General features: G+C 62.2%; 94 protein-coding genes (1 of these 94 only partly in view). 62 read left to right on the top strand and 32 right to left on the bottom strand.

Annotated elements, in window-relative coordinates:
* The 7 genes from mnmG to rpmH form a co-directional block, all read right to left on the bottom strand.
* Positions 1-298, bottom strand: the start of a protein-coding gene (gene mnmG, locus ODJ80_RS02225; protein ID WP_263040716.1) for a tRNA uridine-5-carboxymethylaminomethyl(34) synthesis enzyme MnmG. Its footprint begins 1,592 nt before the window's first position; 298 of the gene's 1,890 nt are visible here — the first part of the coding sequence; its start codon is at positions 296-298; the stop codon falls past the left edge of the window.
* Between the two features lie 542 nt (positions 299-840).
* Positions 841-2,208: a tRNA uridine-5-carboxymethylaminomethyl(34) synthesis GTPase MnmE gene (mnmE, locus tag ODJ80_RS02220; protein ID WP_263040715.1), complete on the bottom strand. Its 1,368-nt coding sequence runs from the start codon at positions 2,206-2,208 to the stop codon at positions 841-843.
* 78 nt (positions 2,209-2,286) lie between these two features.
* Positions 2,287-3,126, bottom strand: a complete 840-nt coding sequence (gene jag / locus ODJ80_RS02215; RefSeq protein ID WP_263040714.1) for an RNA-binding cell elongation regulator Jag/EloR — start codon at positions 3,124-3,126, stop codon at positions 2,287-2,289.
* Positions 3,127-3,147: 21 nt separating this feature from the next.
* Complete coding sequence (locus ODJ80_RS02210; RefSeq protein ID WP_263040713.1) at positions 3,148-4,233, bottom strand: YidC/Oxa1 family membrane protein insertase; 1,086 nt, start codon at positions 4,231-4,233, stop codon at positions 3,148-3,150.
* Between the two features lie 8 nt (positions 4,234-4,241).
* Entirely contained in the window at positions 4,242-4,493 is a 252-nt protein-coding gene (gene yidD, locus ODJ80_RS02205; RefSeq protein WP_178864282.1) for a membrane protein insertion efficiency factor YidD, read from the bottom strand.
* Positions 4,490-4,858 (bottom strand): ribonuclease P protein component, encoded by a 369-nt coding sequence (rnpA, locus tag ODJ80_RS02200; protein ID WP_178864281.1) that lies wholly within the window; start codon positions 4,856-4,858, stop codon positions 4,490-4,492. The genes yidD and rnpA overlap by 4 nt, the downstream gene beginning before the upstream one ends.
* A gap of 101 nt (positions 4,859-4,959) precedes the next feature.
* Positions 4,960-5,094: a 50S ribosomal protein L34 gene (rpmH, locus tag ODJ80_RS02195; protein WP_022336127.1), complete on the bottom strand. Its 135-nt coding sequence runs from the start codon at positions 5,092-5,094 to the stop codon at positions 4,960-4,962.
* Positions 5,095-5,474: 380 nt separating this feature from the next.
* Here rpmH and dnaA point away from each other — a divergent pair, with 380 nt between their 5' ends.
* The 8 genes from dnaA to gyrA all read left to right on the top strand — a co-directional run bounded on the left by dnaA (position 5,475) and on the right by gyrA (position 15,905).
* Entirely contained in the window at positions 5,475-6,788 is a 1,314-nt protein-coding gene (gene dnaA / locus ODJ80_RS02190) for a chromosomal replication initiator protein DnaA (protein ID WP_263040712.1), read from the top strand.
* A 344-nt stretch (positions 6,789-7,132) separates the two neighbouring features.
* Positions 7,133-8,236 carry a DNA polymerase III subunit beta gene (dnaN, locus tag ODJ80_RS02185; protein ID WP_178864279.1) on the top strand — a complete coding sequence of 368 codons (1,104 nt, stop codon included), beginning with the start codon at positions 7,133-7,135 and terminating at the stop codon, positions 8,234-8,236.
* A 16-nt stretch (positions 8,237-8,252) separates the two neighbouring features.
* Positions 8,253-8,471 carry an RNA-binding S4 domain-containing protein gene (locus ODJ80_RS02180; RefSeq protein ID WP_178864278.1) on the top strand — a complete coding sequence of 73 codons (219 nt, stop codon included), beginning with the start codon at positions 8,253-8,255 and terminating at the stop codon, positions 8,469-8,471.
* A gap of 28 nt (positions 8,472-8,499) precedes the next feature.
* Positions 8,500-9,630: a DNA replication/repair protein RecF gene (gene recF / locus ODJ80_RS02175; protein ID WP_263040743.1), complete on the top strand. Its 1,131-nt coding sequence runs from the start codon at positions 8,500-8,502 to the stop codon at positions 9,628-9,630.
* Positions 9,631-9,677: 47 nt separating this feature from the next.
* On the top strand, positions 9,678-9,953 hold the full coding sequence (remB, locus tag ODJ80_RS02170) for an extracellular matrix regulator RemB (RefSeq protein ID WP_178864276.1): 276 nt from the start codon (positions 9,678-9,680) through the stop codon (positions 9,951-9,953).
* A gap of 37 nt (positions 9,954-9,990) precedes the next feature.
* Entirely contained in the window at positions 9,991-10,998 is a 1,008-nt protein-coding gene (locus ODJ80_RS02165) for a hypothetical protein (RefSeq protein WP_263040711.1), read from the top strand.
* A 262-nt stretch (positions 10,999-11,260) separates the two neighbouring features.
* Entirely contained in the window at positions 11,261-13,231 is a 1,971-nt protein-coding gene (gyrB, locus tag ODJ80_RS02160; protein ID WP_317619851.1) for a DNA topoisomerase (ATP-hydrolyzing) subunit B, read from the top strand.
* A gap of 106 nt (positions 13,232-13,337) precedes the next feature.
* Positions 13,338-15,905 (top strand): DNA gyrase subunit A, encoded by a 2,568-nt coding sequence (gyrA, locus tag ODJ80_RS02155; protein ID WP_263040710.1) that lies wholly within the window; start codon positions 13,338-13,340, stop codon positions 15,903-15,905.
* A gap of 167 nt (positions 15,906-16,072) precedes the next feature.
* Here the strand turns inward: gyrA and ODJ80_RS02150 are convergent, their stop codons facing one another.
* From ODJ80_RS02150 to ODJ80_RS02140, 3 genes are read right to left on the bottom strand one after another with little or no spacing between them, the layout of a single operon-like run.
* Positions 16,073-16,702, bottom strand: coding sequence for a lysozyme inhibitor LprI family protein (locus tag ODJ80_RS02150; protein ID WP_263040709.1), 630 nt, complete (start codon positions 16,700-16,702; stop codon positions 16,073-16,075).
* 46 nt (positions 16,703-16,748) lie between these two features.
* A complete protein-coding gene (locus ODJ80_RS02145) occupies positions 16,749-17,291 on the bottom strand; it encodes an NUDIX hydrolase (protein ID WP_263040708.1) in 543 nt (180 codons plus the stop codon).
* A 45-nt stretch (positions 17,292-17,336) separates the two neighbouring features.
* Complete coding sequence (locus ODJ80_RS02140) at positions 17,337-18,623, bottom strand: DUF1015 domain-containing protein (protein ID WP_263040707.1); 1,287 nt, start codon at positions 18,621-18,623, stop codon at positions 17,337-17,339.
* A 283-nt stretch (positions 18,624-18,906) separates the two neighbouring features.
* Between ODJ80_RS02140 and ODJ80_RS02135 the strand changes: the two genes are divergently transcribed.
* The 7 genes from ODJ80_RS02135 (at position 18,907) to ODJ80_RS02105 (ending at position 30,734) form a co-directional block, all read left to right on the top strand.
* A complete protein-coding gene (locus ODJ80_RS02135; RefSeq protein ID WP_263040706.1) occupies positions 18,907-19,980 on the top strand; it encodes an ABC transporter ATP-binding protein in 1,074 nt (357 codons plus the stop codon).
* Positions 19,980-20,687 (top strand): ABC transporter permease, encoded by a 708-nt coding sequence (locus tag ODJ80_RS02130; protein WP_263040705.1) that lies wholly within the window; start codon positions 19,980-19,982, stop codon positions 20,685-20,687. The genes ODJ80_RS02135 and ODJ80_RS02130 overlap by 1 nt, the downstream gene beginning before the upstream one ends.
* Before the next feature lie 15 nt (positions 20,688-20,702).
* Positions 20,703-22,262, top strand: coding sequence for a GldG family protein (locus ODJ80_RS02125; RefSeq protein ID WP_263040704.1), 1,560 nt, complete (start codon positions 20,703-20,705; stop codon positions 22,260-22,262).
* A gap of 4 nt (positions 22,263-22,266) precedes the next feature.
* Complete coding sequence (locus ODJ80_RS02120; protein ID WP_263040703.1) at positions 22,267-23,808, top strand: DUF4340 domain-containing protein; 1,542 nt, start codon at positions 22,267-22,269, stop codon at positions 23,806-23,808.
* Positions 23,809-23,968: 160 nt separating this feature from the next.
* A complete protein-coding gene (locus ODJ80_RS02115) occupies positions 23,969-24,994 on the top strand; it encodes an ABC transporter substrate-binding protein (protein ID WP_263040702.1) in 1,026 nt (341 codons plus the stop codon).
* An 851-nt stretch (positions 24,995-25,845) separates the two neighbouring features.
* Positions 25,846-27,297 carry a site-specific integrase gene (locus ODJ80_RS02110; RefSeq protein ID WP_263040701.1) on the top strand — a complete coding sequence of 484 codons (1,452 nt, stop codon included), beginning with the start codon at positions 25,846-25,848 and terminating at the stop codon, positions 27,295-27,297.
* Between the two features lie 155 nt (positions 27,298-27,452).
* Positions 27,453-30,734 (top strand): S-layer homology domain-containing protein, encoded by a 3,282-nt coding sequence (locus ODJ80_RS02105; protein ID WP_263040700.1) that lies wholly within the window; start codon positions 27,453-27,455, stop codon positions 30,732-30,734.
* 392 nt (positions 30,735-31,126) lie between these two features.
* Here ODJ80_RS02105 and ODJ80_RS02100 read toward each other — a convergent pair whose 3' ends face one another.
* Positions 31,127-34,387, bottom strand: coding sequence for an S-layer homology domain-containing protein (locus ODJ80_RS02100; RefSeq protein WP_263040699.1), 3,261 nt, complete (start codon positions 34,385-34,387; stop codon positions 31,127-31,129).
* A gap of 441 nt (positions 34,388-34,828) precedes the next feature.
* Between ODJ80_RS02100 and ODJ80_RS02095 the strand changes: the two genes are divergently transcribed.
* Positions 34,829-35,242: a hypothetical protein gene (locus tag ODJ80_RS02095; RefSeq protein WP_263040698.1), complete on the top strand. Its 414-nt coding sequence runs from the start codon at positions 34,829-34,831 to the stop codon at positions 35,240-35,242.
* Between the two features lie 4 nt (positions 35,243-35,246).
* The gene (locus ODJ80_RS02090; protein WP_263040697.1) at positions 35,247-35,447 is read left to right on the top strand and encodes a helix-turn-helix transcriptional regulator; all 201 of its coding nucleotides are present in this window, start codon (positions 35,247-35,249) and stop codon (positions 35,445-35,447) included.
* A gap of 92 nt (positions 35,448-35,539) precedes the next feature.
* On the opposite strand, the gene xylB is transcribed toward ODJ80_RS02090, so the two are convergent.
* The gene (gene xylB / locus ODJ80_RS02085; protein WP_178862968.1) at positions 35,540-37,069 is read right to left on the bottom strand and encodes a xylulokinase; all 1,530 of its coding nucleotides are present in this window, start codon (positions 37,067-37,069) and stop codon (positions 35,540-35,542) included.
* Between the two features lie 239 nt (positions 37,070-37,308).
* Between xylB and ODJ80_RS02080 the strand changes: the two genes are divergently transcribed.
* The 6 genes from ODJ80_RS02080 to trxB all read left to right on the top strand — a co-directional run bounded on the left by ODJ80_RS02080 (position 37,309) and on the right by trxB (position 42,547).
* Positions 37,309-38,739 (top strand): NAD(P)/FAD-dependent oxidoreductase, encoded by a 1,431-nt coding sequence (locus ODJ80_RS02080; protein WP_263040741.1) that lies wholly within the window; start codon positions 37,309-37,311, stop codon positions 38,737-38,739.
* Positions 38,740-38,742: 3 nt separating this feature from the next.
* Positions 38,743-40,014 carry an NAD(P)/FAD-dependent oxidoreductase gene (locus ODJ80_RS02075; RefSeq protein ID WP_263040696.1) on the top strand — a complete coding sequence of 424 codons (1,272 nt, stop codon included), beginning with the start codon at positions 38,743-38,745 and terminating at the stop codon, positions 40,012-40,014.
* A gap of 1 nt (position 40,015) precedes the next feature.
* Positions 40,016-40,378: a DUF1667 domain-containing protein gene (locus ODJ80_RS02070; RefSeq protein ID WP_178862972.1), complete on the top strand. Its 363-nt coding sequence runs from the start codon at positions 40,016-40,018 to the stop codon at positions 40,376-40,378.
* A gap of 63 nt (positions 40,379-40,441) precedes the next feature.
* Positions 40,442-41,158 (top strand): HAD family hydrolase, encoded by a 717-nt coding sequence (locus ODJ80_RS02065; protein WP_263040695.1) that lies wholly within the window; start codon positions 40,442-40,444, stop codon positions 41,156-41,158.
* A gap of 121 nt (positions 41,159-41,279) precedes the next feature.
* Entirely contained in the window at positions 41,280-41,591 is a 312-nt protein-coding gene (gene trxA / locus ODJ80_RS02060) for a thioredoxin (protein WP_178862976.1), read from the top strand.
* Positions 41,592-41,611: 20 nt separating this feature from the next.
* Positions 41,612-42,547: a thioredoxin-disulfide reductase gene (gene trxB, locus ODJ80_RS02055; protein WP_263040694.1), complete on the top strand. Its 936-nt coding sequence runs from the start codon at positions 41,612-41,614 to the stop codon at positions 42,545-42,547.
* A gap of 48 nt (positions 42,548-42,595) precedes the next feature.
* Here trxB and ODJ80_RS02050 read toward each other — a convergent pair whose 3' ends face one another.
* The 4 genes from ODJ80_RS02050 to ODJ80_RS02035 form a co-directional block, all read right to left on the bottom strand.
* Positions 42,596-43,933 carry an MATE family efflux transporter gene (locus ODJ80_RS02050; RefSeq protein ID WP_263040693.1) on the bottom strand — a complete coding sequence of 446 codons (1,338 nt, stop codon included), beginning with the start codon at positions 43,931-43,933 and terminating at the stop codon, positions 42,596-42,598.
* A 234-nt stretch (positions 43,934-44,167) separates the two neighbouring features.
* A complete protein-coding gene (locus ODJ80_RS02045) occupies positions 44,168-45,028 on the bottom strand; it encodes a DegV family protein (RefSeq protein ID WP_263040692.1) in 861 nt (286 codons plus the stop codon).
* Between the two features lie 88 nt (positions 45,029-45,116).
* Complete coding sequence (locus ODJ80_RS02040; RefSeq protein ID WP_263040691.1) at positions 45,117-46,421, bottom strand: 2-hydroxyacyl-CoA dehydratase; 1,305 nt, start codon at positions 46,419-46,421, stop codon at positions 45,117-45,119.
* Between the two features lie 416 nt (positions 46,422-46,837).
* On the bottom strand, positions 46,838-49,762 hold the full coding sequence (locus tag ODJ80_RS02035) for an acyl-CoA dehydratase activase-related protein (protein WP_263040690.1): 2,925 nt from the start codon (positions 49,760-49,762) through the stop codon (positions 46,838-46,840).
* 364 nt (positions 49,763-50,126) lie between these two features.
* On the opposite strand from ODJ80_RS02035, the gene ODJ80_RS02030 reads away from it, so the two are divergent.
* The 10 genes from ODJ80_RS02030 to ODJ80_RS01985 all read left to right on the top strand — a co-directional run bounded on the left by ODJ80_RS02030 (position 50,127) and on the right by ODJ80_RS01985 (position 61,075).
* Positions 50,127-50,549 (top strand): acyl-CoA thioesterase, encoded by a 423-nt coding sequence (locus tag ODJ80_RS02030; RefSeq protein ID WP_317619848.1) that lies wholly within the window; start codon positions 50,127-50,129, stop codon positions 50,547-50,549.
* Positions 50,550-50,722: 173 nt separating this feature from the next.
* Positions 50,723-51,826: a GntR family transcriptional regulator gene (locus ODJ80_RS02025; protein ID WP_263040689.1), complete on the top strand. Its 1,104-nt coding sequence runs from the start codon at positions 50,723-50,725 to the stop codon at positions 51,824-51,826.
* Positions 51,823-53,127 (top strand): glycoside hydrolase family 27 protein, encoded by a 1,305-nt coding sequence (locus tag ODJ80_RS02020; protein ID WP_263040688.1) that lies wholly within the window; start codon positions 51,823-51,825, stop codon positions 53,125-53,127. Before ODJ80_RS02025 ends, ODJ80_RS02020 begins: the two co-directional genes overlap by 4 nt.
* Complete coding sequence (locus ODJ80_RS02015; RefSeq protein WP_263040687.1) at positions 53,124-53,636, top strand: GNAT family N-acetyltransferase; 513 nt, start codon at positions 53,124-53,126, stop codon at positions 53,634-53,636. The genes ODJ80_RS02020 and ODJ80_RS02015 overlap by 4 nt, the downstream gene beginning before the upstream one ends.
* A gap of 215 nt (positions 53,637-53,851) precedes the next feature.
* Positions 53,852-54,331 carry a MarR family winged helix-turn-helix transcriptional regulator gene (locus tag ODJ80_RS02010; RefSeq protein ID WP_263040686.1) on the top strand — a complete coding sequence of 160 codons (480 nt, stop codon included), beginning with the start codon at positions 53,852-53,854 and terminating at the stop codon, positions 54,329-54,331.
* A 7-nt stretch (positions 54,332-54,338) separates the two neighbouring features.
* On the top strand, positions 54,339-57,062 hold the full coding sequence (locus tag ODJ80_RS02005; RefSeq protein WP_263040685.1) for an ABC transporter transmembrane domain-containing protein: 2,724 nt from the start codon (positions 54,339-54,341) through the stop codon (positions 57,060-57,062).
* Positions 57,059-58,918: an ABC transporter ATP-binding protein gene (locus ODJ80_RS02000; RefSeq protein WP_263040684.1), complete on the top strand. Its 1,860-nt coding sequence runs from the start codon at positions 57,059-57,061 to the stop codon at positions 58,916-58,918. The genes ODJ80_RS02005 and ODJ80_RS02000 overlap by 4 nt, the downstream gene beginning before the upstream one ends.
* A gap of 14 nt (positions 58,919-58,932) precedes the next feature.
* Entirely contained in the window at positions 58,933-59,547 is a 615-nt protein-coding gene (locus tag ODJ80_RS01995) for a cytidylate kinase-like family protein (RefSeq protein ID WP_263040683.1), read from the top strand.
* Between the two features lie 5 nt (positions 59,548-59,552).
* Positions 59,553-60,434: a diacylglycerol/lipid kinase family protein gene (locus ODJ80_RS01990; protein WP_263040682.1), complete on the top strand. Its 882-nt coding sequence runs from the start codon at positions 59,553-59,555 to the stop codon at positions 60,432-60,434.
* A 53-nt stretch (positions 60,435-60,487) separates the two neighbouring features.
* Complete coding sequence (locus tag ODJ80_RS01985) at positions 60,488-61,075, top strand: GNAT family N-acetyltransferase (protein ID WP_263040681.1); 588 nt, start codon at positions 60,488-60,490, stop codon at positions 61,073-61,075.
* A 30-nt stretch (positions 61,076-61,105) separates the two neighbouring features.
* On the opposite strand, the gene ODJ80_RS01980 is transcribed toward ODJ80_RS01985, so the two are convergent.
* Positions 61,106-62,596: a sodium:solute symporter family protein gene (locus ODJ80_RS01980; RefSeq protein WP_442863879.1), complete on the bottom strand. Its 1,491-nt coding sequence runs from the start codon at positions 62,594-62,596 to the stop codon at positions 61,106-61,108.
* 383 nt (positions 62,597-62,979) lie between these two features.
* On the opposite strand from ODJ80_RS01980, the gene ODJ80_RS01975 reads away from it, so the two are divergent.
* The 4 genes from ODJ80_RS01975 to ybaK are packed head-to-tail and all read left to right on the top strand — an operon-like array spanning position 62,980 to position 67,529.
* A complete protein-coding gene (locus ODJ80_RS01975; protein WP_178863583.1) occupies positions 62,980-63,675 on the top strand; it encodes a response regulator transcription factor in 696 nt (231 codons plus the stop codon).
* A complete protein-coding gene (locus ODJ80_RS01970) occupies positions 63,672-65,291 on the top strand; it encodes a HAMP domain-containing sensor histidine kinase (protein WP_263040679.1) in 1,620 nt (539 codons plus the stop codon). The genes ODJ80_RS01975 and ODJ80_RS01970 overlap by 4 nt, the downstream gene beginning before the upstream one ends.
* The gene (locus tag ODJ80_RS01965; RefSeq protein ID WP_263040678.1) at positions 65,269-67,041 is read left to right on the top strand and encodes a S1C family serine protease; all 1,773 of its coding nucleotides are present in this window, start codon (positions 65,269-65,271) and stop codon (positions 67,039-67,041) included. Before ODJ80_RS01970 ends, ODJ80_RS01965 begins: the two co-directional genes overlap by 23 nt.
* Positions 67,041-67,529: a Cys-tRNA(Pro) deacylase gene (gene ybaK / locus ODJ80_RS01960; RefSeq protein ID WP_263040677.1), complete on the top strand. Its 489-nt coding sequence runs from the start codon at positions 67,041-67,043 to the stop codon at positions 67,527-67,529. The genes ODJ80_RS01965 and ybaK overlap by 1 nt, the downstream gene beginning before the upstream one ends.
* Positions 67,530-68,151: 622 nt before the next feature.
* Here the strand turns inward: ybaK and ODJ80_RS01955 are convergent.
* The 3 genes from ODJ80_RS01955 to rlmB form a co-directional block, all read right to left on the bottom strand.
* Positions 68,152-70,221 carry an elongation factor G gene (locus tag ODJ80_RS01955; RefSeq protein WP_263040676.1) on the bottom strand — a complete coding sequence of 690 codons (2,070 nt, stop codon included), beginning with the start codon at positions 70,219-70,221 and terminating at the stop codon, positions 68,152-68,154.
* Positions 70,222-70,517: 296 nt separating this feature from the next.
* A complete protein-coding gene (locus tag ODJ80_RS01950) occupies positions 70,518-73,700 on the bottom strand; it encodes a hypothetical protein (protein ID WP_263040675.1) in 3,183 nt (1,060 codons plus the stop codon).
* 13 nt (positions 73,701-73,713) lie between these two features.
* On the bottom strand, positions 73,714-74,514 hold the full coding sequence (rlmB, locus tag ODJ80_RS01945; protein WP_263040674.1) for a 23S rRNA (guanosine(2251)-2'-O)-methyltransferase RlmB: 801 nt from the start codon (positions 74,512-74,514) through the stop codon (positions 73,714-73,716).
* Between the two features lie 780 nt (positions 74,515-75,294).
* On the opposite strand from rlmB, the gene ODJ80_RS01940 reads away from it, so the two are divergent.
* The 3 genes from ODJ80_RS01940 to hemW are packed head-to-tail and all read left to right on the top strand — an operon-like array spanning position 75,295 to position 78,022.
* Positions 75,295-76,008: a DUF6062 family protein gene (locus tag ODJ80_RS01940; RefSeq protein WP_263040673.1), complete on the top strand. Its 714-nt coding sequence runs from the start codon at positions 75,295-75,297 to the stop codon at positions 76,006-76,008.
* A gap of 15 nt (positions 76,009-76,023) precedes the next feature.
* Positions 76,024-76,908 (top strand): DNA-3-methyladenine glycosylase family protein, encoded by an 885-nt coding sequence (locus ODJ80_RS01935; protein ID WP_263040672.1) that lies wholly within the window; start codon positions 76,024-76,026, stop codon positions 76,906-76,908.
* A 4-nt stretch (positions 76,909-76,912) separates the two neighbouring features.
* Positions 76,913-78,022, top strand: coding sequence for a radical SAM family heme chaperone HemW (gene hemW / locus ODJ80_RS01930; RefSeq protein ID WP_263040671.1), 1,110 nt, complete (start codon positions 76,913-76,915; stop codon positions 78,020-78,022).
* A gap of 500 nt (positions 78,023-78,522) precedes the next feature.
* On the opposite strand, the gene lepA is transcribed toward hemW, so the two are convergent.
* Positions 78,523-80,325 (bottom strand): translation elongation factor 4, encoded by a 1,803-nt coding sequence (lepA, locus tag ODJ80_RS01925; RefSeq protein WP_263040670.1) that lies wholly within the window; start codon positions 80,323-80,325, stop codon positions 78,523-78,525.
* A 712-nt stretch (positions 80,326-81,037) separates the two neighbouring features.
* Here lepA and ODJ80_RS01920 point away from each other — a divergent pair.
* Together ODJ80_RS01920 and ODJ80_RS01915 are read left to right on the top strand one after the other, a co-directional pair.
* Positions 81,038-82,453, top strand: a complete 1,416-nt coding sequence (locus ODJ80_RS01920) for a glycine--tRNA ligase (protein WP_263040669.1) — start codon at positions 81,038-81,040, stop codon at positions 82,451-82,453.
* 144 nt (positions 82,454-82,597) lie between these two features.
* Complete coding sequence (locus ODJ80_RS01915; protein WP_263040668.1) at positions 82,598-83,791, top strand: hypothetical protein; 1,194 nt, start codon at positions 82,598-82,600, stop codon at positions 83,789-83,791.
* 81 nt (positions 83,792-83,872) lie between these two features.
* On the opposite strand, the gene ODJ80_RS01910 is transcribed toward ODJ80_RS01915, so the two are convergent.
* Positions 83,873-85,711, bottom strand: a complete 1,839-nt coding sequence (locus ODJ80_RS01910; protein ID WP_263040667.1) for an ABC transporter ATP-binding protein — start codon at positions 85,709-85,711, stop codon at positions 83,873-83,875.
* 83 nt (positions 85,712-85,794) lie between these two features.
* On the opposite strand from ODJ80_RS01910, the gene ODJ80_RS01905 reads away from it, so the two are divergent.
* Positions 85,795-86,064: a hypothetical protein gene (locus ODJ80_RS01905; protein ID WP_263040666.1), complete on the top strand. Its 270-nt coding sequence runs from the start codon at positions 85,795-85,797 to the stop codon at positions 86,062-86,064.
* A 386-nt stretch (positions 86,065-86,450) separates the two neighbouring features.
* Here the strand turns inward: ODJ80_RS01905 and ODJ80_RS01900 are convergent, their stop codons facing one another.
* Complete coding sequence (locus ODJ80_RS01900; protein WP_263040665.1) at positions 86,451-88,277, bottom strand: ABC transporter ATP-binding protein; 1,827 nt, start codon at positions 88,275-88,277, stop codon at positions 86,451-86,453.
* A 450-nt stretch (positions 88,278-88,727) separates the two neighbouring features.
* Here ODJ80_RS01900 and trhA point away from each other — a divergent pair, with 450 nt between their 5' ends.
* The 14 genes from trhA to ODJ80_RS01830 all read left to right on the top strand — a co-directional run bounded on the left by trhA (position 88,728) and on the right by ODJ80_RS01830 (position 99,990).
* Positions 88,728-89,438 carry a PAQR family membrane homeostasis protein TrhA gene (gene trhA, locus ODJ80_RS01895; RefSeq protein ID WP_263040664.1) on the top strand — a complete coding sequence of 237 codons (711 nt, stop codon included), beginning with the start codon at positions 88,728-88,730 and terminating at the stop codon, positions 89,436-89,438.
* Between the two features lie 160 nt (positions 89,439-89,598).
* Positions 89,599-90,036, top strand: coding sequence for a LytTR family DNA-binding domain-containing protein (locus ODJ80_RS01890; RefSeq protein WP_178864233.1), 438 nt, complete (start codon positions 89,599-89,601; stop codon positions 90,034-90,036).
* A gap of 21 nt (positions 90,037-90,057) precedes the next feature.
* A complete protein-coding gene (locus ODJ80_RS01885) occupies positions 90,058-90,486 on the top strand; it encodes a hypothetical protein (protein ID WP_263040663.1) in 429 nt (142 codons plus the stop codon).
* A gap of 119 nt (positions 90,487-90,605) precedes the next feature.
* Positions 90,606-91,112: a hypothetical protein gene (locus ODJ80_RS01880; RefSeq protein ID WP_263040662.1), complete on the top strand. Its 507-nt coding sequence runs from the start codon at positions 90,606-90,608 to the stop codon at positions 91,110-91,112.
* Positions 91,105-92,433 carry an alanine/glycine:cation symporter family protein gene (locus ODJ80_RS01875; protein WP_263040661.1) on the top strand — a complete coding sequence of 443 codons (1,329 nt, stop codon included), beginning with the start codon at positions 91,105-91,107 and terminating at the stop codon, positions 92,431-92,433. The genes ODJ80_RS01880 and ODJ80_RS01875 overlap by 8 nt, the downstream gene beginning before the upstream one ends.
* Before the next feature lie 154 nt (positions 92,434-92,587).
* Positions 92,588-92,911: a cyclic-di-AMP receptor gene (locus tag ODJ80_RS01870; RefSeq protein WP_178864237.1), complete on the top strand. Its 324-nt coding sequence runs from the start codon at positions 92,588-92,590 to the stop codon at positions 92,909-92,911.
* Complete coding sequence (locus ODJ80_RS01865; RefSeq protein ID WP_263040660.1) at positions 92,911-93,894, top strand: DNA polymerase III subunit; 984 nt, start codon at positions 92,911-92,913, stop codon at positions 93,892-93,894. Before ODJ80_RS01870 ends, ODJ80_RS01865 begins: the two co-directional genes overlap by 1 nt.
* 68 nt (positions 93,895-93,962) lie before the next feature.
* Positions 93,963-94,832: a PSP1 domain-containing protein gene (locus ODJ80_RS01860; RefSeq protein ID WP_263040659.1), complete on the top strand. Its 870-nt coding sequence runs from the start codon at positions 93,963-93,965 to the stop codon at positions 94,830-94,832.
* Between the two features lie 116 nt (positions 94,833-94,948).
* On the top strand, positions 94,949-95,119 hold the full coding sequence (locus ODJ80_RS01855; RefSeq protein ID WP_178864239.1) for a DUF362 domain-containing protein: 171 nt from the start codon (positions 94,949-94,951) through the stop codon (positions 95,117-95,119).
* A 92-nt stretch (positions 95,120-95,211) separates the two neighbouring features.
* Positions 95,212-95,970, top strand: coding sequence for a tRNA1(Val) (adenine(37)-N6)-methyltransferase (locus tag ODJ80_RS01850; protein WP_178864240.1), 759 nt, complete (start codon positions 95,212-95,214; stop codon positions 95,968-95,970).
* 12 nt (positions 95,971-95,982) lie between these two features.
* Positions 95,983-96,837, top strand: coding sequence for a 16S rRNA (cytidine(1402)-2'-O)-methyltransferase (gene rsmI, locus ODJ80_RS01845; RefSeq protein ID WP_263040658.1), 855 nt, complete (start codon positions 95,983-95,985; stop codon positions 96,835-96,837).
* Positions 96,838-96,843: 6 nt separating this feature from the next.
* The gene (locus ODJ80_RS01840) at positions 96,844-97,572 is read left to right on the top strand and encodes an MBL fold metallo-hydrolase (protein ID WP_263040657.1); all 729 of its coding nucleotides are present in this window, start codon (positions 96,844-96,846) and stop codon (positions 97,570-97,572) included.
* A 156-nt stretch (positions 97,573-97,728) separates the two neighbouring features.
* A complete protein-coding gene (gene pyk, locus ODJ80_RS01835; protein ID WP_263040656.1) occupies positions 97,729-99,474 on the top strand; it encodes a pyruvate kinase in 1,746 nt (581 codons plus the stop codon).
* An 81-nt stretch (positions 99,475-99,555) separates the two neighbouring features.
* The gene (locus ODJ80_RS01830; RefSeq protein WP_263040655.1) at positions 99,556-99,990 is read left to right on the top strand and encodes a GNAT family N-acetyltransferase; all 435 of its coding nucleotides are present in this window, start codon (positions 99,556-99,558) and stop codon (positions 99,988-99,990) included.
* 82 nt (positions 99,991-100,072) lie between these two features.
* Here ODJ80_RS01830 and ODJ80_RS01825 read toward each other — a convergent pair whose 3' ends face one another.
* A complete protein-coding gene (locus tag ODJ80_RS01825) occupies positions 100,073-100,237 on the bottom strand; it encodes a hypothetical protein (protein WP_178864242.1) in 165 nt (54 codons plus the stop codon).
* A 231-nt stretch (positions 100,238-100,468) separates the two neighbouring features.
* On the opposite strand from ODJ80_RS01825, the gene ODJ80_RS01820 reads away from it, so the two are divergent.
* Positions 100,469-101,359, top strand: coding sequence for a YitT family protein (locus ODJ80_RS01820; protein WP_178864243.1), 891 nt, complete (start codon positions 100,469-100,471; stop codon positions 101,357-101,359).
* A gap of 78 nt (positions 101,360-101,437) precedes the next feature.
* Here the strand turns inward: ODJ80_RS01820 and ODJ80_RS01815 are convergent, their stop codons facing one another.
* The 6 genes from ODJ80_RS01815 to spoIIP form a co-directional block, all read right to left on the bottom strand.
* The gene (locus ODJ80_RS01815; protein WP_178864244.1) at positions 101,438-102,229 is read right to left on the bottom strand and encodes a ZIP family metal transporter; all 792 of its coding nucleotides are present in this window, start codon (positions 102,227-102,229) and stop codon (positions 101,438-101,440) included.
* Between the two features lie 115 nt (positions 102,230-102,344).
* Complete coding sequence (locus tag ODJ80_RS01810) at positions 102,345-102,965, bottom strand: hypothetical protein (protein WP_263040654.1); 621 nt, start codon at positions 102,963-102,965, stop codon at positions 102,345-102,347.
* 169 nt (positions 102,966-103,134) lie between these two features.
* On the bottom strand, positions 103,135-103,935 hold the full coding sequence (locus ODJ80_RS01805) for a C39 family peptidase (protein ID WP_263040653.1): 801 nt from the start codon (positions 103,933-103,935) through the stop codon (positions 103,135-103,137).
* Between the two features lie 189 nt (positions 103,936-104,124).
* Complete coding sequence (locus ODJ80_RS01800; protein ID WP_263040652.1) at positions 104,125-105,384, bottom strand: murein hydrolase activator EnvC family protein; 1,260 nt, start codon at positions 105,382-105,384, stop codon at positions 104,125-104,127.
* Positions 105,385-105,597: 213 nt separating this feature from the next.
* Complete coding sequence (locus ODJ80_RS01795) at positions 105,598-105,867, bottom strand: hypothetical protein (protein WP_263040651.1); 270 nt, start codon at positions 105,865-105,867, stop codon at positions 105,598-105,600.
* Between the two features lie 63 nt (positions 105,868-105,930).
* Positions 105,931-107,019 (bottom strand): stage II sporulation protein P, encoded by a 1,089-nt coding sequence (gene spoIIP, locus ODJ80_RS01790; protein ID WP_263040650.1) that lies wholly within the window; start codon positions 107,017-107,019, stop codon positions 105,931-105,933.
* A gap of 195 nt (positions 107,020-107,214) precedes the next feature.
* Between spoIIP and ODJ80_RS01785 the strand changes: the two genes are divergently transcribed.
* The gene (locus ODJ80_RS01785; protein WP_263040649.1) at positions 107,215-108,564 is read left to right on the top strand and encodes a citrate/2-methylcitrate synthase; all 1,350 of its coding nucleotides are present in this window, start codon (positions 107,215-107,217) and stop codon (positions 108,562-108,564) included.
* 77 nt (positions 108,565-108,641) lie between these two features.
* Here the strand turns inward: ODJ80_RS01785 and ODJ80_RS01780 are convergent, their stop codons facing one another.
* The gene (locus ODJ80_RS01780) at positions 108,642-110,309 is read right to left on the bottom strand and encodes an alpha-glucosidase (RefSeq protein ID WP_263040648.1); all 1,668 of its coding nucleotides are present in this window, start codon (positions 110,307-110,309) and stop codon (positions 108,642-108,644) included.
* 185 nt (positions 110,310-110,494) lie between these two features.
* Between ODJ80_RS01780 and ODJ80_RS01775 the strand changes: the two genes are divergently transcribed.
* Positions 110,495-111,847: an MATE family efflux transporter gene (locus ODJ80_RS01775; protein WP_263040647.1), complete on the top strand. Its 1,353-nt coding sequence runs from the start codon at positions 110,495-110,497 to the stop codon at positions 111,845-111,847.
* A gap of 324 nt (positions 111,848-112,171) precedes the next feature.
* On the opposite strand, the gene ODJ80_RS01770 is transcribed toward ODJ80_RS01775, so the two are convergent.
* Positions 112,172-112,993 carry a sugar phosphate isomerase/epimerase family protein gene (locus ODJ80_RS01770; protein WP_263040646.1) on the bottom strand — a complete coding sequence of 274 codons (822 nt, stop codon included), beginning with the start codon at positions 112,991-112,993 and terminating at the stop codon, positions 112,172-112,174.
* A gap of 203 nt (positions 112,994-113,196) precedes the next feature.
* Between ODJ80_RS01770 and ODJ80_RS01765 the strand changes: the two genes are divergently transcribed.
* Together ODJ80_RS01765 and ODJ80_RS01760 are read left to right on the top strand one after the other, a co-directional pair.
* Positions 113,197-114,609, top strand: coding sequence for a Mur ligase family protein (locus tag ODJ80_RS01765; RefSeq protein ID WP_263040645.1), 1,413 nt, complete (start codon positions 113,197-113,199; stop codon positions 114,607-114,609).
* Complete coding sequence (locus ODJ80_RS01760; RefSeq protein WP_263040644.1) at positions 114,599-115,297, top strand: hypothetical protein; 699 nt, start codon at positions 114,599-114,601, stop codon at positions 115,295-115,297. The genes ODJ80_RS01765 and ODJ80_RS01760 overlap by 11 nt, the downstream gene beginning before the upstream one ends.
* Positions 115,298-115,343 lie beyond the last annotated feature (46 nt).

The raw sequence follows: 115,343 nt of genomic DNA, 5'->3' as shown, positions 1-115,343 counted from the left end.
TCTGAGCCCGCAGGGAGTGGACCGCCGGCCCCTTTCCCAGGTTGAGCATCCGGCTTTGGATGGTGCAGGCGTCGGCCGTGCGGCCCATCTCCCCGCCCAGGGCGTCAATCTCCCGCACCAGGTGGCCCTTAGCCGTGCCGCCAATGCTGGGGTTGCAGGGGCAGTTGCCCACGGCGTCCAGGTTGATGGTAAAGACCACCGTGGAGCACCCCAGACGGGCGGCAGCCAGGGCGGCTTCAATGCCGGCGTGCCCCGCGCCGATGACGGCTACCTCATAGGAACCAGCGTTGTATGTCATAGGAACCTCCAAAAGGAAAAAAATCAAAGGGAAAGCAAACGTAAAGTTTTCGCTCAAGCCTTTTTCAAAAGGCTTGTGGGGTTTGGGGGCCGCTACGTCCCGGTGGGACGTTGCTCAGCGGCCGACCGAGCCGGCAGGCGAGACCAAACCTCAAGACCTTACAGGGGTGCGGGGGGTCCTGGTGCCCGGTGGGCACCGTTCAGGACCGGTCTACGTTGCCACTTCGGTCGGTGCTGGGCGTCTGCCACTGGCAGACAGCACCCGAGACCCGCAGCCACCGCCTTCCCATACTCCAAAAAAAGGGGGACGAATGTCCCCCTCTTGGGGTGCCACAGAGCCCGCTCTCGGGGCTACCGCCCGTTGGGCGTATGCGCCTCGTTCGCTGCACTCTTCCACCGGCTGCGCCGGTTAAGGCCGTGGAGCGCTGCTCCACACCTCGCAAACTTTTGAAAAAGTTTGATCAAAACTTTTACTCGCCTCCGGCGCTACGTCTCCGCCCTTGCCGCAGGCAGAAAGGCGGCTTGTCCCGCGCGGTCGCGCGCCTATTTGCCCACACAAAATTCCTCAAACACCCGGTCCACGATCTCCTCGCTGACCTGCTCCCCTGTCAGGGCGGAGAGGGCATGGAGGGCGCCCTCCACACAGACGGTGACAGCGTCCAAGGTCAGCCCCAGGGCCAGGGCCTGCTCCCCCTCCCGCAGGCTGTCCAGGGCGGCCTGGGCGTCCCCCCTCTGGCGCTGGGTGAACAGCACCCCTTCCTCTGGGTGAAACTCTTTTGTGTCCAATATTTCGGACAGTGCTTCTTCCAGGTCCTCCAGCCCCTCCCCGCTGGCGGCAGAGAGGGCCACGGTCTTCTCAAAGTGAGAGCGCACCGCCTCCCCGTCGATGGCGGTGGGCAGGTCCGTCTTGTTGATGATGGCGATGGAGGGCACGTTTTGCAGCGCCTCCATCAACTCCCAGTCCTCTTTCTCCAGCGCCTGGGAGGAGTCGAACACTGCCAGCACCAGCTGGGCGGTCTCCAAGCGTTTTTTCGCCGCCTGCACGCCAATGCTCTCCACCGGGTCGTCCGTGTCCCGCAGGCCCGCCGTGTCCGCCAGCCGCAGGGGCACCCCGGCCAGCAGGACCGTTTCCTCTACCACATCCCGGGTGGTGCCCGCGTACTGGGTGACGATGGACCGCTCGCAGCCAGAGAGCAGGTTCATCAGGGTGGACTTCCCCGCGTTGGGACGCCCGGCGATAACGGTCTCCAGTCCCTCCCGGTAAGCCCGGCCCCGCTCGAACCCCGCCAGCAGGGAGGAGAGCTCCTCCTCCCCCCGCCGGATGGCGGCCAGCAGCTCCTGTTCCTCCACCTCGGGCACGTCCTCCTCGGGAAAATCCGCCCAGGCCGCCAGGTGGCTGGCCTGTTCCAGCAGCTCCCTCCTGATGGCGGCAATCCGCCGGGAGAGCACGCCGGTGCTGCCCGCCTCCGCGGCCCTGCGGGCCTGCTCCCCGCTGGCGCCGATGAGCCCCATCACCGCCTCTGCCTGGGCCAGATCCAGCTTGCCATTTACAAAGGCCCGGCGGGTGAACTCCCCCGGCCCGGCAGGGGAGGCCCCGGCATCCAGCACGGCCTGGAGCAGCCGCTTGGTCACATAGAGCCCCCCGTGGCAGGAGAGCTCCACCACGTCCTCCCCGGTGTAGCTTTTCGGTGCCCGGAACACCAGGGCCACCACGTCGTCCAGCCGCTCCCCGGCGGCGTCGAAGGCGGCCCCCAGCTGGGCGGTGTAACCCTTCATCTGGGAGATGGCCTTCCCGCTGACGCCCCGGAACACCTTCTCCCCAATGGAGAACGCCTCCCGTCCGGAGAGGCGCACAATGCCAATCCCCCCCGGCGCCGGGGCGGTGGAGATGGCCGCAATGGTCTTTTCCATGAGAGAGCCTCCCTTTTTCCACAATTTCACAGGAAAATACGCAAAAAAGGGGCCGCCGCAGGGCCGCCCCAAAGCTGCTTATTTCTTTTCAATCCGCCCATAGATGGGGGTGTTGGGGTCATCCGCCTTGGGCCCCTCTGCCCGGGGAGCCGGATTCGGACGGCTCCGGTCACTGCGGGGACGGCGGTTCCGGTCGTTATATCCGCCGCGGCCACCGCGGCCACGGTCATTGCGGCCGCCGCGCCGGTCGTTGCGCCGCTGGGGCCGCTCTCCCCCCTCAGGCCCGATGACCACATGGCGGGCCTGGTCCACGCCCTCGCTCCAGCTCTTGGCGCCGGGCACGGTCTGCACCGCGGTGTGGATAATGCGCCGCTCGTAGGGGTTCATGGGCTCCAAAGAGGAGTTCCGGCCGGTCTTTACCGCCCGGGCCGCCATCTTCTTTCCCAGGGCCTCCAGGGTTTCCTTCCGCTTCTCCCGGTAGTTGCCCACGTCCAGGGTGATGCGGAAATAAGAGCCCTCCACATGGTTGGCCACCAAAGAGGCCAGGTACTGCAAGGCGTCCAGGGTTTCGCCCCGGTGGCCGATAATAAAGCCGATGTCCTCGCCAGAGAGGGTCAGGGCGGCGCCGGCCTCTTCCCGGCGAATCTCAACCCCGGCCTCTGGCAGGCCCATCTCCTTAAGCACGCTCTTCAAGTAACCGGCAGCCTCTTGGGCAGGGTCCCGCTCCTCTACAGGGTCGGGCTCTTCAATATAGGCCCGCACCTTGGCGGGGGCGCCTCCAAACAGGCCAAACGTCTTCTTTTGGGGCATCTCCAAAATCTCAAATTCCGCGTCCGTGGTGTCTACGCCCAGCTCCCGGCAGGCGTTGGCAAACGCAATCTCCACGGTCTCGCCCTTGGCAATGGCTTCTTTGATCATGACGTTTTCCTCCCTTTCGGTTCACTTTTTCGTGCCCATATAGGTACTGGAGTTTCCAGAGCCGCCCGAGCCGCCCTTCTTTTTCTTGGCGCCCTGCTTTTTGCCGCCGCCCTTTTCCTGCTTTGCCTGCTGGGGCGCGGCCGCCAGCCTTTCCGCAATTTCCTTTTGGGCCGCGGCGGGCAGCGGGCGCACATTGGCCTCTGCCAGCTCCAGGGTGACGGCCCGCTGGGCCTCTGCCATGGCAGTCATGTGGTTTACGCTGAAATATTTATTGGTGACAAGGCTTTGAATGAAACTGGTCACCGAGGAGATGATCCAGTACAGGCCCACGGCGCTGGGCATAATGAACGCCCAGTAAACGCTGATAAGGGGGAAGACATACATCATCGCCTTCATACAGCCGGGCTGGGTCTGGCCGGTGGTCTGCTTTTGCGAATGGGACATATAGAACTGGAAGCCAAAGCTCGTCACCAGGGACAGCACCGGGATCACCCACAAGAAGGAGAAAAAGCCCGCGCCCTGGGGCGTTGCCAGCAGGTCCAAACCCAAAAAGTGGAAGCCCTGGGTGAAGGAGTCGATCTTGTCCAGGTCCGACTGGGTGAACATGGTCAAATACTCTTTCAGGGCGTCAAAGTTGCGGATGATATCCATTTCGGCATAAATGCCGCCGGTGGTGGAAGAGGCCACCATGCCCGGAATGCGCCCGATGAAATCCGTGGCCTGGCTGATGCGGTCCGAGGCAATGTGCAGGGTGTTGGAAAGGGGCATGATAACCGAGTAATAGATACCCAGCATAATGGGCAGGGGCAGCAGGGTGGTCAGGCACCCAGAGCTGGGGTTCACGCCCTCCTTCTCATAGAGCTTCATCAGCTCTTCGTTGTACTTCTGCTTGTTGTTTCCATATTTGGCCTGCAGCTCTTTCTGCTTGGCAGAGAGCTTTGTCTGAGAGGCCATGCTCCGCTGGGACTTGATGGAGAAGGGGAACAGCACCAGCTTTACGATAATTGTAAAGAAAATGATGGCCACGCCGTAGTTGTGGAAGATGTTGTAAAGAAACCACAGCAGATAACCCAGGATACTTCCAAAGAAACTGAAAATTTGCACCATGGCGAATGTTACGCTCCTCTTTTGCCGAAATCATTCTTCTTGTCTTTTTTCTCGGGCACCGGGTCGTAACCGCCCCGGCTCCAGGGGTTGCAGCGCAGAATGCGCCACAGGGTCAACAGCCCACCCTTTAGGGCCCCAAACCGCTCGATGGCCTCTAGGCCATATTGAGAGCAGGTGGGGATATACTTGCACATGGCCGGGGTGCGTGGGGAAATGGCGCTGCGGTAAAACCGGATCAGCCACAAAAGCAGGCGCTTCATCTTTCGCGCTCCCCTTCGCCGCCCGCCGCGGGCAAAAGCAGCCCCGCGCCGGAAAGCTGCCGCTCCATGTGGCGGCGCACCTCGGTGCTTTTCACATGGGGGGTTTTCCCCCGGGCCACAAACACCAGGTCCACCCCGGGGCGCACCTGGGGCGCCAGCTGGCGAAAGGCCTCTCGTATCACCCGGCGGGACCGGTTGCGCTGCACCGCGTTGCCAATCTTTTTGCTGGTGGTAATGCCCACCCGCACCAAACCCCGGCGGTTTTTCAGGGAATAGACCACCAGCACCGGGCTGACACTGCTCTTCCCCCGGGTATAAGCCCGCCGGAACTCGTTGTTCCGGCAGAGGGTCTCCCATTGCTCCATACGAAAAAGCCCCTCCCCGCGCATCTCGCGCTCTTTTCCAAACAGGAAAAAAGAGCGCACAACAAAGAAAGGCCACCGCTAAGGTGACCTTTGAAGCGTCATCAGTAGGTCAGACGCGCTCTGCCTTTTGCCCTGCGGCGTGCCAGTACCTTGCGACCGTTCCTGTCAGACATTCTCTTGCGGAACCCGTGCTCCTTCTTCCTGTGGAGCTTCTTAGGCTGATACGTTCTCAGCATTACAAAAACCCTCCTTTCGAGGTTCTTCCCTTGCGAGTCCATATTATACCTTAAATGCGGCACGGCTGTCAACACCATTTTTGCCGGGAGCGGCGCGCCCTTTCGGGATTTTTTTCTTTTTTTTGGAAAATTTTGTCCTAAAACGGGCAATAAATTGATTTTTTAGAGGGTTAAGTGAAGGGGCACCACAAGGTCTTGTGTAAAAAGCCCTCAATTTTACCAGAGGAAAAAGGGAGGAAAAAAATTTGAAAAGCAACGGGGACTATGGTATAATTTCAACTGAGTATCGGCCTTTTCAGGAAGAACCCCATTTTAACTGGGATTGGGAAATACAGCGGGTGAGGCCGCTGAAGTTTACGATGTGTTGGAGGGGAATCGGTTTGGATTCATTCGATCAGGCTTGGGAGCTTATCTGCCAATATTGCAAAACCCATATTTCAGAGGTGGCCTACAACACCTGGCTGGAGCGCCTGAAGCCTGTCTCGCTGGACTTCGAGCGGGGCGTGGCCATTATTGAGGCGCCCAATAAATTCCACATGAGCACGGTGCACTCCTTTTACAGCAAGCTGCTGCAGGACGCTTTCGACAACGTGTTCGGCGGGGGCGTCTCGTTCCAGATCTGCCTGCCCGACGAGGTGCCCCAGCCCGCCCCCCAGCCCGTGCGGGAGGAAGAGGAGGACTACGAGCTGAACTTCGACACCTTCGTGGTGGGACCCTCCAACCGGTTTGCCCACGCGGCCTGCCAGGCGGTGGCGGCCAAGCCGGCGCTGCTGTACAACCCGCTGTTCATCTACGGCAGCTCGGGCCTGGGAAAGACCCACCTGCTCAACGCCGTGGCCAAGGAGTTTCATAAAAACTTCCCGGACCGCACGGTGATCTACGTCAAGAGCGAGGAGTTCACCAACGAGATCATCGCGGCCATTGCCCAGGGCACCACGCCGGCCTTCCGGGAAAAATACCGCAAGGCGGACCTGTTTTTGATGGACGACATCCAGTTTATCGCGGGGAAGAACTCCACCCAGGAGGAATTCTTCCACACCTTCAATACGCTGTACGAGGCAAAAAAGCAGATTGTCCTCACGTCGGACCGTCCCCCCAAGGACATTGCCACCCTGGACGACCGGCTGAAGACCCGCTTTGAGTGGGGCCTGACCGCCGACGTGCAGCCCCCGGATTTTGAGACCCGCATCGCCATCATCTCCCGCAAGGCGGAGAGCATCGGCCTGGACATCCCGGAATCTGTGTGCGAGTACATCGCCAACCGTTTGAAGAGCAACATCCGCCAGCTGGAGGGCGCGGTGAAAAAGCTGCGGGCCTACCACCTGCTGGAGAACAAGCCTGTCAACGTGGCCACCGCCCAGGCGGCCATCAGCGACATCATCAACAACAGCCAGCCCACCCCGGTGACCGTGGACAAGATCATTGAAGAGGTGGCCCGCACCTACGGGGGCATCACCCCAGAGGACATCCGCTCCCAAAAGCGAAACGCCAACATTTCCAAGGCGCGGCAGGTCTCCATGTACATTGTGCGGGAGATCACCCAGATGTCCATGGTGGAAATCGGCCAAACCTTTGGCGGGCGGGACCACTCCACTGTGGTCTACGCGGTGCGCCAGGTGGAGAAGGACCTGAAAAAGGACCCCCACACCAAAGCCATGGTGGACGACATCATCAAAAACATCCGTGACCGGTAAAAACAGGTCACACGGCCTTTCCCGGCCGCGCTATACTATAAAAAGGATAGGGCTGGGAAAGGACTTTTTTACCCTGAAAAGTTTTCCACACTTTCCTTCACATTCCCTCCACAGGAATCCACAGGCTGTGGACAACTTTCAAAGTCCACAGCCCTCTTCACGGAGGTTCCACAGCGGTTTTGGAAAAACTTTTCAGCCTTGGCGCCTAGAAAAATCTGGCGCTCCTCCAATTTTCCACAAATTCACAGCCCCTACTAAGGCTTCTAAATCTAAGATAGAATAAAAGAACAAGAGAAAAAGGCCAGCTTTTCCCCTCAGATCCAGCTGGCCGGAAAGGGGAACCTATGAAATTTACCGTCAATAAAAGCGATATTACCGAAGCTGTCAGCAATATCCAGCGGGCCGTCTCCACAAAAACCTCCATCCCTGCCCTGGAGGGCATTCTCATCGGTGCCAGCGAAGAGGGCCTGGAGCTGTGTGCCTATGACCTGGAGCTGGGCATCACCACCGTGATCCCCGCCTTTGTGGTGGAGCCCGGAAAAGCGGTGCTCAGCGCCAAGCTGTTTTCCGACATTGTCCGGCGTACCCCGGCGGAGACTGTCACCGTCACCGTGGATGAAAAGAACATGGCCACCCTAGAGAGCGGCTACAGCCGGTTCTCCATCATCGGCATCCCCGCGGCGGAGTTCCCCGAGCTGCCAAAGCTGACGGACTCCACCCAGATCTCCCTGCCGGGGAACCTGCTGAAAAGCATGATCCGGCAGACCTTGTTCGCCATTGCGGAGAGCGACGCCAAGCCCATTCACCAGGGCAGCCTGTTCAACATTGAGAAAGGCATGCTGGACGTGGTCAGCGTGGATGGCTACCGGCTGGCTGTGCGCCGGGAGGCCATCGACTTCCCGGAGGACCTGTCCTTTGTGGTGCCCGGCAAGACCTTGGGCGAGCTGTTAAAGCTCATCAAGGACAGCGAGGACCCGGTGGAAATCTCCGCGGGCCGCCGGCACATCCTCTTTAAAATTGACAACTACACCGTGATCTCCAGCCTGCTGGAGGGCGAGTTTCTCAACTATAAGGCGGCCATCCCCCCGGAGAGCCAGACAGAAGTGGTGCTGAAAACCCGGGAGGCCATTGACAGCGTGGAGCGCGTGTCCCTACTGATCACCGACCGGCTGAAGAGCCCCATCCGCTGCCTGTTCGACAACAACGAGGTCAAGCTCAACTGCACCACTTCCATGGGAAGGGCCAGCGACCAGCTGGACGTGGAGATGACCGGCCAAAGCGTAGAGATTGGCTTTAACAACCGCTACCTGCTGGAGGCCTTGCGCAACACCGAGTGCGACGAGGTAAAAGTCCAGCTGGGCGGCCCCCTGAGCCCCATGAAAGTGGTGCCCAAAGAGGGGGACAGCTTCCTGTTCCTGGTGCTGCCCGTGCGCCTGAAGAGCGAGTGACCGGGAGGACCACACCATGGAAACCATTGCAATCCACACAGAAACCATCCGGCTGGACGCCTTTTTAAAACTCACCGGCCTGGTGGACACCGGCGGCCAGGCCAAGCTGCTCATCCAAGAGGGCCGGGTGCTGGTCAACGGGGAGGTCTGCCCCCAGCGGGGGAAGAAGCTGCGCCCCGGCGACACCGTAGCCCTGGGGGAGAGCCGGTTTCAGGTGGCGGCCCAGCAGGGCTGACCTCTGGAAAGGAGCATGCCCCTTGTATGTGACCCGCCTTGGCACCCAAGGCTTTCGGAACTTATGCGACCAGGAGCTTTTCCCCTGCCAGGGCGTAAACGTGATCTACGGCGGAAACGCCCAGGGCAAGACCAACCTGCTGGAGGCATTGTGGCTCTTCACCGGGGGGCACTCCTTCCGGGGGGCCAAGGACGGGGAGCTGCCCCGGCTGGACCCCGCCACCGGGGAGAACGCCCCTGCCGCCGCCCTGGCCCTGGATTTTTTCAGCGAGGGCCGGGACCAAAAGGCCCAGCTGCGCATTGAGAGCGGCCGGCGCGCCTCGGTGATCAACGGGGTAAAGAAAAAGACGGGCTCCGCCCTGGTGGGCAAGGTGTGCGCGGTTATCTTCTCCCCAGAGCACCTGCTGCTGGTGAAGGAGGGGCCCGCCCGCCGCCGGGGGTTTTTAGACGGCGCCCTGTGCCAGATCCGGCCGGGCTATGCCGGAACGCTGCACGTGTACCACCGGGCCCTTTCCCAGCGCAACGCCCTTTTGAAGGACATCGCCCGGTTCCCGGAGCTGCGGGACACCCTGGAGGTGTGGGACGCCCGGCTCATCCAGCTGGGGGCCGCCGTTATGGAGGAGCGCCGCCGGTATGTGGAGAAGATCGCCCCCCGTGCCCAAGAGATTTACCACGGCATTTCCCGGGGAAAGGAAGAGCTCTCCTTGGCGTACGCCCCCTCCCCCCCATTGCCGGAAGGGGCCGCCCCAGCGGAGTGGCAGGCCCTCTTCCGGGAGGAGCTGCGCCGCACAGAGCATTCGGACATCCGCTCTGGCTTTACCAGCGCGGGGCCCCACCGGGACGACCTGGAGATCACTTTGGGTGGGCTTTCCGCCCGGATGTACGGCTCCCAGGGGCAGCAGCGCAGCGCCGTGCTGGCCCTGAAGCTGGCAGAGGCCCAGGCTTTGGCGGAGCTTTCCGGCGAGACGCCCCTGGTGCTTTTGGACGATGTGATGAGTGAACTGGACCAAAGCCGCCAAGACTACCTGTTGAACCACCTTCACGGCCGCCAGGTATTCCTCACCTGCTGCAGCCCAGAGACCGTCCGCCTGCAGGAGACGGGCCTGCGGTTCCGGGTGGAGGCCGGCCAGGTATTCCCCGAACAGGTAGGGGAAGCCTGACCCAACAACGGGCAGCCACCGGCTGCCAAAAGGAGGGGCCGCGCGCCATGTATCTGCATTTGGGGCAGGACACCATTGTGAACCAACGGGACATTGTGGGTGTGTTCGACATGGACAACTCCACCATTTCCCGCCACACCCGTTCGTTTCTCTCCAAAGCCCAAAAGGAGGGCCGGGTGGTAAATGTCTCTATGGAGCTGCCCAAGTCCTTTATCGTCTGTGTCCATAACGGCCGGGAGACCGTCTACATCTCCCAGCTGTCCACGGCCACCCTGCTGCGCCGGGCCTCTGGCAAGCCAGAGGCGGTTTTCAGCGGGCAGTGAGCCCCACCCAACAAACCCAAAGAAAGGCTGGTTTTCTATGCAGTATTTTGGAGTTCCCCGATGCCCCTACTGCAAAAAGCGGGTGAACCTGATCCGCACCTGGTCCTTAAAGCGCCAGGGCGAGTACCGGTGCCCCCGCTGCGGCGGCATCTCCAACATTTTCCTTTCTCCCCTGGTCTATGTGTTCGCCCTGCTGGCCGTGTTCTGCGGCGGCGCGGTGTACTTTTTCCACCGTTTTATCCTGGATGACGTGGATTTGACCACCTGCCTGCAGGTCCTTATCCCCTTTGCGGTCTTTTTCCTGTTGAGCCTTTTCATGGTTTACCTGGCCAAGCCCGTGATTAAAAAGGTGCCCCGGGAGGAAAAAGGCCGGAAAAAGCGCCAGGCTCCCGCCGCCCCGCCGCCGGAGCCCCGGCCCAGCCGTTCCCGCCGCCCCGCCCCCTCGGGAGAGTATGAGAGCCTGCCCCGGGGCCAGCAGGTGGCGGGGCCCCAGCACCAGCCTACCCTTCCCCCCAAGGAGGCTCCCTCGCCCCGGGCAGTGCGGGAGAACGTGCAGCGCACCACTGTGCTGCCCCCCAGCCAGCAGCCGCCCCGCCGCCGGCCGGCCCCTGCCCCCCAAAGCCCCGCGGCCCAGCGCCGCCAGGCCGCCCAGCAGACCGCCCAAGGGGCGGCCCGCCGTTCCGCGCCCCCACAGGGAGAGGCCCCTGTGCGCCAGCGGGTAGCCTCTGCTCCTGAGCAGGAACAGCGGGCCCCGGCCCCCGTGCCGGGAAAGCAGCCCGCGCCCGTTTCCCGGCCTCAGGCCCCCGTACCGGCGGCCCAGCCGCCGCAGCCGGTCCGGCGCCCAGCAGCAGCCGCCCCTGCCCAGGAGGCCCCTGTGCGGGAAGCGCCCCGGCGGGCCCCTGTGCAGGAGCCCCGGAAGGCCTCCCGCGTGGTGGGGGATGTGGAGCTGCCCGTCTCGAACGAGGACTTTTTTGCCAAATATAACGACCCGGCGTACATTGAGCGCCGCTTGAAAGAGCTGCAGGAGCAGCAGGACTCTCAATAAAGGGGAATGCCGCCAGCTTTCCGCCCGGAAGGCCCCAGGGGAACGGGGTTTTCCGGGCGGTTTTTCCCGGCGGGTTTTGCGGGAGTCCATGTTTACAAAAAGGAAAAAATCTGCTATACTAATATAGAGTATTTTCAACGCGTAAGATGCGAAACCGAATTCAGAAAGCCCCATTTCCCGCGGGGGCTGGGTGTTCTGCGCCCTGCCTCGGCGGGAGCCGGCGCGTTCCTTTTAGGAGGGTTCTTGCTTGGATATCAACGAAATGACGGACATGACAAAGGCCGAAAAGGCATATGACGGCGACCAGATCCAAGTCTTGGAGGGCTTGGAGGCGGTGCGCAAGCGGCCCGGCATGTATATCGGCTCCACCGGCCCCCGGGGCCTGCACCACCTGGTGTATGAGATTGTGGACAACGCCATCGACGAGGCCCTGGCGGGCTTCTGCGACAAGATCGACGTGCGCCTGCTGCCGGGGAACGTGGTCTATGTCTCGGACAACGGCCGGGGCATCCCCGTGGGGGTGCAGCACAAGACGGGCCTGCCCGCCGTGACCGTGGTGTTCACCATCCTCCACGCGGGCGGCAAGTTCGGCGGGGGCAGCTACAAGGTTTCGGGCGGCCTGCACGGCGTGGGCGCCTCTGTGGTGAACGCCCTGTCCACCTGGCTGGAGGTGGAGGTGGTCTCTGAGGGCACCCTGTACTTCCAGCGGTTCGAGCGGGGCAAGGCCGTGACAGAGCTGGAAAACCGCGGCCCCGCCCCGGAGGGCCGCACCCGGGGCACCGTGGTGCGCTTCCAGGCGGACCCGGAGATCTTTAAGGAGACCACGGTTTACGAGTATGACGTGCTGCAAAAGCGCCTGCGGGAGCAGGCTTTCCTCAATGCCGGGGTAAACATCCAGCTCACCGACCAGCGCCCCCCGGAGGACCGGCCCGAAAGCGAGCAGGACCGGGAAATCCCCTACGCCAACACCTACTGCTATGAGGGCGGCGTCAGCTCCTTTGTGGAGTACATCAACACCACCAAGTCTGCGGACGTCATCCACCCGGACGTGATCCACTTCGCCGCGGCGGCGGAGGACGGCAACTCCACGGCGGAGATTGCCATGCAGTACACGGACAGTTACCAGGAGCAGATCCTCAGCTTTGCCAACAACATCCACACCACCGACGGCGGCACCCACGAGGACGGCTTTAAGCGCTCCTTAACCCGGGTGATGAACGATTACGCCCGCAAGTACAACATCCTCAAGGAGAACGACAAGAACCTCTCCGGCGAGGACGTGCGGGAGGGCCTGACCTGCATCATCAGCGTGAAGCTGAAGGAGGCCCAGTTCGAGGGCCAGACCAAGGCTAAGCTGGGCAACACGGAGATCAGCTCCCTGGTCAGCTCTCTGGTGTACAAGAATATGATGACCTACCTGGAGGAGAACCCCGCCACCGCCCGCACCATTTTTGACAAGGCGCTGTCCGCCTCCCGCGCGCGGGAAGCCGCCCGGAAAGCCCGGGACCTGGCCCGCCGCAAGAACGCCCTGGAGAGCACCACCCTGCCCGGCAAGCTGGCCGACTGCCAGAGCCGCGACGTGGAGGAGACCGAAATCTACATCGTGGAGGGCGACTCCGCCGGAGGCTCCGCCAAGGGCGGGCGGGACCGGAAGTTCCAGGCCATCCTGCCCCTGTGGGGCAAGATGCTCAACGTGGAGAAGGCACGGCTGGACAAGGTCTACTCCAACGAAAAGCTGATGCCCGTGGTGATGGCCCTGGGCACCGGCATTGGGGAGGACTTTGACCTCTCCAAGCTGCGCTACGGCAAAATCATCATCATGGCCGATGCCGACGTGGACGGCTCCCACATCCGCACCCTGCTTTTAACCTTCTTCTTCCGCTTTATGCGGCCTCTGGTGGAGGAGGGCCATGTGTACCTGGCCCAGCCCCCCCTGTTCCGCATTACCAAGGGCAAGCGCCACTACTACGCCTTCTCTGACCCCCAGCGGGACCAGATTATGGCCGAGCTGGGCAGCGGATATGAGATTCAGCGCTACAAGGGCCTGGGCGAGATGGACAGCGAGCAGCTGTGGGAGACCACCATGAACCCAGAGACCCGCACCATGCGCCGGGTGGAGGTGGAGGACGCCATCGAGGCGGACGAGGTCTTCACCGTGCTGATGGGCGATAAGGTAGAGCCCCGCCGGGACTTCATTATGAAGCGGGCCAAAGAGGCCAATTGGGACGTTTAAGCAAGGCCCCGTTTTTGGGGCGCTTGTTTTCCACATCGTTTAAACCGCTTGTGCAATGTAAGCGATAAAGTTCCAGGCGCGGCCTGGAGAAAGGCAGTAAGTACCCATGGATCAAAATACCCCCCCGATTCAGGAAGAACCTGTGGGAAAGATCATCCCCATCAATCTGACCAAGGAGATGGAGCAGTCCTTTCTGGATTACTCCATGTCCGTCATCGTGCAGCGGGCCCTGCCCGACGTGCGGGACGGCTTAAAGCCGGTGCACCGGCGCATCCTTTACACCATGTATGAGAACACCCTGTGGCCGGAGAAGGCCTACCGCAAGTGCGCCGACACGGTGGGTTCTGTGCTGGGGCGCTACCACCCCCACGGCGACGCTTCTGTTTACGACGCCATGGTGCGCCTGGCCCAGGACTTCTCCATGCGCTATATGCTGGTGGACGGCCACGGCAACTTCGGCTCTATCGACGGCGACCCCCCCGCCGCCTACCGGTACACCGAGGCCCGGATGAACAAGCTCTCTGTGGAGATGCTCAAGGACATCGACAAGGAGACGGTGGATTTTCAGCCGAACTACGATGACCGCCTGAAAGAGCCCACGGTGCTGCCCAGCCACTTCCCCAACATCCTGGTCAACGGCTCCACGGGCATTGCCGTGGGCATGGCCACCAACATCCCGCCCCACAACATGGGAGAGGTCATCGACGGCATGTGCTGCCTCATCGACAACCCAGAGGCCACTCTGGAGGAGCTGATGGAGCACATCAAAGGCCCGGACTTCCCCACCGGGGGCATTGTCATGGGCCGCAGCGGTATCCGGGCCGCCTACGCCACCGGCCGGGGCCGCATCACTGTGCGGGCACGGGCAGAGATCGAGGAGAACGAGCGGACCGGCCGCTCGAAGATCATCGTCACCGAGCTGCCCTACCAGGTGAACAAGGCCCACCTGATCGAGAGCATCGCCGACCTGGTGAAGGACAAGCGCATCGAGGGCATTTCCAACATCGACGACCACTCGGACCGCAACGGTATGCACATCGTCATCGACGTGAAGCGGGACGCCTCCCCCCAGATCGTCTTAAACCACCTGTTCACCTTCACCCAGATGCAGACCACCTTTGGCGTCATCATGCTGGCCATTGTGAACGGGGAGCCCAAGCTTTTAAACCTGCGGCAGATTCTGGAGGAGTACATCAAGTTCCAGATGGAGGTCATCACCCGCCGCACCCAGTTCGACCTGAAAAAGGCCCAGGACCGGGCCCATATCCTGGAGGGCCTGAAAAGGGCCATCGACATTGTGGACGAGATTATCGCCACCATCCGGGCCTGCAAGGGCGGCCGGCCCGAGGCCAAGGCCGCGCTGATGGAGCACTTCGGCTTTGACGACCTGCAGGCCGACGCCATCTGCAAGTTCCAGCTGGGGCAGCTGGCAGGGCTGGAAATTTTGAAGATTGAAAACGAGCTGGCCGAGCTGCACGCCCACATTGCCGACTTCAACGAGATCCTGCAGAGCGAGGGCCGGCGGCTGGCCATCGTCAAGGACGAGGCCCAGGAGATGAAGCGGAAGTTCTCTGACGAGCGCCGCACGGAGATCGCCGCCGTCAGCGGCGAGGTGGACATCGAGGACCTGATCCCCGTGGAGGAGTGCGTCCTCACCATGACCAATTTCGGCTATGTAAAGCGCCAGAAGGCCGACGACTACCACCAGCAGAAGCGGGGCGGCCGGGGCGTAAACGGCATGAACCGCCGGGACGAGGACGTGGCCACCGAGATCTTCGTCACCGGCAGCCACGACTATGTGATGTTCTTCTCCACCCTGGGGCGGGTCTATAAGCTCAAGTGCTATGAAATCCCCGAGGGCTCTCGGAACAGCCGGGGCATGAACATCAAAAACCTGCTGCCCCTGCAGCCCGAGGAGAAGATCAGCTCCATGATCCGGGTGACGGAGTTCGACGAGGACCGCTACCTGGTGATGGTGACGAAAAACGGCGTGATCAAGCGCACCAAGCTCTCCGCCTATAACACGGCCCGGAAGGGCGGCCTTATCGCCATTGACCTGGACGAGGGGGACAGCCTCAGCTGGGTGCGCATCACCAGCGGCAGCGACGACTTGATTGTGGCCACCAAGCGGGGCATGGCCATCCGCTTCCACGAGACGGATATCCGAGAGCTCTCCCGCACCGCCCGGGGCGTCCGGGTGATGAAGCTGGAGGAGGGCGACTGCATTGTGGGCATGTCCATCCTGCGGGAGGGCGGCCTGGTGCTCACCGTGACAGAAACAGGCTTTGGCCGCCTCTCCCCGGCGGAAAACTACCGGGTGCAGAAGCGGGGCGGCAAGGGCCTGCTGAATTACCACACCGAGAAGTTCGGCTTTGTTGCCGCCATCAAGGTGGTGGACATGGACGACGACATCATCCTCATCAGCGAGGACGGGGTCATCATCCGCATTGCCGCAAGCAGCGTGCGGGTGTGCGCCCGTCCCAGCAAGGGCGTGCGGGTGATGAAGGTCCAGGAGGGCAGCCGGGTGGCCACCTTGGCCCGGGTCCCCCACGAGGAGGACGAGGTGGACGACGTGGAGATTGAGGACGACGGCACCGCCGACGAGGGCGAGGACCTGCCCGAAGAGCCCGAGACCTTCTCCCAGGAAGAGGGCGAAGACTCCACAGAAGAGTAAAAGCCTGTGGAAAACGGCAGCAAAAAAGCTCCCCCAGCTGGGGGAGCTTTTTTCATCGGTCCGTGACCGGACGGGACAAGTCGCGAACGCCGCTTTAGGGCGGCGGAGTTTGCGGGAGGCGGCGGACAAGCGGCCCGCGCTTTTCCCGGGGTGGGAAATACAGGGATTTAGCCCTGGGGGCCGCCGTCTGTCTCCGGGAAAGCGGGCAGCTGGCCGGTGGCATCGTAGATGGCCTTGCACAGCTCCTGGCCCCGGGCGCGGTAAAACTCGGCGATGGCCCGGGCGGCCGCCAAGGGGTCATCGCTGTTCTGGGTGCGTAGGGACTGGACGCTGGCCTCCCGGCCCTGCTCCCAGGCCTCCTGCTCCGCCTGCAGGGTGGAGAACCCCTCAGGAGAGAGGTCCTCTTCCGCCTGGGCGTAGGCGGTCTGGATCAGGGTCTCCCAGCGGGCCACCGCGCTGCTGTAGGCCTGCTGGATCAAGACGTTGGAGGAGGCGAAAGAGAGGTCCTCTTCCAGCTGGGCGTCAATGGGGTTGTCCGCAAAGGCGGCTTCAAAGTCCCCCGCGGCCGGGGAGCTCTCCGGCTCTGGCGAAGGCGTGGGCGCCGGGGTGGGTGTGGAAGGTTCCGGAGTGGGAGCTTCTGTGGGCTCCGGCGTAGACGTGGCTTCGTTTTCCACAGAACTTTCGGAAACGGTGGAAGCCTGAGAAGAGCTGGGGGCCTCCTTCCGGGAACAGGCGCTGGCGGCCAGCAGCAGCCCAGCGCACAGGGCCAGGCAGGCAAGGCGGATAAAGGGTTTCATAGGGGTCTCTCCTTTCTGCCACAGGGTTTTCCCGCCGCCGCAGGTGTCACAGAAGGCCCTTGTGCACCAGAGCGGCGGTCTTCAGCACCCCGACCTGGGTTTTGCTGTCGGGGATTTCGTTATTTAACACCATTTCCACGGCTTTGTCAAGGGGCACCCGCAGGGGTTGGAGGAACTCGTCCGGGTCCAGGTCCAGCTGGCCGGTCTCCTGGTCCACCCGGCAGGCCCACAGGCGGATGATCTCCCCGCAGTAGCCGGGGGTGGGGTACAGGTTCCCCAAAAAGACATAGTCCTTGCCGGTGGTGCCGGTTTCCTCCCGCTGTTCCCGCTTCATGGCCTCGAAGGGGTCCTCCCCCTTTTCCAGCTTGCCCGCGGGCAGCTCCATCAGCACCTCCTTGTAGGGGCAGCGGAACTGTTTGACAAACAGCAGCTCGTTTTCCGCCGTCAGCACCGCCACGCTCACCCCGCCGGGGTGGTCCACAATCTCCCGCTTGGCGGTCTGGCCGTTGTCCAGCTCCACGTCGTCCACATGGACCCGGATGAGATGGCCGTCGAATACAGTGGTGTCCTTCAGTGTTTTCTCGTTCATACAGGCAACGACTCCTTTTTTCAGCATTGGCGCGGGCTGGGGGGGTCAGTCCTCCAGGGAGTTGACAACCAGCCCGGTGATGAGCTTGGGGTAAAAATAGGTGGACTTCTGGGGCATCTTCTCCCCGTTTTGGGCCACCTGGCCGATCTCCTCCACCCGGGTGGGGTTCAAAAGGAAGCAGCACTGGCTCTCCCCCTGGTCCACAGAGCGCTGGGCCTCCTCCGCGGAGCGGGTGTAGGTCAGGTTCTTCTGGCTGGCCATGTTCTCCTTGTCAATGCCCAGCAGGCGCTCCAGCACCAGGCTGTGGAGGATGGAAACGTCCAGGGTGCGGTAGGCGGGGCTGGTGCCCGGCAGCAGGGCCTCCATCACCGCCGGGTCCTTCAGGGTGAGCACCGTCCACCCACGGCCGCTGTACAGGGCAAAGGCGTGCTGCCCCTCACGGTAGGCCTCCTCCAGGGCGGCCAGGCTTTCCTGGCGGGTCTTGCAGGGGGCCAGGGAGAAGTCCTCCTGGCAGGCGGAAAGCAGGGCCGCCTCGTCAAAGCCCTCCAGCCCCCGCACCAGCCGGTGGGTGGGGAACACCGTCAGGCCCGGGTCCTCCATGTCCGTCAGGGTCATCAGGATGTACTCGCTGCCGGGCAGGTAAGCCCCCTGCTCCCGCAGGGCGTCCCGGTAGCGCAGGCCGGTCTCATAGCGGTGGTGCCCGTCGGCGATGTACAGCTTGCGCCCGGCAAAGTCCTCCCGCAGGGCCTGGATGGCCACCGGGTCGTTGACCACCCACAGCCGGTGGGTCACCAGGCCGTCGGAGAACTCATACCGGGGCGGGCAGGTGTTTTTCAGGTTTAAGAGGCGCTGGCGGGTGAGGCCCCCCTCGTCGCGGTAGAGGGAGTAGATGGAGCTGAAGTTGCACCGGGTGGCGGAAAGCAGCTGGAACCGGTCCTCTTTGGCCTTGGAGAGGGTCTCCTCGTGGGGGAGCACCACCCCGTTGGCAAAGTCCTCCAGCCGCACCCGGCACACCAGGCCCAGCACGCTGCGGCGGTCCCCCCGGTCCACCTGAGAGAGGAACTCCTCCTCGTAGAGGTACATCCCCTCTTCCAAGTCCAGCTGAAGGACCCCCTCTGAGCGCCAGAGGTTCAGGGTGTGGGCGGCCTCCTGGTAGGGGTTCTTCCCCTCTTGGGGGAGCTCCAGGCGGATGAGGTTGTAGCCGCTGCGGGAGAGCAGCTCCCGGCGCTGGTCCGGGCTGATGATGTCATAGGGCGGGCAGGTGAGGTTTTCAATGGGGCCCGCTTTTTCCAGGTTGTAGCGCAGGGCCCGCAGGGGGCGGATTTCTGCCATAGAGTTCCCTTCCTTTCCAGATCGTTTTCTCTATTTTACGGCATTTGGAATCCCTGCGTCAACCGCGGAACGGAGAAAATGGCCCAGAATGGTCCAAAGCGTCACCCCGGCGTCACGCTGCGTTCACAAAAACGGGCTAAAATTATGAAAAATCACGGCGCCGCGGGGGAAAACTCTTGCAAATCAAGAGATTTTGCGGTACTATGGTAAAGTTAACGGCGTGCCCGCCCTCCCTGCGGGGGAAGGACGTGCCGAAAAGACGGAAACAGGAGGAATCACGGACATGATAGAGGTCAAGAACCTCACCAAGCGCTATGGGCAGAACCTGGCGCTGGATCGCGTGAGCTTTAAGATTGAGGAGGGTACCATCGTAGGGTTCTTAGGGCCCAATGGCGCTGGTAAATCCACCGCAATGAACATCATCACGGGCTACCTCTCCGCCACCTCCGGCGAGGTGACGGTCTCTGGAAAGAACACCCTGGAGGAACCCAACGAGGTCAAGAAGATGATCGGCTACCTGCCGGAGCTGCCGCCCCTGTACATGGATATGACGGTGAAAGAGTACCTGAACTTCATGTATGAGCTGAAGAAAGCCAAGCTCCCCCGGGAGAAGCACCTGAAGGAGATCTGCCAGCTGGTGAAGATCGAAAACGTGTACAACCGGCTCATCGGCAACCTCTCCAAGGGCTATAAGCAGCGCGTGGGCATTGCCCAGGCGCTGATCGGCAACCCCCCGGTGCTCATTCTGGACGAGCCCACCGTGGGCCTGGACCCCAAGCAGATCATCGAGATCCGCACCCTCATCAAAAACCTGGGCCGCAACCACACGGTCATCCTCAGCTCCCACATCCTGCCCGAGGTGCAGGCCGTGTGCGAGCGCATCATTGTCATCAACAACGGCCGTATTGTGGCCGACGGCGCCACTGACACCCTGGCCCACGACCTCTCTCCCGACCACCGGCTGATCCTGCGGGCAGAGGGCCCCGAAAAGGAGATGGTCCACGCCCTGCTGAACGTGCCCGGCGTGGTGGACGCCTACTCTCTGGGCGAAAAGGAGAGCGGCATCTATGAGCTGAGCGTGGAATCCACCCCGGATAAGGACATCCGCCGGGATGTGTTTGCCCTGATGGCCCGTAAGGGCTGGCCCATGCTGGCCCTGCGCAACACCGACCTGACCCTGGAGGACCTGTTCCTGCAGCTGACCAGCACCGACGCCGCCCAGCTCTCTCCGCAGGAGGATGGGGAGCCGGCGGCCCCCCAGCTGGACCCCGACCAGGATCTGGAGCTGGACGGGGACCAGGACCAGGACTTGGCGCCGGAAACGGATGAGGATTCTGAGAAAGGAGGGGAAGCCTGATGAAAGCCATTTTTAAACGGGAGCTGCGCTCTTATTTCAGCTCCCCTGTGGGCTATGTGTTCGTGGCCGTGCTGACGGCCCTGTACGGCTTCTTCTACTATCAAGCCATGTACAGCAGCACCTCCGGGCTTATCCCCGAGGTGTTCGCCTACATGTTCACTTTCAGCATGATGATTATTCCCATCATCACCATGCGCAGCATGACCGACGACCAGAAGAACAAGACCGACCAGGCGCTGCTCACCGCGCCGGTGGGGGTCACCTCCATTGTGCTGGGCAAGTTTTTCGCCTGCTGGTTTGTGTATTTCATCGCCACCACCCTGGGGGGCATTCTGCCGGCCCTGGTGATGGGCACCTTCTCCCAGCCCTCTTGGGGAGAGGTCTTTGGCAATTACCTGGGCGCCCTGCTGTATGGGGCCGCCACCATCGCCATCGGCGTGTTTATCTCCAGCCTGACGGTGAGCCAGATCATTGCCGCCATCGGCACCTTCATTGTCTCGGTATTTTTGATGTACCTGGACATGCTGGCCGCCGCCATCCCCAACGAGATTATCAGCTCCGTAATTACATGGCTTTCCTTTACCAGCCGCTACAATACCTTTACCCAGGGGCTGTTCAGCGTTTCCAGCGTGGTCTTCTTCCTAAGCGTGGCCGCCGTGTTCATCTTTCTCACCGCCCGCAAGGTGGAGAGCCGCCGCTGGAGCTAAAGGAGGGAGAAAACAATGGAAACGAAACAGAATGAGACAAAGCAGGTAGAACAGAAGAAGGGCAAGCCCGCCAAGCGGAAATGGAAGAACCCCTTCATCTCCAACCGGTTTAAGCGGGGCGGCATGTCCACCCTGCTCAGCGTGGTGTTCATCGCCATTGTGGTGGCCGTCAACGTGGGGGTTACCGTCCTGACGGACCGGTTCCCCTCTTTGGATATCGACATGACCGCCCAGGGCCTGAACACCCTTTCCGACCAGGCCATGGAGATTGCGAAAAGCGTGGATAAGGACACCACCATCACCCTGATCGGCACGGAGGAGGGCTATGATTCCAACTCCGTTTACAGCACCTATTCCTCTTACGGCATCGAGTCCAGCCAGGTCTCCAACCTGGCCCGGCGCCTGGCGGAGGCCAACTCCCACATCACCGTGGAGTTTGTGGACCCGGACACCAACCCCCAGTTCATCAGCGACTATGCCGACGACAACCTGACCACCGGCAAGGTGCTGGTGCGCACCGAGGACCGCTACCGGGTGCTCTCCATTTCGGACATGTTCAGCATTGAGCAGGACCAGAGCACCTACGCCACGGCCAGCTACTCCATGGTGGACAGCGCCCTGGCCTCTGCACTGGAGATGGTGAACATGGACGACGTGCCCGTGCTGGCCATTGCCACCGGCCACAACGAGATGCTCTCCAACTCCAACATGGCCAGCTTTGTGGACATGATGGAGAGCCAGAACTTCCAGGTGGTCACCTTCGACATGCTCACCGAGGAGATCCCCGAGGACACCCAGGTGCTGATGATTGCCACCCCCACCACGGACTACTCTGCGGAGGAGATGGACAAGCTGCGCACCTTCCTCAATGACGAAAGCCGGGAAGAGCCGGTTTCCGTGCTGGTTACCTGCTATCCCACCCAGGGGCAGATGCCCAACCTCACCGCCTTTTTGGAGGAGTGGGGCGTCTCTCCCCAGGCCGGCCTGGTGGCCGAGACCGACTCTGGCAACATGGTGGTGTCCGACTCCACCGGCGTGCTGGTAACCCCCACCGACGAGATCTTGGGGGACAACAGCTATGACCGGCTGGTCTCCTATTACAGCGCCCCCCTGGAGGTGCTCTTCGAGGCCAACGCCGACATCTCCACCTATGAGCTGTGGACCACCAGCGACTCTTGCTATGTGATTACAGAGGACACCACCGAAGAGGAGGCCGCCGACCCCGAAACCTCCAGCCATGTGGTGGCCACCCTTTCCAGTAAGCTGGTGGAAGTGAATGATTCCTACGTCAGCCGCAGCGTGATGGTGTTTGGCTCCTCTGTCATCTTTACCGACAGCTTTATGAACACCACTGCCTTCTCCGACGCGGACTATGTGCGCGACCTGCTGCTGTACATCACCGGAACGGACGCCAGCAGCGTGACCACCTCCACCGAGCGGGTGCAGACCAACGTGCTGGATGTGACCGCCAGCCGCGGCACCATCAACACCCTGGGCATTGTGTTCATTGCCGGTATCCCGGTGGTGATCCTGGCGGCGGGGCTTATCATCTTCCTGAAGAGGAGGCACCTGTAAGCCCATGAAGAAGAACCTGCGCATGCTATTGATCATGCTGGCGGTGCTGGTGGTGGTGGTGGGCGGCGCCGCGGCGCTGCTGCTGACCATGCCCGCCCAGGAGGAGGAGACCTCTTCCTCTTCCTCTTCTTCCACCGCCACAGAGACCATTTTGGAAACCGACGCGGAGGAGTTCTCCTCTGTCTCGGTAGAGAACACCGAGGATAGCTTCGTCATTGTCCCCGTGGAAGAGGGGACCACCACTTCCGAAGAGTCTTCCTCTTCGGAGAGCAGCTCTTCCAGCACCACGTTCACGGTGGAGGGCTTGGAGAGCTTTGACATTGCCACCTCTTCCATCACCTCTGGCGTGCAGACCCTGGAGGACCTGCAGGCCACCAAGAACCTGGGTGAACAGGAGAACCTGGAGCAGTTCGGCCTTTCCGGCGAGAGCGCCAGCACCATCACCATCCATTACAAGGACGGCGCCACGCAGGAGATTGTGGTGGGCAACGAGGCCGGCGAGACCACGGGCCGCTATGTGCTGATAGACGGCGTGGTGTACATCTCCTCTTCGGTCTCCAACTACCTGCTGGGCAGCTCCCTGAGCTTTATCAACACCTCTACCCTCTATTCCGTGGCGGACCGCACAGAGGAGACCACCGACAGCGAGGGCTCCAGCTCTACCGCTACCCTGACAGACATCCTGTACAGCGTGGAGCTGGGCGGCACCCACTTGGACGCCCCCATCACCATTGTGTATGACAGCTCGAAAATCAGCAGCTACCTGATCACCTCCCCGGTGTACGCCGAGTCCGGCTCCAACACCTTTACGGAGATGGCCACCGCCCTGAAGACCCTTTCGGCCAACTCTGTGGCGGCGGTGGGCCGCACCCAGGAGGTCTTGGAGGAGTACGGCCTGGCCGAGCCCGAGGCCACCATTGCCTTCAACATGAACGGCGAGGAGCACAGCATGGCGGTCAGCGCCAAGAATGAGGACGGCAACCGCTACCTGATTCTGGATGACATCCAGCTGGTGTATGAAGTCACCGCCGATTCTGTCTCCACCTGGGCGGACTCTGACCTGATGGACATGCGCATGAGCTTTGTCTGGCTGCCCACCATCACCAACGTCAGCCGCCTGACCTTGACGGTGGACGGGGACATGGTGTACGCCTATGACGCCACCCGCACGGTCAACGAGGAGAAGTCCACCGAGGACAACACCTCTTATGACCTGTCCATCCAGAACGCCGCGGGGGAAGAGATCACCTATGAGAACTACCAGAGCTTCTACCAGCAGCTGCTTTCCGTGGCGGTGCTCTCCACCAAGGAGGCCACTTATGACGCGGAAGCCCCGGTGCTGCGGGTGGAGTACCAGTACTTTGACGGCAGCGAACCGGATGTGATTGAGTTCTGCCCCGTGAAGGGCGAGGACGCCCGCTACGCGGCCGTGCTCAACGGCGGCTATAACGGCCTGGTGCGCAAGACAGAGGTGGACGCCCTGATTGAAAAGCTGGCCCCCCTGGACGCCAACGAGGCGCTGGCCGAGGAGCGAGCCCCCTCTTGACAAAGGGCCCCTGGTATGCTTTAATGAGAAAAACAGAAGACGGGAACCGCGCCCCGGCAGCTTAGGCCCGGCGCGGGCGGATATGGTCCCCGCGGCCTCTCCCTGGAAGGGGGCGCGGGGACCTTGTCTTTCCAAAAGCCTTGAAAAGGGGGAAAACGGCATGTTCAGACGAATTGGCAGCGCCCTGCTGTGCCTGGCACTGGCGGCGCTTCCGCTGGCGGGCTGCTCTACCGAGGAGGAGCCCTCTTCCCTGCCCTCCAGCAGCTTGGTGGAAAGCTCTCAGGTGCAGGAGGAAACCTATACCATCGGCCTGGTGCAGTATAATGAGACTGCTGCCTTGGACCGCCTGCGGGAGGCCTTTATGGGCCGCCTGGAGGAGTGGGGCTGCGGCGAGGAAATGGTGAAGATCGACTATCAAAACGCCGGGGGCGAAGCCTCAAAGGCGGTGGAGATCTGCGACGGCTTTGTGGAGGACGGCGTGGACATGCTGGTGGCCATTGCCACCCCGGCGGCCCAGGCGGCCATCTCCGCTGCCGCGGACAGCGATGTGACGGTGGTGTTCGCCGGTGTCAGCGATGTGGAAACCCTGGGCTTGGAGGAGGGCGCCGCTCCCTCTGAGAAAATTACGGGGGCGGTCTCTCCCACACCGGTGGAGAGCCTGATCGACCTGGCCCTCCAGGCCGACCCGGACATGGTCTCCCTGGGCCTGCTGTACGACCCGGCAGAGGCCAATTCCCTGGCGGATGTGGAGCGGGCCAAGGCCTACTGCGCCGAGAAGGGACTGACCGCGGTGGAAGCTGCCGTGGAAGGGGACCAGACCGCGGAAAGCGTGATGGCCTCTCTGGCGGGCAAGGTGGACGCGGTGTTCACCCCGGCGGACAGCACGGTGGCCTCTCAGGCAGAGGCCGTGGCACAGGCCGCTAAAACGGCGGGCTTGCCCTGGTACACCGGGGCCGACACCTTTGTGGAGTCCGGCGCCCTGGCGGCCATGGGATTTACCCAGCAGGAAATGGGCCAAAAGGCCGCCGATATGGCCGTGGAGCTGATTTTGGGCGGGGACATTGCCGATGTGCCGGTGTACACGTTCTCCGGCCCCCAGACCTTTGTGAACCAGACCACCCTCTCCGCCCTGGAAAGCCTCTCCTTCCCGGAAGAGACGCTGCAGGCCGCTTATATCTACCAATAAGCCTCCCTTGCATGGAGGAAGGACCGCCCAGCCGGGCGGTCCTTTTTTGTGCCTGCTGTGTCCCGCCCTCTCCCCTGCCCCGCGGCCTGGCTGCCCCTTTCCTGTTTCCTGTACCCACCTTGGCGGGCCGCAAAAGGGCGGCTCGCCTCGGGTGCTGTCTGGCAGTGGCAGACGCCCAGCACCGACCGAAGTGGCAACGTAGACCGGTCCCGTCCGGCCACGGATTTAAAAAAACGGTTTCCCACCCTGGGAAAAGCGCGGGCCGCTAAATCGGCCGTTTCCGCGAGACTCCGGCGCCTTTAAGCGCCGGTCTCGGCTGCCGCCTCGGTCGGTCCTGAACGGTGCCCACTGGGCACCAGGACCGTGACTCGTCCCGTCCGGCCACGGACTTGAAAAAACCGTTTCCCACCCTGGGAAAAGCGCGGGCCGCTAAATCGGCCGTTTCCGCGAGACTCCGGCGCCCTAAAGCGCCGGTCTCGGCTGCCGCCTCGGGTGCTGTCTGCCAGTGGCAGACGCCCAGCACCGACCGAAGTGGCAACGTAGACCGGTCCTGAACGGTGCCCACTGGGCACCAGGACCGCGGCTTGAGAGCCCAGGCACTGGACCGGCCACGGACCAAAAACCGCCGTTTTCCCACCCAACCCAAGCGCGGGCTTATAATCTAGCATCCTCAACAAGCCCCGCCGCCCTAAAGCGGCGTTCGCGACTTGAGAGCCCAGGCACTGGGCCGGCCACGGACTTGAAAAAAAGTTGAACGGGAAGGGGCGGTTTGACAGGGAAGGCGTTCCCACTCTATCCTAAAGAAAATCTTGTAAAAGCGGCGGGAAAGCAGCCGCGGGAAGGAGTATGGAATGGCGTATTTGCAGGCTCGGAGAAACCAAGAAGGAGCGGTGGTGTCTTACAGCATCCGCGTGTACAAGGGGCGGGACCCCCGCACCGGCAAACAGCTTACCCCCTACACCATGACCTGGCATGTGCCCGAGGGCTGGAGCGAGAAGCGGGCCCGAAAGGAGGCGGAAAAGCAGGCGGCCGTGTTTGAGCGCCAGTGCCGGGAGGGATACCTGACAGACGGAAGGCAGACCTTTGCCCAGTACGCCGAATATGTGATGGAGCTGAAAGAGCGCACGGGCCTGAAACACCTGACACTGGTCCACTACCGGCAGAGCTTGAAGCGGGTGCTGCCCTTTTTGGGGCATTTGCGGCTGGGGGAGATCCGCCCCCAGCACTTGAACTATGTGTACCAGCAGCTCTCCCTGCCGGAGGCCCGGGAGGACAACGAAAAGGCGGCGGCCCGCCCGGCCCTTTGGCAGGTGGTGGAGGCCCGGGGGGAATCGGCCTGCGTGACGGGCAGCGACGGAAAGCGGGTCAGCCTGGAGCGCCTGCGCCAGGGAGAAGCCGTAAAGCCCGCCACTGCCCGGCGCATCGCCCAGGCGCTGGAGCTGCCCTATTCCCTGCTGTTTTCCACCCAGCGGGAGGAGAAATGCCTGAGCAGCCGCACCATTATGAACTGCCACCTGGTCATTTCCATCGTGCTGGGGCAGGCGGAAAAGGAGATGCGCATTCCCTTAAACCCGGCCCACCGGGCCTCTCCCCCCAAGCGGGAGGCCCACGACCCCAACTATTTCCAAATGGAAGAGGTGGGAAAGATCCTGCGGGCTTTGGAGGCCGAGCCCATCAAGTGGAGGGCAGCGGTGCACCTGCTGCTGGTCTCCGGCTGCCGGCGGGGGGAGCTTTTGGGCCTGAAATGGGATCATGTGGACTGGGAAAATGGGCAGATCCACATTGACTGCACCCTGCTTTACGCCGGGGACCGGGGCGTGTATGAGGGCAGCCCCAAGACCCGGGACTCGGTGCGGATGATCAAGCTGCCAGAGGAGACCATGGCCCTTTTGACGGAGTACCGCCAGTGGCAGCAGGCCCTGAAGGAAGAGCTGGGCGAGAGGTGGGAGGAATCGCCCTATGTGTTCCCCGGGGAGCGGGGCGGGCGGATGAATCCCAGCCAGCTGGGGAACTGGCTGGTGCGGTTCCAGAAACGGCACGGCCTGCCCCACTTGAACCCCCATGCCTTCCGCCACACCATGACCAGCATGCTGTTCTTCCATGGGGTGGACAGCGTCAGCATAAGCCACCGGCTGGGCCACAGCAGCGTTTCCACCACCACCAGCATCTACAGCCATGTGATGCAGCAGGCGGAGAGCCGCATCAGCGACTGCATGGCGGACGTGCTGCTCACCACCCGGGAACAGGCCCAGGCCCCCGCCCCGGCGGACGGCGCCTCCCCCAAGAAAAAAGGGGAAAGTTGAACATTTGTTGAAGAGCATCCCCTCTCCCCCACCCGGCCGCGCTTCTGGGGCCGCAGTTTTCCACAGCCCCGCCCCCGAAAGTTGAAGTTTATAGATAACTTCAACTCGCGGGGAAAAAGCCCTGCGAGAATCTAAAATTTAAGAGGGTTGAAATTATGAAGAAAAGCAAGTTTCTGAAGAAATCACTTGCGATGCTTCTGGCTGTCATGCTGGTCGTCGCAATGATTCCGCTCAGCGCTGCGGCTGCTTATGAGCCGGCGTATGATGTTACGCCTGTCTCTCTCAGCGGCGGCGACCTGGAGGGCTCTGCTCCCACTTGGAGCATCGAGTTCCCCTATGACGCTAACGATGCCCTGCCTGAAATGACAGTTCAGCTGGGGAATTCTCAGGATACTGTCACGGTTATTAAAGCCGACGGTTCTGAGACTGCGCTCCCTGCTGCTGGTATCTCTCTGGAGCGTGACAAGGACAACAATCCTGTTCCCTTCCGCTTCTATGTGACCAATGCACAGAACGAGAAGAGCGAGACCTACACTGTGAACTGGACCATGGCTGCTGCTGCCACCTCCGGCACTGCTACCAAGGCCACCTTGGACGGCAAGTACGAGGGCCGCATCTCTGGCAGCGACATCACCTTCACCGTGCCCTTTGGTTACACTGATACCAAGGCTTACACTGTGAAGTTTGAGGGTTGCACTCAGGATGAGATCTCCGGCACCTTTGGCGGTACCGTTGGCACCAACAAGAAGGAAGCTAAGGCCGATGTCATTAAGAACACCACCGAGGATAACAAGACCGACCTGTCCTACAACGTGTATGTTGTGGAAGAGACCGGCCTGGAGTCCATCACCATCGGCGACTACGAGGGCAAGTTCGAAATCGAAGATGAGGAAAACAGTGTTGCCGACAAGGGTTATGAGACTGGCGAGATCACCTTCACCATCCCCGCCGACCTGGAGGCCGATGACAACGATGAGCTGAACCTCATCCCTGTTCTGGAAGTTGGCTCCAACTATTCCGCGGCTACTCTGGACGGCGAGACTCTCGTTTCCGGCAAGGAGTTCAATTTTGTCGACATGTTGGAAGGCACTCCTTCTGATCTGGTTTTGACCAGTACGACCGTAGCCGGAGAGGACGAAGATATCTCCTACACCCGTTACTACAGCCTGCAGTTCGTCCGTGAGGGTTCTGACACCACCATCGACGCTTTCACCGCCAACGGTGAGACCGGTACTGTGAACGGCACCAATCTGACTGCTACCATTTCTAAGAATGATAGTCTGAACGCTGTTGACTTGGCTTTTGAAGGCCCCATCACTTATACTGGCGCTGCTTCCGGCACTCCCTCTATCGAGGTTGTTGGCCAGGATGGCAAGACCGCCACTTTTGACACAGAAGGCAAGAGCACTGTTATCGCAGATGTTAACTGCACCAATCCTGTCCGTCTTCTGGTAAAGGCTGCTGACGGCGAGACACAGGTTTACTACAACCTGACTGTCACCCAGGCTGAGGAAGAGAACAACAATCCTCAGATCACCTCCGCCAAGATGACCATTACCGATGAAAATGGTGAGGAGAAGGAGTACACTGCTTCCATTTCCGGCCTGACCATCACCTTCACTGTGCCCTACTCCACTCTGGATGCGGATGTTAAGGGTGCTGAGTACACTCTGGCTAAGACCGCTCTGACCACTACTAACGAAGACACCGCTAAGGCATCTTTCACTGTGAAGGACGGCGGCAAGATCACTGCCACTTCCACGGATAACGACAACGAGCAGGTTTACACTGTGAAGTTCACCAAGGAAGCTGCCAAGACCGGCAAGGCTATCTCTGACTTCGTCCTGACCGATGCTGAGAACATCAACGAAGTGGGCTACAACAACAATGTGGACTACGATGTGACTGTTTCCGGCTCCGAGCTGAAGGTTTCTGTGCCCCAGGGCACGGATGTGGACGCCCTGTTTGCCAACTTCACCCTGTCCGAGGGCGCCAAGCTGTACAACATCACCAGCGGTGAGCTGGGTGATGAAGTAAAGGCCGACTTCGACAAGAAGACTGGTGACGCCGCTTCTGCGGTTGCTCAGTTTGACAAGGATAAGAAGTATCTCGTTGTTGATGAGACCCTGGCCTATGCCATCGCTACCAGCGACGAGAAGGCCGACAGCTACACCAAGATTAAGAACAATTTTGCTGGCCATTACACTGAGTACACCTTCAAGGTGACGGAGACTGCCAAGAGCGACGCTGCTCGTTTGACCGCTATCTCCGCTGACGACAAGGCCGTCACCGCTACCATCGGCGGGGCTAACGCCAACGAGATCACCCTGACTGTGCCCTATGGCTATGCTACTCGCGGTACTGCGTTCTTCTTTGACTTCACCGTTTCCACGGGTGCCAGCCTGAGTGTTGACGGTACGGACCTGATCAGCGGCGGCGAGCAGAACTGGAACTCCGATAAGGGTCAGCTGGAGGAAGTTGGCAACACGGCTACAAATCCTGTTTTCCATGTTGCCAAGGATACTGATGACAAGTATTATCTGTACGATGCTAGTAACGTGAAAGTCACTACCCTGACTGTCACTGCTCAGAATGGCACTGATACCAAGACTTATACTGTCAAGGACATCAAAACTAAGGACGCCAACACTGGCGCTCTGCTGACCAGCGTGAAGGTGAACAACACCTCCGCCACCATCAATAACACCGCCAAGACCGTTACCGTGAGCCTGCCCTTCGGCACCAACCTGGGCCAGGTCACCCTGGACATCACCGCCTCCACTATGGCAGCTGTGTCCTTCCCCAACTATGATCCCAAGAACCCCGATAAGACCTATGACATCCGCAATGGTCTGAAGATTACTGTCACCTCCGAAAACGGCGCCACCACCAACGTCTACACGCTGACCGCTACCACCGCGGCACAGTTCTCCGATGTGAACTACTATGACAACGTGATGGACGCTGTGGCAGCCGGCATCGTGTCCGGCCGCGGCGACGGCACCTTTGGCCCCAATGACCGGATCACCCGCCGCGACTTCGCCATCATGGTCAGCAAGCTGCTGCTGGACGGCGAGGACGCTCCCGAAGCCACCACCACTCCCTTCTCCGACGTGTCCGCCGATGACTACGCTCTGAACGCCATCGCCTACTGCGCCGAGAACGGCATCATCTCCGGCTTCGACGGCGAGTTCCGTCCTGGCGACAACATCACCCGCCAGGAGGCTGCTTCCGTGATGAAGAACGCCCTGGAGCTGACCGGCACCACCAGCGAACTGTTCGCTGACGACGCCGCCATCGCCACCTGGGCCAAGGCCAATGTGTACGCCTGCAAGGCTGCCGGTGTCTTCAACGGGGATGACAACAACAACTTCAATCCCACTTCTACGCTTACAAGAGCTGAGGCCGCGTCCATTATGGTCAACGCGATGAAATAAGGTTTCAACTCTACTTAATTTTATGATTACCCCATAGGACGAGGGCGCTGCCGGAAGGCGGCGCCCTTGCCCTTTTCCCGGAAGAAGGTTGCACAGAAGGACAAAAGAGAAAGCCAGGCAGAGGGAAGGCCCTTCTGTCTGGCTTTTTTGCGCTGTTCAGCAAAAGATCCGCCTGCAAACGCTTTGGGTTTTCCTTTTCAGTGCCTTGCTGTTCAGGCCGTGCTTTTTTGAAAATAGCGGCCTCTGCCGCTGTCTGCTCACTTCTCCGCCCTCCGCGGGCATAAGGGCAGATTGTCCTGCCCGCTCACAGGCCCCCAGGCAAGACAAAAGGGACAGCTTTCGCTGTCCCTCCTGCCTATGGGGTAATCATAAAATTAAGTAGAGTTGAAACCTCAGTTATCAACCGCGTTGACCATTGCGGACGCGGCTTCAGCTCTTGTAAGCCTGTCAGTGGGGTTGAACTCGTTGTGGTCATCGCCCTTCATCAGGCCAGCGGCCTTGGCGGTGTACACAAAGCTCTTCGCCCAAGAAGCAATCTGCGCGTCATCCGCGTACAGGTCGCTGGAGGTGCCGGTGGCCTCGAAGGCCTTCACCAGCATGATAGCAGCTTCCTGACGGGTGATGTTGGCGTCGGGATTGAAGTTGCCGTTGCTGTCGCCCACGGTGATCTCGTTCTCATACAAGTAAGCGATAGAGCTCACGCCGTAGTCGGTGTCGGCCACATCCTTGAAGGGAGAAGTGGCTTCCTCGTCGTTGTCGTGGCCCAGGGACTGTGCCAGCATGATGGCGAAGTCGCGGCGGGTGATGTTGTTCATCGGCTTGAAGGTGCCGTCAGAGTAACCGGACAGGATGCCCAGCTCCACTGCACGCATCACGTTGTTGTAGTACCAGTCGTTCGTGTCAACGTCGGAGAACTGGTCCGCAGTGGTGGCCTTCAAGGTGTAAGAAACAGTACGGTTGCCAGCTTCAGACTGAACTTTCAAGGTGACAGGGCTGGAAACATTCAGCACGCTCTCACCGCTGGTCAGCAGGTTGCTGGGATTAACAGAACCCAGATAAACCTCAGCACCCTCAGAGGTAGTGAAGGTAGCCACCTGGCCGTACAGATTAGCGCCAAAGGGCAGAGCCACGGTGATGTTCTGGCCGCTGATGGAGCCACTGATGTTACCCAGCTTAAAGCTGGTCAGCTCAGCACCGGTGTTGGCGTTGGCATGCTTAAGATTGAAGCTATAGTCGTTTTTAGCGGTGGTATTTTCAGCAGTAACAACCAGTTTAGAAAGTGCGGTGGCATCCCCAGCAGTCTGAGAGGCACCAGTCCAAACCTTCACTACAACCTTGTTGTCCTCAGCACGGACAAAGGCAACCTTGGCATTGTCAGTATCAGCATCCTGGGCCTCAGTCTCACCCTCAGGAATACCATTCACATTAAAGGCATTCGTTCCATCGCTCAAGGAAGCATAGTTGGAAATGGTGTAGTTCAGGAAGTAGGTGTTATCCTCGGTCAGAGTATCGTCCTCATCAACAGTCAGACCATAGGGGATAGTGCCGGTAATCTGCACACCGCCAGCAGCACTGGTGAGAGACAGCTTGGTGTCACCCACAGAGATAGCGCTCATAGAAGCCTCAGTAGAGGCAGCTTCCTTATCCCACTTCACATCGTAGATGGTGCCAGCAGCAGCCATACCAGCGTCAAGAGTGGTCTTAGGAGTACCGTCAATGACCTTAGCAGCAGTCTCAGGCAGAACAATGATCTTAGTGATGTTCTTGAGATTGGAGGCAGTGATAGCTCCTGTATCCTTAGTACCATCCAGAGCAGTAATTTTAGTTACTGCATCAGTACCACTGGTGTAAGCATAAGCCACACCGCCGCCGGTGGTCAGGTCACTGACATAATAATTGCCAGCATAGGAATCCTGACGATGGGACCAAGCGGTCTTAATGGTAATAGTCTTATTGGTGGCGTCGACGGAAGCCTTATAGGTGTTGGAATTCTCCATGGCTTCCACAACGTCTTTTTCGGTGGAACCAGCAGTAGGATTCTGGGCGGTCACTTCCACGCCGGACAGAGTGTTGTTGGTGCTGGCATTGGCAAAGGTGATGACCAGGTTATAGGTGGAAACGGTGCCATCAGCGCCCTGGCTCTTCACAGTCACAGCGTTGGAAATAGTCTTCTTCTCGCCGTCAGTCCAGCCGCTGATACCGGTCAAGCTGCCTTCGCTAAATTCCGTTTCACGGTTGCGAATGGCGGTGCTGCCCAGCAAAGCGCGGGAGCCATCGGAAGTAGCGGCAATCATGGTCCAGTCAGCAATGCTGGTGGTCATGTAGGGAATGGGGGCAGTGGTAATGGTGTTATTGCTGATGGTGGTATTGTACTGCGTGCCATCGGGAGCTTCCAGAGTGAAGCTGGTCAGAGTGGCATCGCTGGTCGCGGTGGCCACCTTGGCAGTCAGCGTGTACTGCTTGGAAGTCTTGTCAGCAGCAACCACATTGAAGGTCAAAGTGGAATCCAGAGCAGTGGTGGTGTAGTAATACTCATCATACTCATCGTTGGTTGTGTCACTGGGGGTAGTATCAGCTACCAAAGCATTAGCTTCGACAGTAGCACCCTTGGCAACACGGATGGTGACCTTCTGGCTACCGCTTAAAGTAGTGCCATCGTCCAGGGTCACATCGAATTTATTGCCATTAGCAGTGGCAGGAATACCGTTGACCCAAATGGCCTGCACGCTGTTGTCGTTGCTCTTGGTGACAGAAACCTTCAAATTGTAGGTCATGCTCGCAGAACCGTTAGCAACGGTGATGGTCTGAGTAGAACCCGCAGTTTTGAGAGTGGCAAAATCAATTTCTTCACCGCTGTCAAAGGAGCCCGCGGAATTGCTCACAGTGGTGTTGGCAAGCACACTGTAAACTACCGGCAGCTTGTAGGTAGTGCCATCAGCTTCGGCTTCGATATTCTCAATGTCCTCAGGGTCCAAAGTTACAGTAATTGTTTCATTTTTATTGTCTTTGGGATTGCTCTCATCGGAGAACACGCCGTCCACGCCAGCCACAGACAGAGCGGTGATGGCGGGGACCTCGGTCACTTTCACGGTCCAGACCACAGACTCGCCCGCCTCGGGAGCAACGGTGAAATTGGCGTTGTTTGTTACGCTGACAATGTGATCCTTGCCAGCGCCGGAACCCGCATTAGCGGTTTCCACAGGAGTGACAACAATCTGGCCACTACCGGCTGTGTAGCCATAAGCCACGACCACATCCACCTCGTGGCTAGCGCTGTCCAGAGAAGCAGACAGGACGCCAGCGTTAGTGCCGGTGGTATTCACAGCAACCTTCTCAATACCGTTCTCGGTAGAGAGAGTTTCAGGGGACAGGGTCAGGGTGTAGGTAACAGACTCGTTACCGGCGTAGCTGCCGTTGGCAGTGGGGCTAACCTTGATGGGAATAGTGTAGACATTCTCAGACACAATGTAATTGCTGAGTGTCAGTGTAGCGGCCGTGCCAGACGTCAGTGAATCTGTAGTGTAACCATTCTTCTGAACAGCCACCACATCAACGCCCGTAGGCAGATTCTGTGTCACCTGGACAGTTGTTGCACCAGTACCATAGGTGGCGCTGAAGCTGGTGCCGTCTGCCTCTACAGTCTCGCTACCCACTGTAAGTACATCCAGTGTAGGCAAGGCCGCAGCCGCAGCGCTGAGCGGAATCATTGCGACGACCAGCATGACAGCCAGAAGCATCGCAAGTGATTTCTTCAGAAACTTGCTTTTCTTCATAATTTCAACCCTCTTAAATTTTAGATTCTCGCAGGGCTTTTTCCCCGCGAGTTGAAGTTATCTATAAACTGTCATTTGCAAAAACTGGCCCGGAAAGGCCAGGAAAAGGCTGAAAAGAGGGGAAAAGGAAGAGAGACGCAGTTGAACGTCCGCCCCAGCAGAGGCGCTCGTGGAGGAAAAGAGAGGCATTGGCGGGGCAGGGAGGGGGAACTCTCAAAGAAAAGTTAAAAATATTTCACTTTTGTGTTGACAGCAGGAATGGAAAGTGAACTATTTATAACACAACGAAGTTACAAATATTTCACATGGAGGAGAGCCCTTATGAAAAGCGAAGCGAAGACGAAAACCATCAACCTGAGAGCATGGATGTTCCTGAAGATCGCCCCGGCGGCGCTGCTGCTTCTGTACTACTGGATGTGCGCCCGCACGGACTTCCACGCCTCGTACCTATATGCGCAGTCGGCGGTGCTGGCCTTGGCGGGCGGGCTGTTCGCCTATCAGCTCTACTACGCCAAGCGCCGGGACATCTTCGACGAGTTCGCCCGGGAAAATTTGAGAACCACCGATTCCATCTGCTTGAAGATCGCCTGTGGGGTGCTGGTCCTGGCCGCGGTGCTCTGCGTGTTCTCCGATTTCTCCGGCATCGTGGTGGGGTACGCTCTCCTCATCGGGCTGCTGGCCCTGACGGTGGCGCGGGCAGTGCTCTTCACCGTCATCGACAAGCGGGGGATGTGAGACCATGCTGCGCACAAAAGTGAAGGAGTACCGGGAACGGGCGGGCCTGAAACAGAGCGAGCTGGCCGCCCTGGTGGGCGCCCGGCGGGAGACCATCGTCCACCTGGAAAACGGCCGGTACAACCCGTCCCTCAAGCTGGCCATGGATATCGCCAAGGTGTTCCACACCACGGTGGAGGAGCTGTTCTTCTTTTCAGAGGACTGAGGCGCCGCAGGCCGGGGGACACAGGTAAAAGCACGCAAAAAACGCCGCCCCGGAGGACGGCGTTTTTTCACGCGTTTTCAGTTTCCCGCTGCTCAGGCGCCGGTGGCGGCCAGCAGCTTGTAGTTTTCCTTCAGGGCCGGGTACAGGCTCTTGTAGACCTGGTAGAAGGCCTCGTACTGGGGCACGTTCTCCGGGATGGGCTCCTGGGCGGGGTTCAGCTGGATCATGGCCTGGCAGGCCTCCTGAACAGAGGGGTACAGCCCCACGCCCACGCCGGCCAGGATGGCCACGCCCAGGGCCGGCCCCTCCTTGGACTTCACGGTCTTTACCGGGCAGTTGTAGGTGTCCGCCAGCATCTGCCGCCACAGGGGAGAGGTGCCCCCGCCGCCGCAGGCCAGCATCTCCCGCAGCTCTACGCCCATGCCCCGCAGGATCTCCACGCTGTCCCGCTGGGAGTAGGTCACGCCCTCCATCACGGCCCGCAGCAGGTCCCGCTTGGTGTGCATGGCCGAAAGGCCGAAGAACACGCCCCGGCAGTCCGGGTCCAGGTGGGGGGTGCGTTCACCCATCAGATAGGGCAGGTACAACAGCCGGTTGCAGCCAATGGGGGACTGCCCCGCCTCCTGGTCCATGAGGACGTAGGGGTCCACCCCCATGCCCGCGGCGGTGTCCTTCTCCGCCTGGCAGAAGTTGTCCCGGAACCACTTCAGGGACAGCCCAGCCCCCTGGGTCACGCCCATGACGTGCCAGGCCCCGGGCACGGCGCAGCAGAAGGTGTGCACCCGGCCCTGGGGGTCGATGGAAATGTTATCCGTGTGGGCGAACACCACCCCGGAGGTGCCAATGGTGGTGAAGGCCTTGCCGTCGGCCACCACGCCGGTGCCCACCGCCGCGGCGGCGTTGTCCCCGGCGCCCCCCACCACGGGGGTGCCGGCGGCCAGGCCGGTGAGGGCAGCCGCCTCTGGGGTGATGGCGCCGGTGATCTCCGGGGACTCGTACACCTTGGCCAGCAAAGCGGGGTCAATGTCCAGCTTTTCCAGCACTTCCTGGCTCCAGCAGCGGTGGGGCACATCCAACAGCTGCATGCCGGAAGCGTCGGAAACCTCGGTGGCGAACTCCCCGGTGAGCATGTAGCGCACATAGTCCTTGGGCAGCAGGATGTGGGCGCATTGGGCGTAGAGCTCCGGCTCATTTTCCCGCACCCACAGGATCTTTGAGGCGGTAAAGCCCGTCAGGGCCGGGTTGGCGGTGATCTGGATAAGCCGCTCCTTGCCCACCCGCTGGGTGATTTCCTCGCACTGCCTGGCGGTGCGCTGGTCGCACCAGATGATGGACCGGCGCAGCACCCGGCCCTGCTTGTCCAGCATCACCAGGCCGTGCATCTGGCCGGAAATCCCCAGGCCCTTGATGTCCCGGGGGTCCACCCCGCCCTGCTGGATGACGGACTGCAAAGTCTCGCAAGAGGCGTGCCACCAGTCCAGGGGGTCCTGCTCGGCCCAGCCGTTTCGCTCTTGGTACATGGGGTACTCCACCGTAGCGCTGGCGATGACCTTCCCCAGCCGGTCGAAGAGTACGGTTTTCGTGCCGCTGGTGCCCAGGTCAATGCCGATCAAATATTCCATAACGATACCGTCCTTTCCCCGTTCCCCCAGGGGGGAAACGTCTATACAACTTACCTTTTATTTTCCTCGATTTTCCCCCGCCTGTCAAGGGAGAGAAAGGTTTTTCCGCCGGGCGCCTTTCCTGCATTTCGGCCTTGCGGGAACAGGCAAATCGTGCTATCCTAATAACCGTGAGGCGGCAACGCCAAATCCCGGGAAAGGCCCGGGGAATTTCCAAATAGGAGGGGCGGAGTATGGCGATTTATGACGTGGCCATTGTGGGGGCCGGTGTGACGGGCTCTGCGGTGGCCAGAGAGCTCTCCCGCAGGAAGGGGCGCTTTGTTGTGCTGGAGCGGGCCCTGGATGTGTGCGAGGGCACCAGCAAGGCCAATTCAGCCATTATGCACGCCGGGTTCGACGCGGAGCCCGGCACCATGAAAGCGAAAATGAACGTGCGGGGCAACCAGATGATGGACCAGCTCTCTGGGGAGCTGGACATCCCCTTTCGGCGGGTGGGCGCCTTTGTGGTGTGCTTCTCAAAAGAGGAGCTGCCAAAGCTGAAAGAACTGTACGACCGGGGCGTGGCAAACGGCGTCTCCGGCATGGAACTGCTCACGGGGGAGCAGGCCCGGGCCTTAGAGCCCAACCTTTCGGAGGAAGTGGAAGGGGCCCTGCTGGCCAACACCTCGGGCATTGTGTGCCCCTTTGAGCTGACCCTGGGCCTGGCGGAGAGCGCCGCCAAAAACGGGGTGGAGTTCTCCTTTGACACCCAGGTCACCGGCCTGGAGCCGGGGGAAGAGGGCTGGGTGGTCCACACCAGCCGGGGGGACTATGCCGCCCGGGCGGTGGTCAACGCCGCCGGGGTGTTCGCCGATGAAGTGCACAACTGGGTCTGCGCGGACAAGCTGCACATCACCCCCCGCCGGGGCGAGTACTGCCTGCTGGACCACACCGCCGGGGGCCATGTGTCCCGCACGGTGTTCCAATTGCCCGGGAAATACGGCAAGGGGGTGCTGGTCTCCCCCACGGTCCACGGCAACCTGCTGCTGGGCCCCACCGCCAAGGATATCGGCAGCCGGGAGGACACCGCCACCACCGCCCAGGGGCTTCAGGAGGTGCTGGAGAAATCCGCCCTGGGGGTGAAGAACATCCCCACCCGGCAGGTCATCACCTCTTTCTCCGGCCTGCGGGCCCACGAGGACGGGGACGACTTCGTCCTGGGGGAGAGCGCCCCTGGCTTCTTCGACGCGGCGGGCATCGAGTCCCCGGGACTGACCAGCGCCCCGGCCATTGGGGAGTACCTGGCGGGGCTTATCGGGGAGAAGCTGGGCCTGCCCGAAAACCCGGACTTTGACCCCTGCCGCAAGGGGGTGCCCCATGTGAAGGACCTGCCCGTGGAGGAGCGGGCGGCCCTCATCCAGAAGGACCCGGCCTACGGGCAGATCGTCTGCCGGTGCGAGGAGGTCTCCTACGGGGAGATCCGGGACGCTATCCACGGCATTCTGGGGGCCAAGACCCTGGACGGCGTCAAGCGCCGCACCCGGGCCGGCATGGGCCGGTGCCAGGCGGGGTTCTGCTCCCCCCGGGTGATGGACCTGCTCTCTCAGGAGCTGGGCCTGGATTTGACCGGTATCCGCAAAAGCGGCAAAGAGGCCCAGATTGTGCTGGAAAAGACCCGTGGGGAGGTGTGAGCCATGAAGCGTGAGATTGTGATTATCGGCGGGGGGCCCGCGGGCCTGGCCGCCGCCATTTCCGCCCGGGAAAGCGGCGTGGAAGACGTGCTTATTATCGAGCGGGAGCCCGAGCTGGGCGGCATTTTGAACCAGTGCATCCACAACGGCTTTGGACTGCACACCTTTAAGGAGGAGCTGACCGGGCCGGAATACGCCGCCCGGTTCATTGAGAAAGCGGAGGAAATGGCCATCCCCCACTGGGTGTCCACCACGGTGGTGGATTTGGCCCGCCAGGGGGACAGCCTGTTTGTCACCTGCGTCAGCCGGGAGCGGGGCTTGCAGATTGTGGAGGCCGGGGCCGTTGTCTTGGCCATGGGCTGCCGGGAGCGCCCCCGGGGCGCGCTGAACATCCCCGGTACCCGGCCCGCGGGCATCTTCTCCGCGGGCACCGCCCAGCGGCTTGTCAACCTGGAGGGCTACCTGCCCGGCAAAGAGGTGGTCATCCTGGGCAGCGGCGACATCGGCCTGATCATGGCCCGGCGGATGACGCTGGAGGGCGCCAAGGTCAAGTGCGTGGCCGAGCTGATGCCCTATTCCGGCGGCCTGAAGCGGAACATCGTCCAGTGCCTGAACGACTACGGCATCCCGTTGAAACTGAGCCACACCGTCATCGACATCCAGGGCAGGGAGCGGGTCACCGGGGTGACCATCGCCCAGGTGGACGAGAGATCGAAGCCCATCCCCGGCACGGAGGAGCACATCCCCTGCGACACCCTGCTGCTGTCCGTGGGATTGATTCCGGAAAACGAGCTTTCCAAGGCTGTGGGGGTGGAGCTTTCCCCCGTGACCAACGGCCCCCAGGTCAACGAGAGCCTGGAGACCAGCATCCCCGGGGTGTTCGCCTGCGGCAACGTGCTCCACGTCCACGACCTGGTGGACTACGTCTCTGAGGAGGCCCAGCAGGCGGGCAAGCACGCCGCGGCCTATGTTCAGGGCCAGCGGGAGGTCCAGGGCCGGGAGATCCCCTTAAAGCCCCAGGGCGCCGCCCGCTACACCGTGCCCATGAGCCTCTCTCCCCAGCGCATGGGAGAGGAGACGGTCATCCGGTTCCGGGTGGGCCGGAACATCCGCAAGGGCGTGGTGAAGGTCTTTGGGGACGATAAGCTGCTCTACTCCCGCAAGCGGCCTGTGATGGCCCCCGGAGAGATGGAGCAGGTGATCTTTAAGAGAGAATGGCTCACCGGCGCGGAACAGGAGATCCGCGTGGTGGCGGAAGAAGAGGAGGCGCAGTGATATGGCAGTGATCGAGTTGACCTGCATCAGCTGCCCCCTGGGCTGCCCCCTGAAGGTGGAGACCGACGGGAACGGGGCGGTAGTCCAAGTGACGGGCAACACCTGCAAGCGGGGCGAGGTCTACGGCAAAAAGGAGGTCACCGCCCCGGAGCGCACCGTCACCTCCACAGTGAAGGTGGAAGGCGGCAGCGCGCCCCTGGTGAGCGTGCGCACCAGGACGGACATCCCCAAGGGGAAGATCTTCGACTGCATGGAGGCCATCCGGGCGGCGAAGGTCCAGGCCCCGGTGCACATTGGGGACGTGGTGGTGGAGAACGTCTGCGGCACCGGCGTGGACGTTGTGGCCACCAAGGCTGTGGAATAAGGGAAAGGGCCTGCCGTGGGGCGGGCCCTTTTCAAAAACTATCAGTGAAAAGGAGGACCTGACATGCTGGACCCACAGATCACCACGGTGCTGTTCGATCTGGACGGCACCCTGCTCCCCATGGAGCTGGAACAGTTTACCAACACCTATTTTGGGCTGCTGGCGAAAAAGGCCGCGCCCTTTGGCTATGAGCCCAAGACCCTGGTGGCCGCGGTGTGGAAGGGCACCAAGGCCATGGTGAAAAACGACGGCACCGAGACAAACGACAAGCGCTTTTGGGACACCTTCGCCGGGGAGCTGGGGGAGGAAGTCCTCCAGCTGCGCCCCGTGTTCGATGGCTTCTATTCCAGCGAGTTCCACGGTGCCCGGGCCGCCTGCGGGGAGAACCCCCTGGCCCGCAGGGCCATTGACGGCTTAAAGGCCAAGGGCTATGACGTGGTTTTGGCCACCAACCCCATTTTCCCCCTGGTGGGGGTGGAGACGCGGCTCTCTTGGGTGGGGCTTGCGGCGGAGGACTTCTCCCACGTCACCGCTTATGAGAACTACACCACCTGCAAGCCCAACCCAGAGTATTATGGGGAGATTTTGCGGAACATTGGCAAGCGCCCCCAAGAGTGCCTGATGGTGGGCAACGACGCCGCCGAGGACACCGCCGCCCTAGAGAAGGGCGTTGGCGTGTACCTGGTGACGGACTGCCTCTTAAACCCCAAGGGGCGGAACATCAGCGCCGTGCCCCAGGGCAGCTTTGCGGACTTTTTATCCTTTGCCGGGGTGCAATGATCCTTTGAAAAAATTTCGTGTTGTTGCAAATGCAACAGCGAAACCGCCCTCCTATGGGGTATCATAAGGACACGGACCGAATATAACCCTAGTAGGATTTGTTTAGAAAGGATGGTTTCTCATGGCAGTTTTAACAATTACCAAGGACAATTTTCAGCAGGAAGTTCTGAACTCGGACATCCCCGTGCTGGTGGATTTCTGGGCCAGCTGGTGCGGCCCCTGCAAGATGTTCTCCCCCATTGTGGATGAGTTTGCCCAGGAGAACCAGGGAAAGGTGAAAGTGGGCAAGATCAACATTGACGAAGAGCCCGACCTGGCCGCCCAGTTCCGGGTGATGAGCATTCCCACCGCCATGCTGTTTGAAAACGGCCAGGTGAAGGAGACCCTGGTGGGCGTGCAGCCCAAGGCCCGGCTGGAGGCCATGACCAAGTAAAAAAAGCGAGCTGATTATCCATGTCTCAGATCTATGATGTGATCGTGATAGGCGGCGGCCCCGGCGGCTACACCGCCGCCCTCTACGCGGCCCGGGCCAACCTTTCCACCCTGGTGCTGGAAAAGCTGACCCCCGGCGGCCAGATGGGCACCACCGATGTGATTGACAACTACCCCGGCTTTCCCGAGGGCATTGGCGGCTTTGAGCTGGCCATGCAGATGAAACAGGGCGCCGAGCGCTTTGGGGCCAAAACAGAGCTCTCCGAGGTCATCAGTGTGGAACTGAAGGGCCCGGTGAAGCAGGTCCGCACCCAGGGGGGCACCTACCAGGCCCGCACGGTGGTGCTGGCCAGCGGGGCCCATCCCCGGGAGCTGGGCCTGCCCGGCGAGGGGGAGCTGCGGGGCCGGGGGGTCTCTTACTGCGCCACCTGCGACGGCATGTTCTACCGGAACAAGACCGTGGCCGTTGTGGGGGGCGGCAACACCGCCGTGGCGGACGTGCTGTACCTCTCCCGGCTGTGCCAGAAGGTGTACCTCATCCACCGCCGGGACGAGCTGCGGGCCTCCAAGGTCTATCTGGACCCCCTGCAAAAGGCGGGGAATGTGGAGTTCGTTTGGGACAGCCAGGTCCAGGAGTTGCTGTACGGGGAAACCGTAACCGGCGTGCGGGTGAAAAACAAAAAAACCGGCCAGCTGCGGGAAATCCCCTGCGACGGCGTGTTCGTGGCGGTGGGGCACATCCCCAACACAGAGCTGCTGCGGGGCCAGGTGGAGCTGGACGAGGCCGGGTATGTCCTGGCGGGCGAGACGACAAAGACCAACCTGCCCGGCGTGTTCGCTGTGGGGGACCTGCGGAAGAAGCCCCTGCGCCAAGTGGTCACCGCCGCCAGCGACGGCGCCGTGGCCGCCCACTTCATCGAGGAGTATTTCTCCACAACTGTAAAAGAGAACGGATAAAGGAAACGGGCCGCCCCAAGAAGGGGCGGCCCGTTCTGCGTCTTGGCCTCAACGCCCAAACTGGCGGACGTGGCGCATTACCCTGCAATAGGCGAAAATAAGGAAGGCGTCTGCCAAAAGCCAGGCCATGGGGCTGGCAAAGCAGGCCAGCAGAAAGCCAAACCGGGGCACCAGGAACAACCCAAAAGCCCCCCGGGCAATCATTTCAAACACGCCGGCAAACATGGCCAGCTTGCTGTAGCCCATGCCCTGAACCAGCAGGCGGATGACGTTGACGCCCGCCAGGGGGATGAAGAAGGCGGCCTGGATTACCATGAACTGGTAGGCCTGGCCAATGATGACCGTCTCGCTGCTGTCCACGAAGAGAAGCATCATGGGGCGGCCGAAAAAGAGGATGAGGAGAAGGGCCAGCACCGAGTAGACGCTGCCAATCACCATGCCTGCCCGCAGGCCGGGGAAGATGCGCTCTGCCCTGCGGGCGCCGATGTTCTGCCCCCCATAGGTGGACATGGAGACGCCCAATGCGTCGAAGACGCAGCCGAACAGCTGGTTGAGCTTGTTGGCCGCCGTGACAGAGGCCACCGCCACAGAGCCCAGGCCGTTGACAGAGGCCTGCAGCAGGATGCTGCCGATGGCCGTGATGGAGGTCTGCAACCCCATGGGAACGCCCATGCCCAGCAGTCGCCGCAGGTAAAAGCCCCGCAGCCGCAGGTCGTCCCGGGAGATGTGCAGGGCGGGCACTTTTTTCCAGATAAAGCCCAGGCACGCCAGGCCGGAGATCCCCTGGGAGATCACCGTGGCCCAGGCGGCCCCCGCCACGCCCATGGGGATGACCAGGATTAAGAACAGGTCCAGGGCGATGTTCAGCAGGGAAGCCACCACCAAGAACACCACGGGGGTGCGGCTGTCCCCCAGGGCCCGCAGCAGGCTGGCCAGCGCGTTGTAAAGGATGATGGTGGGAATGCCCAGGAAGATCACCACAATGTAGTTGTAGGCGTCGCCGATGATGTCCGCGGGGGTGTCCATCCACTCCAGGATAGGGCGGCAGAGGGCCACCGTGGCCACGGTGAACAGCAGCGAAAAGCCCACCGCCAGCCAAAGGATATTCCCCACAAAGCGCCGCAGATCCTCAAAGCTCTTCGAGCCGAAGCTCTGGGCCACCGGGATGGAGAAGCCAGAGCAAACGCCAATGCAGAAGCCCACGATCAAAAAGTTGATGGAGCCGGTGGAGCCCACCGCCGCCAGGGCGCTGGTGCCCAAAAACCGCCCCACGATGACGGTGTCCACCATGGAGTAAAACTGCTGGAACAGGTTGCCAAACATCAGGGGAATGGCAAAATGCAGCACCAGCTTCATGGGCGAGCCAGAGGTCATGTCCTTTGTCACTGCGCAAGCACCTCGCATGCAAAAATTCAAAAACAGCTTCATTTTACGCAAGAAAGGGGAAATGTCAATGGGATTTTGCGTTTTTCCCCAGAGCGTTGTGCAATTTTGGCAATTTCACGCAAAAGCTGTGGGCGCCCTTCCCGCTTTTCCTTCAGAAGCCCAAACCAAAGGGAGCTGCCCGCAAAAAAAACGCCGTCCCCCAGGGGGACGGCGCTTTTTACCGGTTTTGGGGCCTCATTCTGTCTCGAACAGGATGCCCAGGGTGTTGGGGCCGCAGTGGCAGGCAATGGTGCAGCTGGCTGTTGTGACATGGATCTCCCGGAACTCCATAACCTCCTCCACGGCCTGGCGCACCAGCTCCACATAGGAGGGGTCGATGGTGGAGTAGGTGATGAACAGGTGGTCCTGCTTCACCTTGCCGTACTGAGCCAGCTTGTCCCGCACATAGAGGGGCAGCACCTTTTTCAGGGTGCCCCGGTACTTCTTGCCCACATGCATGGAGCCGTCGGCGTTGTCCACCTCGATGCAGGGCTTGAGGGACAGCAGGTTGGCCCCAAAGGCCACCACGCTGGAGCACCGGCCCCCGGCCTTCATAAACTCCAGGGTGTCCAGGATGAAGCTGGCGTGGCAGCGGGGGATAATCCCCTTCATGGCCTCTGCGGTCTCCGCCGCGGACATCCCCGCCTGGATGCGGTTCCCCGCCTCGATGATCTGCAGGCCGATGCCCGTGGAAAGGCTGCAGCTGTCGATGGGGAACACATGGCCGTCCAGCTCCCGGGCGGCCAGGGCGCAGTTTTTCTGGGCGCTGGAAAGGGCCCCGCCCAGGCAGAAGTGGATCACGTCATAGCCCTGGTCCACCCAGGGGCGGAAGTACTCCACATACTCCGCCACGTTGATGGCCGCCGTGGCGGGCAGTACCTTCCGGTCGTAATAGGCTTGGTAGATCTCCTGCACATGGATATCCACGTTGTCCTGGTACTGCTGGCCCTCCAAGATGATGTGGAAGGGGTAGTAGTGCACGTCGTACCGTGCTTTCAGCTCTTCGCCCAGGTCGCAGGTGCTGTCGGCGCTCAAAATGACTTTTCGTTGTGCCATGCTGAAACATCCTCTCTCATGCCCTAGTTGGGGCTCCAAAAGAAATTGTCAATGGTGGTGCGGCCCGGGGGCGCTGCCCTGTGGGCCCCTATGCCCGGGCCGGAACAGCGGCCCCGCCGCGGCCCTGGGCTTCCTCCTTGTCCCGCTGGTGCTCCTTTGCCACGGCCAGCATCAGCTTGATGCGGTTTTCCTGGTTGACCTGGGTGGCGCTGGGGTCGTAGTCGATGGGGACGATATTGGCCTGGGGATAGAGCTTTTTCACCTTGCGGATCATGCCCTTGCCCACAATGTGGTTGGGCAGGCAGCCAAAGGGCTGGGCGCACACCACGTTGCCATAGCCGCTCTCCACCAGTTCCATGGCCTCGGCGGTAAGCAGCCACCCCTCGCCCATTTTGCAGCCGTAGCCGATCACCTTGCCGGCCAGCTCTTTCAAATGGGAGTAGGGCGCCGGGGCGGTGAACTGGGGGAACTTCTTCACCGCGGCGATCAGGTCGGTCTCATACTTGGTGAAGTACCACTTCAGCAGGGTGCACACCTGTTTTTTCGCCTGGCTGCCGCCGTAGAGCTGGATGTCCTCCAGCCGGTTGTCCACCTTGAAGATCATAAAGGAAAGGATGCCGGGCACCATGACCTCGCAGTCCTGCTCGAAGAGGAACTGCTCCAGGCCGTTGTTGGCCAGGGGGGAGTATTTCACGTAGATCTCGCCCACCACGCCCACTTTGATTTTCTCCACGTCCCGGCGCTTCACTTCGGCGAAGGAGCGGGCGATCTGCTCGAAGTACTCCCGCACCTCCCGCTGGGAGAAAGCCTTGCCCTCCTCGAACAGGGAGGTCAGCTTTTGAATCCAGGTGTCCACCAGGCCGTCGCTCTCGCCGGGGGTGGCCTCATAGGGCTTGGTCTGGTTTTTCAGCAGCATCAGCAGGTCGCCGTAGGTCAGGGCGGCAATGGCCCGGCGGATCATGGGAAGGGTGATCTTGAACCCAGAGTTGGACTCCAGCCCCGAAAGGTTCAAAGAAATGACGGGGATAAAGTCCAGGCCGTCCTTTTTCAGGGCCTTGCGCAGCAGGTGGATGTAGTTGGAGGCCCGGCACCCGCCGCCGGTCTGGGTCATAATCAGGGCTACCTTGTGGAGGTTGTACTTGCCGCTGTGCAGGGCGTGCATCAGCTGGCCGATGGACAGCAGCGCCGGGTAGCAGGTGTCGTTGTGGACGTATTTCAGGCCCTCGTCGGCGATCTCCCGGCCGGTGGTGCGCAGCAGGTCAATGTGGTAGCCAAAGCTCTCCAGCACGTTTTTGATCAGCTCAAAGTGGATGGGGGCCATGTTGGGGGTGATGATGGTGTAGTCTTTTTTCATCTCCCGGGTAAATTCCACCCGGTTGGCGTTGTCGGACATAGGGAAACATCTCTCCTTTCCCGTCTTTCCCAGGCGGGAAAGACGTGTAAGGACACACCTTCGGTGTGCCACCCTACTTTCTTGAAAGTAGGAAAAGAACTTTTGAGTCGCGCACTGCGGCTGACGCCGCAGAACTTGGGTGCGAAAAGCGAATTTGCGGCCCGCGCTGACAGCTTATGCCGCCCGGCACGCTGTTCTTTCTTGAAAAAGCAGGCAAAGAACTTTTCATTCGCGCCTGTGCAAGAGGCCGGCGCATGTCCGCGCTGTCGTTCGTTAGCGTACTCGCAGCTGGGTACCGGAAATTTTGTGCCGCGAATCACAAGAAGCGGGAAACCGCGACCACTTAGCGAACAGTTCTCACAAAGCAAGGGCCGTCTTGCGGCCCGCCCCGCGACATGTCCCGTCCGGCCACGGACTTAGTGAGGCGTTGCCTCGCTTCCCAGCCCCAAAGCGGCGAACAGGCTGCGCAGGCGGATGCGCACGGCGCCCAGGTTGGTGATCTCGTCGATTTTGATTTGGGTGTAGATCTTGTCCCCGGCCTCCAAAATGGAGCGGACCTCGTCGCCGGTGATGGCGTCCACGCCGCAGCCGAAGGACACCATCTGCACCAGGTTCAGGCGCTTGTCGCCGCTGTCGGCCACGAACTTGGCCGCCGCGTACAGCCGGGCGTGATAGGTCCACTGGTTCAACACGTGGGTGGGGAATTTGGTCTCCAGCTCGCTGACGGAGTCCTCCGTGACCAGCACGGCCCCGCACTCGCAGATAAGCTTGTCGATGCCGTGGTTGATCTCCTGGTCCAGGTGGTAGGGTCGGCCGGAGAGCACGATCACCGGCAGGTCCTTCTCCTTGGCCAGGGCCAGATACTCCTGGCCCTTCTTGTGAATGCGCTCCATGTGGGCGTAGTACTCCTCATAGGCGGCGTCGGAAGCGGCTTTCACTTCCTTCTCCGGGATGGGGTCGAAGTACTGGGCCAGGATGTTAGTCATCTTGCCGGGGAAGTCCTTGCGCCGGTGGAGGCCCACATAGTCGTAGATGAACTTCACGTTCTCCAGGGCGGCGATGTTGGCGTCCAGCACCTCGGGATAATAGGCCACCACGGGGCAGTTGTAGTGGTTGTCCCCCAGGTGCTCATCCAGGTTGTAGCTCATGCAGGGGTAGAAGATGGCGTCGGGCTTCTGGTCCAGCAGGGCCTCGATGTGGCCGTGCATCAGCTTGGCCGGGTAGCATACGGTATCAGAGGGGATGGTGTGCTGGCCCCGGAAGTAGAGCTTGCGGTCGCTTTCCGGGGAGTGGAACACTCCAAAGCCCAGCTTGGTGAAGAAGGTGTACCAGAAGGGGTACAGCTCGAACATGTTCAGGCCCATGGGGATGCCGATGGTGCCCCGGGGGCCGGTACAGGGCTTGTAGGAGTTCAAAAGCTCCCGCTTGTAGTCGTACATGTTGTATTGGGAGGTGGGGCTCTGTTTTTTCAGGGGCTTGTCGCAGCGGTTGCCCGCGATGTACCGGGCGCCGTTTGCGAAGGTGTTCACCGTCAGGCGGCAGTGGTTTTCGCAGCCGTTGCAGGTGATGGCCCTTACCTCATGGGTGAAGGAAGTAAGCCCCTCCGGCCCGATGATGGTGCTGCGGCCCCGGCCCTTCTCCTTGGAGTAGAGGGCCGCGCCGTAGGCGCCCATCAGCCCGGAGACGGAGGGCCGGATGACGTACTTGCCAATCTCCTTCTCAAAGGCCCGCAGCACCGCGTCGTTTAAGAAGGTGCCGCCCTGCACCACAATGTGGTCGCCCAGGCTGCGGGCGTCCACCACCCGGATGACCTTGTACAGGGCGTTCTTCACCACGCTGGTGGAAAGGCCCGCGGAGATATTCTCAATAGAGGCGCCGTCCTTCTGGGCCTGCTTTACAGAGGAGTTCATAAACACCGTGCAGCGGGAGCCCAGGTCCACGGGGCTGTCGGCAAAGAGGCCCAGCTTGGCGAAGTCCGCCATCTCATAGCCCAGGGCCCCGGCAAAGGTCTGCAAAAAGCTGCCGCAGCCGGAGGAGCACGCCTCGTTTAGGAAGATGTTGTCGATGGTGCCGTTTTTGATCTTAAAGCACTTGATATCCTGGCCGCCGATGTCGATGATGAAGTCCACCTGGGGGTCGAACTTCTTGGCGGCGGTGAAGTGGGCAATGGTCTCCACCACGCCCATGTCCAGGCCGAAGGCGTTTTTGATGATCTCCTCACCGTAGCCCGTGGAGGCGGAGGAGAGGACCTGGATATCCGGGAACTTTTTGTAGAGCTCCTGGAGGAAGTCCCGCACCAGGGGCACCGGGTTGCCAGAGTTGGGCAGGTAGCGGGAGAAGATGATCTCCTCCTTGGAGTTGACCGCCACGGCCTTCACCGTGGTGGAGCCGGCGTCAATGCCCACATAGGCCGCTTTGTCCTCCAGCAGGGGGGCGTCGGTGGGGACGCTGTCCTTCTGGTGGCGCAGGAGGAACTCCTGATACTCCTCCTCGTCGTGGAAGAGGGCGGCGCTGCTCTGGTAGTGGTGGCTGGAGCTGTAATGGGCGATGCGGTCCGTGATTTCCGCCAGGCCGAACTCCTCGCCGGTATGGGAGAGGGCCGCGCCCGCCGCCACATAGTACAGGGAATTTTCCGGGCACAGGCCCTCCACGCCCAAAATGCGGTCAAAGGCCGCCCGCAGCTGGGAGAGGAAGGTCAGCGGCCCGCCCAGGTACACCACCTTGCCCTCAATCTCCCGGCCCTGGGCCAGGCCCGCAATGGTCTGGTTCACCACGGCGGTGAGGATGCTCTGGGCGATGTCGTTTTTCTGGGCGCCCTGGTTCAAAAGCGCCTGGATGTCGGACTTGGCGAACACCCCGCACCGGGAGGCAATGCTGTAAGAGCGCTGGCTCTGCCCGGCAATGGTGTTCAGCTCCTCGGGGGTGATGGAGAGCAGCGTGGCCATCTGGTCGATAAAGGCCCCGGTGCCGCCGGCGCAGGAGCCGTTCATGCGCACCTCCATAGAGCCGGCCAGGAACAGGATTTTGGCGTCCTCGCCCCCCAGCTCGATGACCACGTCCGCTTGGGGGATGTACTTCTTCACAGCGGTGCGGGTGGCGTACACCTCCTGCACAAAGGGGATATGCAGGTCCTCCGCCAGGCCCATGCCCGCCGAACCGGACACGCACAGGCTGGCCCGCTTTGTCTGGGGGAACTTTTCCTGGATGCGGGTAAGCATGCCAGAGGCCTTCTCGGCAATTTGGGAGAAGTGCCGTTCATACTCCTGATAGATGGGCTGGTCCTGCCCATCATAGACCATACATTTCAGGGTGGTGGAGCCCACGTCCAAACCGATCTTCATAAAATTTTTTGACCATCCTTTCCCATAAAGCGGGAGCAGCTCCCGCTGGCCCGGCGCCCCTTCCCCAAGGGGAACGAAGGGGCCGGGTACAATACAATATTCCTAAAGCGGGACAAAGTTTCTTCCTGTTTTTAAGAATATTTCTCGAATTTATAAAAGGTCTTTCCTGCAAAAATTTATATCCATTCCATAGTAGCATTTTTCGACGGAAAAATCAACCGCACACCCAAGGCAACCTGTGGAAAAACCCCCTGGAAATCCCAGCCCGCCAGAGGGCAGGGCCCGCTCTTGTCCCCCGGAAAGAGGGGTGCTATAATACCAGGGGAAGGGCAGGGCCCTGAGCAAAACAAAGGAGGCTTTTTCTGTGGAAGCTGTGTTTTATGAGCATGTGGTGCAGTATTACGAGACGGACCGCATGGGCTGCGTGCATCACTCCAACTACATCCGCTGGTTTGAGGAGGCCCGCACCTGGCTGATGGCCGAGGGCGGCTTTGGGTATGACAGGATGGAAGCCCTGGGCGTGATGAGCCCCGTGCTGAAGGCCGAGGCGGAGTACCGCACCATGTCCCGCTATGGGGAGACGGTGGTCATCGAGACAAGGGCGGAATGGTACACTGGCACCCGCATTGCCTTTTCCTACGCGGTGCGGGACAAGGCTACTGGGGCTCTGCGCTGCCAGGGGCGCACCGAGCACTGTTTTATCAATGAGAAAGGCAGGCCCGTTTCCCTGAAGAAGGCCTGCCCCGCTTACCACCAGACAGTGGAGGCCGCGGTATCAGGGGGCTGAGGGCGGCACGCCCCTGCCCCAAGGCGCCTGTCCAGCGGGAGGGAGAAGGAGGGAGAAGGGGAGAGAAAGAATTTCCGGCAATTGCCCGGGGCGCCGCCTTGACAGCGCCGGGGAAAATCCGGTAAAATGTAAGTACAAATTTGCCCGGCCAGGTCCGGGGAAAAGGGGGCTGCATGATGCGGTACAGATCGAAATACGCCCAGCTGTTTGAAAGGCTGAAGCGGGAAATCCTGCGGGGAGCCTACCAGAAGGGCCAGCGCCTTCCCGGGGAGAACGAGATGGCCCAAGAGTATGGTATGAGCCGCCAGACTGTCCGCCAGGCCCTCTCCCTGCTGGAGCAGGAGCAGCTGATTGAGCGCAGGCAGGGCAGCGGCACCTATGTGCGCTGCGGCGAGCCCCGGCGCAAGCGCTCTTGGAACGTGGGGGTGATGGCCACCTATATCAGCGAGTACATCTTCCCCTCCATCCTGCGGGGCATTGAGGCGGAGCTTTCGGAAGAGGGGTTTTTCCCCCTGCTTTCCGCCACGAAAAACCAGGTGGACAACGAGCGCCGCATGCTGGAGGAGTACATTGACAAGCAGGTGGACGGGCTGATTGTGGAGGGCACCAAAAGCGCCCTGCCCAACCCCAACCTGCCCCTGTATGAGAAGCTGCGGGAGATGGGAATTCCCGTGGTGTTTTTCAACGGCTATTACCCCGCGCTGGAGGGCTGCGTCTCTGTCACCATGGACGACCGGGCCGGCGGGCTCCAGGCGGTGGAGTACCTGGTGGCCCGGGGCCACCGGAAGATCGGCGGCATCTTTAAAAGCGATGACATGCAGGGCCTGGGCCGGTATGACGGCTATACCCGGGGCCTTTTAAAACACGGGCTGGCCCTGCAGGATCAGTGGGTGCTGTGGTTCGACTCGGGCAGCCGGGACACTTTCTTGAAGGAGGAGCCGGGCATTACCCGGGTGCTGGAGCGCCTCTCCCAATGCACCGCCGTGGTGTGCTATAACGACGAAGTGGCTGTAAAGCTGGAAAAGGCGCTGTACAGCCACGGGCTGACGGTGCCGGGGGACAAGGCCCTCATCAGCTTTGACAACAGCCCCTTGGGGGCCTTTGCCACGGTGGGGCTCACCTCTTTTGACCACCCCAAGGAGAACCTGGGGGCCAGCGCGGCCCGCAAGCTGCTGGGGCTTATCAACGGCCGGGAAGAGCAGAGCGTGGTGCTGGACTGGGGCCTGGCGGAGCGGGACTCTGTGCAAAAGGAAAAGAAAGGGAGGAAGATCCCATGAAAAAGGACCATGTGGCCCTCACCCCGCCCATGGGGTGGAACAGCTGGGACTGCTACGGCCCCTCGGTCAACGAGGAGCAGCTGCTGGGCAACGCCCAGTATATGGCCGAACACCTAAAGGAATTTGGCTGGGAATACGTCTGCTGCGACATCCAGTGGAGCGAGCCCACCGCTGGGAAGGTAAGCCCCTATTATGTGCCCTTCGCCTGGCTGACTTTGGACGAGTATGGCCGCCAGCTGCCCGCCGTGGAGCGGTTCCCCTCCGCCGCGGGGGGCAGGGGCTTTGGGCCCATCGCGGAGAAGATCCACGGCATGGGGCTGAAGTTCGGCATCCACATCATGCGGGGCGTGCCCCGGCTGGCGGTGCACCAGCACCTGCCGGTAAAGGGCACGGACACCACCTGCGACAAGATCGCCTCGGACGCCTCTGTCTGCCGGTGGAACACGGATATGTACGGCATCGACGCCAGCAAGGAGGGGGCCCAGGCCTACTATGACTCCCTCTTTGAGCTGTATGCCTCCTGGGGGGTGGACTACGTGAAGGTGGACGATATCTGCAACACCAACGCCTACCCCAACAACCCCTACTCCGCCGAGAAGGAGATTGAGATGATCCGCAGGGCCATCGACAAGTGCGGCAGGCCCATGGTGCTGTCCCTGTCCCCGGGGCCGGCGGTCATTGATAAGGCGTGGCACCTGCGGCAGAACGCCAACATGTGGCGCATCACCGACGACTTCTGGGACCAGTGGGACCTGCTGCTGGAGATGTTCTGGCGCTGCGAGGTGTGGGAGCGCCAGGTCTCCCCGGGCTGCTGGCCCGACTGCGACATGCTGCCCATCGGCCGCCTGCGGCTGCATTTGAAGGGCTTCTCAGAGGAGAGCACCTGGACCAAGTTCACGAAGGAAGAGCAGATCACCATGATGAGCCTGTGGTGCATCTTCCGCAGCCCCCTCATCATGGGCGGCGAGATGCGGGACAACGACGCGTTCACCCTCTCCCTGCTGACCAACCGGGAGATCTTGGACATGCACCGCTACGGCACAGGCGCCCACCAGGTGTACCGCACGGACAAGGCCGCCGCCTGGCGCAGTGTGGACACCCGGGACGGCGGCGTGTATGTGGCGCTGTTCAACCTGTCCGACGGGGAGAAGGAGGTCTCCGCCTGCTGGGAGGAGCTGGAGCTGGAGGGAACTTACACCGCCCGGGAGCTGTGGAGCCACCGGGATGTGGGAACGGTGGACGGGAAGCTGGCCGCTGTCCTGCCTGCTCACGGCGCGGCGGTCTACAAGCTGAGCCGGTGAGCGCTGTGTGGCAGGCCCAGCCCTTGGCGGCCCCGCAGCGGCAGGCCCTGGAGCCCCTGCTGCGGGAAAACTGGGGCGGCCCGTTGATCGCCAGCCGGGGCAGGCTGTTGGACGCCCGCCAGCTGCCCGGCCTGTGGGTGGGGGAAGAGGACAGGCTGGTGGGATACCTCCTCTACCACCCAGAGGGGGACCAGTGGGAGGTGGCCCTGCTGGAGGCCCTGGAGCAGGGCCGGGGCGTGGGCAGCGCCCTGTTGGGGGCCGTGGAAGCGCTGGCCCGCCGGTGTGGCTGCAAGCGCCTGTGGCTGGTGACCACCAACGACAACGCCCACGCCCTGGCCTTTTACCAGCGGCGGGGGTTTTCCCTGGCGGCCTTGCACCGGGACGCTGTGACAGAGGCCCGGAAAACCTTGAAACCCTCTCTCCCCCTGGTGGGAGAGGGGGGCATCCCCCTTCGGGACGAGCTGGAGTTGGAGAAGCGCCTTTGCAGGGCGGGAAGCCCGGCCCTGTAAGCCCTGGGAACGGAAGGGCCCTGGAAGGGAAATAAAGGAACAGCCCTGGCAAACGCCGGGGCTTTTTTCACGCCCTTTGGGGAAAAATATGAAAAAACCGTAAATTCTGCCCCAGCCGGTTGACGGCCCTTTGGGGCGGGTGCTATAATCTCCCTTGCACAAAAAGTTCAAAAAGAAACAATTTTGCAGAATTGCGCAGAAAGGAGGCCCGGGCAGTGGAGCAGACGCGGGGGCCGGATAGGCTGGAGGAAAACCTTGCGGTGGTGATGATGCGGGTGCGGCGCAGCGTGCGCGCCGCCCTGCGGGAGGCTGCCCAAAGCGAGGGTCTCTCCCAAAATGAAATAGAGGTGCTGCTGTTTTTGGCCAAGGGAGGCTATGACACCGCCCGGGACATCAGCCGCCAGCGGGGCATGCCCCGCAGCCTGGTGAGCAAGTCGGTGGACCTGCTTCTCAAGCGGGGCTACCTGCAGGCCAGCCCCGACGCCCGGGACCGCCGGGTGGCCCGGCTGCGGCTGCTGCCCCCGGCCCAGGCCACAGTGGACCGGCTGGTGCTGGCCAAAGAGGCCTTCTTTTCCCAGCTGTGCCGCGGCATCACCCGGGAGGAGGCGGAGGCCTTCTACTCCATGGTGGGAAAATTGACGCGAAACCTGAATGAATGCCCTTTGGCAGACGAGCCGGAGGAACCGAAAGGATGAAACGGGAATGAAACTGATTGTCCGCTATGGCAAGCCTTTTGTGGGCATTGTGCTGCTGTGCCTGGTGCTGCTGTTCGGCCAGGCCATGTGCGACCTAAGCCTGCCCAACTTGATGAGCGACATGGTGAATGTGGGCATCCAGCAGAGCGGGATTGAGGAAGGGGCCCCAGAGGCCCTGCGCCAAGAGGGGATGGAGCTGCTTTTGGCCTTCGCCTCAGAGGAGGACCGCCAGCTGCTGGAGGAGAACTATTACACCATCGAGCCCGGCAGCAGCGAGGCCCAGCGCCTGTCGGAGGAGTATCCCATGGCGCGGGAAGAGGCAATCTGCGTGCTGCGGGAGGACCTGGCCGGGGAAGAGCTTCCGGAAGACAGCCAGGCCGGGAGCAGCGCGGCGGAGAGCGCGCTGGGGGAAAGCGGCCTTGCAAGCAGCCAGGCCGGGGACAGCGCCGGGGAGGAGGCCTCCCAGCAGGAGGAGCCCCAGGACGCTAAGGCCGCCCTGGACAGCGCCTACAGCCGGGCCAGCTACGCCATGCTGCTGTACCTGCAGCAGGCGGGGGAGAGCGGCGAGCTGGAACAGGCCGCGGCCCAGCTGGCCCAGGCCCAGGCGCCCTCCCAGCTGCCGGAGGCCGGGCTTGGGGAAGCGGCCAGCGGCATGGAGGGCGCCGTGGATGAGGACTTTTCCCAGGAGGGGATGGACAGCGGCCTTTCTTCCGGCGAGGAGGAGGGCGGCCAGCCTTTGGTGCCCCAGCCCCGCGCCGGAGAGGGGGTCACCCTTTATGACAGCCAGCAGCCCGCTTATGGCCAAGAGGGCGCCAGCGCCTCTCAGGAGGAGGCCGGCCTCTCTCAGGAAACCGGCGAGCCTTCCAGCTGGGTGGGCGATGGGGAGGGGGAGAACCCCTCTGCCGGGCAGGACGCCTCCCAGCAGGAGGGCACGGGCTCTTCCTTTGACGTTTCCCAGGGCTTGGACAATGTGGACATGGACCAGCTTTACCAGCTGATCCCCCTGCTCTCCTATGTGCCCCAGGAGAGCATTCAGCAGGCCCAGGAGCAGGCCGCTTCCAGCGACTCCATGCTGGGGGGGCAGGTGGGCGTCACCCTGGCGCGGCTGTTTTACCAGGAACTGGGCGTGGACGTGAACGCCCTTCAGTCCGGCTATATTTGGAACAAGGGCCTGCAGATGCTGGGGGTGGCCCTGCTGGGGGTTGCCGCCACGGTGCTGGTGGGCTTCTTCTCGGCCCGCATGGCCGCCACGGTGGGCCGCCGCCTGCGCCATGACCTGTTCGCCAAGGTGGAGAGTTTCTCCAATGGGGAGTTCGACCGGTTCTCCACCGCCTCTCTGATTACTCGCACCACCAACGACGTGCAGCAGATCCAAATGCTGATCACCATGGGCGTGCGGATGATCTGCTACGCGCCCATCATGGGCATTGGCGGCATCATTTTCGCCGTGGGGAAGAGCGTTTCCCTCAGCTGGCTCATTGCGGCGGCAGTGGTGGTGCTCATTGGGCTCATCGCCGTGGCCCTGGCGGTGGCCCTGCCCAAGTTCAAATCTTTGCAAAAGCTCATCGACCGGTTGAACCTGGTCAGCCGGGAGGGCCTTTCCGGCATGATGGTGGTGCGGGCCTTTGGCAACGAGGGCTATGAGGAGCGCCGCTTCGACAAGGCCAACCGGGACCTGATGGAAACCACCCGGTTTGTCCAGCGGGTGATGAGCGGCATGATCCCCGCCATGATGTTTGTGATGAACCTGCTCTCCATCCTCATTGTGTGGGTGGGCGGCCACGCCATTGCCGAAAGCACCCTGCAGATTGGCGACATGATGGCATTCATCCAGTACGCCATGCAGATCATCTCCGCCTTTTTAATGATTGCCATGATGTTCATTATGGTGCCCCGGGCCAGCGTGTCCGCCGGGCGCATTCTAGAGGTGCTGGACGCGCCCCTGGCCATTCAGGACCCCGAAAAGCCAGAGGCCCTCTCCAATCCCAAGGGCCTGGTGGAATTTAAGGATGTGTCTTTCCGCTATGGCGGCGCGGAGCACAATGTGCTGGAGCATATCTCCTTTGTGGCCAAGCCCGGGGAGACCACGGCCTTCATCGGGGCTACGGGCTCGGGCAAATCCACCCTGGTGAACCTGCTCCCCCGGTTCTACGATGTGACCGAGGGCTCCATCACCATTGACGGGGTGGACGTGCGCAGCCTCTCCCAGCACCGGCTGCGGGAGCTGATCGGCTACGCCCCCCAGAAAGGGATGCTCTTCTCCGGCACGGTGGCGGAGAACCTGCGCTACGGCAAGGAGGACGCGGATGAGGAAGAGCTGAAAGCGGCCCTCTCCACCGCCCAGGCCCTGGGCTTTGTGGAGGGGATGGACGAGGGCGTCCAGTCCCCCATCTCCCAGGGGGGCACCAACGTGTCCGGCGGCCAGCGGCAGCGGCTCTCCATCGCCCGGGCCCTGACCCGCAAGGCCCCCATCTATATCTTTGACGACAGCTTCTCCGCCCTGGACTTTAAGACCGACGCCGCCCTGCGGAAGGCCCTGGCCAAGGATACCGCCCAGGCCACGGTGCTGTTGGTGGCCCAGCGGGTGAGCACCATTATGCACGCCCAGCAGATCATTGTGCTGGACCAGGGGCGCATGGTGGGCAAGGGCACCCACCAAGAGCTGCTGAAGACCTGCCCCGAGTACCGGGAGATTGCGGAAAGCCAGCTGCAAAAGGAGGAATTGGAATGAGTGAGCCCAGACGCGCCCCCCACGGGGGCCCCCATCGCGGCCCCGTTATGGCGGGGGAAAAAGCCAAGAACTTCAAGGGAAGCTCCAAAAAGCTGCTGGCCTACCTGCGCCCCTTCTGGGTCCCCATGATCTTCGTCATGGTGTTCGCGGCGGCCTCCACGGTGTTCTCCATCGCCGGGCCCAAGGTGCTGGCCAAGGCCACCGACGAGCTGGCGGCGGGCCTGATGCGCATGGTCACCGGCGAGGCCGGCGGCATCGACTTCGGCTACATCGGCGTGGTGCTGCTGGTGCTGGGGGGCATTTACCTGCTCAGCGCCGGGTTCTCCTACGCCCAGGGCTTCATCATGGCCGGGGTCTCCGCGGACGTTTCCTACGGCCTGCGGGACGCCATTGAGAAGAAGATCAACAAGCTGCCCCTGTCCTATTTCCACAGGGTGAGCCAGGGGGACGTGCTCTCCCGCATTACCAACGATGTGGACACCCTGACAAATTCCCTGAACCAGAGCATCACCCAGCTGATCACCTCGGTGTGCACCCTGGTGGGCGTGCTCATCATGATGCTCTCCATCAGCTGGCAGCTGACCCTGGTGGCCCTGTGCATCATCCCGGTTTCCCTGGCCTTTGTCATGGTCATCGTCAAGTTCTCCCAAAAGCACTTTAAAAACCAGCAGAAGTACCTGGGCACTGTCAACGGCCAGGTGGAGGAGATGTACGGCGGCCACCTGATCGTCAAGGCCTTTGGCCGGGAGGAGAAGGCGGTGGAGGCCTTCGAGCGGGAGAATGAAAAGCTCTATAACGCGGGCTGGAAGTCCCAGTTCCTCTCGGGCCTGATGATGCCCGTGATGAACTTTGTGGGCAACCTGGGCTATGTGGTCATCTGCATGGTGGGGGCCTCTATGGCTGCTGGCGGCACCATGACCATCGGCGGCATCCAGGCGTTCATCCAGTATGTGCGCAGCTTTACCCAGCCCATTAACCAGCTGGCCAACATCTCTAACCAGCTGCAGATGACCGTGGCCGCCGCCGAGCGGATTTTCCAGTTCCTGGGCGAGGCCGAGGAACCGGAGGAGGCGCCCAAGCTCCAGACTAAGGACCTGGACCTGCGGGGAGACATCGTTTTCGACCACGTGCAGTTTGGCTATGAGGACAGCGAGGACCTGGTCATCCGGGACTTTTCCGCCACGGTGAAAGCCGGGCAGAAGGTGGCCATTGTGGGGCCTACCGGCGCGGGCAAGACCACCATGGTCAAGCTCCTCATGCGCTTCCACGACCTGAAGGGCGGGCAGATCACCCTGGACGGCCACCCCATCACCGACTTCTCCCGCACGGATTTGCGCAGCCAGTTCGGCATGGTGCTGCAGGACGCCTGGCTGTACAGCGGCAGCATTCTGGAGAACATCCGCTACGGCAAGCTCACCGCCACCGACGAGGAGGTGGTGCAGGCCGCCAAGACCGCCCAGGCGGACCACTTCATCCGCACCCTGCCGGGGGGCTACCAGATGGAGCTCAACGAGGAGGCCAGCAATGTGTCCCAGGGGCAGAAGCAGCTTTTGACCATTGCCCGGGCAGTGCTGGCGGACTCCAAGGTGATGATCTTGGACGAGGCCACCAGCTCGGTGGACACCCGCACCGAGGTGCTCATCCAAAAGGCCATGGACAACCTGATGAAGGGCCGCACCAGCTTTATCATCGCCCACCGGCTGTCCACCATCCGAGAGGCGGACCTGATCCTCTGCCTGAAGGACGGGGACATTGTGGAGCAGGGCACCCACCAAGAGCTGATGGAGAAGAACGGCTTCTACGCAGAGCTGTACAACAGCCAGTTTGAAGCCTCTAAGGAAGAACAGGCCGGCTGAAAGGGAGGATCGGGATGAAAGCGTTCCAAATTGTCACCATTGAAAGAGAATACGCCAGCGGCGGCACCCAGGTGGGCAGGCTGCTGGGCAAGGCCCTGGGCGTCCCGGTCTACGGCCGGGAGATTCTGGAGATTGCCGCCCGGGAAAGCGGCACCACCCCAGAGTATATTGAGCAGCTGGAGGAGACGGACACCAACTCCCTGCTCTACTCCCTGGTGGCCATGGGGAAGACCTCCCTGGGCCAGCTGCCAGAGATCTCCCGCACAGACCAGCTCAACGTGCTGGAAGGGGAGATTATCCAAAGGCTGGCCCAGCAGGGGCCCTGCGTGCTGGTGGGCCGGTGCGCGGGCTGGGTGCTGCGGGAGCGGGGAGATGTGCTGAACGTGTTTATCCACGCCAGCCGGGAAGAGCGCCTGCGCCGGGCCCGGGAGGAGTACGGCATTCCCGGGGATCACGCGGCCTCCACCCTGCACCGGTTTGACCACCGGCGCTCCCACTTCTACCATGTGAACACGGGCGGCTCTTGGCGGGAGCGGGACGGCTACCACCTGGTGCTGGACAGCGGCCTGCTGGGGGCGGAGTTCTGCGCCAAGATCCTGGAGGATGTGGTCCTCCGCAGCAGAGGTTGAGCCCAATGGAAGCCTGGATTCTGGTGAACACCCACGCGGGCCGGCAGCGGGCCCGGCAGAACGGGGAGCAGATCCGCCGGGTGTTTGCCCTGGGCGGCGCCCGCACCCGCTTGGCCTATACCGAGTCCCCCCAGGAGGGGGAGGCCTTTTTGGAACAGGCGGCCGCCGCCCAGCCGGACCTGCTGGTTTTCTGCGGGGGTGATGGCACCTTGAGCCACGGCATCAACTGCCTGGGAAGGCTGGACGTCAAGATCCCCCTGGGCTATGTGCCCCTGGGCACCACCAACGACTTCGCCCGCTCCCTGGGGCTGCCGAAAGAGCCGGCCCGGGCGGCGGAGCAGATCCTTCACGGCAGCGCCCACCGGCTGGACCTGGGCCGCTTTGGGGACAGGGCGTTCCTGTATGTGGCGTCCTTCGGGGCGTTCACCCAGTCCTCTTACAAGGCAGAGCCCCGGGTGAAGGCGGCCTTGGGCCACCTGGCCTATGTACTGGAAAGCGTGCGGGAGCTGCCCTCCCTGCGGCCCCAGTCCCTTCGGGTGGAGGCTGGGGACGTCCGCTGTGAGGGGGAGTTCCTCTTCGGCGCGGTGACCAACACCCTGTCCGTGGGGGGCGTGGTCAAGCTGGACCCGGAGACGGTCCGCCTGGATGACGGCCTGCTGGAGCTGACCCTGGTGCGCATGCCCAAAAACCCGGTGGAGCTGGGCCAGGCGGTGCGCATGCTCCACCAGTGCAAATACGACGGGGACCTGGTCATCCAGCAGCCGGTGAGGCGGGCGGTGTTCACCTGCCCGGAGCCCTTCCCCTGGTCCCTGGACGGGGAGTACGTCCCCGGCGGGGAGAGCATCCAGGTGGAAGCCCTTCCCCAAGTGCTGGAGCTCATGCTGTAATCGCTGTCATGGAAGAAAGCGCCCCGCCCGGCGGGGCGGAAAGGAGCGGATGTATGAATACCCCTCAACTGGAGACCCAACGCCTCATCCTGCGGCGCTTCACAGAGGCGGACCGGGAGGCCCTGTTCCGCATTTTTTCCGACGGGGAAGCCAACCGTTTCCTGCCCTGGTTCCCGGTGAAGAGCCTGGAAGAGGCCCTGGCCTTTTACAAAGAGCGCTATGCCCCTGTGTACGCCAAGGCCCAGGGCTACGCCTACGCCATCTGCCGCAAAGAGGACAACGTGCCCATCGGCTATATCAACGGGGAGACAGAGGGCGCCCGGGACTTTGGCTACGGCCTGCGCAAAGAGTTCTGGGGCCGGGGCATTGTCACAGAAGCCGCCCGGGCGGTGCTGGCCCAGATGGAGCGGGACGGCGTGCCCTTTGTCACCGCTACCCACGACCGGGAGAACCCCCGCAGCGGCCGGGTGATGCAGAAGCTGGGCATGGTGTACCGCTACTCCTACCGGGAGCAGTGGCAGCCCAAGGACATCTCTGTGGTGTTCCGCCTGTACCAGCTGAACCTGGACGGGGACAGCGCCCGGGTCTATCGGGGCTATTGGGACAGGTTTCCGGAGCACTTTGTGGAGGCAGAGCTGTAAAAAAAGGGAGAGCCGCGGCTCTCCCTTTTTTCATGCGTTTTCCGTTTTTTCGTAAAAGGCGGGGTTGGCGGCCCCGGCTTTCCAGCCGCGCTTGCGGGCCAGGGGGCTGACCCCCAGGCACAGCAGGAAGGACACCAGCATGGCCAGGCAGGCGTACAGCGGCCCGTTGGGGGTGGTGAAGCCCGAGGCCGCCGCCGGCACAAAGGCAGTGAGAAAGCCCCCCAGCATCCCCGCCCAGGCCCCGGCGCGGTTGACGCCTTTCCAGTACAGGGTGAGGACGTAGGGCGCCAGAAACGCCCCGGAGAGGATACCCCAGGAGTAGGACATCATCTCCAAAATAGGGGTGGGGTAGTTGGCGATGAGGTAGCTGAGTACCACAAAGGCCAGGCACAAAAGCCGGGTGACAGTGGCCAGGGTCCGCTCCCCCAGGCCCTTGAGCCAGCTGGCCTTAATCAAGTCCATGGAGACGGTGGAGCAGGCCGTCAGGGTGATGCTGGAAAGGGTGGATACCGAGGCGGAAATCAGCAGCACCAAAATGACGCCGATAAGCAGGTTGGGCAGCCCGGCGGAATTGAGCATCAGGGGGACAATGTAGTCCGTGCCGCCTTGGGGCAGGTCCTCCCCAAAGAACAGGTGGGAGAAGGACCCGATGAAGTAACCGCCCCCCGCCACCAGCAGGGAGAAGAAGGTGGAGATGATAACCCCCCGGCTCACCTCCCGCTTGTCCCGGATGCCGTAGTACTTGTGCACCATCTGAGGCAGCCCCCAAGTGCCAAAGCTGGTCATCAGCACGGTGGAGACCAGGGCCAGGGCGGAGTTCCCCGGCAGGGGGGACATCTGGTGGCTCTCCATGTAGTCCACCATGTTGGAGAAGCCCTGGGAAAGCCCGCCCACCTGGGGGGACTGCACCACCAGCACAATCAGGGCCGCTACGCCCACCATCATGATGAATCCCTGGACGAAGTCCGCCTTCAGGGTGGCCATGTAGCCCCCCAGCACCAGCACCACCGCCGAGGCAATGGCGATGATGAGCATGCACACCGTCTCGTCGATGCCCAGGATCACCGAGCACACGCTGGTAAGGCCCTTGTACACCGAGGCCGAGTAGGGGATGAGGAACACAAAGATGACCACGCAGGCAAACAGCCGCATGCCCGGGCTTTGGAAGCGCTTTTCAAACAGCTGGGGCATGGATTTCACATCGTGGCGGCGGGTCAGGTCCCGGGTGCGGTTGGCCAGCACCAGCCAGGCCAGCAGGGTGCCGAACACCGCGTTTCCCACGCCCACCAGCACGCTCCACAGGCCGTAGCTCCACCCAGAGCCCCCCGAGTAGCCAATGAACATCACGGCGGAGAAGTAGGCTGTGCCGTAGGAGAGAGCGGAAATCCACGCCCCGGCGCTGCGGCCCCCCACCGTAAAGCCCGCCATGTCCGTGCCCTTGCGGGAGTACCAAACACCCACGCCCAGCATGAACAGGGCGTACACCCCAATGACAACCCAAATGGTCACTTCCTTGCTCAATGTCCCCACATCCTTTTGCTTTTTAACTTTAAAGCTAGTATGCTTTAAAGCATAGGCGCATTAAAGTGAAATGATTGTAGCATACCCGCGGGAAAAAGGCAAGGGGTTTTTCCGGGGCGTTTTCCCAAAAATGTGCCTGCATTTCTGTGGATTTTTCCCCAGCGGAGCGCGGGGATGGGGAAAACCGGTTTCTCCGCCGGCGGTCCGCGGCGTTTGGGGGAAACGCCTTTGCGCCCATGGGGGGCGCGCCGTGGGGCTGGGCCCCGCTTTCACAGTTTCTTCACGGCTTTTTCTTGCTTTTGCCACAGATTACGGGTACAATAAATTAGAATTGGAAGTTCATACCTGTTTTCGATCAATATTTGGAAAGGGAGGGTTCCACCATGGCATCTGGAAGGATCCTGATTGTGGATGACGATACCAATATCTGCGAGCTTTTGCGGCTTTACATCGAAAAAGAGGGCTATGAGGCGTCCATCGCCAACGACGGCGAGACGGCCCTGAAAATGTTCGACTCCTTCGGCCCGGACCTGCTGCTGCTGGACATCATGCTGCCCGGCCTGGACGGCTGGCAGGTGTGCCGGGAGATCCGGAAAAAGTCCTCCTGCCCCATCATCATGCTCACCGCCAAGGGCGAGGTGTTCGACAAGGTGCTGGGCCTGGAGCTGGGGGCCGACGACTATGTGGTCAAGCCCTTTGAGACCAAGGAGGTCATCGCCCGCATTGGGGCGGTGCTGCGCCGCAGCGGCAAGCAGAGCGAGGACAAGAGCGAGAATAAAGAGGTCCACTATGAGAACCTGTCCATCAACCTGACCAACTACGAGCTGAAGGTGAAGGGCGTGCAGGTGGACACGCCCCCCAAGGAGATGGAGCTGATTTACCACCTGGCCTCCAACCCCAACCGGGTGTTCACCCGGGACCAGCTGCTGGACGAGGTGTGGGGCTTCGACTATTACGGCGACAGCCGCACCGTGGACGTCCATGTGAAGCGCCTGCGGGAAAAGCTGGAGGGCGCCTCGGACAAGTGGGCCCTGAAGACCGTGTGGGGCGTGGGCTACAAGTTTGAGGTGAAGGAGTGAGCGCTCCCCGGTTTCAGCGGCGGGAGCGGGTGGGCGCCATCCAGAAGAGCATTTTCACCCGCTATCTGGGCATTACCATGGGCATTGTGGTGCTCAGCTTTATCATGCTGGGCACGGTGATGATGGCCTTTTTTGCCCAGTATTGGCGGGGAGAGAAAAAGGACCTGCTGCTGAAAAACGCCAATTCCATTGCCGATGTGTCCAGCGTGTTCCTCACCAAAAGCGGCGAGGACAGCTATCAGTTGGAAACCAATGTGCTCAAAGGCTTTATCGCCACCTTTTCCACCAGCATCGACGCCGATATCTTCATCACGGATTTAGAGGGGAACATCCTGCTGGGGAACTACGCCAACAGCAAGCTCACCGACCCCCAGACCGTCCCCAAGCAGACGGTGGCGGCCGCCGCCCAAAGCGGCTATGAGGGCCGGGGCACCTTTGGCGGGCTGTACCAAAGTCCCTCTTATATCATAGGGGTGCCCATGTACACCAGCGAGGGCCAGTGCGTGGGCACGGTGTTCGCCGCCACCAGCGCCGCCTCGGTGAACGCTTTCGAGGGGGAGGCGCTGCAGATGTTCTTGGTGGCGGCGGTCGCGGCCTTGGCCATCACCTTCTGCGTGGTGGGGGTGTTCGCATTCCGGCTGGTAAAGCCCCTGCGGCAGATGAGCGCTGCCGCCCGCAGCTTTGGCAGCGGGGATTTTTCCGTGCGGGTGCCTGTCACCAGCTCAGACGAGCTGGGCCAGCTGGCGGTCTCCTTCAACAATATGGCCAACTCCCTCTCCAACTCAGAGGGGACCCGCCGCAGCTTTATCGCCAACGTCAGCCACGAGCTGAAAACCCCGATGACCACCATTGCCGGGTTTATCGACGGCATTTTGGACGGCACCATCCCCAAGGAACAGGAGAGCAAGTACCTGCACATTGTCTCGGATGAGGTGAAGCGGCTTTCCCGCTTGGTGAAATCCATGCTGGACCTGTCCCGCATCGACAGCGGGGAAATGAAGCTGCACCCCTCCCGGTTCGACATCACCAACACGGTGGTGACCACCCTGCTGACCTTTGAGCAGAAGATCGACGAGAAGGGGATTGAGATTCGGGGCCTGGAGGAAGCCGCCCCCCAAGAGGTGTGGGGCGACCAGGACCTGCTGCATCAGGTGGTGTACAACCTGATTGAGAACGCGGTGAAGTTCACCAACGAGGGGGGCTATATCGCCGTGCAGGTCAGCGACAGCATCGACCGCACCACGGTGGTCATTGAAAACAGCGGCCCGGGCATTGCCCCCGAGGACCTGCCCATGATCTTCGAGCGGTTTTACAAGACGGATAAGTCCCGCAGCCGGGATAAGAACGGCATGGGGCTGGGGCTCTACCTGGTGCGCACCATTTTGAAATTCCACGGCGGGGACATTGCCGTCAGCTCGGCGGTGGGTCAGTTCTGCCGGTTCGAGTTTTACATCCCCAAGCCCCAGGAGGCCCCCAAGCTGAAGGACACCGGCTCCTTCAAGCTGAAGGAGAGCGCCCCCCGGGGGAAGGGAAAGGAAAAAGGGAAAAAGGAGGCCCGGCAGGAACAGCAGGAGCCTGAAAGGAGCAAGGAAGATGACGGACGACCAGAAGAATGATATGCCCACCCCAGAAGAGGCCGAGGCTTCGGGCCTTCCCCTGGAGGAGGCGGAAGAGCGGGGAACGGAGCCTGCCCCCGAGGCAGCCCCTTCGGAAGAGGGTACCCCGGCCCCAGAGGAGGCCCCCCAGGCCTCTTCCCCGCCGGTTGAGGAAGAGGAGCAGCCTGCCCCGCCCCAACCGGCAGAGGCCCCTGTTCCCGATGTGCAGGAGCCAGACCTCCCCCGGCAGGAAGCCCCCGCGGAAGCCCAGCAGCCCGCCCAGCCCGTGCCGCCGCCCCAGCCGGGGTATTATGGGCCCTATGGCCCGGTGGGCTATGGATACGGCATGCCTCCCCAGCAGGGCTGGGGCCAGCCGGCCTATCCCCAGGGGATGTGGCAGCAGGCCCCCTGGCCCCAGAACGCGCCGGGGGCTGTGCCGCCCCAGGGGCCTCCCTCAGCGGGACAGCCCCCCATGGGGTGGTATCCCATGCCTGCCCAGGGCCCAGCCCAGCCCGCCTCCCAGCCGCCCCGGAAGAAAATGGGCCTGGGGCTGAAGGTGTTCCTGTGGCTGGCCTCCGCCCTGGCGGCGGGCGCCATTGTGGGGTTCATTGCCTTTGCGGTGTATGCGGGGGTAACTGGCGGCAGCTCTGCCAGCCTGCCGGGGGAGGAGCTCCCCTCCTTCAGCGAGAGCCAGCCGGACAGCTCCCAGGAGGAACCTGGGGAGTCCCAGGACGGCAGCGCCAGCCAGGCCGAAATCGAACTGCCCGAGGTGGATGTGACCCCCAACGAGGAGGGCCTCACCATCCATGAGAAGCCGGAGGGCGATGCCCTGGACGCCCAGGAGGTCTACAACCGGGTGGTGCAGTCCACGGTGGCCATCACCGTCTCCCGCACTGGGGAGGAGACCGACAGCTCCGGCACGGGCATCATCGCCACTTCCGACGGGTATATCATCACCAACGCCCATGTGGTGCTGAACACCAAGAGCGTGCTGGTCACCGTGACCACCTATGACGGCCAGCAGTACGACGCGGTGGTGGTGGGCATGGACCGCACCACGGACCTGGCGGTCATCAAGACCAACGACTACGGCTTTACCCCGGCGGAGTTTGGGGACTCGGACCAGCTCACCATTGGGGAGTGGGTGGTGGCCATTGGCAACCCCGGCGGCGAGCGGTTCGCCAGCTCCCTCACCCGGGGCATTGTCTCCGGCCTGGACCGGGCGGTGGAGCGCTACAGCGAAGAGGGCATGACCTATATCCAGACGGACGCCGCCATCAACCCGGGCAATTCCGGCGGCCCCCTGGTGAACATGTATGGCCAGGTGGTGGGCATCAACTCCTCCAAGATCATCACAGACGGCTATGAGGGCATGGGCTTTGCCATCCCGGTCAGTAAAGCCAAGGATATCATCGACCAGCTGCTCTCCGGCGGCTATGTGGAGGGCCGGGTGCGGCTGGGCATCAGCGGCTATGACCTGGGCGAGGCAGAGGCCTCCTTCTACGGGGTGCCCCGGGGCTTTATGATCGCCTCTATCGACGAGGACAGCTCCTTTGCCGGGACAGAGGCCCAGGTAAACGATATCATCACCGCCATCGACGGGGAACCTGTGGAGGATTTGCAGGACATCTCCAACCTGCTGCTGCGCTACAGCCCCGGGGATGAGATCACCGTCACCCTGTACCGTCTGCCAGAAAACAGCCTGCAGGGCGGGGAAGAGCTGGAAGTGACCATCACCCTGCTGGAGGACAAGGGGGAGACCCAGAAGTAATGGCCAAGGAAAAAGTGGAAAAGACCAATGCCTTGCGGCTTTTGGACCGGATGAAAATTCCCTATGAGGCCCACGCCTACCCCTGCCAGGAGTTCTCCGGCGGGGAGGATGTGGCCCGCCAGCTGGGCCTGGACCCGGCGGACGTGTGCAAAACCCTGGTCACCGTGGGGAAAAGCGGCGGGCACTATGTGTTCGTGCTGCCGGTGAGCGGGGAGCTGGACCGGAAAAAGGCGGCGGCCCTGGTGGGGGAGAAGTCCCTGGAGATGCTCCACGTCAAGGACCTGCTGGCCGTCACCGGGTACATCCGGGGCGGGTGCACGGCCCTGGGGATGAAGAAGCAGTTCCCCACGGTGGTGGAGCAAAGCCTGCGGGAGAAGCCATTTATTTACGTCAGCGGCGGCAGGCGGGGCTTGCAGCTGAAGCTGGCCCCGGGGGACCTGGCGAAAGCGGCCAATGCCCAGTGGGGCGATGTGCTGGCAAAAGACTGAAGAGCGCCGGGCGAAGCGAGCGTAAAAGTTTTTGGTCAAACTTTTTTCAAAAAGTTTGCGAGGTGTGGAGCAGAGCTCCACGGCCTTAAACCGGCGCAGCCGAAAAAGAAAACCAGGAGCGAAAGCCGCACGCGCCCGCAAGGGCGATAGGCTTGCGCTCCGGCCGGTAGCACACCGGAAACGCATCGTCACAGCAAGCGTCTTTTTCAAGAAATTTTTACAGACAATAAAAAGGACATCCAAGCGTGAAAACTTGGGTGTCCTTTTTCCCTACCATTGCCACAGGTGCAGCGACAGCAGAACAATGATCGCGATGAAAGCGATCAAGATGAGGAGAGGGATGACAGGCGTGGGTCTTCTCTCTCCTTTTTTGCGGTGCAGCTTTAGGTTTGCCAGGCCGCTGACCACCAAATTGGGGTCTGCTACCGGTGGGGGACGTCCGACCATATACTCTCCTCCTTTGCTGAAAAATGGGAAAAATCCACTTTGCCATCTATATTATAACAGGGGGAAACTACAAGTTCAAAGGGCTTTTTTGTAGAATTTTTCCCCATGTCCCTGTTTGAAATGACGAAAAGAGCGCCCGGAGGCTCCCTCCAGACGCTCTTTTTTACCTGTGTTTTTATTCGGCGTTTTCTGCCTTGGCCTCCTCAATGACCTTTTGGGCCACGTTCTGGGGCGCTTCCTCATACCGCTCGAAGCCAAAGGTGAAGCTGCCCCGGCCCTGGGTGCACTGGCGGATGAAGGTGGTGAAGTCGTGCATCTCCGCCATGGGGACGTCCGCTTCCACGGTCTGCCGGCCTTCGCCTGCAGGCTCCATGCCCAGCACGCGGCCCCGGCGCTTGTTCACCTCGCCCATCACGTCGCCCATGTTGCTGTCGGGTACGGTGGCCTTCAGGTGGCCGATGGGCTCCAGCAGCACAGGGTTGGCCTGGGGCATGCCCGCCTTGTAGGCCAAAGCCGCCGCCGTCTTAAAGGCCATTTCCGAGGAGTCCACCGGGTGGTAAGAGCCGTCGTACAGCACGGCGGACAAGCCCACCACAGGGTAGCCCGCCAGGGGGCCCTTCTGGATGCACTCCCGCAGGCCCTTCTCCACTGCGGGGAAGAAGCCCTTGGGCACAGAGCCGCCCACAACCCGCTCGCCAAACTCCAGGCCTTCGCTGTCGCAGGGGGAGAACTCAATCCACACGTCGCCGAACTGGCCGTGACCGCCGGTCTGCTTCTTGTGCCGGCCCTGGACCTGCACCGTCTTGCGGATGGTCTCCCGGTAGGGGACCTTGGGCTTCTTCAAAGAGACGTCCACGCCAAATTTTGTTTTCAGCTTGGAGACCGCCACGTCCAGGTGCTGTTCGCCCAGGCCGCTTAAAATCATCTCATGGGTCTCGTTGTTGGTGGCAAACTGCAGGGTGGGGTCCTCTTCCGAGAGGCGCATCATGCCCTGGGCCACCTTGTCCTCCTCGCCCTTCTTGGCGGGGACAATGGCCATGCGCAAAGTGGGGTTGGGATACTCCACGCCTTCCAAGGTGACCTTCCGGGCGGGGGAGCAGAGGGTGTCGCCGGTGTTGGTGGCGGAGAGCTTGGGAATGGCCCCAATGTCACCCGCGCCGATGTACTTGACATCCACCTGCTTTTTGCCCACCATCATCACGGTCTTGCCCACGCGCTCGGTGTTGCCGGTGCGCATGTTCACCAGCTGGGAGTCGGTGGAGATCTTGCCGGAGACCACCTTCACATAGGAGAGCTTGCCGATGAAGGGGTCGGCCACGGTCTTAAAGACGATGGCCGCCGCGGCGCCGTCCTCGTTGACAGAGAGCTCCACCGGGTTGCCGTCCACATCGGTGCCCAGCTCCCCGGCCTTGTCCCCGGCGGAGGGGGCCAGCCAGCACAGGCCGTCCATAAACTGCTCCATGCCCCGCATCAGCAGGGCGTCGCCGCAGAACACGGGGGTGATGGTGCCGGACTTCACGCCCTTGCTCACGCCCACAATGACCTCCTCGGGGGTGAAGGGCTCGCCGGCGAAGTATTTCTCAAACAGCTCGTCGTCGGTTTCGGCAACGGCCTCGTAGATCGCGGTGCGCAGGCCCTCCAGCCGGTCGCCCATGTCGGGCATGGCCACGGCCACGGGCTTGCCGCCGGAGTAGTCATAGGCTTTGTACTCCAGCAGGTTGATGTAGATGTTTGCCTGCCCATCCTGGATGAAGGGCACCACCACCGGGCACACCGAAGGGCCAAACTGGGCCTTCAAGTCTTCGAATACCCGGTAGAACCGGGCGCTCTCGTCGCACAGGCCGTTGACGAAGATGATCTTGGCCAGGCCGTTCTTCTCCGCGGCGGCAAAGGCCTTTTCCGTGCCCACGGCCACGCCGTCCCGGCCGGAGACCACAATCAGCGCCGTGTCGGCGGCGCGCATGGCCTCCATCATGCCGCCCTCAAAGTCGAACAGGCCGGGGGCGTCCAGCAGGTTAATCTTCTTGTTTTTCCACTCCAGGGGGGCCACCGCCGCGGAAATAGAGGCCTTGCGCCGGATCTCCTCGGGGTCGTAGTCGCACACTGTGTTGCCGTCGCCCACTTTGCCACGGCGGTCCGAGACCCCTGCCAGATACAGCATGGCTTCCGCCAGAGAGGTCTTTCCTGCGCCGCCGTGGCCCGCTACAGCCAGGTTGATGATATTCTTCGCAAGATATTGGTTCATAACGCAAAACTCCTTCCACTTTAACAAGGTACACGGCCTTTGCCGTGCTGCCCTGGGAACTGTTCCTGTTTTGCACAAGTGCTGTGCCGCAAGGCATAGCTAATTATATAACATTGCGCCAAAGATTACAATGGGGAAAACGAAAAACCTATGAATTTACCGTGACAGTGCTTTGTTTTTTATAAAATTTTACAAAAATCCCCCTTTTGCGGGAAAAGGCCCCCTGGAAGGAGGGTGAAAAAAGCCCCGGCGGGCAAATGCCGCCGGGGCTTTCATTTGTTTTATTGCGGAAGGGCCTACCGCCGCAGCTTGGGCAGCAGGATGACCACTGCCAGCCAGAACAGCTGGAACAAAAACAGGATCAGGGAGGAGAGCTGGCCCATGGCCCCAAAGCAGGCCAGGAAAGCCACCAGCACAAAGCACAGCACCACGGCGGCCGTCTGGATGGCCACCACCATGCCGGCGGTGCGCCGCTCTTCCACGCAGGCAGAGATCACGTTCATCATGGATTCCATGCGGCCCTTGGTGGCCACCAGGGCGTCGGCCCGGGGAATCTCGTTTTTCACCAGCTTTTGATATTCGCTGCCCAGGCGGCTGTCCAGAACGCCCACAGAGGCGGTGTCGATGCCGAACAGGCGGGAGACCAGCTGGGGGGTGACGTTGGGGTCGGTGGTGCGCACGATGACGCTTACGCCGCTGTCCTCCAGCCGCTGCAGCTCGTTCTTGCGGCGGCGGTCGGCGGCGTAGGTCAGCACCAGCATGGCGCACACGGCCTCATCCACGCCAATGTAGATGACCTGCTGGTTGCCAGAGGCGTACTGGCTTTCCTCCTCCCGGGCGGGCACGGGCATGCGGTGGTTGATGAACAGGGCGCGGGCGCCCAGGGTGATGGTGCGGCCGTCCACCTTGCCCACAATGCCGCCGCCGTCCTCATAGGCAAAGCCCTCCACCTTGGGCAGGGCGTCCTCGTTTTCGCTGATGACCTGGTCAAACACGCCGGAAAGGGGGCCGCCCACTTCCCGCATCAGGGCAGAGGCCGCCATAATGGCGTCCTCCGCGGCAGCCCGGCTGCCAAAGGTGCGGATGCCCTCCAGCACCACGGTGCCCCGGGGGAACAGGTCCTCCGCGTCCACCAGCACGGCGTTGACATTGCCCAGCTGCTCTACCCCTTCATAGCCCACCACCATGGCGCCGGCCCGGCGGGCGGTGCGGCACAGGCGGCTGACGGGCAGGTTTACCGCAAGCATGTTGGAGACCGCCACGCAGGCGCAGCTGGCCGCGGCAAAGGCGCTGATGGCCGTGGGCACGCTGCGGGTGATGAGAAGGGTGGCAATGCACAGCACCAGGCTGGCAAGAAGCCCAATGGGCGCCAGCAGCTGAGAGGAGGACTCTGACGGGTCGGGCCGGTAAGAGAGCTCTAAGAACCGCTTTAAGAAGCCGGTGCGGCACTGGTAGGCGATGACAGGGGTCTCGGCCACGCAGTCCTTGGCCATTTTCAAGGCGGTGTTGTGGTCGCCGTACAGGCGCACGCTGTATTTCTGCTCCCGAGAGGTGACAAACCGGAAGTTGCTGTGAATGCGGCGGATCATGGTCAACTTGCCAATGGAGTTGACAAAGAGGATGGCCGAAACCACCACGGCGTACAGGTGCAGCTCCCCGCGAGTCAGCTCGGTGGGGAAGAACGCCGCCGCCACAGCCTGCACGGCCACGGCGATGGCGGCCACGGCAGCGGCGCTGTCCGAATTGGCGTTAAAGGAGAACAGGGCCTTCAGGCCGTTGGCAATGGTGCGGTAGCACACCCCTGCCGCCACCGCCAGGAACACCAGGGTCAGCACCACATAGGCCACCGGAAGGGACCCCAGGTCCCCGCCCGCGCTGAACTGGCCGCCAAAGATCAGGTTGACTACGGTTAAAAGCAGGGTACACACCCCGGTGATGGCCATGCGCAGGGTCAGCTCCCGCATCTCGCCCCGCAGCTCGTGGGAGATGGATTTGGCGTCCTCGGGGCCGGTGTAATCGTCGATGGCCTCGCCGGTGTCCCCATCGGGGATGGGGGGCTCGGGCTCGTGGGCGCTTTCCAGCTTCTTGTTGCGCACCCGCCGCTTGGGCGCGGCCTTGCGCTCTTCCCGCTCCATCTGCTGCCGCAGCTCCTCCGATTCAGAGAGCAGGGCGCTTTGCAGCACATCCGTGTGCAGGATGTGGGTGGGAATGCCCCGGGGCCGGTACTCGAAGATGCTGTGCACCTGGGGCGGCTCGGAGAGCTTGGGCCGGCGGATGACCGTGGTCTGCTCTTCCGCCGCCGGGGCGGCCGGCTCCTGGACAGGCGCGGAGGGCGCCTGCGCTGGCTGGGCGGGCTCTTCCATAGCGGCGCCGGAGGAGATCTCCTGGAACGCGGGCGCCTCCTCCTGGGCAGGTACTTCCTCCTGGATGGGCGCTTCCTCCTGGACGGGCGCTTCCTCTTGAACGGGTGTCTCCTCCTGAACGGGCGCTTCCTCTGGGGGAAGGGTTTCCACCGGCTCCGGCGGCAGTTCCGCCGCAGGGGCCTGCTCATAGACGGGCTCCTGCACCGGGGCGGGCTCCTCTTCCACAGGTTCCAGCGGCGCGCCGGAATCCAGCACCCGGCCGATGGCCTCGTCGGAGACGGGGGCCTCACTGCCAATGCGCTGCAGCTCCACGGTGTCGTTCAGGACGTTGAGCTTAATCTCCATGGTCTGGTCCGAGGAGGTCTCCAGCATGGCCTTTTGGATATCGGTCATGTCCTCCTGCAATCGCTTGCCGCCCTCCACGCCGATGCCGTGCTGCTTGGCGTAGGGGTCTGCGGCAAAGGAGGTGACGGGCATGGGGGCCACCACGCCGAACTCGCCAGCAATTTCCTCCTCGTCCACGCCGGCGGTCTGCACAGCCTCCGCCACGCGGCGGCGGCGCTCCCGCTGCAGCCGCTGGAAGTTCTGCTCCACCTCTTGGTCGATGGCCTTTCGGGAGTCGTCAAACAAGGTCTTATAGGCCTCTTCCTCGCTGGTCAGCTCTCCGGCGGAGTCATAGCCCATGCGGTACTCGTCGATGGGCTTGAGCTGGATGCCGTAGTACAGGTCGTCCTCGTTCTCGTCGTAATCGGGCACCCGCTTTTTCCGGCCGAACAGGCCCCGCTTTTTTTTCTTCTCTTTTTTCTCTTTTTTGCCCCGCTTGCCCTCCGCGTGGGCGGGCGGGTGCTCCTCCTGGGGAGGGACCTCCACCGTGCCGGTGGCAAAGTCGTTCAGGTCGGCGGTCTCCTCAGGCTGAGGGGGCGCGGGCTCCTGCCGGGGCGCGGCTGCTTGCCGGACGGGGGGCTGGCTGCCGCCCTGTTGCGCCAGGGGGTGGGGCTTGGGCTTCTGCTGGGGGGCAGCGGGGCGCGCCGCGCTTTGGGCGGCCTCCTGCTCCCGCTGGGCCCGCTGTTCCGCCAAAATATCCTCCAGGGTAAAATCCTTGTTATCCTGTGCCATACGCATCCTCCTTTTACGGATTGAACGCTTTTGTGCCGCTGCGCTGGCGGGCCACCTCATAGCAGAGGATGCCGGCCGCCACCGAAGCGTTCAGCGAGTTGATGTTTCCCTTTAAGGGCAGGGACACGACGAAATCCGCCTTTTCCTTTACAAGGCGTCCCACGCCCCTGCCCTCCGAGCCAATCACCAGGGCCGTGGGCCCGGTGAAATCGGTCTGGCACCAGGGAGAGCCGTCCATGTCGGCGGCGTAGATCCAAAGGCCCCGGGCCTTCAGCTCCTCCAGCAGAGAGGGCAGGTTTCCCACCCGGGCCACGGGCAGGTATTCCACCGCCCCGGCAGAGGCCTTCCCCACGGCGTAGGTGAGGCCCACGCTGCGCCGCTTGGGGATGATGACCCCGTGTGCCCCGGCGCACTCTGCCGTGCGGAGGATGGCCCCCAGGTTGTGGGGGTCCTCCAGCTCGTCGCAGACGACGAAAAAGGGGGGCTCGTCTTTCTCTTGTGCCCGGCGGAACAGGTCCTCCACCGTGGCGTATTCCTTCACCGCGGCAACGGCCACCACCCCCTGGTGGTTGGCCCCGCCGCAAAGGTAGTCCAGCTTTTTGGGGTCCGCCTCTTTGATGGTGGCGCCCGCCTCCTTGGCCTTTTTCACCAAGGCCTGCAGCGCGCCGCTGCGCTCTCCCCGCTGGACGTACAGGCTGTCGATGGCCCGTCCGGCCCGCAGGGCTTCGGCAATGGCGTTGCGCCCGGCAATGAGATCCGCGCCGCGGGGCCCCTGCTCGCGGGGGGCGCTGCGCTTTTCCCGGTTTTTCTCCATAACGGAGCACCTCATTTTCTAATGGCTTACTCGGTCTGCGCCGCCCCGAAGAGACCCGGGGCGGCCCGTGGGGCCGCGGGCTTTTCCGCAACCGGCATGGTTTTACCAATTATACCACAGCTCCCCGGAAATCTCAAATAAAAATGCAGCCCCCATGCGGCTTTCTTCCCGTTTTTTCCCCGGGCCGCGGCAGGAATATCCGCTTTTCGGCATTTTTATCCATGAAATGTAAAAAAATTCTTTTTGCCTGGGTTTCTCCGCCCAGGTTTTCCACAGGCTTGCGGAAGGGGAACCTGTTTTTTCACGGAGACTGTGGAAAACTGTGTGGAAACTGTGAAAAACCCCTTGTCCCAAGCCATTTATGACTTTCCACCGTTTTTTCCGGCGCTCTCGCTTATGTAAACAAAGGGCGGCTTCGTTCTAATTTGGAATAAAAAACGGTTTTTTTCTGATTCCGAAACAACCCCAAGATAAAGAGAGAAGAAGGAGAAGCCTTCCTCTATCTTGTGTCAATAGGAAAGGGGCAAATTTCTTTCCCACAGTTTGTCCACAGGGATTTAACATGCATTTCACCGGGAGGGGCCCCGGGTGAAAAGGGGCCCTGGAAAAAAGAAAAGGCTATGCTTTTCCCCGGTTTTGTGGTATACTAGCGGCAAAACGGTGGGTTTTCCAGCCTGTTTTCACAAATCTCCCGAAAAAGAAGGCAGATTTTCCCGAAAATCCCCGAATGAATATTTATGCAAGAATATTGTCGAAACATGAGTTAAGGAGGACTTCGCCATGAGAGAAGATATTTGTTCCATCCCCGTAAACGACGTGTTTCTCCCCAAGGAGGGCTGTCCCTTCTGCCGCATGCGGGACATGCTGGAGGACCGCATGGCCACCTACATCACCGGCGCCGCCATGATGGAGCCGGACGTGCGGGTGGAGACCAACCGCCTGGGCTTTTGCACCGAGCACTTCAACCAGATCTTGGCCCGGGGCAGCCGGCTCTCTGTGGCGTTGATTTTGGAGAGCCTGCTGCAAACCGTGCATGACGAGGTGTTCCCCGCGGGGAAGACCCAGCCCAAAAAGGCGGCTGCGGCGGTCCACAGCCGGGAGGAGCACTGCTTCGTCTGTGAGAACATTGAAAAGAACACGGCCCACCTGCTGGACAGCACCCTGAAGCTGTGGCAGACCGACGGGGAGTTCCGCCAGCTGTACAGCCAGCAGCCCTACATCTGCCTGCGCCATTACGGCCAGGTGCTGCAGGCGGCCGCCAAAATGCCCAAAAAGAACTTCGTCCTCTTCGAGGAGGTGACCACCGGGCTGGCCAAACGCTATCTGGAGGAGCTGAACGCCGACGTGACCCACTTCTGCCGCATGTTCGACTACCGCAACGCCGGAGGGGACTGGGGCAACTCCAAGGACTCCATCGAGCGGGCCATCCGCTACCTCACCTCCCGGGAGCCGGAAAACCGCCAGAAGGCCGACGAGAAGAACCGGGCCTTTTAAGGGGGCGGCGGCCGGATGAAAGAAGAAAAAGTGGGCGCCTGGCCCGGGGGGATATGCGCCCCTTACCCCTTTGACGTGGCGGAGACCCTGGACTGCGGCCAGGCCTTCCGCTGGGCGGAGCTGCCCGGGGAGACGAGGGCCAGCCTGTGGGAGGGCGTGGCCTTTGGAAAATACCTGCGGGTGGAGCAGCGGGGGCAGCAGGTGTGGCTGCACTGCTCCCCGGAGGACTATGAACATACCTGGCGGTCCTACTTCGACCTAGAGGAGGATTACGCCCCCAAGCGGGAGGCCCTGGCCGCCATGAGCCCCGCTTTGGCCGAGGCCGCCGCCTTTGCCCCGGGCATCCGCATCCTGCGCCAGGAGCCCTGGGAGGCCTTGTGCTCCTTCATCATCTCCCAGAACAACCACATCCCCCGCATCAAGGGGATTATAGAGCGGCTGTGCCAGCGGCTGGGGGCGGAGCTCCCCGGCACGGGCTGGCACGCCTTTCCCACAGCGGAGCGCCTGGCCGCCTGCTCCTTGGAGGATTTGGCGCCCCTGCGGGCGGGGTTCCGGGCCAAGTACCTGCTGGACGCCGCCCGGAAGGTGGCCTCTGGCCAGGTGGATTTGGCCCGGGTGGCCGCCGCCCCCGTGGAGGAGGGCCGCCGGGAGCTGCAAACCATCTTCGGCGTGGGGCCCAAGGTGGCGGAGTGCGCTATGCTGTACGGCTTCCACAAAACGGAGTGCTTCCCCCTGGACGTGTGGATGAAGCGGGCCATGGCCACCCTGCTGCCGGGGCGCGGGCCGGAGGAGTTTGGGGAGAACGCGGGCCTGGCCCAGCAGTACCTGTTCCACTACAGCCGCCTGCACCCGGAGCTGTTTGTGGAAAAGGCGGCGCACCCGCCAGCCAACAGGAGGTGAAAGGATGCTGGGCTTTTATATACACGTGCCCTTTTGCCACGGCAAGTGCCCCTACTGCGATTTCTACTCCCGCCCCGATTCTGCCGGGGGCATGGACGCCTACGTCTCCGCTGTGATAGCCGCCCTCGCCCCCTGGCGGGAGAGGCTGGCGGGCCGGGAGCTGGCCACCGTCTACTTTGGGGGCGGCACCCCCAGCCTGCTGGGGGCCCAGCGCCTGGGGACTATTCTCCAGGCGGTGCGCCAGGGCTTTTCTCTGGCCTCTGGGGCGGAAGTCACCTTGGAGGCCAACCCCACCCATGTGGACCGGGCCTTTTTTCAGGAGGCGCGCCGGGCGGGTTTCAACCGGCTTTCCATGGGCTTGCAGTCCGCCAATGGGGAGGAGCTGCGCTTTCTGGGCCGGGCCCACTCTCCCCAGCAGGCGGCGCTGGCTGTGGAAAACGCCCGGGCCGGGGGCTTTGAAAACATCTCCCTGGACCTGATGCTGGGCCTGCCCGGGGGCAGCCGGGAGAAGCTGGGGCGCTCCATCGCCTTTGCCGCTTCCCTGGAGGTGGAGCACATTTCCTCCTACATCTTAAAGGTGGAACCGGGCACGCCCTTCGCCGCCCGGGGGGTGCAGGTGCCCGACGAGGACGACACCGCGGAGCAGTACCTTTTCGCCGTGGAGGAGCTGGCCCGGCGGGGCTATGGGCAGTATGAGATCAGCAACTTTGCCCGCCCCGGCAAGGAGAGCCGCCACAACCTGCTCTACTGGCGGGGGGAGGAGTACCTGGGCTTCGGGCCGGGGGCCCACTCTTTCTTTGGGGGGCGGCGTTTTTACTACCCCCGGGACTTGGAGGGCTTCCTCCAGGGGAATTCCCCTGTGGAGGACGGAACGGGCGGGGACTTTGGGGAGTTCGCCATGCTGAACCTGCGCCTGACCCGTGGCCTGCGCCGGGGGGACTGCCTGGCCCGCTTTGGGGCAGAGGGCGGGGCCCTGTTTGACGAGGCCCTGGAAAACGCCCGGCACTGCCCGCCCCAGCTTTTGCGGGCGGACGGGGAAGCCATTTCCTTCACCCCAGAGGGGTTCTTGGTCTCCAACGCCCTGTTGGTGAAGCTGCTGGGGGAGGAATTGTAGCGGGGGTTGCACCCCAGGCAAGCCGCCTTCTTGCGTTCCGCAAGGGCGGGGCCCTCCGCGCAAGTTGGGTGGAGACAAGTAAAGTTTTCGCTCAAGCCTTTTTCAAAAGGCTTGCGAGGTGTGGAGCAGAGCTCCACGACCTTGCCCTTGCGGCGCAACCGTAAAAAACCAGGGACATTGTCATACCAGGCGCAGCCTGTAAACAATGTCCCGGATAGATAGCAGGGATGAAAAAAGGACATCCAAGTTTTGGCTTGGATGTCCTTTTCGTTGTTTGTGCGAAAGGGCCGGAGCGCAAGCCTATCGCCCTTGCGGGCACGTGCGGCTTTCGCTCCTGGGTTTTTCGTATGGCTGCGCCGGTTTAAGGCCGTAAGGCTCCGCCTTACCAACCGCAGCTTTTGAAAAAGCTGGCAAAACTTTTAATTGTCTCCACCCAACTTACGCGGAGAAATCCGCCCTTGCCGAAGGCAAGAAGGCGGCTTGTCCCGTCCGGTCACGCACTATTCATCCAGCTTCAGCACGGACATGAACGCCTCCTGGGGCACCTCCACGGTGCCCAGCTGGCGCATGCGCTTTTTGCCCTCCTTCTGCTTTTCCAGCAGCTTCTTCTTCCGGGTGATGTCGCCGCCGTAGCACTTGGCCAGCACGTCTTTGCGCAGGGCTTTCACCGTCTCCCGGGCGATGATCTTGCCCCCCACGCAGGCCTGGATGGGCACCTCGAACAGCTGGCGGGGGATCTTCTCCTTCAGCTTTTCCGCCATCTTCCGGGCCCGGGGATAGGCCTTGTCCGCGTGGATGATGAAGGAGAGAGCGTCCACAATCTCCCCGTTGAGCATGATGTCCAGCTTCACCAGCTTGCTGGGCTGGTAGCCCAGCAGCTCGTAGTCGAAAGACGCGTAGCCCCGGGTGCGGGATTTCAGCGCGTCGAAAAAGTCGTAGACAATCTCGTTTAAGGGCAGCTCGTAGTGGATGTCCACCCGGTCGGTGTCCAGGTACTTCATGTCCTTGAACACGCCCCGGCGCTCCTGGCACAGCTCCATGATGTTGCCCACATACTCCGAAGGGGAGTAGATGTGGGCGTTGCAGATGGGCTCCTGGGCGCTGGCGATCAGGGTGGGGTCCGGGTAGTTGGTGGGGTTGTCAATGGTGATTTCGCTGCCGTCGGTGAGCTTCAGCCTGTACACCACGCTGGGGGCGGTGGTGATCAAATCCAAATCGTACTCCCGCTCCAGCCGCTCCTGGATGATCTCCATGTGCAAAAGCCCCAGAAAGCCGCACCGGAAGCCAAAACCCAGGGCCACAGAGGTCTCCGGCTCGAAGGTGAGGGAGGCGTCGTTTAATTGCAATTTTTCCAGGGCGTCCCGCAAATCGGTGTAGTGGGCGCCGTCGGCGGGGTAGATGCCGCAGAACACCATGGGCTGCACCGCCCGGTAGCCCTCCAAAGGTTCGGCGGCGGGGCGGTCCTTTAAGGTGACGGTGTCGCCCACACGGGCCTGGCGCACATCTTTGATGGAGGCGGCGATGTAGCCCACCTCCCCGGCGTAGAGGGCGGCGGCGGGCTCCAGGTTGGTGGCCCGCAGAAAGCCGCACTCCACCACGGTGAACTCCCCGCCGGTGGCCATCATGCGGATGGTGTCCCCGGGCTTGACCTGGCCGTCCTTAATGCGCACATACACAATCACGCCCCGGTAGGCGTCGTAGTAAGAGTCGAAGATCAGGGCCCGCAGGGGGTCGTTCTCGTTGCCGGTGGGGGCGGGAATGTCGGTGACGATGCGCTCCATCACCTCCTCCACGTTTTCGCCGGTCTTGGCGGAGATGCGGGGGGCGTCCATGGCCGGGATGCCGATGACGTCCTCAATCTCGTGGCAGACCCGCTCGGGGTCGGCGCTGGGCAGGTCGATCTTGTTTACCACCGGCAGGATCTCCAGGCCCGCGTCCACGGCCAGGTAGGTGTTGGCCAAGGTCTGGGCCTCAATGCCCTGGGAGGCGTCCACCACCAGCACGGCCCCCTCGCAGGCGGCCAGAGAGCGGGATACCTCGTAGTTAAAGTCCACATGGCCGGGGGTGTCGATGAGGTTGAAGATATAGTCCTCCCCGTCCTTGGCAGTGTAGACCAGGGTGACGGCGTGGGCCTTGATGGTGATGCCCCGCTCCCGCTCCAGGTCCATGTTGTCCAGCAGCTGGTTTTCCATTTCCCGCAGGGGCACGGATTTGCTCAGCTCCAGGATGCGGTCGGCCAGGGTGGATTTTCCGTGGTCGATGTGGGCCACAATGCTGAAATTGCGAATCTTGCTTCTGTCCATGCAAACACTCCTAGATAAAGCGTAAATCGTCTTGAGGATGTAATACCTTATTATAGCAGAAAACGCGGGAAAAGGAAAGCGGCCAAGTTGCCAAGCCCCCACTTGAATAAAATAAATGGCTAAGTTGCCAAAAAAGCTAGGTTTTATGCGGGTTTGAGCAACTACGCCAAGGTGGCTAAGTTCCCCCTTGTTTGGGGGAAAGATGGCAACTACGCCAAGCTGGCTAAGTTGCCTGAAGCCGCATGTTTCCTGGGTTTTCGGGCAACTACGCCATTTTAATTTCTCCGGCCCTGGGGCAACGGGTTTTGTGCTGTCCCAAGAGGGGGACATCCGTCCCCCCTTTTTTGTGTATGGGAAGGCAGGACCTACGGTCCTTGCAACCCCCTTAGGGCCGTGGAGCTCTGCTCCACACCTCGCAGCTTTTGAAAAAGCTGGCAAAACTTTTACTTGTCTCTATCTGACTCGGGCGCGGGCTTTCCAGTTAGCGCCTCTCACACCCAGCTCCGCCGCCCTAAAAGCGGCGTTCGCGTCTTGTCCAGTCCGGCCACGGACCCAAGCGCGGGCCGCTTGCCAGCCGTTCCCCGCAAACCCCGCCGCCTTTAAAGCGGCGTGCGCGACTCGTCCCGCGGGGCCACCCGCTTGCAATCTGGGGGAGGGCATGCTACAATAGACCCTAGTTACGCGATTGCGATTGAGAAAGGCGGACCATCTTATGAAAGCTACGGAAAAAACTATGGACACCATTGTCTCTCTGTGCAAAAAACGGGGCTTTATCTTCCCCGGCAGCGAGATTTACGGCGGCCTCTCCAACTCCTGGGACTACGGCCCCCTGGGCGTGGAGTTTAAAAACAACGTGAAAAAAGCCTGGTGGAAAAAATTCGTCCAAGAGTCCCCCTATAACGTGGGCGTGGACGCCGCCATCCTGATGAACCCCCAGGTGTGGGTGGCCACCGGCCATGTGGGCGGCTTCTCCGACCCCCTGATGGACTGCAAGGACTGCAAAACCCGCCACCGGGCTGACAAGCTCATTGAGGACTTTACCGGCGAGAGCGCCGACGGCTGGTCCAACGAGAAGATGATGGACTTCATCAAGGAGCACCACATCCAGTGCCCCAACTGCGGCAGTGAGAACTTCACCGAGATCCGCCAGTTCAACCTGATGTTCAAGACCTTCCAGGGCGTCACCGAGGACCAGAAGAGCGAGATCTACCTGCGGCCCGAAACCGCCCAGGGCATCTTTGTCAACTTCCCCAGCGTGCAGCGCACCACCCGGAAGAAGCTGCCCTTCGGCATTGCCCAGGTGGGCAAGAGCTTCCGCAACGAGATCACCCCCGGCAACTTCACCTTCCGCACCCGGGAGTTCGAGCAGATGGAGCTGGAGTTCTTCTGCAAGCCCGACACCGACCTGGAGTGGTTCCAGTATTGGAAGGATTATTGCAAGCAGTGGCTCTTCTCCCTGGGCATGACAGAGGAGAACCTCCGCTTCCGGGACCACCGGCCCGAGGAGCTGGCCTTCTACTCCAAGGCCACCACGGACGTGGAGTACCTGTTCCCCTTTGGCTGGGGCGAGCTGTGGGGCATTGCCGACCGCACCGACTACGACTTAAAGCGCCACCAGGAGCACTCCGGCAAGGATTTGACCTACTTCGACCAGGAGACCGGGGAGCACTACATCCCCTATGTCATCGAGCCCAGCCTGGGCGCCGACCGCATGGCGTTGGCGTTCCTGTGCGACGCCTACGACGAGGAAGTGGTGGGCCAGGACAAGAACGGCAAGGACGATATCCGTGTGGTGCTGCGCCTGCACCCGGCCCTGGCCCCCTTTAAGGCCGCCGTGCTGCCCCTCTCCAAAAAGCTGGCGCCCAAGGCCCAGGAAATCCACGACATGCTCTCCAAGCATTTCATGGTGGACTACGACGAGGCCGGCTCCATCGGCAAGCGCTACCGCCGCCAGGACGAGGTGGGCACGCCCCTGTGCGTCACCGTGGACTTCGACACCGTGGGCGACGAGCAGGAGGGCAAGCCCGCCGACAACTGCGTCACCATTCGGGACCGGGATACGATGGAGCAGGTGCGCCTGCCCATTGAAAAGCTGAAGGATTACATCGAGGAAAAGACCGCCTTTTAAGGGCGAAATAGGGGGAGAAAGCGGGGCATTGCCCCGCTTTTTTCGTTTTGTGCCGATCTGGGAAGGAAAACCATTGAACCCCGGGCGGAATTGTGCTACAATAAATTGATATTGAGAATTCCCCATCCAGCAGGAGGAAACGCGATGAAAAAGAGACGCCGCCTGGCGGTTTTTTTGGGGGCCCTGGCAGTGGCCTCCAGCCTGACAGCCCTGCCGGCCCTGGCCACGGAGGGGAGCTTCCCTTCGGCCCAGACAGAGATGCCGGGGGAGGGCACGGAGGGGGGCTCCTCCAGCGGAGGGGACAACACCCTGCCGGAGACGCCTCCCCCTGCCGAGCCCACCCCGGCGCCAGAGCCCTCTACTCCCGAGCCGGTGGAGACCCCGCCCCCCCAGGTCTCTACGCCAGAGCCCACCGTGCCCGCGGTGGAGCCCACAGAGGAGCCGGTGTGGGACCCCACCCCAGAGCCCTCCCCTTCGGAGGACCCCTGGGCAGAGCCCACGGAAGAGCCCGTTTGGGAGCCCACGGAGGAGCCCTCCAGCAGTGAGAGCCAGGACCCCGCGGCCGGCTATGTGGAGGAGCCAACGCCCACTCCCGACGCCACCCAGAGGCCCCGTTCCACGCCCCGCCCCGTCTTGGAGCGGCCCCAGGCCTCTCTGAATGGGGGCAGCTCTTCCTCCACTGCGGAAGAGGAGGAAAGCGGCCCCAACTATGTGACCTTTGCCCAGCTGAACGTGCGGGGCAACTCCCTGGCGGCCACCCTGTTCTACGCCGGGGCGGCCTGCATTGCCGCTGGCGTGCTGGGCCTGGCGGCCATTTTGGTGTTCTACATCCGGGGCCGCAGGCGCTACACCCCCGCCGATGACATTTTAGAGGAGATCCACGAGGCGGAGGCCCGCCAGCCCGCGGCGCAGCCCGCCCCTGCGGCGGAAGAGCCCGCGTCCCCCGTGCCCCCCGCGCCTGTGCCGCCGCCTCCGCCCCCCCGGCCCGCGCCCCCGCCGGACGCCCTGATGCCGGAGGAGGCCTCCCTCTACACCGAGGAGTTCTCCCTGCCCCTGGAGGAGCAGGAGGACGCCGCCTACCGGGAGGAGGACTACGGGGAATCCTACGGGCAGTATGAGGAGCCCCTGGCCCCCTATGAAGGGCAGGCGGCCTATTATGAGGACGAGGACTACGAGGATTACCAGGACTATCAGGAGTACGAGGACTACCAGGACTACCGGGAAGAGCCCCCCGCGGCGGCCCCTCCCCCGGAAGACCAGGCCACCCGCACCTTTGACACGGAGGAGATCCTGCGGGAGGCCCTGCGCTACACCGATGACGGTTCGGAAGGGCGTTGAGCGCTTCGCGGGCTTTGTGTGAATATCTGTGAATAGAAAAGCATCCCCAGGCCAGCGCCCGGGGATGCTTTTTTTGCCTCTTTATTGGCCCAGCAGGGTTTCGGCGGTTTCGGTCTCGAACTGCTTGCTGTACAGGGTGGCGTAATAGCCCCCCAGGTCCATCAGCTGCTGGTGGGTGCCCCGCTCGATGATTTTGCCCGCCTTGACCACCAGGATCAGGTCCGCCTTGCGGATGGTGGACAGCCGGTGGGCGATGAGGAAGCTGGTGCGGCCCTCCAGCAGGGTGGAGATGGCCTCTTGGATGAGGGCCTCGGTCTTGGTGTCGATGGAAGAGGTGGCCTCGTCCAGGACAAAGATGCGGGGGTCTGCCAGCACGGCCCTGGCAAAAGAGACCAGCTGCTTCTCCCCTGTGGAGAGCTGGCCGCCCCCTTCGCCCACGTCGCTGTCATAGCCGTGCTCCATGTGGGTGATGAAGTCATGGGCGCCCGCCAGCTTGGCCGCGGCCACAATCTCCTCGTCGGTGGCGTCCAGGCGGCCGTAGCGGATGTTCTCCCGGATAGAGCCGGAGAACAGGTGGGGCGTCTGCAGCACATAGCCAATGCTGCTGTGCAGCCACAGCTGGCTGCGCTCCCGGTAGTCCCGGCCGTCGATGAGAACGCGCCCGGCGGTGGGCTCGAAGAACCGGCAGGCCAGGTTCACCAGGGTGGATTTGCCCGCGCCGGTCTCGCCCACAATGGCCACGGTGGTGCCCGCGGGCACGTCTAGGCTGAAGTGCTCCAGCACGTTCTCCGCGCCGTCGGGGTAGCGGAAGGTGATGTCCTCAAAGGTGATGTGGCCCACAAGGGGCTCCCAGTTTTCCCGCTTGGGGGCAAAGGAGGTGCCGTATTTCTCGATGACCTCTGGGGTGTCGGTGATCTCCGGCCGCAGCTCCAGCAGGGCGGAGACCCGCTCGATGTTGGCCTGGGTGGCGATGAAGTTGGAGATGGTGCGGGCCAGGGTCTGCACCGGGTCGGCGATGACCAGGGCGAAGTTGACAAACACCGTCAGCTCGCCAATGCCGATGTCCCCCCACAGCACCATGCTGCCCCCGCCGGTGAGCACGAAGGCCACGGCCAGCGCCGTGAGGAAGCCGATGATGGGCACATACACGGCGTTGAGCAGCACCCCCCGCACGGTGGTGCGGCGCATGCGCTGGGTCACCTCTTGAAAGGCGGCGGTGTTCTTGTCCTCGATGACCAGGGTTTTCGAGGTTTTGGCCCCGGAGATGCCCTCGTTGTAGTGGCGGGTGATCTCTGCGTTGACCTTGCGGGCCTGGCGGTTGATGGCCAGGATCTTCTTCTGGAAGTACAGGGTCAGCAGGGCAATGGCGGGCACCACCACGATGACCAGCAGGGCCAGCCGCCAGTTGAGGAACAACATGACCCCCATGCACCCGATGACGTAGGCGGCGCTCCAGAAGATGTCCACCAGGCTCCAGGCAAAGACAGAGCCAATGCGGTTGGTGTCGCTCATCACCCGGGCCATGATGGTGCCCACCGGGGTGGTGTTGTAATAGGAGAAGGAGAGGGTTTGCAGGTGGGTGAACAGCCGCTTTTTCAAATCCCGGCCCAGGTACATCTCCACCTTTAGGGCAGAGCGGGCGAAGATCATGGTGCAGAGCATCTGGGCCAGCACCACGGCCATGTAGCCCAGGGCGTACCAGCCCACCCCCTGGCTCTGCCGGGGGGTGACGAAGTGGTCCACCGCGTAGCCGGAGAGCAGGGGGTAAGCCAGGTCGCACCCGGCGCTGACCAGCATCAGGGAGAGGATGACCGCCATGTTCCGGGAGTAGGGCTTTAAAAAGGGCAGCAGCTTGGCCCAGGTCTTTAAAGAGGCGAAGCGGCCCTGTTGGTTGTTCTGTTCAATCTGTTCTACATTCATAAGAATACCTCAAATACCGTGTATCGAAAGCCAATGGGCCCGCGGCCCGCTGGGCGTTCTGCTTGCGATGGGAAGGGGGAACTGTGCAAACCCAGCCCCGCCAAGCCCCCAAACGGGAGGGGTGCAAAGAGGCCATTCTGGCCCTGCTGGAGCAGCACGGCGGCGAGATGCCCTCTAATGAGCTGATAGATGAACTGAAACAGGCTGGTTATTCGATCGCAACTGTGCGGAGAGTCAGAGACGGTATGAAACAGGAGGGGATGCTTCGTCTCTTCCCCAAAGGGCAGTGCGGCAACAGGCAGTGGTTTATTGCTTTAGCTGCTCATTTTCAAGAACAGCCCCACTTGAAATGAGAAAATGAGCAAGTTAAGAAAAAAGCTAGGAAATATGCGGCTTTCAGAACTTGCTCACATGAGCATCTTAACAAGAATAAGACCGGCAACTTGCTCACCTGAGCAAGTTCGCAAACCCGCATAAACACTGGGTTTTTCCCTAAGATGCTCATTTCCCTCTCTCAAGCCCTGGGGCAACGGGTTTTGTGCTGTCCCAAGAGGGGGACATACGTCCCCCCTTTTTTTGTGTATGGGAAGGCAGGACCTACGGTCCCGCACCCCCCTTAGGGCCGTGGGACGCTGTCCCACACCCTGCCACCTTTGAAAAGGTGGACGAAACTTTTACTTGTCTCCACCCAACTTAAGCGCGGGCCGCTTGTTCGCCGCCCTCAGCCAGCTCCGCCGCCTTAAAGCGGCGTGCGCGACTCGTCCAGTCCGGCCACGGACTGCATGTCGTAGATGCGCTTGTAGATGCCCTCTTGGCGGATGAGCTGCTGGTGGGTGCCCAGCTGGGCCACCCGGCCCCGGTCCAGCACCAAAATCTGGTCCGCGTTCATCAGGGTGGTGATGCGGTGGGCAATGAGAATGGTGGTGCCCTTTACGTTCTCCCGGATGGATTGGCGGATCTTCTGGTCGGTCTCCATGTCCACGGCAGAGAGGGAGTCGTCAAAAATCTTGATGGGCGTGTCCTGCATCAGCATGCGGGCAATGGCCACCCGCTGCTTCTGGCCGCCAGAAATGGTCACGCCCCGCTCGCCAATGGGGGTGTCGTACCCCTGGGCAAAGCCCTCGATGGCGTCGTCAATCACCGCCAGCCGGGCAAAGTGGCGCACAGATTCCAGGTCCTCCCGAGAGGCGCCGTCGGCAATGCTCTCCCGAAAGGTCTTGGAGAAGAGGAAGGGCTCTTGCAGCACAATGCCGGTGTTTTTCCGCAGGTAGGCCAGGTCCATCTCCCGAATGTCCACCCCGCCAATGGTGATCTTCCCGTTTTCCCGGGGCAGCTCGTACAGGCGGTCCAGCAGGGCCATCAGGGTGGATTTGCCCGAGCCCGTGGCCCCTAAAATGCCAAAGGTGCTCCCGGCTTTGATGGTGAAGCTCACGTCGTGCAGGACGCCGGTGTCCTCGTTGTAGCCAAAGTTCACATGGTCGAAGACGATGTCCCCGTCCATAGGGGGCTTGACCGGGTGGGGGCAGTTCCGCTCCTCTTGGGCGTCTAAGATGTCGAACAGGCGGGTGGCGGAGATAGAGGTCTTGCTCAGCTCCGCCAGCAGCCGCCCCAGGTTGCGGGAGGGCCACACCAGCATGGAGTTGTAGGCGGTAAAGGCCAGGAACTCCCCTTCTGTCAGGGCGCCCCGCTCCACAAAGAAAACCCCCGCCACCAGGATGACCAGCACCTGGAACCCGGCGAAAAAGTCCCCCAGGCCCCAGTTGACGCCCATCACCTTGCCCAGGTTTACCCACAGGTTGGTGAACTCCTCGTTTTTCTGGTTGAACCGGTCAATCTCATAGCGCTCCCGGCCAAAGGCCCGCACCACCCGCACGCCGGTCAGGTTCTCCTGCACCAGGGCGGTCAGCTCGCCCTCGGTCTCGTCGGCCCGGCGGAACTTCTTCCCGGTGATGACGTAAAAGACCAGGGAGGAGACCATCACCACCGGCACAAAGGCGGTGACCAGCAGGGAGAGCTCCACGTTCATGGCGAACATCAGCGCCAGGGAGACCAGGATTAAGAGCACGGTGCGCACCACCTCCATCAGCTGGTCGCTGACAAAGTTGCGGATCAGGTCCACGTCCTGGGTGCAGCGCTGGATGATGTCCCCCGTCTGGTGGGAGTTGTGCCAGGCGTAGGGCAGGTGCTGGATGTGGTCGAACAGGGTGTCCCGCACCCGGGCCACGGTGCCCTCGCAGGCCTTGGCCAGGTTCATGCGGGAAGAGTAGTTGGAGAGCCCGGCAATGGCGGCAAACACCAGGCTGGCCGCCGCGCACAGCACAATGTGCCGGCGCAGCATCTCCCGCCCGCCCAAAGATTCGATCCACTCCACTAGAAAGCCGGGCAGGTTGAAGGGAGTGTCGTTGATGACCGAGTCCACCGTGACCCGGATGACCTGGGGCGTCATGTAGTTTGCCACCACGGCGATGACCACCATGACCACCGCCAGCAGGAACTTTCCCCGAAAGCCCTTGGTAAAGGGGAAGAACCGCAGGATATTGGATGTTTTGGGGGTCTGTTGTTTCATAATACACCTCATACCGGATAAAAAGCCTGGGCCGGCACTCCTTGGGCCGGGCCCTGGGTTGGGCCCCGCGCACCTGCAAAAAGGGGACGGCAGGCCCGTTGCAGGAAAAAGCCTGCCGTCCCCCTTGCATGGCGAAACAGCCAGAGGGGTTCTCCCTCCAGCGCGGACACCTTTCTAAAGGGAAGGGCCAGAGGAGCCCTTCCAGAAGGACGCGCTTCACGGCGGCGCGCCCGCAAATTATGACGGTACTGCCACTTTACCACGGAGATGGGAAAAAGTCAATGGATTTTCCCCGGAATTTTGGAAAAAATAGGAGAGATGCACGGCCGCGAAAAGAGTATAAAGTACTTGCAAATTTACAAGACAGGGAGTATAATATAAACACACATAGTTTTTAAAACCAAATAAAGCGGAAATAAAAGACAAATTTGCGAGAAAGGGGCAGCTTTTATGGAATACACAATGAACTCCGGCGCCGCCAGCGCCCGGCAGCGGAAGAACGCCTTCCGCATGGAAAAGCGGAGAAGGCTGGGCCTGCCCCGCTACACCCTGGGGGAGGAGATCTTCTCCTCAGTCAGCCACGGGGTTTCGGCCCTGTTTGCCGTGGGGGCGCTGGTGTTTTTGCTGCTCACCTGCCAAAAAACGCCCCTGCGCCTGACCGCGGCGGCGGTGTACGGCGGAACCATGGTGCTGCTGTACACGGTCTCCACCCTGTACCACGGGCTGGGGCTGAACCGGGCCAAGGTGGTGTTCCGCTCGTTGGACCACTGCACCATCTTCCTTCTGATCGCCGGGACCTACACCCCCATCACCCTGGTGTGCCTGGGGGGCTGGAAGGGCTGGGCCATGTTCGGCGTGGTGTGGGCCGCGGCGGCGCTGGGCGTGGTGCTCAACGCCGTCAGCGTGGAGCGGTTTAAAAAGGTCTCCATGGCCTGCTACCTGGCCATGGGCTGGGTGGTGGTGCTGGCCATGGGGGATTTTTACCGGGCCGCCACGCCCCTGTGCTTCTGGTGCCTGCTGGCAGGGGGCGTGCTCTACACCCTGGGGGCCGTCCTGTACGGGGTGGGGAAGAAGGTGCCCTACATGCACGCGGTGTTCCACCTGTTCGTGCTGGGGGGCAGCGTGCTCCACACTGTGAGCGTGTGGACCATCCTGCAATGAGAGAAAAAAGGGGAAAGCGTCCGGGCGTGCCCGGGCGCTTTTTTTCGCGGGCGTTTTTTGGCAGGTTGGGGGGCTGTTGCTGCCACTTGGTAGAAGGCCCCTTGCGCTTGGGGGCCCGGCCCGCTATACTGGTCTTGCAGCTGCGGAAAGGAGCGAGAGCATGAGGATCACGTTAGAAGAGGACCCCCGTCTCACCGAGACAGAGGTGGTCATCCGCTGCCGGGAGGCCACCCCCCAGGTGGCGGGGCTGCTGGCGGCCCTGCGGTCCTTTGACCAGCGCCTCACCGGGGAGCGGGAGGGGCGCACCTATCTGCTGGAGGCCGGGCAGGTGCTGTACATCGAGTCCGTGGACAAACGGACCTTCCTCTACACCGGGGACAGCGTGTATGAAACGCCCCTGCGCCTCTATGAACTGGAGGAGCGGCTGGCCCCCCGGGACTTTGTGCGGGCCAGCAAGTCGGCCATCGTCAACTTTGGGCGGGTGTCCTCCATCTGCCCCGACCTGGGGGGCCGCCTGCGGCTGACCCTGGAAAACGGGGAAGTGGTGGGGGTCTCCCGCCAGTACGCCCCAGCCATCCGCAAAAAGCTGGGCCTGTGAGAGAAAAAGGAGGAGACAGAGATGAAACAATTCGCGCAAAGCCTGTCCCAGGTGGTTGTGAACCTGTGCATATCCTTCACCATTGCGGTGTTGATCTATGCCGCTTTTTCCCGGGGGACGCTGCCCCAGGGGATGGTGTGGCAGCTTTTGCTGCTCAGCGCCGCGGCCACGCTGCTGCAGTTCGCCTTTTTTTCGGGAAAGGTGGTCAAGCGCCTGTCCTACCTGTGGCGCATGGTCCTGTTCGCCGCGCTGATGCTGGCCGTGGTCAGCGCCTGCGCCGTGGGGTTCGGGTGGTTCCCCGTGGCGGACGCCCGCAGCTGGCTGTTCTTTGTGGGGCTGTTCCTGGTGCTGTTCGCCGCCATTTCCCTGGCGTTCGAGGTGGGCTTCCGCCTGCGGCGCAAGGTGTATGACGACGCCCTGGGCCGGTACAAGAAGGGCCGGGCGGAATAAAGAGGAGGGCGGGTTTCCCCTGGGACGGGGGCCCGCCCTTTCTTTTTTTCGGGAAGGCATGAAACGGCGGCGGGAGGACTATACTGTATCAGGAAACCTGTGGAAAGGAGCCGTTTGCCATGCCCAACATCCACCTCACCCTGGCGGGACCGCCGGAGGCCGCCTATCCCAACGGCGGCGACGAAGCCTATTGGATGGGCCAAGTGGCCGGAGCCCTGGCCGCTGGACTAAACTCCCGGGGCATCGGCCTGTGCTGGGGGCCGCCCCAGGAGGAGGGGGCCCTCTGGCTGGCCCTGTGCTCCCAGGCGGCGCCGCCGGAGCGGGAGGGACAGCTGAAGGGCCCGGCGTTGTGCTTCCGGGCGGGGGACATCACCGGCGGCCGGGCGGCCCGCGCCCTGGCGAAAGCCCTGGAGGAGGCCTATCCCCAGCCGGAGCTGCTCCAGGTGCGGGAGGAGCCCTCCCTCCCCGAGCTGGAGGCCGCCCCCTGCCCCGGGGTGGCGGTGCGCCTGCTGTACCGGGACAATCCCCAGGACGAGGCCTGGCTGGCCCGCAGCACCGGCGCCGCAGGCCAGGCCCTGGCCCGGGGCCTGGCCCAAGCCCTGAAGGGGCTGTGCCCCCATGCTTGACCGGCTCACCCAGCTGCTGTGGGGCTGGCATGTGCTGCTGCTCCTTTTGGGGGCGGGGGCCTATTTCACCGCTGCCACGGGATTTTACCAGGTGCGCTGCCTGGGGCGCTGGCTGGGGGCGGCCCTGGCCTCCCGGGGGAAGGGAAAGGGAGAGGGGGGGAAGCTCTCCTCCTTCCAGGCGCTGACGGCGGCGTTGGCAGGGTCCCTGGGCACGGGGAACATTGTGGGGGTGGGGGTGGCCATCGCCACCGGGGGGCCCGGGGCTCTGTTCTGGATGTGGGCCTCCGCCCTGCTGGGCATGATGACTGTTTACGCCGAGAACGTCCTGGCGGCCCGCCACCGGCAGGCCCCCGGGGCCCTGGGGTACATCCGGGCCGCGGGGCGGTGGGGAAAGCCCCTGGCGGCGGTGTACGCCGGGGGGTGCTGCCTTTCCTCCCTGGGCATGGGCACCATGGCCCAGACCAACTCGGCGGCGGCGTCCCTCTCCACCCTGGGGGTGCCGGCAGCGGCCAGCGCCTTGGCGCTGGGGCTGCTGGCCTTTTGGGTGGCCCGGGGCGGGCTGGCCCTGGGGGCGAAGATCACCCAGCGCTTGGTGCCCCTGATGACCCTGCTGTTTTTTGGCGCCTCCCTGTGGGTGCTGTGGGTGTTCCGGGAAAACATCCCCCGGGCCTTTGCCAGCATTTTCCAGGGGGCCTTCTCCCTAAAGGCGGGGGCCGGCGGCGCGGCGGGGGCCCTGCTGGCCCTGCGCACCGGGGTCTCCCGGGGGGTGTTCACCAACGAGGCCGGGCTGGGCAGCTCCGCCTTTGCCTACCAGGGGGTGGAGGGCCGCTCCCCGGAGGAGCTGGGCTGCCTGGGCATCTTCCAGGTGTTTGTGGACACCCTGGTGATGTGCACCGTCACGGGGCTGTGCATCCTGTGCTGCCGCTCCCCCGTGCTGGAGGGGGGGCAATTGGCGTTCTACGCCTTTGAAAGCGCCCTGGGCCCCTGGGGCGGGCGGGTGGCCTCCCTGTGCACGGCGCTGTTCGCCCTGGCCACCCTGGTGGCCTGGTGCTGCTGGGGCCGGGAGGGGCTGTTTTACCTCACCGGCGGCCGGGGGAGGATCCCCTATGCCCTGGCAGCGGGGGCGGCCGCGGCCCTGGGGTGCCTGCTGCCCCTGGGGACTGTGTTCCAGCTGGGGGACGCCTGCAACGGGCTGATGGCCCTGCCCAACGTGGCGGCCCTGTTCCTTTTGCGGCGAGAGGCGGCGGGGGTCTGCCGCCGGGGCGGAGAGGGGGCCTTCCAAGGGGAGGCGCGGAAAAAAGTCTTGGGGAAGATTCCATAAAATTCTGAAAACCGCTGGTATTTTTTCTAATTTGATGGTAAAATAGCTCTAGCGGCCCCCGCTGGTACCGCCTGTGGCGGCGCCGGCGGGCTGGCAGACTTGAATCGGCCGGGAAAGGGGCATTGGCTCCACGGCCGGGAAAGGCATGATTTTTATGAAACTGATCCTTGCAATTGTCAGCAACGACGACAGCGGAGCTGTGTCCTCCGCGCTGACCCGCGAAGGCTTCTCCGTGACAAAACTGGCCACTACCGGCGGCTTTTTGATGGCAGGCAACACCACCTTCATCTCCGGCGTGGAGGATGAGAAGGTGGACGCCGTGATCGGCATTATCGCCAAGTATTCCAGCCGCCGCACCCAGATCGTTCCCAGCACCTCCACCATGGAGGTGGGCATGTACTCCTCCTTCCCGGTGGAGGTGACCGTGGGCGGCTCCACCATCTTTGTGCTCAACGTGGACCGCTTCGAGAAGGTCTGATGGAATTTCCCGGATTTTTGGGCAACGCCCAGGTGAAGGAGGCCCTCTCCAGGGCCGGCCAGGCTGGGCGTTTTCCTCATGCCCTGCTTCTCTGCGGAGAGCCCGGCTGCGGGAAGCGCACCTTTGCCCGGCTGCTGGCCCAGGCCCTTGTCTGCCGGGACAAGGGGCACGCCCCCTGTGGGGCCTGCCCCTCCTGTGTGCGGGCCAAGGCGGGGTCCCATCCCGACATCCGTGTGGTAGAGGGGAGCGGGGTGACCCGCTCCCTTTCTGTTGAGGCGGTCAAAGAGGTCACGGCGGACGCTTACCGCGCCCCAGAGGAGGCGGAGGTCAGCGTGTACATCCTGCTGATGGGTGCCCGCACCTTAGAGCCCGCCCAGAACAAGCTGTTAAAACTCATCGAAGAGCCGCCCCCCCACGGGGTGTTCATCCTGGTGTGCGCCTCGGCCGAGCAGCTGCTGCCCACCATCCGCAGCCGGGTGCAGGCCTTTGTGCTGGAGCCCCCCAGCCAGGAGGAGGCCGCGGCGTACATGGCCGCCCGCCGGGACATCCCCCCGGAGCGGGCCCGGCAGTTGGCCGCCCTGTGCGGGGGGAACATCGGCCGCATGGAGGAGGAGCTCTCCGGCGGGGAAGAGGCCCGGGCCTTTTCCATTGCCTCGGCCATGGCCCAGGGCCTGCTAGAGCCCGGGGAGCACAGCCTTCTGCTGGCGGCGGCCCCCCTGCAGAAGGACCGGGACCTGTTCCGGGAGGTGCTGGTGCGGCTGGGGGCGGTTTTCCGGGACGGCGTGGTGCTGCGGGCCGGGGGCACCGCTGTGCTGGGCGGCTCTCCCGAGCTGGCGGACAAGCTGGGGGACCTGCCCATGAAGTGCCTGGCGCGGCTGGCGCCCCTGCCGGAGGAGTTCCGCCAAAAGCTGGAGCGCAACGCCAACCTGGCGCTGCTTGCCACGGACCTTTGCGCCCGCCTGCGGGAAGCGGTGGGCCGCTGAGGCTTTTTGTTCAAGGGCCGGAACGCGGCCCCCTTCCGGGGGCGGCCGGCAGGAAAGGAGGAATGCGCATGGCCGAGGTCATCGGCGTGCGGTTTAAAAATACAGGAAAGGTCTATTACTTCGACCCCCAGGGCCAGCGGCTGGAGAAGGGCTCTATGGCCATTGTGGAGACCGCCCGGGGCATGGAGTGCGGCGAGGTGGCTTTGGAAAACCGGGAGGTGGCCGATGAGAGCATTGTCCAGCCCCTGCGCAAGGTCATCCGCCCCGCCACCCGGGAGGATTTGAAACGGGTGGCCGAAAACCACCTGAAGGAGAAAAAGGCCTTTAAGGCCTGCGAGCGGAAGATCGCCGAGCGGGGCTTGGAGATGAAGCTGGTGGACGTGGAGTACACCTTCGACAACTCGAAGATCCTGTTCTACTTCACCGCCGACGGCCGGGTGGACTTTCGGGAGCTGGTGAAGGACCTGGCGGGCATGTTCCGCACCCGCATCGAGCTGCGGCAGATCGGCGTGCGGGACGAGGCCAAAATGCTGGGGGGCCTGGGCATTTGCGGCCGGCCTTTCTGCTGCGGCACGTTTTTGGGGGGCTTTACCCCGGTCTCCATTAAAATGGCCAAGGAGCAGGGCCTCTCTTTGAACCCGGTGAAGATCTCCGGGGCCTGCGGGCGGCTGATGTGCTGCCTGAAGTACGAGCAGGAGGCCTATCAGGACCTGCTGCGCACCACCCCCAAGGTGAACGCCCTGGTCTCCACCCCGGACGGCAAGGGCGTGGTCATCGAGCAGAACCTGCTTACCCGCAAGCTCACCGTGCGCCTGGACAAGGACCCGGAGGGCGCCCCCAAGGTGTTTAAGGTGAGCGAGGTGAAGGTGCTGCGGGACGGCAAGGTGAAGGTGGGCAAAAAGGAACTGGAAGAGCTGAAAAAGCTGGAGGAGACGTAAAAGGCGGGCCCGCCCCCGGGGAACAGCTGGCAGAATGGTAAGAAAAAGGAAAAACACTTGCATTTTGAGCAAAATGTGTTACAATGAACTTGAAAATCTAAATGGAGGTGTTCCCCATGCCCTATGTGATCAGTGATGAATGTATTGCTTGCGGCGCTTGCGCCAGCGATTGCCCCGTTGGAGCGATCTCCGAAGGCGACGGCAAATATGTGATCGATCCCGATACCTGCATTGACTGCGGCGCTTGCGCCGGCACCTGCCCCGTGGGCGCTCCCCAGGAGGGCTGAGCTTCGGGCCGGAACAATTTCAAAAAAGCGGAGCCCGGCGGGGGCTTGTTCCCCTGCGGGCTCTTCTTTTTGCCTGAAAGGAGGGAAGGCGGGTGAATCCGCTGTTGGAAAACACCCATTGGGAGCCCCTTTGCGGCGGGGCCAGGGTGCTGGTAAGCCCAGAGCACGGCTTTGGAACGGACGCCGTGCTGCTGGCCCACTTCGCCGCCCCCCGCCCGGGGGAGCGCTGGGCAGACCTGGGCACCGGCTGCGGGGTGATTCCCCTGCTGTGGCGGGTGCGCACCCAAGCCGGGTCCATCACTGGGGTGGAACTGCAGGAGAAGGCCGCCCAGCAGGCGGAGCGCTCGGTGGCGGAAAACGGTTTTTCCGCCACGGTGGGCATTGTGCGGGGGGACGCCCGCCGGCTTTCGGACCTTTTCCCGGCGGGCAGCCTGGACGGCATTGCCTGCAACCCGCCCTACACCCCGCCGGGGGCGGGCATCCCCTGCGGGGACGCGGCCCGGCGCACCGCCCGCCAGGGGGACACCCTTTCCCTGGAGGACCTGGCCCGGGAGGCCCGCTGCGCCCTGCGCTTTGGGGGCAGGCTGTGCCTGTGCCTGCGGCCCCAGCGGCTGGGGGAGGCGGTGGGGCTTTTCCAACGCTTTCAGCTGGAGCCCAAGCGGCTGCGGCTGTGCCAGCAGCGGCCGGGCAAAGCGCCCTTTCTCCTTCTGCTGGAGTGCCGCCGGGGCGGCAGGCCCGGCATGGACGTGGGGCCCGTGCTCCTTTTAGAGGGGGAGGACGGCCGCCCCACCGGGGAGCTGGAGGCCATTTACGGGGACTACCGGGACAACCCGGAGCATCAAAGACGATAGGGGGAGCAAAGCGTGGGACAGACATTGGAGCCGGGCGCCTTGTATGTGGTGGGCACGCCCATTGGCAACCTGGGGGACTTTTCCCCCCGGGCACGGGAGACGCTGGAGCAGGCGGACTTTATCGCCGCGGAGGACACCCGGGTCACCCTGCGGCTGCTGAACCACTTTGGCATAAAGAAGCCGCTGGTCAGCTATTTCGAGCACAACAAGCTGGAGCACGGCCCGCTGATTGTGGCCCGGCTCCGGGAGGGCCAGACTTGCGCCCTGGTCTCCGACGCGGGGATGCCCGCCATCTCCGACCCGGGGGAGACCCTGGTGGCCGCCTGCGCCGCGGCGGGGCTGCCGGTGTATGTGGTGCCCGGCCCCACGGCGGCCCTCTCTGCCCTGGCCATCAGCGGGCTGCCCACCGGGCGCTTTACCTTTGAGGGGTTCCTCAGCGTGAACAAGCGCAGCCGCAAGGAGCACCTGGAGGCCGTGGCCCAGGAGCAGCGCACCATGATCTTCTACGAGGCCCCCCACAAGCTGCGCAAGACCCTCTCGGACTTTGCCAGGCTTTTTGGGCCGGACAGGCCCATCGCCCTGTGCCGGGAGCTGACCAAGGTCCACGAGGAGGTGTGGCGCACCACCTTGGGAGAGGCCGCCGCCCACTACCGGGAGACGGAGCCCCGGGGGGAGTTCGTGCTGGTGGTGGCCGGGGCCCAGGCGCCCGCGGCGGCGGAGCGGGAGTACACCCTGGAGGAGGCGGTGGAGCTGGCCCGCTCTCTGGGGGCGGGAGGGCTTTCCGCCAGCGAGGCCGCCAAAGAGGCCGCCCAGGAGACCGGCTTTAAAAAAGGGGAGATTTACCGCCGGCTGATGGAAAGGGAGTGAGCCGCCGTGCTGAAGCAAGTGACACAGCGGGTGTGGTGCCTGCCCTGGGAGGAAGAGCGGGACCGGCCCAGCCTTTACTACATCCGGGGGGACCGGCGGAGCCTGGCGGTGGACGCGGGCAGCTCCCCGGCCCATGTGGCCCAGTTTTACGCCGCCCTGGAGGAGCGGGGCCTGCCCCTGCCGGATTTCACCGCCGTCACCCACTGGCACTGGGACCACACCTTCGGCCTGGGGGCGGTCCAAGGGGTGACGCTGGCCTCCGCCCTCACCAACCGGAAGCTGCGCCAGGTGCGGGCCTGGGAGTGGACCCCCGAAGCCATGGCCCAGCGGGAACGCCGGGGGGAGGACATCCCCTTTTGCAATGAGCACATCCGCCGGGAGTACCCGGACCTGGGGGCGGTTTCCGTCTCCTTAGCGGAGATGGAGGTGGAGGGAGAGCTGACGCTCCACCTGGGCGGGGTGGACTGCCGCCTGTTCTGCCGGGACACCCCCCATTCCCGGGACGGGCTGCTGGTCCATGTGCCCCAGGAGGGGGTGCTGGCGTTGGGGGACGCCGACTGTGAGGACCTCTACCAGCCGGGGGCCGGCTATGACCCTGCCCGCCTCAGGGCCCTGCTGGAGCTGCTCTCCTCCCTGGAGTTTTCCCTGGCACTGCCGGGCCACAGCGGCCCCGAGACCCGCGGCCAAGAGCTGGAGTACCTGCGGGGCTGTTTGCGGGGATGTGCGGGATGTTAAATTTTTGTCAGGGAATGGAAAATGGATGACGGCGGCGCAGATCTATGATATAATAGGTATAAATTTACTTCATGCTGCGCAAGCGGACCGTTTGGAACCATCCCCTCCAGGAAAACGCGCGGTAACGGGGAAGATCACAGGAAAGGATGACACACTATGCTGAGAAAGACAAAGATCATCTGTACGCTGGGGCCTGCCACGGAGGACGAGGCCGTCCTTCGCCGGCTGATGCTGGGGGGCATGAACGCCGCCCGGTTCAACTTTTCCCACTGTACCCATGAGGACGCCGCGAAAAAGCTGGAGGCTGTCACCCGCCTGCGGGAGGAACTGGGCCTGCCTGTGGCCACCATTCTGGATACCAAGGGCCCGGAGATCCGGGTAAAGACCTTTAAAAACGGCCCCATCGAGCTGGAGGCCGGCGACACCTTTACCCTGACCACCCGGGAGGTGGAGGGTGACGGCAAGATCGTCTCCATCACCTACAAGGACCTGCCCAAGGATTTGAAGGCGGGTGCCCGGGTGCTGATTGACGACGGCCTGGTGGAGATGCGGGCCGAGCACGTTTCAGAGACAGATATTGTATGTACCGTTTTAAACGGCGGCCGGGTCTCCAACCACAAGGGCATCAATGTTCCTGGCACCAAGCTCTCTATGCCCTTTATCAGCGAGCAGGACCGCTCGGACATCATCTTCGGCATTGAGAACGGCTTTGACTACATCGCCGCCTCCTTCACCCGCTCTGCCGAGGACATCCTGGAGATCCGCCACATTTTGAAGGAATATGAGTGCCATTCCATGAACATCATCGCCAAGATTGAGAACATGGAGGGTGTGGAAAACATCGACGAGATCCTCCGTGTGGTGGACGGCATCATGGTGGCCCGGGGCGACATGGGCGTGGAGATCCCCCTGGAGGATGTGCCCGTGCTGCAAAAGCAGCTGATCCAGAAGTCTTACCTGGCGGGCAAGCAGGTGGTCACCGCCACTCAGATGCTGGACTCCATGATGAAGAACCCCCGGCCCACCCGGGCCGAAGCCACCGACGTGGCCAACGCCATCTATGACGGCACCAGCTGCATTATGCTTTCCGGCGAGACCGCCGCGGGCAAGTACCCGGTGGAGGCATTGGAAACCATGGTGCGCATTGCTGAGCGGGCCGAGCAGAGCATCAACTACATCAAGCGCTTCAACGCCCGTGACAACAGCGACGTGGCCTTCGATGTGACCAACGCCATCTCCCACGCCACCTGCACCACGGCCCACGACCTGGGGGCCAAGGCCATTCTGACGGTGACCAAGTCCGGCGTGACGGCCCGGCAGCTCTCCAAGTTCCGGCCCTCCTACCCCATTGTGGGCTGCACCACCGAGAAGCACGTCTGGCGCCAGCTGAACCTCTCCTGGGGCGTGGTGCCCATGCTCATCGACGAGGTTACCGACACCGACACCCTGTTTGAACGGGCCGTAGATGCCGCCGAGCAGACCGGCCTGGTGAAGAGCGGCGACCTGGTGGTCATCACCGCCGGCGTGCCCCTGGGCATCTCTGGCACCACCAATATGATGAAGGTCCATGTGGTGGGCCATGTGCTCCTCACCGGCGAAGGGGTTACCGAGCAGAGCGTCTCCGCCCGGCTGTGCGTGTGCAAGCGCCTGTCCGATATCCCCAAGCGCTTTCGGGACGGGGACATCCTGGTAGTGCCTGAGACCAACAACACCATTGTGGAGTACCTGCGGCGCAGCTCCGGCATCATCACCGAGGAGGGGGGCGCCAACTCTCACGCGGCCATTGTGGGCCTGGCCATGGACAAGCCCGTCATCACTGGGGCGGAGCATGCCACAGACCTGCTGAAAAGCGGCGCCGTAGTCACCCTGGACGCCAAGACAGGGCGGGTCAGCGCCTGCTGAACCGGCTGGGAGAAATCCTAAAAGCTGAAACAAGGAGGAGCCGTCTCGCTGGCGGCTCCCTTTTTGCGGGGAGGGAAACCCATGGAAAACGCGGTGCAGATTCGCGGCGCCACAGCCCAGGACGCCCAGGTGTTCTTTGCGCTGAATCTGGCCTTTAACGGGGAGGGGGTGGCCTCCCCCCAGGAGGCTGCTTTGGCTTTGGCCCACCCCGGGCCCGAGCGGGTGCTGCTTGCCTTTGTGGCCGGGGAGCCGGCGGGCTTCCTCTGCGGGCTGTTGAAGCGCTCCGCCTGCTACTCTCGGCCCTCTGCCGAGGTGACGGAGCTGTACGTCTGCCCCGGCTGCCGCCGCCAGGGCGTGGCCCGGCAGCTGCTGGAGGCTTTCCTGGACGCCTGCCGCCACGAGGGCGTGGAGGCCGTCACGGTGCTCACCGGGGAGGACAACGCCCCCGCCCAGGCCCTGTACCAAAAAATGGGCTTTTCCCCCAGCGGGGAGGCCCACTTCGAGCAGGGGCTGTGAATACGGCAGCAAAAAATCCCCCGGGTTTTCCGGGGGATTTCCAGTTTATCAGGCTTTCGCTTTGCAGTCCGCCAGGCGCTTTTCATAGGCGGCCTGCACCTGTTCCTCCAGGGCCAGGGGGGGCGGAGCGGGCGCCCAGGCAGCCCAGCACCCATCCCACGGTCTTGGCGTGGTGCAGGTGGAACTCCTCCTGGTTATAGCGCCGGACCCATTCCATGGCCTGGGCCGGCGTGGGGATAATGCTCATGGAAAACGCCTCCTTTTTTCTTTCCCCTTTATCATACCTCTGCCGGGGCTGTTTTGCAACGGTGGGGCCGCTTGCCATTTGGAGGTTTTTCTGGTATGATAAGACGGATAAAAGGGGGACCTGGCTTTGATAGAGAACAGACCGGTAACAGAACAGGAAATGCGATAGGGGGACGGGCCGCGGCGGCCCGTCCCTTTCTGCTTTATTACAGTAGTGGAAGGAAGTAGTGTTATGAAAGACGCTTTGACAAGGGAAAAGCTGGGAAAGGCGGCCTGGAAGCTGCTGCTGGTGCTGGCGGGGAACACGCTGTACGCGCTGGCAGTGGCCCTGTTTGTGCTGCCCAATGGGCTGATCACCGGGGGCACCACGGGGTTGGGGCTGGCCGCCCAATACTTTTTCGGCCTGCCCCTTTCCGCCTTTGTGGGGGTGTTCAACGCGGCCATGTTCCTGGCGGGGCTGCTGGTGCTGGGCAAGGTCTTTGCCCTGACCACGGTCATCAGCTCCTTTTACTACCCCTTTATTTTGGCGGTGCTGCAAGGGGCGCTGGGAGAGGTGCGCCTGACAGAGGACCCCCTGCTGGCCACGGTGCTGGCCGGGGTGATGATTGGCGCGGGCATTGGCATTGTCATCCGGGCGGGGGCCTCCACCGGCGGCATGGACATCCCGCCCCTGGTGCTGCAGAAAAAGCTGCGCATCCCGGTCTCCATTTCCCTGTATGCCTTCGACTGCGCCATCCTGCTGCTGCAGGCCCTGTTCTCCAATGTGGAGCAGGTGCTCTACGGCCTGGTGCTGGTGCTGCTGTACACCCTGACCCTGAACAAGACCCTGATGGCGGGCACGGGGCAGATGCAGCTGAAGGTGGTCAGCCAGAAGTACGAGGAGATCAGCCGGGCCATCCAGCGCCAGGCGGACCGGGGCACCACTTTGCTGAAAAGCGTGGGGGGCTATGGCGGGCAGGAGGGCTGCACCGTGCTGACGGTGGTCTCCAACCGGGAGCTGGCCAAGCTCACCGAGACGGTGACAGAGATCGACCCGGACGCCTTTATGGTGGTCAGCCAGGTCAACGAGGTGCGCGGCCGGGGATTCACCCTGCCCAAGCGCTATGGAAACCGCAGAAAATGAGGCGCCAGCCCAAAACAAGGGGCACCCGGCCTGGGTGCCCCTTGTTTTTTGCGCTTGGATGCCATCGGCCGGGCAGGGTCAGCCCAGGGCCACGTCCAGCACCATCATCACCAGAAATCCCGCCATAACCCCCAGGGTGCCAATGTTGGAGTGCTCCCCCAGATGGGCCTCTGGGATGAGCTCCTCCACCACCACATACAGCATGGCCCCGGCGGCAAAGGCCAGCAGCCAGGGCAGCAGGGGCTGAATGCTCCCCGCCGCCAACACCGCCAAAATGCCAAAGAGGGGCTCTACAATGCCGGAAAGCCCCCCGTAGACAAAGCTCTTCCAGGCGGGCAGCCCCTCCTGCCGCAGGGGCAGGGAAATGGCGGCGCCTTCGGGGAAGTTTTGCAGGCCCATGCCCAGCGCCAGGGCCAAAGCCCCCGTGTACAGGGCGGGGTCGTCCCCGTGCTGGGCCGCCAGGGCAAAGGAAAAGCCCACGGCCATGCCCTCTGGGATGTTGTGCAGCGTCACCGCGAGAACCAGCAGGGTGGTGCGCTTCCAAGAGGAGGAGTGCCCCTCTGGCTGGTCGGCGCCCAGGTGGAGGTGGGGCATCACAGAGTCCAGGGCCATGAGAAAGCCCACCCCCAGAAGAAAGCCCCCCGCCGCGGGCAGCCACCCGGGCACGCCCTGGCTCTCCGCCTCCTCAATGGCGGGGATCAGCAGGCTCCACACCGAGGCAGCCACCATCACGCCGGCGGCAAAGCCCAGGAAAATCCGCTGGGCCCCCTCTGTTACGCGCTTGCGGAAGAAAAAGACCATCGAGGCCCCCAGGACGGTCATCAAACAGGTAAAGCCCGTCCCGGCGGCGGCCCACAGTACTGGCTGCATTCCAACCCCTCCTCACTTTTGGTTATGTTAACCGAACCGCTTCTACTCCGCATTATACACAGCGGGCAAACGTTTGTCAAACGGAGGGGCGCGTTTTCCCGTGCCGCGGGGAGGGTTACCGGTTTTCCCGGGCTTCTACGGCCATGCTGGTCAGCTCGCCGCTGTGCAGGGTGATGACAGCCGGGCCGGGCTGGCCCTCCCCGTCCATGCCGAAGCTGATGTTCAGGGTGTTGCCGTCCCGGTCCCCCCAGATCACATCCTCCCCCTGGGCCAGGCTGGCGTCCGGGGTGAACAGGCCCACCTGGTCTGTCTCCTTCAACACAGCGGAAAGCTGGTCCTCCAGGGCTTTCCAGGTGGCCGCCGGTTCCCCGCTCGGGGCGATTTGATAGCTGACCCCCGACAGAACCGGATCTCCCTCCAGGGGCTCAAAGCGCAGCTGCTCGGTGACTTCCGGCAGGCCCTCCACCTCCAAGGGAACGGTGAGAATCTGTCCGTCTCCCAGAGGATCCTCCTCCAGGTCCTTTTCGGTCCAGCCGTTAGCCTTCAGCACATCCTCCATGGGGGAGAGGATCTCCCCCCGGCGGGGCAGGAGCTTCCCCTCCTCTTCCGCCAGGATAAAGGAAAACAGGTTGTCAATTTTTCCCGGTTGCTCCTCCTGACAGGCGCACAGCCCGGCGCAGAGCAGCAGGCACAGCAGCAGCGCCATTCCTCGCCGTACAATTCGCTTCTCTTTCAAAACACTTCCTCTTTTCTTCCAACAGCTTGTGGGAAGGTTCCAACAAAATTGTACCGCACTTTTTCGCAGAATTCAATTGCAACATTTATGAAATCTTATAAAATGAATATGCTTTTTTATACAATAAAGAGAGCCTGCCCCTTGGCAGGCTCTCCTGTTTCCGATGGTTTCACTCCAACACCACTGCTTGCATGCCCACCCCCTGATAAGCGGTTTTCACCTGGTCCTTGGGGTAGGGCACGTTCTTCCCTGCCAGGGGGTCGTTGAAGTAGTAGCTTTCCCCATCCTCCCCCGTCAGCAGCAGGCAGTGAAGGGGGTAAATCCAGGTGAAGGGTTCGCCGGTGTTCTCCAGGATAAACTGGGTGGACTCCACCGGCTGCTCCATATCAATGGTGGCCCACAGCATCACCGGCACGCCCCGGTCCACATAGGCCCGGCAGAGGGACTCCAGGCTTTGGCCCTCCAGCTCTTTTACGGACAGGTCCTTTATATCCCGGTCCTGGAGCAGCTGCTCCAGCGCTCCGGCAATCACCGGAGCATAGCAGCCCCAGCCGCTCTCTGAATAGGGGCTGCCCAGGAATTCCTCCCAGGGGTTGGCGCCCACCAGGGTTCCGGATTCGTCCGTATAGGGGGTGTTTCCCTGGGGCAGGTAGCCGTCGATAAACTCCTCTACGGAAACCTCCACCCCGGCGTATTGCAGGGCCATCACCGCGGTGACGCTTTCACAGCCGGTGGGGTACTTGTCCCGCTGGTCGATGAAGGGGGCGTCAAGCAGGGTGTAGGGCGCTTGGCCAGAGAGTGCCTCCCCGATTTTCCAGGGGAGGTATTGGGCCACCGCAGGGGAGCACACCAGCAGGGCGGCAAAGGACGCCGCGGCGAAGACGCACAGCAGCTTGAGCCAGAATACCCGCTTGGGGTGGCGGCGCGGGCGCCGGGTACGCGGTAGAACCGCCGTGGATTGTTTCATCATTCCTCTCCCCTTTTTCAAGTCTCTTTGCCCATTAGACGCAGGGGGTAGGGGAGAGGTAACATAAAGGAGGAAAAAGAGGGAAGTTTTTTCAGCTAAAAGAGACGTTCCGGGGCTGTGCTAAAGAAGGTGGGAGCGCCCCTTCCCGCAAAAAAGGCCTCCCCAGCTGGGGAGGCCTCTCGCTTTCAATCTTTATAGGAACTGCATGGGGTCCACGCGGACGCCGTTCTCGTACACCTCGAAGTGGAGGTGGGGCCCGGTCACGTTGCCGGTGGCGCCCTCATAGCCGATGACCGTGCCGGCCGTCACATACTGGCCGGTGGACACCGCTACGGAACTCATGTGGGCATAGCGGGTGGTGTAGGTGCCGTTGTGGTAAATCAGCACATAATAGCCCCAGGACATGCCCCAGGAGTCCGTGCTGTTGGCCTCGATGACGGTGCCGTCCTCAGCCGCCACAATGGGGGTGCCGTAGGCTCCGGCAATGTCCAGGCCCTTGTGGCCGGGATAACCGTTGTAGCCGGCGGAGATGTAGGTCACACCGGGCAGGGGCCAAATGGGGTCAAAGCCCGCCACGCCGCCGCCCCCCGTGGGGTAGGAGATGCTCCCGTCAGAACTGGCGGAACCGCCGCCGGAACTGGTGGAATCACCGCCGGAAGCAGTGGAGCCGCTGTTTTGCTGCTGCTGCGCGGCCAGGGCGGCCTCTTCTGCGGCCTTCTGGGCGGCGATGGCCTCCTGCATTTTCTGCTCATAGGCGGCCAGTTCTTCCTCATTGGCAGCCAGGGCGTTTTCGGTGGCGCCCTCCGCCCCCTGAATCTCCTCCAGGGCAGCGGCGTTCTCCGCGTAAAGGGCGTCCAGCTCGTCCTGCTGGTTTTCCAGGGACTTCTTCAGTTCGGCCACTTCGTCCATCTGGGCCTGGCGCTCTTCCCGTTCAGCGCTGGTAGATTCCACATAGGCCTCCAGCTTGTCCACCAGGTCCTGGTCATGGGCGGTCATGTTCTCAATCATTTCCGAGCGGGTGGTGAACTCGCTGAGGCTGTTGGAGTCCAGCAGGATCTCCAAGGTGCTGATGTTGCCCGCGGTGTACAGGGCCACCAGACGCTCTTTGAACTCGTCGATGGTGTCCTGGATCTCCGCCTGCGAGGCGTCCAGCTTCATGGTCAGCTCGGTGATGCTCTGGTTCAGGTCATCAATATTCTGGCGGGTGGTGTCGATCTGCTCCTGCACCACCTGAATCTGCTCCTGCAGAGTGTCCTGATAAGCCTGCTTTTCCGCCTCCTGGTTGCGAAGGTCGTCCAGCTGGCTTTGCAGGTCTTCCTTTTCCGCCTGAAGCCGGTTCTGCTCGGCCTGGATCTCAGCCACGGTCTCAGCAGAGGCGCTCAGCGGGGTGACACAGGCCACGCACAGGGCCATCAGCCCACAGCACAGCCGCTTTTTCCAGCTTTTTTTCATAAAGCGCTTCCTCCCTTTTGTAAGGTGAAACTGAATGCTTTCTTTACATAAATTTTCGTGTAGCATTGTACCCCATGGGGAGGAAGTTATTTTTCTTAATAAGAATTATTTTGTAAATTTATTTCAAAATAGTTACAAAACCCTGCCAAAGTACCAGATCTTGGGGTGCCAAGTGGGTTCACCACAAGAGCAAATTTGTGCAATCGGCTGCATTTATTTGTGCGGAATGCAGCAAAAATCACAAACGGCATCCCAAGCCCGGCTTGCGGAGGTGACGTCCCAGGCGGCGTCCAGGCCAAACAGCTTGACCCGCAGGCAGGTTTTCCCGTTGGAAAGCTGCTCCACCTGGAAGGGCGGCTGCTCGTCCCCAAAGCTGAGGCGGCGGCCCTGGGCGTCCACAATGGCGCACCCGGCCAGGGTGAGGAAGACAAAAAGGGAGAGGGCCAGGGAGAGGGCGAATGTGTGCTTGCGGGAATGTTTCATAGCAAAGCCTCCTTGGAAGCTAGTGTGGCCCAAGGAGGCGGGATTATGAACAGCTTTCCCGGATTAGGGACAGGCCTTCAGCGCCTGCCCGATGGCATCCCCCGCCAGCTGCCCGGCGTAGCGGGCCTCGCTGACGGTGTTGACCTCGGTGCCCACTTCCACCAGCATGGAGCCCGGCGTGGCGTTCATATTGTATTTGCTGTTGGAAAAGTTCAGGGGGCGGGCCAAGCCGGGGTAGAGCTGCTGCAGTTTCTGCTGCACCCGCAGGGCCAGGCGCAGGTTTTCCTCCCACCGGGGGAAGTCCCCCCAGCCGCCGTTTGCGTCACACCCGGCAATGAGCATGACCTGGGCGGCTTTCCGGCCGTTTACCGTGACGGTGGGTTTGTATTTAACGCCGCTGTCCGTGGTCATGGAGTCCCGGTGCACGTCGATCGTCACCTGGAGGGTGGGGTATTCCGCCAGGTTTTTCTGCAGCACCTCCCAGGAGCGGTCGTAAGAGCCATTGTATAAGGTGTCGTTGACGGTGGTGTCGTGGACCACCCCGAAGCCCTGGGCCTCCAGGGCCTGCTTCAGCGCCTCTCCGGCGGCCACCACGCTTTGGTCCGGGTCCTCCGTGCGGGTGGCCATGTCCGTGTAGTAAAAGCCGGTGTAGCTTTGGGAGTAGGCCTCGGAGGTGTGGGTGTGGTAGATGAGGATTTCCGCACTGCCGTCCCGCTTCAAATGGACGGAGGGCTCCTCTTCCAAGGCCGCCAGCAGGTCTGTGCCAGAGCCGGTGCTGTCCTTGACGAAGAAATCCGCCACCTGGGCCCCGCCCTCCAACTGGATCTCCTCCACCGGGGCGGAGCTGCGGCTGGGGTCCGGGGTGACGGCGGGAGCGGCTTCCTGACCCCCGCCCAGGGAGACCACCCCGTCATCGGGGAGGGGGTACGCCTCCTCCAGGGGGGCCTCCCCGCCGGGGGAGGGGCTGGGGCTGGCGCTGGCGCCGGAGGGGGAGCTGACGGGCTGGGCCTGCATCCCCGCGGCAAAGAGCAGGGCGTCGCCCCCCTGTTCTTGGGCCCAGGCCTGGAATTTTGTCCCCACGCACCACAGGCACACCACGGCACAGCCCAGCAGTAGCAAATTGTTTCCCCAACGGGCAAAGCGTTTTCTCATAAATAAGATCCTCTTGCCATGAAAAATTTACAAAAACCTCCTTGCAACAGCCCGGTTTCTTCAGTATAATAAAGTGTAATACTATCACTTTCTATGGACTTGGAGGGTATGGTGTATCGAAAAAACACGAAGGAGCGTCCAAAACGGGACGCGCGGCGCTGATCTGCTGCGCCCAGGATGAAAGGAGTTTTACGAATGTCTATCTACTCGGAGATCAAACCAGAGGTGCGCATGTTTGCCGGCATGTGCGTGGAAAACAGCAAGATTGACCCGGAGCTTTTCGTCAAGTACGACGTGAAGCGGGGCCTGCGGGATTTAAACGGCAAGGGCGTACTTACGGGCCTGACCAATATCTCAGAGATCATCTCCAGCAAGACCGTGGACGGGAAGAGCGTCCCCTGCGAGGGCGAGCTGTACTACCGCGGTTACAGCGTGGAGGAACTGGTGCGCCGCCAGCCCAAGGGGGACAACTTTGGCTTTGAGCGGGTGGCTTACCTGCTGCTGTTTGGAGACCTGCCGGACCCGGAGCACTTTAAGACCTTCTGCGAGCTTCTTTCTTTCTACCGCACCCTGCCCACCAGCTTTGTGCGGGATATCATCATGAAGGCGCCCAGCAGCGACATGATGAACACCTTAGCCCGCAGCGTGCTCACGCTCTATTCCTATGATGAGGACGCGGAAGATATTTCCGTTCCCAACGTGCTGCGCCAAAGCATGCAGCTGATTGCCCTGTTCCCGCTGCTCTCGGTCTATGGCTACCAGGCCTACCGGCATTATCACGATGGGCAGAGCCTGTTTATCCACCAGCCAGACCCCAAGCTCTCCACAGCGGAGAACATCCTGCGCATCCTGCGGCCAGACTGCTCTTACACTGAGCTGGAGGCCAAGGTGCTGGACATTGCCCTCATCCTCCACGCAGACCACGGCGGCGGCAACAACTCCACCTTTACCACCCATGTGGTCACCTCCTCCGGCACGGACACCTACTCCGCCATTGCCGCGGCCCTGGGCTCTTTAAAGGGCCCCAAGCACGGCGGCGCCAACATCAAGGTGGTGAAGATGTTCGAGGACATCAAGGAGCATGTGAAGGACTGGAACGATGACGAGGAAATCACCGCCTACCTGCAGAAGCTGCTCCATAAGGAGGCCTTTGACAGGGCTGGGCTCATCTACGGCATGGGCCACGCCGTGTACTCCCTCTCGGACCCCCGCGCCAAGATTATGGCCCGGTTTGTGGAGGGGCTCTCTAAGGAGAAGGGCCGCGGGGAGGAGTACCAGCTTTACGCCAACGTAGAGCGGCTGGCCACCCAGCTCATCGCCAAGGAGCGGAAAATCTACAAGGGCGTTTCCGCCAATGTGGATTTCTACAGCGGCTTCATTTACAGCATGCTGGACCTGCCCATGGAGCTGTACACCCCCATTTTTGCCATTGCCCGCATCGCCGGCTGGAGCGCCCACCGCATTGAGGAGCTTGTCGGCGGCGGCAAGATCATCCGGCCCGCCTACATGGCGGTACAGCCTCACCGGGAGTTCCCGGAGGGCTGAAAAGCTTCCCCAGCGTTCCACAGTAAAAAAGCGCCTTCCGGAGTCTTCCGGCAAGGCGCTTTTTGCATAGAGTGGTTTTAGGGGAGCCGGAACAGGACGGCTTCATAGGGGCGTAGGCGCTCCCCTTGCCAGCCGCCATCCCGTTCGGTGGAGGCCAGCAGGGGCTGGGCCCCCTCCGGCACAAGCCCCCTGGGGGCCAGCGCTGCCTTGGAAGAAAAGTTCAGCACCACCAGCAGAGAGCCGGATTCGTGGGGGCGGCGGTAGGCCAGCAGCGTGGAGGAACCCGTTTCCAGCGCCTCAAAGCCGCCCCAGGAGAGGGCGGGCTGCTCCCGCCGCAGGGCGATAAGCCGCCGGTAAAAGTGCAGAATGGAGCAAGGGTCCCGTTCTTGGGCAGCGGCGTTGATTTTGGTGTAGTTGGGGTTGACCTGCAGCCAAGGGGTGCCGGTGGTGAACCCGGCATGGGGAGAGCTGTCCCACTGCATGGGCGTGCGGGCATTGTCCCGGCTCTCCAGCTGGATGGTGCGCAGCGCCTCTTCCGGGGGGACGCCCTCCAAAAGCAGCTGGCGGTAGCGGTTTTTGGCCTCGGGGTCGTTGTACTCCTCTATGGAGGAAAAGGCCATGTTGGTCATACCCAGCTCTTCTCCCTGGTAGAGGAAGGGCGTGCCCGGGAGAGTGTGGACCAGCAGGGCCAGCAGCTTGGCAGAGGCTTCCCAATGCTCCCCCTCCGAGCCGTACAGGGAAACCTGCCGGGGCTTGTCGTGGTTGGAAAGGAACCGGGCCCACCAGCCCCGCTCCCCTAAGAGCTGCCAATCCCGGCAGGCGTCTGCCAGCAGCTTCTTCGGGGACCAGGCGGCAATCTCCACCGCGGGGGGCACAAAGGGGATGGCCATGGTGAATTCCCGGCGGTCCGGGTCCACATAGCTGGCAATCTCCTCGGGGGCGTTGAGGGAGACCTCTCCCACCGTGACCAGGCCCCGGGGCCCGAACACCCGGTCATGCATCATGCGGATGTACCGGTGGGTCCCCTCTGAGCCGGCCGCCCAGTTGTTGAACAGGGAATAGCCGTCCGGCTGGGGCGGCAGGGGAGAATTGGGAAAGCCCTGGGGCTTTTCCAGGTAGCTGATGGCGTCCACCCGAAAGCCGTCTACACCCCGCTGGGCCCACCAGTCCATCGTGGCCAGCAGCTCTTCCCGCAGGGCCTTGCAGGCCCAGTTCAGGTCCGGCTGCTTTTTGGAGAAGATGTGAAGGTAATATTGGCCCCGCCGGGGTTCAAATTCCCAGGCGCTGCCCCCGAACACAGAGGCCCAGTTGTTGGGCGGCCCCCCGTCAGGGGCGGGATCGTGCCAGATGTAGTATTCGCTTTTGGGGTTGCCCCGGGAGGAGCGGGACTCCGCAAACCAGGGGTGCTCGTCGGAGGAGTGGTTGACCACCAGGTCCATAATCAACCGGATGCCCCGGGCCCTGCACCCGTCCCGCAGGGCCTCCCAGTCGGCCATGGTGCCAAATTCCTCCATAATCTCCTGATAGCCGGAGATGTCATAGCCGTTGTCATCGTTGGGGGAGCGGTATACCGGCGAGAGCCATAGGGCGTTGACCCCCAGGCTTTGCAGATAGTCCAGCCGGCGGCAGATGCCGGGCAGGTCGCCGACGCCGTCCCCGTTGGAGTCCTGGAAGCTGCGGGGATAGATTTGATAGACCACCAGGTCCTGTACCCAGCTGGGCCGGGATTCAAGCGTGTGTTTCATACAGGCAAGGCTCCTTTCCAAGGGCTGGCGGGCAGCGCCGGCCGTTGCCCTTTCATTATACCCCGGGGCGCGGGGGCGCGCAACCTGTCGTGGCGGGGAAATCTTTTCCCGCCCTCTTGACTATGGTGTAACACCATAGTTTATAATAAAAAGCAATTTCGCGTATAGGAACTGAGAGGGATTCTATGGATTACAAGACGCTGTTTTCGCAGACGCCGCCCACCCGGCTGTTCTTCAAGGCTGCCATCCCCGGCTCTATTGGGATGCTGGCCTCAGCCCTGTACCAGGTGGCTGACGGCATTTTCATCAGCCGCATTTTGGGGGACACCGCCTTTGCCGGGTTCAACTTGGCCATGCCCCTGGTCATCATCAACTTTGCCCTGGCGGACTTGATCGGCCTGGGCAGCGCGGTGCCCATCTCCATCAAGCTGGGCAGCAAGGATGAGAAAGAGGCCAACAACTACTTCACCTGCGCCAGCATTATGGTGGTGCTGGCGGGGATCCTGTCCGGGGCGGTGCTGGCCCTGGGCGGGCGGACCTTCCTCTCCTGGATGGGCGCCCAGGGGGAGCTGCTGGACCAGGCCACCGCCTACCTGGTGACGTATGCCCTGTGCTCCCCGGTGACCACCATTGTCTTTGCCGTGGACAATTACCTGCGCATCTGCGGGAAGATCCGCCGCAGCATGGTCCTGAACATCTTCATGTCCGTGGCCTGCATGGGCCTGGAGCTGCTGTTTATGGGCGTGCTGAAAATCGGCATCCGGGGCGCGGCCCTGGGCAGCAGCCTGGGCATGGCCCTCACCGCCATCGCGGCCTTTGTCCCCTTCTTTTTGGGGAAGATGCAGCTGCGGTTCGTGCGGCCCCGGTTCCACGCCAAGGCCCTGCGGGAGATCGTCGCCTGCGGGCTGCCCAGCTTTTTGAACAACATCGCCGGGCGCGTCACCTCCATCATCATGAACGTGGTGCTGCTGGCCATCGGCGGGCAGAACGCCGTGTCTGTCTACGGCATTTTGATGACCATGGACGGCTTTGTCCACCCGTTGCTCTATGGCATGTGCGATTCCCTCCAGCCCGCGGTGGGCTTTAACTGGGGCGCCCGCAACATCAAGCGTGTCAAGGCCATTGAGCTGCGGTGCTACACGGCGGCCATCACCCTGGCGCTGGCCACCACGGCGGTGCTGGCCCTGTTCCCCCGGCAGATCGCCGGTCTCTTCATCACCGGGGGTTCCGACCCCGCCTATCTGGAAATGGCCGTCAGCGCCCTGCTGCTGTTCAGCCTGACCTACATCACCCGGTGGTTCAGCTTCGCCACCCAGAGCTTCCTCTCCGCCATAGAGAAGCCCGTGGCAGCCTCGGCCATTTCCGTGTGCACGGCACTGGTGTTCCCGGTCATCCTCATCGGCGTGTTCTGGCCCCTGGGGCTGACAGGCCTGTGGCTGAACTTTGCCGGCACTGCCGTGCTGGCAGGCATTTTGGCTTTGATTCTCCTGCTGAGGCAGAAAGAGCTGTGGAAGAAAGACGGCACAGAATCTGCTTAAAAACCTGGAATAACCCGAAGAAGGGCGCCCAAGCAACTTGCTTGGGCGCCCTTTTCCTTCTTTTTTCAAAAAGTTATGTAACCAAATTGCCTCCCGCCTTATCTAATGAGCATGAAAAAGGAACACGGAGTGGGGTTGTCCCCAAGGGGGGTGTGGCGGTTTTTTCCCGCCACCGCCCTTTTTCGGGGGAGAGAAAAAGGCGCTCCCCAAAAGGAACGCCTTTTCAGAAGAGCTATTATGGAGAGAAGCCCGGATTTTCACAAAGCGAAAACGAATCCCTTCCGGATTCGAGGGCTTCTCTGGGCAGTTGCCAAAGGCAACTGCTCACCAGCCCTGCTCTTTCAGGTACTGGCGGCTGAGGTTGATGGCTTCCATGGGGGGACGTCCGTTGGACTGGTCCTGCTCCACCACAACCCACTGGGCGCCGGCTTCCACAGAGGCCTCCAGGATGGGGCCGAAGTCCTGGTCGCCGTGGCCCACGGGGCGGAACTCAAAGGTGCCGTGGCTCTCTTCCTTTTTCACTTCGGTGCCGATGAGCTCGTACATGTTGGCGGGCTTGCCCTCCTTGTGGAAGTCCTTCAGGTGCACCAGGGGAGAGCGATTGGTGTACTTCTTGATGTAAGCGGCGGGGTCCTCGCCGGCCACCTTCACCCAGCAGGTGTCGATCTCCGTCTGGAGCAGGTCCGCAGGGATGGTGTCATAGATGTAGTCCAGGGCGTAGCGGCCGTCGGCCATCTTCTGGAACTCAAAGTCGTGGTTGTGGTAGAGGGTCTGGATGCCGTGGGCCTTGCAGGCCTTGGCAATCTCCTCAAACAGCTTTACGTTGCCCTCGAACTTGGGGGTGCCGGGGCGGTCCTCCTCCATCAGATAGGGGATGGCGATGAACTTGACGCCGATCTCCACATACTGGGCAATGGTGCCCTCCATATCGGCCACCAGCTCCTGGAAGGGCACATGGGCGGAAAGGGCCACCAGGCCGGCGTCCTCAATGGCGGCTTTCACCTCTTTGGGGGTCAGGCCGTACAGCCCAGCCAGCTCCACGCCGTCATACCCCATCTCCTTGATCTTTTTCATAGTGCCGGCAAAATCGCGTTCCGCGTCCTCACGGACAGAGTACACCTGCACGGCAACGGGCAAGGTTTTCATGGAAAACTCCTCCTGTCAAGTTAGAAATAAAGGATCTATGCTCATCATAGCGCAATCGGTGACAAAGGTCAAGGGAGAGGCTTGAAAAAAGAGGGAGGTTGTGTTACAGTATGCAGGGGATACATAATATTTATAATTCGTTTAATAATATGTGGATCCACGCCATCAACAGGGATTATGAAAAAGGAAAGAAGTCGAGATTTATGAAAAGGAACCTGCGTTTTTACTTTGCGCTGCTGTTTGCCAAGGGCACAGCCCTTGTGCTGAAGCTTATCGGCCGCAAGGGCACCTCTATGCCCGGCAGCTGGGCCATCATCCTGTGCCCGGACTTTTTGGGCCGCATGCCCCGGCCCAAAACCGTCATCGGCATTACCGGCACCAACGGCAAGACCACGGTCTCTAACCTGGTGGAGGACGTGCTGGCCCAGTGCGGCTATGATTTCACCTGCAACCGGGCGGGCACCAATGTGGCCACCGGCGTGGCCTCCAGCCTGATCGCCAACTCCACCTTGTTTGGCAGGCCCAAAAAGGAGCTGGCCGTCTTTGAGCTGGATGAGCGCAGCGCCCCCCGCATTCTGCCCTACCTCAAGCCGGACTTGCTGCTGTGCACCAATATCTTCCGGGACTCTTACAAGCGCAACGCCCATGTAGAGTTCATCCTGGACATCTTGAACCAGTATATCCCCGACAGCACCCGGCTGGTCCTAAACGCCGATGACCTGCTGTGCTCCAGCCTGAAGCCCCACAACCGCCGGGCCTTTTTCGGCATTGACCTGCTGCCCGGCGAGGTGCCGGAGCCCCGCAACCTGGTGCAGGACGTGCGCTCCTGCCCCCAGTGCGGCAGCCCCCTGGAGTGGGAGTTCCGGCGGTACCACCACATTGGGCGGGCCCGGTGCCCCCAGTGCGGGCTGGCCTCTCCTGTGCCGGCCTACCGGGTGACGGCCCTGGACCAGCACAGCCGGCGGATGACCGTGCAGGGTGTGGACGGCCCCCAGGACTTTCCCCTGCCCAACACCAACCTGATCAATGTGTACAACGCCCTCTCTGCGGTGGCCCTGCTGTGTGAGTTCGGCCTCCCCAAGGAGCGCGTGGCCCAGTGCATGGACAAGCTGACCATTGTGGAGAGCCGCTACAACGAGGTTGCGGTGAACGGGCGGCGGCTCGTTCTGCACCTGGCTAAGGGGCAGAACCCCATCGCCTGTTCCCAGGCCTGCGCCAGCGCCCGCCTTTGCCCTGGCAAAAAGGCGGTGCTGCTGTTTTTGGACGACGCCCACGACGCCGCCCATTCGGTGGAGAACACGGCCTGGCTGTACGACACGGACTTTGAGTTTCTAAACAGCCCGGACATCCTCCAGGTGGTGGCCGCGGGGCCCCGGCACTGGGATGTGTATGTGCGGCTGCTGATGGCGGGTATCCCGCCGGAAAAGCTCTGCCATATGGAGCACCCCCTGGACGCCGCGGCAGCGGTGGACCTCTCCCAGGTGGACACGCTGTTTATGCTCTATGACCTGTACGCGGTGGAGCTCTCTAAGCAGATCAAAGGCCAGCTGAAGGAGCGCATGGCTGCCGCGCCCGCTCCCCAGCAGGGAAAGGAGGATGCTTCCCATGCGGATTGAGGTGCTGTTCCCCGAGCGGTGCAACCTGTACGGGGACCTGAGCAATGTGGAATATTTGAAGCGCTGCCTGCCCCAGGCGGAATTTGTGGAGACTTCCCTGCAGGAGGAACCCCGCTTCGCCAAAGAACCGGTGGACCTGGTTTATCTGGGCCCTATGACCGAGCGGACCCAAGAACTGGTGCTGGAACGCCTGCGCCCCCACCGGGAGCGGCTGGAGGAGCTCATCCAGCAGGGCACGCCCTTTCTCTTTACCGGCAACGCCCTGGAGCTGCTGGGGGAGAGCATCCGGAAGGAGGGCGGGGAGGCCATCCCCTGCCTGGGCCTGTTCCCCTTTACCGCCCGGCGGGACATGATGCACCGGCATAACAGCATCTTCCTGGGGGAGTTTGAGGGCCGGCCGGTGATGGGCTTTAAGTCCCAGTTCACCATGGCCTATCCCAAGGGGGAGGTGCAGGGCCTGTTCACCGTGACTAAGGGCGTGGGCCTGAACAAGAAGTGCCCCTTCGAGGGGGTGCGCCGGAACCACTTTTTCGGCACCTACCTGCTGGGGCCCCTGCTGGTCAACAACCCGCCCTTTACCCGTTCCCTGCTGAAGGCCATGGGCGCCGGCGATGTGCCCCTGGCCCTGGAACAGGCGGTGGAGGCTGCCTACGAAAAGCGCCTGGAGGATTTCCGGGAGAAAGCATAAACGCGCAAAAGCCGCCCCAAAGGGCGGCTTTTTTGATGGGCAAAGG

It is taken from the genome of Acutalibacter sp. LFL-21 (assembly GCF_025630755.1).
GTDB classification, from domain to species: domain Bacteria; phylum Bacillota; class Clostridia; order Oscillospirales; family Acutalibacteraceae; genus Acutalibacter; species Acutalibacter stercoravium.
Note: the sequence above shows the minus strand (reverse complement) of the source record. Positions and strands in the feature narration are given on the sequence as shown.

Bases quoted from the DNA above. Each gene is read 5' to 3' on its own strand.
- mnmE (WP_263040715.1), bottom strand. From the start codon at position 2,208: ATGGAAAAGACCATTGCGGCCATCTCCACCGCCCCGGCGCCGGGGGGG.
- ODJ80_RS01875 (WP_263040661.1), top strand. From the start codon at position 91,105: ATGCTTGACCGGCTCACCCAGCTGCTGTGGGGCTGGCATGTGCTGCTG.
- ODJ80_RS01825 (WP_178864242.1), bottom strand. From the start codon at position 100,237: ATGAGCATTATCCCCACGCCGGCCCAGGCCATGGAATGGGTCCGGCGC.
- rlmB (WP_263040674.1), bottom strand. From the start codon at position 74,514: ATGGAGAAAAACCGGGAAAAGCGCAGCGCCCCCCGCGAGCAGGGGCCC.
- ODJ80_RS02090 (WP_263040697.1), top strand. From the start codon at position 35,247: ATGCTGCGCACAAAAGTGAAGGAGTACCGGGAACGGGCGGGCCTGAAA.
- ODJ80_RS01990 (WP_263040682.1), top strand. From the start codon at position 59,553: ATGGAAGCCTGGATTCTGGTGAACACCCACGCGGGCCGGCAGCGGGCC.
- jag (WP_263040714.1), bottom strand. From the start codon at position 3,126: ATGATCAAAGAAGCCATTGCCAAGGGCGAGACCGTGGAGATTGCGTTT.
- ODJ80_RS02125 (WP_263040704.1), top strand. From the start codon at position 20,703: ATGGAAACGAAACAGAATGAGACAAAGCAGGTAGAACAGAAGAAGGGC.
- ODJ80_RS01915 (WP_263040668.1), top strand. From the start codon at position 82,598: ATGAAAAAGAGACGCCGCCTGGCGGTTTTTTTGGGGGCCCTGGCAGTG.
- ODJ80_RS02035 (WP_263040690.1), bottom strand. From the start codon at position 49,762: ATGAAGATCGGTTTGGACGTGGGCTCCACCACCCTGAAATGTATGGTC.
- ODJ80_RS01760 (WP_263040644.1), top strand. From the start codon at position 114,599: ATGCGGATTGAGGTGCTGTTCCCCGAGCGGTGCAACCTGTACGGGGAC.
- ODJ80_RS01985 (WP_263040681.1), top strand. From the start codon at position 60,488: ATGAATACCCCTCAACTGGAGACCCAACGCCTCATCCTGCGGCGCTTC.
- ODJ80_RS02070 (WP_178862972.1), top strand. From the start codon at position 40,016: ATGGCAGTGATCGAGTTGACCTGCATCAGCTGCCCCCTGGGCTGCCCC.
- ODJ80_RS02135 (WP_263040706.1), top strand. From the start codon at position 18,907: ATGATAGAGGTCAAGAACCTCACCAAGCGCTATGGGCAGAACCTGGCG.
- ODJ80_RS02115 (WP_263040702.1), top strand. From the start codon at position 23,969: ATGTTCAGACGAATTGGCAGCGCCCTGCTGTGCCTGGCACTGGCGGCG.
- ODJ80_RS02005 (WP_263040685.1), top strand. From the start codon at position 54,339: ATGAAACTGATTGTCCGCTATGGCAAGCCTTTTGTGGGCATTGTGCTG.
- ODJ80_RS01865 (WP_263040660.1), top strand. From the start codon at position 92,911: ATGGAATTTCCCGGATTTTTGGGCAACGCCCAGGTGAAGGAGGCCCTC.
- ODJ80_RS01935 (WP_263040672.1), top strand. From the start codon at position 76,024: ATGAAAGAAGAAAAAGTGGGCGCCTGGCCCGGGGGGATATGCGCCCCT.
- ODJ80_RS01910 (WP_263040667.1), bottom strand. From the start codon at position 85,711: ATGAATGTAGAACAGATTGAACAGAACAACCAACAGGGCCGCTTCGCC.
- ODJ80_RS01950 (WP_263040675.1), bottom strand. From the start codon at position 73,700: ATGGCACAGGATAACAAGGATTTTACCCTGGAGGATATTTTGGCGGAA.
- ODJ80_RS02105 (WP_263040700.1), top strand. From the start codon at position 27,453: ATGAAGAAAAGCAAGTTTCTGAAGAAATCACTTGCGATGCTTCTGGCT.
- ODJ80_RS01775 (WP_263040647.1), top strand. From the start codon at position 110,495: ATGGATTACAAGACGCTGTTTTCGCAGACGCCGCCCACCCGGCTGTTC.
- ODJ80_RS01890 (WP_178864233.1), top strand. From the start codon at position 89,599: ATGAGGATCACGTTAGAAGAGGACCCCCGTCTCACCGAGACAGAGGTG.
- ODJ80_RS02020 (WP_263040688.1), top strand. From the start codon at position 51,823: ATGAAAAAGGACCATGTGGCCCTCACCCCGCCCATGGGGTGGAACAGC.
- ODJ80_RS01785 (WP_263040649.1), top strand. From the start codon at position 107,215: ATGTCTATCTACTCGGAGATCAAACCAGAGGTGCGCATGTTTGCCGGC.
- ODJ80_RS01815 (WP_178864244.1), bottom strand. From the start codon at position 102,229: ATGCAGCCAGTACTGTGGGCCGCCGCCGGGACGGGCTTTACCTGTTTG.
- ODJ80_RS01765 (WP_263040645.1), top strand. From the start codon at position 113,197: ATGAAAAGGAACCTGCGTTTTTACTTTGCGCTGCTGTTTGCCAAGGGC.
- rnpA (WP_178864281.1), bottom strand. From the start codon at position 4,858: ATGGAGCAATGGGAGACCCTCTGCCGGAACAACGAGTTCCGGCGGGCT.
- ODJ80_RS02095 (WP_263040698.1), top strand. From the start codon at position 34,829: ATGAAAAGCGAAGCGAAGACGAAAACCATCAACCTGAGAGCATGGATG.
- ODJ80_RS02075 (WP_263040696.1), top strand. From the start codon at position 38,743: ATGAAGCGTGAGATTGTGATTATCGGCGGGGGGCCCGCGGGCCTGGCC.
- trxB (WP_263040694.1), top strand. From the start codon at position 41,612: ATGTCTCAGATCTATGATGTGATCGTGATAGGCGGCGGCCCCGGCGGC.
- ODJ80_RS01770 (WP_263040646.1), bottom strand. From the start codon at position 112,993: ATGAAAACCTTGCCCGTTGCCGTGCAGGTGTACTCTGTCCGTGAGGAC.
- ODJ80_RS02165 (WP_263040711.1), top strand. From the start codon at position 9,991: ATGCAGTATTTTGGAGTTCCCCGATGCCCCTACTGCAAAAAGCGGGTG.
- ODJ80_RS02180 (WP_178864278.1), top strand. From the start codon at position 8,253: ATGGAAACCATTGCAATCCACACAGAAACCATCCGGCTGGACGCCTTT.
- ODJ80_RS01855 (WP_178864239.1), top strand. From the start codon at position 94,949: ATGCCCTATGTGATCAGTGATGAATGTATTGCTTGCGGCGCTTGCGCC.
- dnaN (WP_178864279.1), top strand. From the start codon at position 7,133: ATGAAATTTACCGTCAATAAAAGCGATATTACCGAAGCTGTCAGCAAT.
- ODJ80_RS01900 (WP_263040665.1), bottom strand. From the start codon at position 88,277: ATGAAACAACAGACCCCCAAAACATCCAATATCCTGCGGTTCTTCCCC.
- ODJ80_RS01975 (WP_178863583.1), top strand. From the start codon at position 62,980: ATGGCATCTGGAAGGATCCTGATTGTGGATGACGATACCAATATCTGC.
- hemW (WP_263040671.1), top strand. From the start codon at position 76,913: ATGCTGGGCTTTTATATACACGTGCCCTTTTGCCACGGCAAGTGCCCC.
- pyk (WP_263040656.1), top strand. From the start codon at position 97,729: ATGCTGAGAAAGACAAAGATCATCTGTACGCTGGGGCCTGCCACGGAG.
- ODJ80_RS02000 (WP_263040684.1), top strand. From the start codon at position 57,059: ATGAGTGAGCCCAGACGCGCCCCCCACGGGGGCCCCCATCGCGGCCCC.
- gyrB (WP_317619851.1), top strand. From the start codon at position 11,261: ATGACGGACATGACAAAGGCCGAAAAGGCATATGACGGCGACCAGATC.
- gyrA (WP_263040710.1), top strand. From the start codon at position 13,338: ATGGATCAAAATACCCCCCCGATTCAGGAAGAACCTGTGGGAAAGATC.
- remB (WP_178864276.1), top strand. From the start codon at position 9,678: ATGTATCTGCATTTGGGGCAGGACACCATTGTGAACCAACGGGACATT.
- ODJ80_RS02025 (WP_263040689.1), top strand. From the start codon at position 50,723: ATGATGCGGTACAGATCGAAATACGCCCAGCTGTTTGAAAGGCTGAAG.
- ODJ80_RS01860 (WP_263040659.1), top strand. From the start codon at position 93,963: ATGGCCGAGGTCATCGGCGTGCGGTTTAAAAATACAGGAAAGGTCTAT.
- ODJ80_RS01805 (WP_263040653.1), bottom strand. From the start codon at position 103,935: ATGATGAAACAATCCACGGCGGTTCTACCGCGTACCCGGCGCCCGCGC.
- ODJ80_RS02210 (WP_263040713.1), bottom strand. From the start codon at position 4,233: ATGGTGCAAATTTTCAGTTTCTTTGGAAGTATCCTGGGTTATCTGCTG.
- ODJ80_RS02110 (WP_263040701.1), top strand. From the start codon at position 25,846: ATGGCGTATTTGCAGGCTCGGAGAAACCAAGAAGGAGCGGTGGTGTCT.
- ODJ80_RS02040 (WP_263040691.1), bottom strand. From the start codon at position 46,421: ATGTCCGACAACGCCAACCGGGTGGAATTTACCCGGGAGATGAAAAAA.
- ODJ80_RS01920 (WP_263040669.1), top strand. From the start codon at position 81,038: ATGAAAGCTACGGAAAAAACTATGGACACCATTGTCTCTCTGTGCAAA.
- ODJ80_RS02130 (WP_263040705.1), top strand. From the start codon at position 19,980: ATGAAAGCCATTTTTAAACGGGAGCTGCGCTCTTATTTCAGCTCCCCT.
- ybaK (WP_263040677.1), top strand. From the start codon at position 67,041: ATGGCCAAGGAAAAAGTGGAAAAGACCAATGCCTTGCGGCTTTTGGAC.
- ODJ80_RS01940 (WP_263040673.1), top strand. From the start codon at position 75,295: ATGAGAGAAGATATTTGTTCCATCCCCGTAAACGACGTGTTTCTCCCC.
- ODJ80_RS02150 (WP_263040709.1), bottom strand. From the start codon at position 16,702: ATGAAACCCTTTATCCGCCTTGCCTGCCTGGCCCTGTGCGCTGGGCTG.
- xylB (WP_178862968.1), bottom strand. From the start codon at position 37,069: ATGGAATATTTGATCGGCATTGACCTGGGCACCAGCGGCACGAAAACC.
- ODJ80_RS01995 (WP_263040683.1), top strand. From the start codon at position 58,933: ATGAAAGCGTTCCAAATTGTCACCATTGAAAGAGAATACGCCAGCGGC.
- ODJ80_RS01955 (WP_263040676.1), bottom strand. From the start codon at position 70,221: ATGAACCAATATCTTGCGAAGAATATCATCAACCTGGCTGTAGCGGGC.
- trhA (WP_263040664.1), top strand. From the start codon at position 88,728: ATGGAATACACAATGAACTCCGGCGCCGCCAGCGCCCGGCAGCGGAAG.
- ODJ80_RS01870 (WP_178864237.1), top strand. From the start codon at position 92,588: ATGAAACTGATCCTTGCAATTGTCAGCAACGACGACAGCGGAGCTGTG.
- rpmH (WP_022336127.1), bottom strand. From the start codon at position 5,094: ATGCTGAGAACGTATCAGCCTAAGAAGCTCCACAGGAAGAAGGAGCAC.
- ODJ80_RS02145 (WP_263040708.1), bottom strand. From the start codon at position 17,291: ATGAACGAGAAAACACTGAAGGACACCACTGTATTCGACGGCCATCTC.
- spoIIP (WP_263040650.1), bottom strand. From the start codon at position 107,019: ATGAGAAAACGCTTTGCCCGTTGGGGAAACAATTTGCTACTGCTGGGC.
- ODJ80_RS01800 (WP_263040652.1), bottom strand. From the start codon at position 105,384: ATGAAAAAAAGCTGGAAAAAGCGGCTGTGCTGTGGGCTGATGGCCCTG.
- ODJ80_RS01780 (WP_263040648.1), bottom strand. From the start codon at position 110,309: ATGAAACACACGCTTGAATCCCGGCCCAGCTGGGTACAGGACCTGGTG.
- ODJ80_RS01795 (WP_263040651.1), bottom strand. From the start codon at position 105,867: ATGAAACATTCCCGCAAGCACACATTCGCCCTCTCCCTGGCCCTCTCC.
- ODJ80_RS02045 (WP_263040692.1), bottom strand. From the start codon at position 45,028: ATGGCACAACGAAAAGTCATTTTGAGCGCCGACAGCACCTGCGACCTG.
- ODJ80_RS02140 (WP_263040707.1), bottom strand. From the start codon at position 18,623: ATGGCAGAAATCCGCCCCCTGCGGGCCCTGCGCTACAACCTGGAAAAA.
- yidD (WP_178864282.1), bottom strand. From the start codon at position 4,493: ATGAAGCGCCTGCTTTTGTGGCTGATCCGGTTTTACCGCAGCGCCATT.
- ODJ80_RS01830 (WP_263040655.1), top strand. From the start codon at position 99,556: ATGGAAAACGCGGTGCAGATTCGCGGCGCCACAGCCCAGGACGCCCAG.
- ODJ80_RS01820 (WP_178864243.1), top strand. From the start codon at position 100,469: ATGAAAGACGCTTTGACAAGGGAAAAGCTGGGAAAGGCGGCCTGGAAG.
- ODJ80_RS01885 (WP_263040663.1), top strand. From the start codon at position 90,058: ATGAAACAATTCGCGCAAAGCCTGTCCCAGGTGGTTGTGAACCTGTGC.
- lepA (WP_263040670.1), bottom strand. From the start codon at position 80,325: ATGGACAGAAGCAAGATTCGCAATTTCAGCATTGTGGCCCACATCGAC.
- ODJ80_RS01880 (WP_263040662.1), top strand. From the start codon at position 90,606: ATGCCCAACATCCACCTCACCCTGGCGGGACCGCCGGAGGCCGCCTAT.
- ODJ80_RS02065 (WP_263040695.1), top strand. From the start codon at position 40,442: ATGCTGGACCCACAGATCACCACGGTGCTGTTCGATCTGGACGGCACC.
- trxA (WP_178862976.1), top strand. From the start codon at position 41,280: ATGGCAGTTTTAACAATTACCAAGGACAATTTTCAGCAGGAAGTTCTG.
- ODJ80_RS02120 (WP_263040703.1), top strand. From the start codon at position 22,267: ATGAAGAAGAACCTGCGCATGCTATTGATCATGCTGGCGGTGCTGGTG.
- ODJ80_RS01965 (WP_263040678.1), top strand. From the start codon at position 65,269: ATGACGGACGACCAGAAGAATGATATGCCCACCCCAGAAGAGGCCGAG.